Annotated in this window: 99 protein-coding genes and 1 tRNA gene (1 of these 100 running past the window's edge); 45 read left to right on the top strand and 55 right to left on the bottom strand. The window is 67.8% G+C overall.

Annotated elements, in window-relative coordinates; all coding sequences use genetic code 11:
• The 7 genes from AC07N1_RS03650 to AC07N1_RS03620 all read right to left on the bottom strand — a co-directional run.
• Positions 1–282 (bottom strand): hypothetical protein (locus AC07N1_RS03650; RefSeq protein WP_494670557.1); only part of this gene is annotated, 282 nt, incomplete at its 3' end.
• A complete protein-coding gene (locus tag AC07N1_RS03645; protein WP_487290792.1) occupies positions 279–836 on the bottom strand; it encodes a hypothetical protein in 558 nt (185 codons plus the stop codon). The genes AC07N1_RS03650 and AC07N1_RS03645, both read right to left, overlap by 4 nt.
• Positions 837–857: 21 nt before the next feature.
• A complete protein-coding gene (locus AC07N1_RS03640; protein ID WP_487290793.1) occupies positions 858–1592 on the bottom strand; it encodes a hypothetical protein in 735 nt (244 codons plus the stop codon).
• A gap of 36 nt (positions 1593–1628) precedes the next feature.
• Complete coding sequence (locus AC07N1_RS03635) at positions 1629–2096, bottom strand: hypothetical protein (RefSeq protein WP_487290794.1); 468 nt, start codon at positions 2094–2096, stop codon at positions 1629–1631.
• A complete protein-coding gene (locus tag AC07N1_RS03630) occupies positions 2093–3868 on the bottom strand; it encodes an OmpA family protein (protein ID WP_494670556.1) in 1776 nt (591 codons plus the stop codon). Before AC07N1_RS03630 ends, AC07N1_RS03635 begins: the two co-directional genes overlap by 4 nt.
• Positions 3861–4460, bottom strand: coding sequence for a hypothetical protein (locus AC07N1_RS03625; protein WP_494670555.1), 600 nt, complete (start codon positions 4458–4460; stop codon positions 3861–3863). Before AC07N1_RS03625 ends, AC07N1_RS03630 begins: the two co-directional genes overlap by 8 nt.
• Entirely contained in the window at positions 4457–5491 is a 1035-nt protein-coding gene (locus AC07N1_RS03620) for a hypothetical protein (RefSeq protein WP_494670554.1), read from the bottom strand. The genes AC07N1_RS03625 and AC07N1_RS03620 overlap by 4 nt, the downstream gene beginning before the upstream one ends.
• A gap of 324 nt (positions 5492–5815) precedes the next feature.
• Here AC07N1_RS03620 and AC07N1_RS03615 point away from each other — a divergent pair, with 324 nt between their 5' ends.
• From AC07N1_RS03615 to AC07N1_RS03600, 4 genes are all read left to right on the top strand, one after another.
• The gene (locus tag AC07N1_RS03615) at positions 5816–6319 is read left to right on the top strand and encodes an RNA polymerase sigma factor (protein WP_110119698.1); all 504 of its coding nucleotides are present in this window, start codon (positions 5816–5818) and stop codon (positions 6317–6319) included.
• The gene (locus AC07N1_RS03610) at positions 6316–7257 is read left to right on the top strand and encodes a FecR family protein (RefSeq protein WP_494670553.1); all 942 of its coding nucleotides are present in this window, start codon (positions 6316–6318) and stop codon (positions 7255–7257) included. The genes AC07N1_RS03615 and AC07N1_RS03610 overlap by 4 nt, the downstream gene beginning before the upstream one ends.
• A 115-nt stretch (positions 7258–7372) precedes the next feature.
• Complete coding sequence (locus AC07N1_RS03605; protein WP_494670552.1) at positions 7373–10270, top strand: TonB-dependent receptor; 2898 nt, start codon at positions 7373–7375, stop codon at positions 10268–10270.
• A gap of 173 nt (positions 10271–10443) precedes the next feature.
• Complete coding sequence (locus AC07N1_RS03600; RefSeq protein WP_494670551.1) at positions 10444–11703, top strand: histidine-type phosphatase; 1260 nt, start codon at positions 10444–10446, stop codon at positions 11701–11703.
• Between the two features lie 187 nt (positions 11704–11890).
• Here AC07N1_RS03600 and AC07N1_RS03595 read toward each other — a convergent pair whose 3' ends face one another.
• Genes AC07N1_RS03595 through AC07N1_RS03585 form a run of 3 tightly spaced genes read right to left on the bottom strand, consistent with a single transcriptional unit; the run spans position 11891 to position 16066 of the window.
• The gene (locus AC07N1_RS03595) at positions 11891–13444 is read right to left on the bottom strand and encodes a DHA2 family efflux MFS transporter permease subunit (protein WP_494670550.1); all 1554 of its coding nucleotides are present in this window, start codon (positions 13442–13444) and stop codon (positions 11891–11893) included.
• A gap of 40 nt (positions 13445–13484) precedes the next feature.
• The gene (locus tag AC07N1_RS03590; protein ID WP_494670549.1) at positions 13485–14633 is read right to left on the bottom strand and encodes an HlyD family secretion protein; all 1149 of its coding nucleotides are present in this window, start codon (positions 14631–14633) and stop codon (positions 13485–13487) included.
• Between the two features lie 23 nt (positions 14634–14656).
• Positions 14657–16066, bottom strand: coding sequence for an efflux transporter outer membrane subunit (locus AC07N1_RS03585; RefSeq protein WP_494670548.1), 1410 nt, complete (start codon positions 16064–16066; stop codon positions 14657–14659).
• A 168-nt stretch (positions 16067–16234) separates the two neighbouring features.
• Here AC07N1_RS03585 and AC07N1_RS03580 point away from each other — a divergent pair, with 168 nt between their 5' ends.
• From AC07N1_RS03580 to AC07N1_RS03570, 3 genes are all read left to right on the top strand, one after another.
• Positions 16235–16849, top strand: coding sequence for a TetR/AcrR family transcriptional regulator (locus tag AC07N1_RS03580; RefSeq protein WP_494670547.1), 615 nt, complete (start codon positions 16235–16237; stop codon positions 16847–16849).
• A gap of 72 nt (positions 16850–16921) precedes the next feature.
• Positions 16922–17410 carry an SEL1-like repeat protein gene (locus tag AC07N1_RS03575; protein WP_494670546.1) on the top strand — a complete coding sequence of 163 codons (489 nt, stop codon included), beginning with the start codon at positions 16922–16924 and terminating at the stop codon, positions 17408–17410.
• A 35-nt stretch (positions 17411–17445) separates the two neighbouring features.
• On the top strand, positions 17446–17925 hold the full coding sequence (locus AC07N1_RS03570; protein ID WP_494670545.1) for an SEL1-like repeat protein: 480 nt from the start codon (positions 17446–17448) through the stop codon (positions 17923–17925).
• Here AC07N1_RS03570 and AC07N1_RS03565 read toward each other — a convergent pair.
• The 5 genes from AC07N1_RS03565 to AC07N1_RS03545 all read right to left on the bottom strand — a co-directional run bounded on the left by AC07N1_RS03565 (position 17922) and on the right by AC07N1_RS03545 (position 26403).
• Positions 17922–18554 (bottom strand): isochorismatase family protein, encoded by a 633-nt coding sequence (locus AC07N1_RS03565; protein ID WP_494670544.1) that lies wholly within the window; start codon positions 18552–18554, stop codon positions 17922–17924. The genes AC07N1_RS03570 and AC07N1_RS03565 overlap by 4 nt on opposite strands.
• A gap of 76 nt (positions 18555–18630) precedes the next feature.
• Positions 18631–19824 (bottom strand): CaiB/BaiF CoA transferase family protein, encoded by a 1194-nt coding sequence (locus AC07N1_RS03560; RefSeq protein ID WP_494670543.1) that lies wholly within the window; start codon positions 19822–19824, stop codon positions 18631–18633.
• Between the two features lie 12 nt (positions 19825–19836).
• Positions 19837–21720, bottom strand: a complete 1884-nt coding sequence (locus AC07N1_RS03555) for a hydantoinase B/oxoprolinase family protein (RefSeq protein ID WP_494670542.1) — start codon at positions 21718–21720, stop codon at positions 19837–19839.
• Positions 21721–21723: 3 nt separating this feature from the next.
• Positions 21724–23781: a hydantoinase/oxoprolinase family protein gene (locus AC07N1_RS03550; protein ID WP_494670541.1), complete on the bottom strand. Its 2058-nt coding sequence runs from the start codon at positions 23779–23781 to the stop codon at positions 21724–21726.
• A 141-nt stretch (positions 23782–23922) separates the two neighbouring features.
• The gene (locus AC07N1_RS03545; protein ID WP_494670540.1) at positions 23923–26403 is read right to left on the bottom strand and encodes a TonB-dependent receptor; all 2481 of its coding nucleotides are present in this window, start codon (positions 26401–26403) and stop codon (positions 23923–23925) included.
• Positions 26404–26579: 176 nt separating this feature from the next.
• On the opposite strand from AC07N1_RS03545, the gene AC07N1_RS03540 reads away from it, so the two are divergent.
• Positions 26580–27494, top strand: a complete 915-nt coding sequence (locus AC07N1_RS03540) for a hydroxymethylglutaryl-CoA lyase (protein ID WP_494670539.1) — start codon at positions 26580–26582, stop codon at positions 27492–27494.
• 166 nt (positions 27495–27660) lie between these two features.
• Here AC07N1_RS03540 and AC07N1_RS03535 read toward each other — a convergent pair whose 3' ends face one another.
• The 5 genes from AC07N1_RS03535 to AC07N1_RS03515 form a co-directional block, all read right to left on the bottom strand.
• Positions 27661–28083: a DUF2141 domain-containing protein gene (locus tag AC07N1_RS03535; RefSeq protein ID WP_494670538.1), complete on the bottom strand. Its 423-nt coding sequence runs from the start codon at positions 28081–28083 to the stop codon at positions 27661–27663.
• A 4-nt stretch (positions 28084–28087) separates the two neighbouring features.
• On the bottom strand, positions 28088–29260 hold the full coding sequence (locus tag AC07N1_RS03530; protein ID WP_494670537.1) for an aromatic ring-hydroxylating dioxygenase subunit alpha: 1173 nt from the start codon (positions 29258–29260) through the stop codon (positions 28088–28090).
• Positions 29257–30465 carry a serine hydrolase domain-containing protein gene (locus AC07N1_RS03525; RefSeq protein WP_494670536.1) on the bottom strand — a complete coding sequence of 403 codons (1209 nt, stop codon included), beginning with the start codon at positions 30463–30465 and terminating at the stop codon, positions 29257–29259. Before AC07N1_RS03525 ends, AC07N1_RS03530 begins: the two co-directional genes overlap by 4 nt.
• Entirely contained in the window at positions 30465–31358 is an 894-nt protein-coding gene (locus tag AC07N1_RS03520) for an SMP-30/gluconolactonase/LRE family protein (protein ID WP_494670535.1), read from the bottom strand. Before AC07N1_RS03520 ends, AC07N1_RS03525 begins: the two co-directional genes overlap by 1 nt.
• Before the next feature lie 79 nt (positions 31359–31437).
• On the bottom strand, positions 31438–31992 hold the full coding sequence (locus tag AC07N1_RS03515) for a TetR/AcrR family transcriptional regulator (RefSeq protein WP_494670534.1): 555 nt from the start codon (positions 31990–31992) through the stop codon (positions 31438–31440).
• Between the two features lie 264 nt (positions 31993–32256).
• Here AC07N1_RS03515 and AC07N1_RS03510 point away from each other — a divergent pair, with 264 nt between their 5' ends.
• Positions 32257–34905, top strand: a complete 2649-nt coding sequence (locus tag AC07N1_RS03510) for a TonB-dependent receptor (protein WP_494670533.1) — start codon at positions 32257–32259, stop codon at positions 34903–34905.
• 88 nt (positions 34906–34993) lie between these two features.
• The gene (locus tag AC07N1_RS03505; RefSeq protein ID WP_494670532.1) at positions 34994–36307 is read left to right on the top strand and encodes an MFS transporter; all 1314 of its coding nucleotides are present in this window, start codon (positions 34994–34996) and stop codon (positions 36305–36307) included.
• 134 nt (positions 36308–36441) lie between these two features.
• Here the strand turns inward: AC07N1_RS03505 and ku are convergent, their stop codons facing one another.
• The 6 genes from ku to AC07N1_RS03475 form a co-directional block, all read right to left on the bottom strand.
• Complete coding sequence (gene ku, locus AC07N1_RS03500; RefSeq protein WP_494670531.1) at positions 36442–37272, bottom strand: non-homologous end joining protein Ku; 831 nt, start codon at positions 37270–37272, stop codon at positions 36442–36444.
• A gap of 1 nt (position 37273) precedes the next feature.
• Entirely contained in the window at positions 37274–38740 is a 1467-nt protein-coding gene (locus tag AC07N1_RS03495; RefSeq protein ID WP_494670530.1) for an alpha,alpha-trehalose-phosphate synthase (UDP-forming), read from the bottom strand.
• The gene (gene otsB / locus AC07N1_RS03490; protein ID WP_494670529.1) at positions 38737–39531 is read right to left on the bottom strand and encodes a trehalose-phosphatase; all 795 of its coding nucleotides are present in this window, start codon (positions 39529–39531) and stop codon (positions 38737–38739) included. The genes AC07N1_RS03495 and otsB overlap by 4 nt, the downstream gene beginning before the upstream one ends.
• Before the next feature lie 132 nt (positions 39532–39663).
• Positions 39664–41460: a glycoside hydrolase family 15 protein gene (locus AC07N1_RS03485; protein WP_494670528.1), complete on the bottom strand. Its 1797-nt coding sequence runs from the start codon at positions 41458–41460 to the stop codon at positions 39664–39666.
• A 49-nt stretch (positions 41461–41509) separates the two neighbouring features.
• A complete protein-coding gene (locus AC07N1_RS03480; protein ID WP_494670527.1) occupies positions 41510–43663 on the bottom strand; it encodes an amylo-alpha-1,6-glucosidase in 2154 nt (717 codons plus the stop codon).
• 136 nt (positions 43664–43799) lie between these two features.
• Complete coding sequence (locus tag AC07N1_RS03475; protein ID WP_494670526.1) at positions 43800–44864, bottom strand: glycosyltransferase family 4 protein; 1065 nt, start codon at positions 44862–44864, stop codon at positions 43800–43802.
• Between the two features lie 345 nt (positions 44865–45209).
• Between AC07N1_RS03475 and AC07N1_RS03470 the strand changes: the two genes are divergently transcribed.
• From AC07N1_RS03470 to AC07N1_RS03460, 3 genes are all read left to right on the top strand, one after another.
• The gene (locus AC07N1_RS03470) at positions 45210–46571 is read left to right on the top strand and encodes a L,D-transpeptidase family protein (protein ID WP_494670525.1); all 1362 of its coding nucleotides are present in this window, start codon (positions 45210–45212) and stop codon (positions 46569–46571) included.
• A gap of 232 nt (positions 46572–46803) precedes the next feature.
• Entirely contained in the window at positions 46804–47484 is a 681-nt protein-coding gene (gene mepK / locus AC07N1_RS03465; RefSeq protein ID WP_494670524.1) for a peptidoglycan L,D-endopeptidase MepK, read from the top strand.
• Positions 47485–47514: 30 nt separating this feature from the next.
• A complete protein-coding gene (locus AC07N1_RS03460; RefSeq protein ID WP_110119728.1) occupies positions 47515–47859 on the top strand; it encodes a hypothetical protein in 345 nt (114 codons plus the stop codon).
• 169 nt (positions 47860–48028) lie between these two features.
• Here AC07N1_RS03460 and hfsH read toward each other — a convergent pair whose 3' ends face one another.
• The 4 genes from hfsH to hfsE are packed head-to-tail and all read right to left on the bottom strand — an operon-like array spanning position 48029 to position 52627.
• On the bottom strand, positions 48029–48811 hold the full coding sequence (hfsH, locus tag AC07N1_RS03455) for an oligosaccharide deacetylase HfsH (protein ID WP_494670523.1): 783 nt from the start codon (positions 48809–48811) through the stop codon (positions 48029–48031).
• Complete coding sequence (hfsG, locus tag AC07N1_RS03450) at positions 48811–49740, bottom strand: polysaccharide biosynthesis protein HfsG (RefSeq protein WP_494670522.1); 930 nt, start codon at positions 49738–49740, stop codon at positions 48811–48813. Before hfsG ends, hfsH begins: the two co-directional genes overlap by 1 nt.
• Positions 49737–51176: a polysaccharide biosynthesis protein HfsF gene (gene hfsF / locus AC07N1_RS03445; RefSeq protein WP_494670521.1), complete on the bottom strand. Its 1440-nt coding sequence runs from the start codon at positions 51174–51176 to the stop codon at positions 49737–49739. Before hfsF ends, hfsG begins: the two co-directional genes overlap by 4 nt.
• A gap of 2 nt (positions 51177–51178) precedes the next feature.
• Entirely contained in the window at positions 51179–52627 is a 1449-nt protein-coding gene (gene hfsE / locus AC07N1_RS03440) for a polysaccharide biosynthesis protein HfsE (protein WP_494670520.1), read from the bottom strand.
• A 140-nt stretch (positions 52628–52767) separates the two neighbouring features.
• Here hfsE and AC07N1_RS03435 point away from each other — a divergent pair.
• Positions 52768–52858, top strand: a tRNA-Ser gene (locus AC07N1_RS03435).
• A 333-nt stretch (positions 52859–53191) separates the two neighbouring features.
• On the opposite strand, the gene AC07N1_RS03430 is transcribed toward AC07N1_RS03435, so the two are convergent.
• Positions 53192–53797, bottom strand: coding sequence for an ester cyclase (locus tag AC07N1_RS03430; RefSeq protein WP_494670519.1), 606 nt, complete (start codon positions 53795–53797; stop codon positions 53192–53194).
• A gap of 356 nt (positions 53798–54153) precedes the next feature.
• Between AC07N1_RS03430 and AC07N1_RS03425 the strand changes: the two genes are divergently transcribed.
• The 6 genes from AC07N1_RS03425 to AC07N1_RS03400 all read left to right on the top strand — a co-directional run bounded on the left by AC07N1_RS03425 (position 54154) and on the right by AC07N1_RS03400 (position 59921).
• Positions 54154–56376 (top strand): TonB-dependent receptor, encoded by a 2223-nt coding sequence (locus AC07N1_RS03425; protein ID WP_494670518.1) that lies wholly within the window; start codon positions 54154–54156, stop codon positions 56374–56376.
• 83 nt (positions 56377–56459) lie between these two features.
• A complete protein-coding gene (locus tag AC07N1_RS03420; protein WP_494670517.1) occupies positions 56460–56813 on the top strand; it encodes a DUF6152 family protein in 354 nt (117 codons plus the stop codon).
• Positions 56814–56833: 20 nt separating this feature from the next.
• On the top strand, positions 56834–57583 hold the full coding sequence (locus tag AC07N1_RS03415; RefSeq protein WP_494670516.1) for a hypothetical protein: 750 nt from the start codon (positions 56834–56836) through the stop codon (positions 57581–57583).
• A gap of 50 nt (positions 57584–57633) precedes the next feature.
• Complete coding sequence (locus AC07N1_RS03410) at positions 57634–58131, top strand: DUF6644 family protein (protein ID WP_494670515.1); 498 nt, start codon at positions 57634–57636, stop codon at positions 58129–58131.
• A 33-nt stretch (positions 58132–58164) separates the two neighbouring features.
• Entirely contained in the window at positions 58165–58662 is a 498-nt protein-coding gene (locus AC07N1_RS03405) for a DUF6644 family protein (protein ID WP_494670514.1), read from the top strand.
• Positions 58662–59921 (top strand): hypothetical protein, encoded by a 1260-nt coding sequence (locus tag AC07N1_RS03400; protein ID WP_494670513.1) that lies wholly within the window; start codon positions 58662–58664, stop codon positions 59919–59921. The genes AC07N1_RS03405 and AC07N1_RS03400 overlap by 1 nt, the downstream gene beginning before the upstream one ends.
• Before the next feature lie 25 nt (positions 59922–59946).
• Here AC07N1_RS03400 and AC07N1_RS03395 read toward each other — a convergent pair whose 3' ends face one another.
• Together AC07N1_RS03395 and AC07N1_RS03390 are read right to left on the bottom strand one after the other, a co-directional pair.
• Positions 59947–61317 carry an amidohydrolase family protein gene (locus AC07N1_RS03395; protein WP_494670512.1) on the bottom strand — a complete coding sequence of 457 codons (1371 nt, stop codon included), beginning with the start codon at positions 61315–61317 and terminating at the stop codon, positions 59947–59949.
• A 209-nt stretch (positions 61318–61526) separates the two neighbouring features.
• Positions 61527–63578, bottom strand: a complete 2052-nt coding sequence (locus AC07N1_RS03390) for a putative bifunctional diguanylate cyclase/phosphodiesterase (RefSeq protein WP_494670511.1) — start codon at positions 63576–63578, stop codon at positions 61527–61529.
• Positions 63579–63821: 243 nt separating this feature from the next.
• Here AC07N1_RS03390 and AC07N1_RS03385 point away from each other — a divergent pair, with 243 nt between their 5' ends.
• Genes AC07N1_RS03385 through AC07N1_RS03360 form a run of 6 tightly spaced genes read left to right on the top strand, consistent with a single transcriptional unit; the run spans position 63822 to position 70005 of the window.
• On the top strand, positions 63822–64823 hold the full coding sequence (locus tag AC07N1_RS03385) for a VOC family protein (protein WP_494670510.1): 1002 nt from the start codon (positions 63822–63824) through the stop codon (positions 64821–64823).
• 31 nt (positions 64824–64854) lie between these two features.
• Positions 64855–65994 (top strand): FAD-dependent monooxygenase, encoded by a 1140-nt coding sequence (locus AC07N1_RS03380; RefSeq protein ID WP_494670509.1) that lies wholly within the window; start codon positions 64855–64857, stop codon positions 65992–65994.
• A gap of 36 nt (positions 65995–66030) precedes the next feature.
• The gene (locus tag AC07N1_RS03375) at positions 66031–67188 is read left to right on the top strand and encodes an alpha/beta hydrolase family protein (RefSeq protein ID WP_494670508.1); all 1158 of its coding nucleotides are present in this window, start codon (positions 66031–66033) and stop codon (positions 67186–67188) included.
• A gap of 43 nt (positions 67189–67231) precedes the next feature.
• Complete coding sequence (gene kce, locus AC07N1_RS03370) at positions 67232–68155, top strand: 3,5-dioxohexanoate:acetyl-CoA acetone transferase (RefSeq protein WP_494670507.1); 924 nt, start codon at positions 67232–67234, stop codon at positions 68153–68155.
• Positions 68156–68182: 27 nt separating this feature from the next.
• Positions 68183–68959, top strand: coding sequence for a cyclase family protein (locus AC07N1_RS03365; protein WP_494670506.1), 777 nt, complete (start codon positions 68183–68185; stop codon positions 68957–68959).
• 8 nt (positions 68960–68967) lie between these two features.
• Entirely contained in the window at positions 68968–70005 is a 1038-nt protein-coding gene (locus tag AC07N1_RS03360) for an SMP-30/gluconolactonase/LRE family protein (protein ID WP_494670505.1), read from the top strand.
• A 6-nt stretch (positions 70006–70011) separates the two neighbouring features.
• Here AC07N1_RS03360 and AC07N1_RS03355 read toward each other — a convergent pair whose 3' ends face one another.
• From AC07N1_RS03355 to AC07N1_RS03345, 3 genes are all read right to left on the bottom strand, one after another.
• Positions 70012–71637, bottom strand: a complete 1626-nt coding sequence (locus AC07N1_RS03355; protein ID WP_494670504.1) for a Na+/H+ antiporter — start codon at positions 71635–71637, stop codon at positions 70012–70014.
• A 180-nt stretch (positions 71638–71817) separates the two neighbouring features.
• Positions 71818–72402 carry an NADPH-dependent FMN reductase gene (locus AC07N1_RS03350; RefSeq protein WP_494670503.1) on the bottom strand — a complete coding sequence of 195 codons (585 nt, stop codon included), beginning with the start codon at positions 72400–72402 and terminating at the stop codon, positions 71818–71820.
• A 29-nt stretch (positions 72403–72431) separates the two neighbouring features.
• Positions 72432–73661 carry an acyl-CoA dehydrogenase family protein gene (locus AC07N1_RS03345; RefSeq protein WP_494670502.1) on the bottom strand — a complete coding sequence of 410 codons (1230 nt, stop codon included), beginning with the start codon at positions 73659–73661 and terminating at the stop codon, positions 72432–72434.
• 183 nt (positions 73662–73844) lie between these two features.
• Here AC07N1_RS03345 and AC07N1_RS03340 point away from each other — a divergent pair, with 183 nt between their 5' ends.
• Positions 73845–74804 (top strand): LysR family transcriptional regulator, encoded by a 960-nt coding sequence (locus tag AC07N1_RS03340; RefSeq protein ID WP_494670501.1) that lies wholly within the window; start codon positions 73845–73847, stop codon positions 74802–74804.
• Here AC07N1_RS03340 and AC07N1_RS03335 read toward each other — a convergent pair.
• Complete coding sequence (locus AC07N1_RS03335) at positions 74801–75427, bottom strand: TetR/AcrR family transcriptional regulator (RefSeq protein WP_494670500.1); 627 nt, start codon at positions 75425–75427, stop codon at positions 74801–74803. The two genes, AC07N1_RS03340 and AC07N1_RS03335, sit on opposite strands and share 4 nt — an antisense overlap.
• Entirely contained in the window at positions 75424–75891 is a 468-nt protein-coding gene (locus AC07N1_RS03330; protein WP_494670499.1) for a MarR family winged helix-turn-helix transcriptional regulator, read from the bottom strand. Before AC07N1_RS03330 ends, AC07N1_RS03335 begins: the two co-directional genes overlap by 4 nt.
• 69 nt (positions 75892–75960) lie before the next feature.
• Between AC07N1_RS03330 and AC07N1_RS03325 the strand changes: the two genes are divergently transcribed.
• Positions 75961–76932 (top strand): LysR family transcriptional regulator, encoded by a 972-nt coding sequence (locus AC07N1_RS03325; protein WP_494670498.1) that lies wholly within the window; start codon positions 75961–75963, stop codon positions 76930–76932.
• Between the two features lie 21 nt (positions 76933–76953).
• On the opposite strand, the gene AC07N1_RS03320 is transcribed toward AC07N1_RS03325, so the two are convergent.
• From AC07N1_RS03320 to AC07N1_RS03290, 7 genes are read right to left on the bottom strand one after another with little or no spacing between them, the layout of a single operon-like run.
• Entirely contained in the window at positions 76954–78045 is a 1092-nt protein-coding gene (locus AC07N1_RS03320) for an FAD-dependent oxidoreductase (protein ID WP_494670497.1), read from the bottom strand.
• A gap of 11 nt (positions 78046–78056) precedes the next feature.
• The gene (locus AC07N1_RS03315) at positions 78057–78749 is read right to left on the bottom strand and encodes a TetR/AcrR family transcriptional regulator (RefSeq protein ID WP_494670496.1); all 693 of its coding nucleotides are present in this window, start codon (positions 78747–78749) and stop codon (positions 78057–78059) included.
• A 46-nt stretch (positions 78750–78795) separates the two neighbouring features.
• On the bottom strand, positions 78796–79500 hold the full coding sequence (locus tag AC07N1_RS03310) for an EthD domain-containing protein (RefSeq protein WP_494670495.1): 705 nt from the start codon (positions 79498–79500) through the stop codon (positions 78796–78798).
• A gap of 1 nt (position 79501) precedes the next feature.
• On the bottom strand, positions 79502–80734 hold the full coding sequence (locus tag AC07N1_RS03305) for an MFS transporter (protein WP_494670494.1): 1233 nt from the start codon (positions 80732–80734) through the stop codon (positions 79502–79504).
• The gene (locus tag AC07N1_RS03300) at positions 80731–81711 is read right to left on the bottom strand and encodes a fumarylacetoacetate hydrolase family protein (RefSeq protein ID WP_494670493.1); all 981 of its coding nucleotides are present in this window, start codon (positions 81709–81711) and stop codon (positions 80731–80733) included. Before AC07N1_RS03300 ends, AC07N1_RS03305 begins: the two co-directional genes overlap by 4 nt.
• Complete coding sequence (locus tag AC07N1_RS03295) at positions 81708–82727, bottom strand: amidohydrolase family protein (RefSeq protein ID WP_494670492.1); 1020 nt, start codon at positions 82725–82727, stop codon at positions 81708–81710. The genes AC07N1_RS03300 and AC07N1_RS03295 overlap by 4 nt, the downstream gene beginning before the upstream one ends.
• 26 nt (positions 82728–82753) lie before the next feature.
• Positions 82754–84850, bottom strand: coding sequence for a TonB-dependent receptor (locus AC07N1_RS03290; protein ID WP_494670491.1), 2097 nt, complete (start codon positions 84848–84850; stop codon positions 82754–82756).
• A 270-nt stretch (positions 84851–85120) separates the two neighbouring features.
• Between AC07N1_RS03290 and AC07N1_RS03285 the strand changes: the two genes are divergently transcribed.
• The 5 genes from AC07N1_RS03285 (at position 85121) to AC07N1_RS03265 (ending at position 89369) form a co-directional block, all read left to right on the top strand.
• Complete coding sequence (locus tag AC07N1_RS03285; RefSeq protein WP_494670490.1) at positions 85121–86068, top strand: VOC family protein; 948 nt, start codon at positions 85121–85123, stop codon at positions 86066–86068.
• 4 nt (positions 86069–86072) lie between these two features.
• Positions 86073–86696 (top strand): glutathione S-transferase family protein, encoded by a 624-nt coding sequence (locus AC07N1_RS03280; protein ID WP_494670489.1) that lies wholly within the window; start codon positions 86073–86075, stop codon positions 86694–86696.
• Between the two features lie 4 nt (positions 86697–86700).
• Positions 86701–87570 (top strand): NAD(P)-dependent oxidoreductase, encoded by an 870-nt coding sequence (locus AC07N1_RS03275; RefSeq protein WP_494670488.1) that lies wholly within the window; start codon positions 86701–86703, stop codon positions 87568–87570.
• Between the two features lie 2 nt (positions 87571–87572).
• On the top strand, positions 87573–88022 hold the full coding sequence (locus AC07N1_RS03270; protein WP_494670487.1) for a MerR family transcriptional regulator: 450 nt from the start codon (positions 87573–87575) through the stop codon (positions 88020–88022).
• Between the two features lie 192 nt (positions 88023–88214).
• Positions 88215–89369: an MFS transporter gene (locus AC07N1_RS03265; protein WP_494670486.1), complete on the top strand. Its 1155-nt coding sequence runs from the start codon at positions 88215–88217 to the stop codon at positions 89367–89369.
• Positions 89370–89376: 7 nt separating this feature from the next.
• Here the strand turns inward: AC07N1_RS03265 and AC07N1_RS03260 are convergent, their stop codons facing one another.
• Positions 89377–90294, bottom strand: coding sequence for a LysR family transcriptional regulator (locus tag AC07N1_RS03260; RefSeq protein ID WP_494670485.1), 918 nt, complete (start codon positions 90292–90294; stop codon positions 89377–89379).
• A gap of 98 nt (positions 90295–90392) precedes the next feature.
• Between AC07N1_RS03260 and AC07N1_RS03255 the strand changes: the two genes are divergently transcribed.
• Positions 90393–91142, top strand: coding sequence for a type 1 glutamine amidotransferase domain-containing protein (locus AC07N1_RS03255; RefSeq protein ID WP_494670484.1), 750 nt, complete (start codon positions 90393–90395; stop codon positions 91140–91142).
• A 44-nt stretch (positions 91143–91186) separates the two neighbouring features.
• On the opposite strand, the gene AC07N1_RS03250 is transcribed toward AC07N1_RS03255, so the two are convergent.
• On the bottom strand, positions 91187–92173 hold the full coding sequence (locus tag AC07N1_RS03250; RefSeq protein WP_494670483.1) for a TIGR03571 family LLM class oxidoreductase: 987 nt from the start codon (positions 92171–92173) through the stop codon (positions 91187–91189).
• A 225-nt stretch (positions 92174–92398) separates the two neighbouring features.
• Here AC07N1_RS03250 and AC07N1_RS03245 point away from each other — a divergent pair, with 225 nt between their 5' ends.
• Positions 92399–93604, top strand: a complete 1206-nt coding sequence (locus AC07N1_RS03245; protein ID WP_494670482.1) for an MFS transporter — start codon at positions 92399–92401, stop codon at positions 93602–93604.
• Here AC07N1_RS03245 and AC07N1_RS03240 read toward each other — a convergent pair.
• Together AC07N1_RS03240 and AC07N1_RS03235 are read right to left on the bottom strand one after the other, a co-directional pair.
• Complete coding sequence (locus tag AC07N1_RS03240; RefSeq protein WP_494670481.1) at positions 93601–94509, bottom strand: LysR family transcriptional regulator; 909 nt, start codon at positions 94507–94509, stop codon at positions 93601–93603. The two genes, AC07N1_RS03245 and AC07N1_RS03240, sit on opposite strands and share 4 nt — an antisense overlap.
• 172 nt (positions 94510–94681) lie before the next feature.
• Positions 94682–95500 (bottom strand): alpha/beta hydrolase, encoded by an 819-nt coding sequence (locus tag AC07N1_RS03235; RefSeq protein ID WP_494670480.1) that lies wholly within the window; start codon positions 95498–95500, stop codon positions 94682–94684.
• 311 nt (positions 95501–95811) lie between these two features.
• Here AC07N1_RS03235 and AC07N1_RS03230 point away from each other — a divergent pair, with 311 nt between their 5' ends.
• Positions 95812–97833, top strand: a complete 2022-nt coding sequence (locus tag AC07N1_RS03230) for a TonB-dependent receptor (protein WP_494670479.1) — start codon at positions 95812–95814, stop codon at positions 97831–97833.
• Between the two features lie 125 nt (positions 97834–97958).
• On the opposite strand, the gene AC07N1_RS03225 is transcribed toward AC07N1_RS03230, so the two are convergent.
• Positions 97959–98213 carry a helix-turn-helix domain-containing protein gene (locus AC07N1_RS03225; RefSeq protein WP_494670478.1) on the bottom strand — a complete coding sequence of 85 codons (255 nt, stop codon included), beginning with the start codon at positions 98211–98213 and terminating at the stop codon, positions 97959–97961.
• A 163-nt stretch (positions 98214–98376) separates the two neighbouring features.
• Positions 98377–99117: a hypothetical protein gene (locus AC07N1_RS03220; protein WP_494670477.1), complete on the bottom strand. Its 741-nt coding sequence runs from the start codon at positions 99115–99117 to the stop codon at positions 98377–98379.
• 97 nt (positions 99118–99214) lie between these two features.
• On the opposite strand from AC07N1_RS03220, the gene AC07N1_RS03215 reads away from it, so the two are divergent.
• From AC07N1_RS03215 to AC07N1_RS03205, 3 genes are all read left to right on the top strand, one after another.
• Positions 99215–99715: a GntR family transcriptional regulator gene (locus AC07N1_RS03215; RefSeq protein ID WP_494670560.1), complete on the top strand. Its 501-nt coding sequence runs from the start codon at positions 99215–99217 to the stop codon at positions 99713–99715.
• Between the two features lie 437 nt (positions 99716–100152).
• Positions 100153–100821, top strand: coding sequence for a lasso peptide biosynthesis B2 protein (locus AC07N1_RS03210; protein ID WP_494670476.1), 669 nt, complete (start codon positions 100153–100155; stop codon positions 100819–100821).
• A gap of 4 nt (positions 100822–100825) precedes the next feature.
• A complete protein-coding gene (locus AC07N1_RS03205) occupies positions 100826–102580 on the top strand; it encodes an asparagine synthase-related protein (RefSeq protein ID WP_494670475.1) in 1755 nt (584 codons plus the stop codon).
• On the opposite strand, the gene AC07N1_RS03200 is transcribed toward AC07N1_RS03205, so the two are convergent.
• The 4 genes from AC07N1_RS03200 to AC07N1_RS03185 form a co-directional block, all read right to left on the bottom strand.
• Positions 102577–104979, bottom strand: coding sequence for a prolyl oligopeptidase family serine peptidase (locus tag AC07N1_RS03200; protein ID WP_494670474.1), 2403 nt, complete (start codon positions 104977–104979; stop codon positions 102577–102579). The two genes, AC07N1_RS03205 and AC07N1_RS03200, sit on opposite strands and share 4 nt — an antisense overlap.
• 36 nt (positions 104980–105015) lie before the next feature.
• Positions 105016–108033 carry a TonB-dependent receptor gene (locus tag AC07N1_RS03195; RefSeq protein ID WP_494670473.1) on the bottom strand — a complete coding sequence of 1006 codons (3018 nt, stop codon included), beginning with the start codon at positions 108031–108033 and terminating at the stop codon, positions 105016–105018.
• Positions 108034–108156: 123 nt separating this feature from the next.
• Positions 108157–109164 (bottom strand): FecR family protein, encoded by a 1008-nt coding sequence (locus tag AC07N1_RS03190; protein ID WP_494670472.1) that lies wholly within the window; start codon positions 109162–109164, stop codon positions 108157–108159.
• 13 nt (positions 109165–109177) lie between these two features.
• Positions 109178–109675, bottom strand: coding sequence for an RNA polymerase sigma factor (locus tag AC07N1_RS03185; protein ID WP_494670471.1), 498 nt, complete (start codon positions 109673–109675; stop codon positions 109178–109180).
• Positions 109676–109825: 150 nt separating this feature from the next.
• On the opposite strand from AC07N1_RS03185, the gene AC07N1_RS03180 reads away from it, so the two are divergent.
• From AC07N1_RS03180 to AC07N1_RS03155, 6 genes are all read left to right on the top strand, one after another.
• On the top strand, positions 109826–110167 hold the full coding sequence (locus AC07N1_RS03180) for a helix-turn-helix domain-containing protein (RefSeq protein WP_494670470.1): 342 nt from the start codon (positions 109826–109828) through the stop codon (positions 110165–110167).
• 166 nt (positions 110168–110333) lie between these two features.
• Complete coding sequence (locus AC07N1_RS03175; RefSeq protein WP_494670469.1) at positions 110334–111077, top strand: DNA -binding domain-containing protein; 744 nt, start codon at positions 110334–110336, stop codon at positions 111075–111077.
• Positions 111078–111198: 121 nt separating this feature from the next.
• The gene (locus AC07N1_RS03170) at positions 111199–111486 is read left to right on the top strand and encodes a helix-turn-helix transcriptional regulator (RefSeq protein WP_494670468.1); all 288 of its coding nucleotides are present in this window, start codon (positions 111199–111201) and stop codon (positions 111484–111486) included.
• Positions 111476–111958 carry a DUF2840 domain-containing protein gene (locus tag AC07N1_RS03165; RefSeq protein ID WP_494670467.1) on the top strand — a complete coding sequence of 161 codons (483 nt, stop codon included), beginning with the start codon at positions 111476–111478 and terminating at the stop codon, positions 111956–111958. The genes AC07N1_RS03170 and AC07N1_RS03165 overlap by 11 nt, the downstream gene beginning before the upstream one ends.
• Positions 111955–112467, top strand: a complete 513-nt coding sequence (locus tag AC07N1_RS03160; protein ID WP_494670466.1) for a S26 family signal peptidase — start codon at positions 111955–111957, stop codon at positions 112465–112467. The genes AC07N1_RS03165 and AC07N1_RS03160 overlap by 4 nt, the downstream gene beginning before the upstream one ends.
• On the top strand, positions 112467–113008 hold the 5' portion of the coding sequence (locus tag AC07N1_RS03155; protein ID WP_494670465.1) for a lytic transglycosylase domain-containing protein. 247 nt of this gene lie beyond the right edge of the window; the window shows 542 of its 789 coding nt (coding positions 1–542); the start codon lies at positions 112467–112469; its stop codon lies off the right edge, out of view. Before AC07N1_RS03160 ends, AC07N1_RS03155 begins: the two co-directional genes overlap by 1 nt.

The raw sequence follows: 113008 nt of genomic DNA, 5'->3' as shown, positions 1-113008 counted from the left end.
GTCGCGCCCCGCGCCCCAGCGGTCCAGCTCGGCCCGGCGGCGATCCAGCGGCGTGACGGCGTAGCGCGGATCGCCCAGGGCGCCCTGGCCGGTCAGCTGGGACATCCGCGACTCCAGCGCCTGCCGCTCGGCCATCAGCCGCGCCAGGTTCGGCGACAGGGTCGAGGGATCGGCGCCGCGGGCGGCCCCTGATGCAGGCGAGGGCGCGGCCGCGCGGACCGGCGCGGCCGGAGACGGCGCCTTGGCGCGGCGCAGGGCGTCCTTCCAGGGCGGATCGCTCATCCGGAGCCTTCTTGCTCGGCCGCGCGCCGCTGCTCGATCAGGCCGCGCACGCGCTCCTCGAACAGGGCCGGCGGCGGGATCGGCACCAGCTTGGTGCGCATCAGGCTCGAGCCCTCGGCGCTGTACTGGTACTTGGCCGCATAGCTGGCGCTGACGCTGCTGGCGCTGACCGCCCCGCCGCCGCCGAACGGCGTCCACAGCCCCCCGGCCTTGACCGAGGTGTTGCTGCTGCTGCGCTTGATCTCGGTCTCGGACTTGAACGAGATCGACATCTTCAGCTCGATCACCGTATCGACGAACTGGTAGAAGGTCGGCGTGAAGCCGAGCTCCAGCAGGCTGTATTCCTGGCCGTCGCCGAACTTGACCAGATAGGTCTTCGACTTGGCGCCGTCGCCTTCCTTCTCCTCGTCCGCGTCCTCGTCGTAGCCGGCCATCAGCCGGGCGATGCGCAGCGAGACGAGGTCGAGTTGAAGCTGGGCCGTGGCTATGCCCACACCCAGGCGCTGGACCATCTCCGGGAAGGGGACGGCGAGCAGTTCTTGGCCCACGCTCATGGGACGTTCTCCGTCCGGGGTTTAGTTCTTGTTTTCGGCCAGCGACTTGTCGAGCAGGCGCTTGCGGCGCTCGATCTCCTCGTCCAGCTGGCGACGAATCCGCTCTTCCAGGATGGCCGGGGGCGGGATCGGCACCAGCTTGGTGCGCAGCAGGCTCGAGCCCTCGGCCGTGTAGCTGTACTTGGCCGAGTAGGAGGCGTCGACCTGGCTGGTCGAGACCTGGGTGGTGTTGCTGGAGCCGAACTTGCCGCGGAACAGCTTGAACGAGAAGCTGTTGCTCTTGGTGTTGGTCTGGTTGGTGTCGCGCGACGAGCGGGTGGTCTCGCGCGTGTAGGTGAACTTGATGGCGATCTTCACCTCGATGATCGTGTCGACGAACTGGTAGAAGGTGGGCGAGAAGCCCAGCTCCAGCATCGACAGCCGGGTCGGCACCCGGATCAGGGTGGTGTCGAGGCTCTCGCCGTTGTCCTGGGCGTTCTTCTTCTGGTTGGCGATGACCTTGGACAGGGCGTCGATATTGCCGCCGGAGATCGCGTCGTCGGTGGCGATGAAGGCCTCGGCCTGCTGGACGGTCATCAGGTCGTAGCCGAAGAAGATCCGGCTGTCGTCGAAAGTCTGGTTGCCTTCGTCGTCGGTGACGACCTGCAGGCCGCCCATCATCTCGGCCACCTCGATGCTGTTGGCGTCGAGCTTCATCTGGCCTTCGGCGATGGCGAAGGCCATCTGGCGGATCATGTCCCCCATGGGGACGTTCAACAGCTCTCTTCCGATCGACGGCATGACGTCTCCTTCCTAAACGGTGGTGGGTTCGCTGATCCTGCGCAGCAGGTTTTCGAGGATTTCGGGGGGCGGCAGGCTGACCAGCCGGGCCGCGATCGAGCTCATGCCCTCGGCGCTGACCGAGAACTTGCGCGCGTAGCTGACGTTGACCGAGGCGGCGACCATGACGAAGCCGGTGTTGACCCCGACGGTCGCGCCGGCCGAGACGCCGAATTCGGTGCTCTCGGTCATGCTGAACGAGAGCTTGGCCTCCACCGTCGCCTCGGTGAAGCTGTAGAAGGTGGGCGTGAAGCCCAGCGAGATCAGGTTGTGGGTCTCGCCGCCGATCTCGATGTCGGTCGTCGCCATGGCCTGGGCCGTGGCGATGCTGTTGCGGTCGAGCGCGGCCTGGGCTTCGGCGATGGCGACGCCCAGGCGCTCGATGATCTGCGGCAGCGGCGCGGACAGCAGCTGCCGGGTGACGGCGGCGGTTTCGCTCATGGCGTCGGGGTCGGGGCTGGCGTCAGATAGGTCTTGATCTCGTCGAGGAACTCGACGGGCGCGGGCACGGCGACGATGCGGGCCGAGATGCTGCTGTTGCCGTTCACCGACTGCTCGAACTGCCGGCTGGTGCGGTAGTCGACGGCCAAGCCCACGGCGACCGAGATCTTAGGCTTGTCGCCGCTTGCCGTCGGGCCGGCCGCGATGGGGGCCAGGGCCTTGGTGATGCTGGCGCCGTCGGCGGCCGACAGGGCGATGTCGTTGGCCGACAGGGTGACCAGGTTGATCAGCACCACGTCCTTGGCGTCGGCGAAGGTGACGACCCCGCCCTGGCGCGTGGCCCGCACGCCGTGTGTGGCGCTGCCGGCGTTGACGTCGCGCGTCAGGTTGAAGGCGTAGGCCTCGGGCGTGTCGCCGGCGAAGTTGGAGCCGCCGGAATTGACCGCCGCCCCGCTGATCGCCACCGAGGTGTCGGAGGCCCCGACCTTGACCGCCGTGGCGTCGACGGCCTGGGCCGTGAAGTGACGCACGATGATGAAGCCGTTGCCGCTGGCGCTGCCGCCGGTCTTGTCGGGGGTGGGCGTGGCCTGCAGTTGGGTTCCAGCGGAGTCGACGATGATCAGCAGGTCGTTGGAGTCGGCCAGCAGCACCTCGGCGCGGCGGAACTGCTGGTTGGAGACCTCGTCGGTGGCGCCGATCCAGCGGTCCTCGCCCTTGGTCTCGACCTTGCGGATCTGGGCGGCCGGGACGCCGTTGCTCTTCAGGTAGTTGGCGACCGCGTTGGCGCGGTCCTCGCCCAGCTTGATGTTGTAGTCCTGCGAGGCGACGCGGTCGGTGAAGCCGACGACGTCGACCACCGAGCCGCTGTCGCGCAGGGTGCGGGCCAGCAGGCCCAGTTCCTCGGTGGCGGCGGGCTTGAGCACCGAGCTGCCGCTGTCGAACAGGGCGATGCCCAGGGTGCCGCCGCCGACGGGCAGGGTCGAGCCGACCGGATCGCGCTGCAGCTTGGCCTTGAAGCCGCCCAGGGCGTTGATCGCCGACACCACGGCGCGGGCGTAAAGCAGCGCGTTGGCCTGGCTCTTGACGTTGGCGGTCTTGCCGGCGGCCAGGACGAAGTCCTCGCTGGCGCCGGCCGTGGGCGTCTCGACGATGCGGATCACCCCGACGCTGGACTCGCCGGCCCCGTAGAAGGCCACGCCGCTGTCGGTCTTGATCGGATTCTTGGCGGTGTCGGGGTCGAGCTTGAACTGCACCTTGGTGTGCTGGGCCTCGACATAGGCCCGCTCGAACTTGCCGGCCGGGGTGCGCAGCTTCTGGGCCACGGCCTCGGCGGCGGACTCCAGGTCGGCGCCGGCCGCGTCGGTCTTGGCGCCGTCCACCGTGACGCTGGCGGGCAGGCTTTTCAGCGTGATCTGGGCCTCGCGGGCGTTGGCCGGGGATTGCGGGCCGCCCTGGCCGAAGCCGAAGTCCAGCTTGCCGCCGATGCCGAAGGCGCTGGCCTCGCCGACCTTCATGGTCAGCTGCATCGAGACCGTCAGGTCGGCGTGCTGGTAGTGATAGAAGGGCGGCGACAGCCCCAGCTGCAGCAGGCTTTTGCCGCCCAGCCCTGGGCGGGGCTCCACGTACTCGCCGACCTGGGCCAGGCTGTTGAGGTCGAGCGCCTTCTGGGCGTCGGCGATCGACAGGCCCATGGCCTTGATGAACTCGGCGACGCTGGCGTCGGCCAGGATCTGGCCGGGCGTCATCTTCTCGATGGGGTTCTCGTCAGCCATGCATCGGTTCCTTGCTCATCGGCTCCCGGGGCGACACGGGGGATTCACAGACGCGGGTTCGATCGACGGTGTCGGCGCGCACGGTCCAGTAGCCGTGAGCGCGCTGAGCCTCGGCCAGCCGGGCGGCGGTGACGCCGAGGCCCCGGGCGGTCCAGGCGAGCAGGTCGCGGGCCAGCCCCAGGCCTTCGTCCAAAGCCAGGGCGGCGGCCAGGCCGTCGCGGGCGCCGGCCACGTCGCCGGCCTTCAGCCGGTTGACGCCCAGGCGCTCCAGCAGGAAGGCGCGGTCGCGGCGCTGGAAGTCGCTGGGCGTGCCGTCGCCCAGCTCGGCGGCGGCGCTGCTGGCGGCCTCGCCGGCCAGGGTCGCGGCTTGATCATGAGCGCCCGTGCGCTCCAGGCTTTCCAGAACGCAGTGCAGGTAGTGGCGGGCGAAGATCTGCGGGGCGCGCACGCCGTGGGCCAGGCGCAGGGCCTCGCGGTATTTGGCCAGGGCCTCGTCGTGGCGGCCCTTCAGGGCCAGCAGCTTGCCGGCCTCGGCGACGCCGGCGTGCAGGCGATGGACGTCGGGACGGGCGCTCACCGATTGGCCGGTCATGGGGCGACCTGGGCGAACAGCACCTCGGCGCCGGCCGCTTCCAGCCGATGGCGCAGCAGGCGGGCGTGGGGGCGGGGCATCGGCGGGGTGGCCAGAGGCGCGGGTCCAGCCAGCCTGAACTCGGCGAGCAGGGCGGCCGGGGCCGACAGGATGTCCAGCGCCTGGTGGGCGAAGGTCTCCAGCTCGGCGCGCACATGCAGGTTCGCGGCCTCGTAGGCGGCCATCCGGTCTTCGAGATCGGCGAAGGCGACGCCCGCCTCGATCGGAACCGGCAGGGCCTGGCGCAGCAGGTCGTAGTCCTCGACCGGCACGCCGGCCAGGGCCTCCAGCGCCTCGGCGGCGTCGTCCGGCGCGGCGACCAGTTCGATGGAAAAGCGCAGGAAGGCCTGGTCGATGATCCGCACCTGCTCGGGGGCCTTCAGCCGCCGCCACAGGCCGTCGGCCTCGCCGCGGGTCAGGTCGAACACGGTGGCAGAACCGCCGGCGGCGATCTCGGCCCCGGCCGGCAGGCGTGGGCGCAGTATGCCGACCTGCAAAGGCGACAGCCCGCTGGCGAAGAGCGCGAAGCCCGCGGTGTCGGGGCGGCTGGCGGTCAGGCGCACGGCGTCGGCGGGAAGGGCGGCTTCCAGCGCCCGGACCGTGGCCTCGGTGACATTGCCCAGGATCACGCCCGGCGGGGTCAGCAGCAGGTCGAGGGCGGCGTTCGGCTCCATGCCGAGGAAGCGTCCCAGGGCCTGGGCGACGGCGTCGGCGGCGTCGAGATCGATGAGTTCGCCGGCCAGGTCCATGGCCGGCGCGCGGGCCGGAGCGGGGCCGGCCGGGGTCACGGCCACCTCGACGCCCAGGGTGCGGATGACGCCGGCCAGATGCGCGGCGTCGGCCGCCGGCAGTCCGGCCAGCAGCCGGGCGGGGGCGCGATAGAGGGCGTCGACCACCGTCTCGACCGGCATGTCGAGGGCCTGGCTGAGCACCGACGCGGCCTTGGGCGTCGCGCCGCCGATGCCGGTGACCAGCAGGTCAGCGGGCTCCACGCTCGGAAGATCTGCGCTCTGGGACGCTACGCTGGGGTACACCGACGACTCGAGCACCAATCCCTCCCTGAGGCTGGTTTCGACCGGGCGATCCACGCTCTGGTTGGCGTGGCGCTGGACTCGTGTCAGAGTTGCAATTGTTTGTAAAGCTTTGAAACATCGCACGTGGTGAATTCGCACCAGGTGCTTTCGCCCGTGTGCGGACGATCACGGCCGGCCGAGTTCCCGAGGTCGCGGCGGAACAACTGTCATGAAGCCGTGCTAGCGCCGGCCCATGTTTCCGGAGCCCGCATTCCTTCGCGTCCGCGCCTGGCGCGTCGCGTCATGACCGACCTGGCCAGCCTGCGCGCCCAGCGCGACGAGCTCTACCACTTCATCGTCCGGCGCACCCGCGACCCGGCGGCGGCCGACGACCTGGTGCAGGAGACCTTCGCGCGGCTGCTGACCTACGAGAAGGCGCGCACCGTCGCCGACCGGGCGGCGCTTGGCTACCGCATCGCCCTGAACCTCGTCCGCGACCACTTCCGCAGCCGCAAGCGCCGGCCGGTCGAGGCGCTGGACGACGATATTCCCTGCCAAGCCCCCGCGCCGGAGCAGATCCTCATGCATCGCCAGAAGGTCGAGGTGTTCGGCAAGGTGCTGGACGCCATGCCGCCGCTGCGCCGCGACGTGTTCATCCGCCGGCGCCTGCACGGTCAGACGACGCGCGAGATCGCCGCGGCCCTGGCCATGAACGAGGCCGCCGTCGAGAAGCACGTGGTGCGGGCGCTGGAGCAGCTGCATCGCGAAGTGGCCAAGGCCGAGCGTCGCGCGGGAGGCCGCCGATGAGCCGCGCCCGCCGCACCGCCGCCCTGTGGGCCGCCCGCCGGATGGACCCGGCCTTCCGCGACGAGGCCGGCTTCGCCGCCTGGCGGACCGCCGACGCGGCCAACGCCCAGGCCTTCGACCAGCTGTGGACCACCAGCCAGGACGCGGCCCTGTCCGAGGCCATGGCGCTCAGCGAACAGCGCCGCGCGGTGCGCGCCCGGCGGGCCGGGCCGATCGCGGGCCTGGCCGGCGGCCTCGTCGCAGCCTGCGCCCTGGCCGCGGTGATCGCCTGGCCCCAGCTGCAGCTGATGACCGTGACGCCCACGATCTTCGAGACGGGCAGGGGAGAGCACCGCACCGTCGCCCTGGCCGACGGCACCAAGGTGACGCTGGACGGCGGCACCCGGCTGTCGGTCCGGATGGGGTCGCAACGTCGCGAGGTCGCCCTGGCCCAGGGCGAGGTCTTCTTCGATGTCGCCCACGACGAGGCGCGGCCGTTCACGGTGAAGACCGCCGAGGGCTCGGCCCGGGTGCTGGGCACGGCCTTCGACCTGGAGCTCAGCCACGAGCGCGGCCCGGGGCGGGTGGAGCTGTCGGTGCATCGCGGCCGCGTGCGGCTGGCGCCCAAGGGGTTGATCCATCGCACGGCCGAACTGACCGTCGGCCAGCGGGCCTTCGCCACCGAGGGGCGGCTGTCCAAGGTCAGGGCCTTCGACCCGGCGGGCGACGACTGGCGCTCGGGCTGGCTGGAGACCGACGGGGTGACCCTGGCGCGGCTGGTCGAGCGACTGAACCGGGCCTCGCCGACGCCGATCATTGTCCAGGGCGAGGACCTTGGCCGCCAGCGCGTGGCCGGCCGCTTCCGCATGGACGATCCGGACGCCCTGGTGCGCAATCTGGCCCTCGTCCACGGCTTCAAGGTGAGGGAAGGCGAGGGCGGTCTCGTCCTCACCCGTTGAGGGGGTCGCTGACCCCGTCGTGGAAACTTCACAAAATTCCCTGTCCTGACAGGCGGGGCGCCGGCGTCTTTCCCGCCGAAGCCGGCCTCACGCCGCGCGAACTCGGGGATAGACGATGACCTTCAAGATCTGGCTCGGCACGGCCTCCGCCGCCGCCCTGCTGACGGCGAGCCCGGCCCTGGCCGCGCCCGCGCAGAAGCCCGCCCTGGCCATCCCGGCCGGCGACCTGTCGACGGCCCTTCCGGCCTTCTCGCGCGCCACCGGCCTGCAAGTGCTGGCCGATCCGGCCCTGCTGGCGGGCAAGCGCACCGGCGGCGTGCGCGGCGAGGTCGACGCCGAGAGCGGCCTGGCCCAACTGCTGCGCGGCACCGGCCTGACCTATGTGCGCAACGGCGGCGCGGCGGTGCTGCGCCCGGCGGCCCAGAAGATCTCGACCGCCCCGGCCCCGGTCGCCCGCGCCGAGGCCGCGTCGGCTCCGGCCGCCGCCGAGCCGGTCGCTGAAGAGCCCGCCGCCGTCGAGGAGATCGTCGTCACCGGCGGCTTCGCCAGCTCGCTGGCGCGCGCGTTGGCCGACAAGCGTAAGGCCGCCAACGTCGTCGACGCCATCTCGGCCGAGGACATCGGCAAGTTCCCGTCCAACAACATCGCCGAGGCCCTGCAACGGGTGCCGGGCGTCGCCATCACCCGCGACCGCGGCGAGGGCCTGTTCGTCCGCGTGCGCGGCCTCGGCCCCAACTTCCAGATCGTCACCCTCAACGGCCGCAGCGCCGCGGTGAACGAGAACATGCGCGACAGCGGCCAGAGCGGCCGCCAGTTCCGCTTCGACACCCTGCCGTCCGAGCTGGTGGCCGGCGTCGAGGTCGGCAAGACCCCGCTGGCCTCGCTGGACGAGGGCGCGATCGGCGGCGTGGTCGACATCAAGACCTTTCGCCCCCTGGCCCTGGGCAAGAACACCATGGCCGCCTCGGTGACGGCCAGCCATCCGGAACTGGCCGGCAAGACCGACCCGCGCGCCTCGGGCCTGATCAGCTGGGTCAATGACGACAAGAGCTTCGGCGCGCTGCTGGCCCTGGTCTACGACCAGCGCACCCTGCGCCAGGACCGCGTCACCGGCGTGGGCTGGAGCTATGTCGACACCTCCACGACCCTGGGCAAGAGCCTGGCGGCGCAGGGGATCAGCCTCTATCCGACCGCCATCCGCCCGACCCTCGAGCGCGAGGATCGCGAGCGCAAGGGCCTGGTGTTCTCGGCCCAGTATCGTCCGACCGACGCCACCGAGATCACCTTCGACGCCAGCTACACCCACCTCGACGACCACTATGACGAACTGACCTATTCGGTCGACCAGACGGTCTCGACCCTGGTTCCCGGCTCGGCCGTGGTGCGCGACGGAACCCTGGTCGGCGGCACGGTCACCTCGACCAGCCAGATCGGCCGCGAGGTCAGCGACCTGGCGCACGACAACCTGATGCTGGCCGTCAACGGCAAGCAGCGGATCGGCGAATGGACCTTCTCGGGCGACGCGGCCTACGCCCGCGCCTATTCGGAGACCTCCAAGCCGATCACCCGTACGCGTCTGCTGGGCTCGATCGGCCAGACGACCTTCAACATGACCAAGGCCGACGACGAGGACCTGCCGAGCGTCACCCTGGCGACGACCAACCTTTCCAATCCCTCGCTGCTGCCGTTCCGCCGCATCGAGTACCGCGTCAACGACTCGCTGGATCTCGAAAAGGCCCTGCAGGCCGACGCCGAGCGTCCGGTCGAATGGGGGCCGTTCAACCGCATCGCCTTCGGCGTGAAGTTCCGCGAGCGCGAGCGCACCTATAATCGCGCCGACATCAACTACACGACCAATCTGGCCGGCAAATACTTCGACGCCAGCTACTTCGAGGCCTTCCCGGTCAGCGACTTCCTCGGCGACGTGGGCGGAAATCTGCCGCGCACCTGGGTGATGCCCAACCCCGAGAAGTTCTGGGCCCTGGCCGACAAGAGCCAGCTGGGCACGGCGCGCGCCGACAAGCGCAACTCCTACTTCGTGTCGGAAGAGATCCTGGCCGGCTACGCCCTGACCGACCTCGACACCAGGATCGCCGACCTGCCGCTGCGCGGCGAGGTGGGCGTGCGCGTGGCCAACACCAAGCAGGTCTCGGCCGGCCACGCCGACAACGGCAGCGCCGCCCTGCCGGTGCGCTACGAGAAGAGCTACACCGACGTGCTGCCGACGGCCAACTTCGCCCTTGACATCACCGACACCCTGCAGGCCCGCGTCGCCGTGGCCAAGGTGATCACCCGTCCGTCGCTGGCCGATCTGGCCCCGCGCCTGACGCTGAACTCCTCGGGCACGGTGCTGACGGCGGTGGGCGGCAATCCGGAGCTGAAGCCGTTCGAGGCCTGGCAGTACGACGCCACGCTGGAATGGTACTTCGCCCCCGGCAGCGCCCTGATCGCCGGCGCCTTCTACAAGGACATCACCACCTTCGTTTACAGCCAGAAGACCAACATCGTCGTCGACGGCCAGACCTACCAGCTGACCTCGCCGACCAACGGCGGCCAGGCGACGATCAAGGGCGTCGAGCTGGCCTACCAGCACCTGTTCAAGAGCCTGCCCGCGCCGTTCGACGGCCTCGGCTTCCTGGCCAACTACACCTACACAGACACCGAGGCGACCTACTCGGCGACGCTGAAGGACGAGATGGTCAACGTCGCCAAGAACAGCTTCAACCTGACCGGCTTCTACGAGAAGGACCGCATCGCGGCCCGGGCCAGCTACAGCTGGGTGGACGACGTGCTGCAGGATGTCGGCGGGGCGGGCCTGTCGGCCCTCAACGACGCGGCCTTCGGCTCGCTGGACGCCAGCGTCAGCTACAAGATCACGCCGCAGATCACCGCGGCGCTGGAAGGGCAGAACCTGACCGACGCGGCCCAGTGGCAGTTCGTCAAGGGCGGCTGGTTCGGCGGCTACACCAAGTACGGCCGCACCGTCAGCTTCGGCCTGCGGGCGAAGTTCTAGAGTTCAACTGCTCCGCTTACGGAGTATCGTTCTTCCTGGCTGCCCGACGGGGCGGCCAGGGAGGCGATCTCGCATGACGGAGGGGAGCTTTGCTTGACCTCCTCCGACCCGATCCCCTCACTGGCCCGCGCGATTCCGCCGTGCGGGCCGTTTTTTGTTTTCCGGGAGTTTCGATGCGTCTGATTGCCCGCCTAACGGCCCTCGCCGTCACCGCCCTGGTCGCCGCGCCCGCCGCCGCCCAGCAGCCCGGCGACACCCTGGAGAAGGTGGTGATCCTCAGCCGCCACGGCGTGCGCGCGGCGATGTCCAGCCCCGAGCGCCTGGAGACGGCCACCGCCAGACCCTGGCCGCGCTTCGGCGTTCCGGCCGGCCACCTGACGGCCAACGGCGGGGCGCTTTCCACCCTGTTCGGAACCTATTATCGCGATCTCTACGCCAAGCAGGGCCTGCTGGCCGGCGCCGACTGCGGCGCGGTCTATTACTGGGCCAATGTCACCCAGCGCACGATCGCCACGGCCAAGGCGCTGGGCGAGGGACTGTCGCCGGGCTGCGCGGTGGACGTCCACACGGTGGGCGAGGGCAAGATCGATCCGCTGTTCGAGCCGGTGAAGGCGAGCGTCGCCAAGCCCGACCTCGCCCTGGCCCGTGCTTCGGTCGCCGGCCGCGTGGGCGGCAGCCTCGCCGCCTGGAGCGCCAGCCACGCCGACGCCATCGCCAGCCTCGACGAGCTGCTGATGCAATGCGACGCCGCCCCGTGCCCGAAGGCCGACGGCAAGCGCCGCGTCTATGACGAGGCCCCGGCCTTCTCCGACGACGCCGACGAGACGGTGGGGATCGCCGGCCCCGAGGCCTTCGCGTCGGGCGTCACCGAAAGCCTGCTGATGGCCTGGGCCGACGGCCAGGACTTCGCGGGCCTCGGCTGGAAGGGCCTCGACGAGGCGTCGTTGCTGCGGGTCTTCCCGCTGCACCAGGCCGAGTTCGACCTGCGCCTGCGTTCGCACGAAGTGGCCCGCACCGGCGCCGGCCATCTGGCCTCGCGTATTCTCGCCACGCTGGAGACCAAGCCAGGCAAGGACGCCATCGGCGATCCCAATTCCAAGATGGTGGTGATCGTCGGCCACGACGGCACCCTGGCCATGCTGGGAGGGCTGCTTGGCCTGGAATGGGCCGCGCCGGGCTATCAGCCCAATCAGATCGCGCCGGGCGGCAACCTGGTGTTCGAGCGCTGGAAGCGCGCCGACGGCGTGCGGGTGATCCGCGTGCGCTACGCGGTGCAGAGCCTGTCGCAGTTGCGGGAGAAGAAGGCCCTGACCCTGGCCGCTCCGCCGGAAGCCTCGCCGATCTTCGTGCCGGGCTGCAGCCAGGCCGGAGCGGGTTATGACTGCCCGGTGGAGAAGTTCGCGGCGGTGGTGAAGGGGGCGATCACCCACTAACCCCCACCTCCCGTCATTCCCGCCCTCGTGGCGGGAACCCCTGGGTCCGCTGGCAGGCGCCTCGCAAGCGGACCGCCAGCGGTCCGCCCCTCCGGCCCGTGCGGCTGACAGAGGGTTTCCCGCCACAAGGGCGGGAATGACGGGAGTGCAGGAGAGGGGAGCGACCTTCGCCGCTCCCCCATTTGCTCTAGTGCGCCGCCGAGGTGTCGGCCACGCGGGTCGGCTTCGGGGCCAGCCAGACGATCACGGCGGCGACCACGAACAGGGCGGCCATGGCCATGAACACCTGGTTGGTGGCCAGCATGACGCCCTGGCTCTGGACCATGTTGTCCAGCGTGCCGCGCGCCTGTTCGGGCGTCAGGCCCACGCCCTGCAGCTGGTCCATTGTCGACTGCGCGCCGTTGAGCACGCCCGACAGTTCGTTGTGGTTGCGGCTGGCGCCGTCGGCCCAGACCGTGGTCACCACCGAGGTGGCGAAGGCCCCTGACAGTGTCCGGCAGAAGTTCATCAGGCCGGCGGCGCTGGCGGTCTCCTCGACCCGGACGCTGGCCAGGGCCAGGGCGGTCACGGGGACGAAGAAGAACGGCATGCCGAAGCCCTGGAACAGCAGCCAGTGGGCGATGTCGAAATAGCCCATCTGCTGGTTGGCCTGCGCCCGGAAGAAGGTCATGAAGGCCATCCACATCAGGCCCAGGAAGACCAGACGCCGGGCGTCGAACTTGGCCGACATGCCGGCCGCCAGCGGGGCGACCAATACGGCGGTGACGCCGAGCAGGGCCGAGACGTAGCCGGCCCAGGTGGCCGTGTAGCCCATGTTCTGCTGCAGCCAGAGCGGGTTCAGCACGTTGATGCCGAAGAAGGCCCCGAAGGCGACGCTGAGGGTTATGACCGCCGCGGTGTAGCCGCGGTGGCGGAAGACCCGCAGGTCGACGATCGGGTTCTCCTCGGTCAGCTCCCAGATCAGGAAGGCGACGAAGCCGACGGCGGCGACCAGCGCCAGGCCGATGATCAGCGGCGAGGAGAACCAGTCGTGCTCCTTGCCCAGGTCCAGCATGATCTGCAGCGAGCCGACCCAGACGACCAGCAGGCCCAGGCCCACCAGGTCGACCTTCGCGCGGGCCAGCGGCGTCTCGTGGGCCTTCAGCAGGTTCCAGGCGAACCAGGAACAGGCGATGGCGATCGGCACGTTGATCCAGAAGATGAAAGCCCAGCCGACGCTGTCGCACAGCGCGCCGCCCAGGATCGGCCCGAGGATCGGGGCGACCAGGGTGGTCATGGCCCACAGGCCCGTGGCCGCGGCGGCGTGCTTCTTGGGGAAGACGCGCAGCAGCAGGGTCTGCGACAGCGGCATCAGCGGGCCGCCGCAGGCGCCCTGCAGGATGCGGAACAGCACCAAGAAGCCCAGCGACGGCGCAAGACCGCACAGGAACGAGAAGATCCCGAACCCGATCATGCCGAAGACGAACACCCTGACCGCGCCGAAGCGGGCCGAAAGCCAGCCGGTCAGCGGCACGACCACGGCCTCGGCCACGGCGTAGGAGGTGATGACCCAGGTGCCCTGGCTCGGCGAGACGCCCAGGGCGCCGGCGATGTTCGACACCGAGACGTTGGCGATGGTGGTGTCGAGCACCACCAGGAAGTTGGCGGCGGCCAGGATCAGGCCGGCGAAGATCATCGCCGGCCCGCTGAGCGGCGCGGGTTCGGAGGCCGCTCTTGCGGAGGCGGCTTGAGCGCTGGCCATGACGGCTGTCCTTGCTCGGAATTGGGGCTCGGAGTGGGGCTTAGCCGCGGGTGTCGATCGTGGCCTTCATCGACAGGCCCACGCGCAGCGGGTGAGCCTTGAGGTCGGCCGGGTCGATGGCGACGCGGACGGGCAGGCGCTGCACGACCTTGATCCAGTTGCCGGTGGCGTTCTGGGCCGGGATCAGGGCGAAGGCCGCGCCGGTGCCGCCCGACAGGCCGGCGACCTTGCCGTGGTACTTCACCGAGCCGCCGTAAAGGTCGGCTTCCAGCTCGACCGGCTGGCCGATCTTGACCTTGCGCAGCTGGCCTTCCTTGAAGTTGGCGTCGACATAGGCCGCGCCGATCGGAACGACCTGCATCACCGGCGAGCCGGCGGCGACGCGCTGGCCGATCTGGACGTTGCGCTTGGCCACGACGCCGTTGATCGGCGCGCGGATGACGGTGCGCGACAGGTCCAGCTGGGCCTGCTCGACCTTGGCGCGGGCGGCGGCGACTTCCGGGTTGGCGTCGACGGTCGCGCCGGAGGTCAGCACGGCGTTGGCGGCCAGAGAGCCGGCGGCGGCGGCGCGGTTGGCCTGGGCCTGCGCTTGCGAGGCCTTGGCCGAGGCGAAGGCGGCTTGGGCGTTGGCATAGGCGTTCTGGGCGCGGGTCAGTTCGTCGCCCGAAACGGCGCCAGTGGCGGCCAGAGCCTTGCGGCGGTCCAGGTCGACGCGGGCGCGCTCGAGGTCGGCCTGGGCCGAGGTCAGGCTGGCGGCGGCGCGGGTCTGGTCGGCGTCGCGGGCGGCGATCTGGGCGGCCAGGCTCTGGTCGGTGGCGAGATAGCCGCGCACCCGGCGCTCGGCGCGGGAAAGATCGGCCTGGGCGGAGGCCAGGGCGATGCGGGCGTCGCTGTCGTCGAGGGTCACCAGCACGTCGCCTTGCTTGACGACCTGGGTCTCGTGGACGGCGACGCTGCGCACCGGACCGCCGACCAGCGGGGTCACCTGGGCGGTGTCGGCGCCGACATAGGCGTTGTCGGTCTCCACATGGTGCGACCCGACCAGGGCGTAGTAGGCGCCATAGCCGGCGCCGGCGACGACGATGACGGCGGCGAGGCCGGCGAACAGCTTCTTGCGCTTGGCGCCGGCGGCGGCCTTGGCAGCCGCGGCTTGAGCTTGGGCGTCGGCGGAGACTTCGGAATCGAACATTGGGGGATGCTCCGGGAAACGGGTCAGGCGGCGCGGTAGCCGCCGCCGAGGGCGCGCACGAGCGCCACGTCGAGGGTGAAGGCGCGGGTCTCGAGGTCGGCGAGGGTCCGCTGGTTGGCGATCAGGGCGTCCTCGGCGGTGAGGACGTCGAGGTAGGTGGCCAGGCCCCCGCGATAGCGCTGCAGGGCGATGTCGTGGGCGGCCGACGAGGCTTCGACGGCCTTGCGGCTTTCACCCAGGCGGGCGTCGAGGGCGCGGGCGCTGACGGCGGCGTCGGCGACGTCCTTCAGGGCCTGCGACAGGGCGCCGTTATAGCTGGCGACGGCGGCGTCGTAGTCTGCGGCCGCGCCGCGATAGCCGGCCCGCAGGGCGCCGCCCTGGAAGATCGGCAGGCGGATAGCCGGGCCGAACGAGCCGATGCGCGAGCCGCTGTTGGTCAACATGTCCAGGCCCAGCGACTGCTGGCCGAAATAGGCCGAGAGGTCGACATTGGGGTAGAACTCGGCCTTGGCCTTCTTGACGCTCTGGGCGGCGGCCTCGGCCCGCAGACGGGCGGCGACGACGTCGGGGCGGCGGCCGATCAGGTCGGCAGACAGGTTCTGCGGCAGGCCGAAGGCTTTCAGCGCGCCCACCTTCGGACGCTCCAGCGACAGGCCCCGGTCGGGACCGGCGCCCAGCAGGGCGGCCAGGCGGTTGCGGGTCAGGCCGACGGCTTCGTCCGAGGCGGCCAGCTGGGCGCGGGCCGAGGCCAGCGCGGCCTTGGACTGCTCGGCCGAGCCCTGGTTCTCCAGGCCGTTGGCGGCGCGGTCGGCGGTCAGCTGGGCCGTCTGCTCGCGGGTGTTCACCGCGTCGGCCGCCGCGTCGCGGTCGGCGAACAGCTGGGCGAGGTCGGCATAGGCGGCGGCGACATTGGTCGACAAAACCAGGCGCGTCTCGGCGGCTTCGGCCTTGGCGGCCTCGGCTTGCGAGGTGGCGGCCGCCAGAGCCGCGCGGTTCTTGCCGAAGAAGTCGAGCTCCCAGGCGAAGTCCAGCGTCGCGCGGCCGCTGTCGTTGTAGCCCTTGGGCACATAAGCGGCCGGGAAGCCGTTGTGGTAGCTCTGCTTGACGGAGGCGTAGTTGGCGTTGGCCGACAGGCTGGGCAGCGTGGCCGAACGGGCCTGGCCGGCGAGGGCTTCGGCCTTGGCGACGCGGGCCTGGGCGGCGGCCAGGTCGGGCGAACCGGCCAGGGCTTCTTCGATCAGGGCGTCGAGCTGGGCGTCGCCATAGGCGGCCCACCAGCGGTCGGTCGGCCAGTCGGCGGCAGGGGCCGCGAGGCTTTGCCGCGAGGCGTAGGCGTCGGGCGCCTTGATCGCCTGGGCCGGCGGCAGGGTCGGCACGGCCGCACAGCCCGCCAGGGCCGAGGTCGCGAGCAGGGCCGCGAGGGTAGTTTTCAATGTGGTTTTCTGGGGGAGGGACAAGTGCGCCATCGAATTGCTCGATATCAAACCGTACAGGACGGTCTAAATATAACTTGACGTGACGGCGTCAAGCGAAAAGTGTACAGTCTGGTCCAGAAAACGACTGGGCCATGAAACCCGGCTGCGGGGAAGCGAGGAGAGCGCGTGCGCGTCAAGACCGAGGAGAAGCGGAAGTGCATCCTGGAGGCCGCCAAGGCGGTGTTCCTGGAGCGCGGATTCCTGGGCGCCAGCATGGCCGAGGTGTCGGCCCGGGCCGGCGGCTCCAAGCAGACGCTCTACAGCTACTTCGCCTCGAAGGACGACCTCTTCGTCGCCACCATGCTGGAGAAGGGCGCCCAGATCATCGATCCGGTGTTCGCCACCTTCGAAACCGAGGACGACCTGCGCAAGGCCTTGAACAAGTTCGGCCGCGCCTTCCTGTCGTTCCTGTCCAGCGAAGAGGTGCTGGCCTTCCGGCGGATGATCATCGCCGAAGGCGCGCGCTCGAACCTGGGCAAGCTGTTCTTCGAGAACGGCCCCAAGCGCGGCTGGACCAGGATGACCGCCCGCTTCGAGTGGTTCATGGACCAGGGCAAGATGCGACGGGTCGATCCTTGGCAGGCGGCCATGCATTTCCAGGCCCTGTGTGAGGCGGGACCCTTCTATCGCCTGCTGGAAGGCGTTCTGAAGGAGCTTCCCCAGTCACTGGTCGACGAGACGGTCGACGCCGCCGTCGACGTGTTCATGCGGGCATACGGCGTGGAGCCGGCCAAGGCCTGACGGGCGGTTGCGCCTCGCGCGTTCTGGGATAGTCTTGCACTCAGGAGTTGTTCTGGCGTGCGGAGGCTGACCTTGTCGAACGGGATCGCGCGGACGGTCGTCCTCGGCCTCGCCATGGTCGCCCTGGGGGCCTGCGCGACCTCGCAGGAGGCGCGCGTGGCTAACCTTGGTCCCCTGCAGGCTGCGCTGACGATCCCGCCGGAGGTGCTGCGCGACCGCGCCGCGCACAACGACGCCTCGGCCCAACTGAGCCTTTCGCTCCTCTATGAATACGGCCAAGGCGGCGTGGAGCGCGATCCGGTCGAGGCCTATCGCCTGCGCAAGGCCGCCACGGCGGTGCGCGGATCGACGCCGATCACCACCTACATCGCCGGCCTGAACGGCAAGCCCGGCCGCGTCTCGACGATCTTCGTGCCGCGCTACGCCCTCGCGCCGTCTCTGGCGGCGACCAATGTCGCCTGCACGCGCGTCCTGGCCGCCGACAACCGCTCGCCCGAAGCGATCGAGACGTGCGGGGGCGCCGCAAACCACGCGGAACTGGCGGCCCGCTGGCGGCGCTGAGCCGCATCAATTCAGGAAGAAGGGGAGAGAAAGCCTTGTCGAAGACGATCACGCCGATCGCGGCCCTTGTGACTACGGCGCTGCTGATGACGGCCTGCGCGACCTCTCCTGAGGACCGGCGCGCCGAACTGGAGCCGCTGAAGCTGGCGCTCACCACCTCGCCCCAGGAGCTGCGCGACCGCGCCGCCGGCCCCAGCGCCAAGGTCCAGCTGGCGCTGGCCCTGCTGTACGAGAACGGCCAGGGCGTCGAGCGCGACCCGGTCGAGGCCGAGCGTCTGCGCAAGGCGGCGACGGCTTCGCGCGGGGCCTTGCCGCGGACGGACCGTGGGCCGCTCGACCTCGAGGGCGAGAAGGTGTTTCGTGAAAACGCGCCAAGCTACGACGTCGTCGAACCCCAGGTCGCCGCCAACCGCGCCTGCGCCAAGGCCCTGGCGGCTCGCGATCGCTCGGCCAAGGCTGTCGAGACCTGTGGCGGCGAGGCCGGATACGCGGAGCTGGCGGCGCTCTGGCGCTAAGCCTTGGCGATCAGCTCCAGCGCCTCGGCCTCGGACACCACCTCGGCGTACTTGGCCTGAAGGTCGAAGAGGTTGGCTTCCTGCACCCGCTCGTCGCGGTCGCCAGAGGCTTCGCGCACCACGAACGGGATGAAGCCGTGTTGCAGGGCATCGAGCGCGCTGGCTCGCACGCAGCCCGAGGTCGAGAAGCCGCCCATGATCACGGTGTCGACGCCCATGGCCCGCAGGGTCGAGGCCAGCGGCGTGCCGAAGAAGGCCGAGGCGTACTGCTTGGACAGCACGATCTCGCCCTCGATCGGGGTGATCTCCTTGGGAAAGGCGCCCAGCGGCGAGCCTTCCTGGAAGGCCTTCAGGGCCGGCACCTTGCGATAGAACACCCCGCCGTCGCGGCCGCCGACGCCGGCCTGGTAGACGACGTTGGTCAGGATCACCGGGATGCCCGCCTTGCGCGCCGCCTGCAGCAGGCGGGCGTTGCTGGCCAGGGCCGCCTCGACGCCGGCATAGAGCGGCGAGTCCGGCAGCAGATAGGCGTCGACAACGTCGATGATCAGCAGGGCCGGGCTCTTGCCGAAGGCCAGGCGCCCGCCGAAGCCAGCCTTGTGGTAGTCCGCGTCCAGGTCTTCAGCCATTTCTACTCCGTGCATCCCCGCCAGGGCGGGGATCCAAGCTGACTCTCGATATTCACTGTGGAGGATGGGGGAGGTCCTAGACCACCCCCTGCTCGGCGAACGCCTTCAGCTCGCTTTCCGAGATGCCCAGCTCGCCCCAGACCGCGCCGTTGTCCTGGCCCACCGCCTGCGAGGCGATGGCGCGGACGACGCCGGGAGTCTTGGACAGCTTGGGCATGACGTTCTGCATGGGCAGCTCGCCCCAGCGGGGGTGGTCGAGCGTGACGATCGACTCCCGGGCCGCGAAGTGCGGGTCGGCCAGCATCTCGGGCGCGCGATAGATCTTCCCGGCCGGCACGCCGGCCTCGATCATCGCCGCCTCGACCTCGTCGACCGTGAGGGTCTTGGTCCATTCTTCGATGAGGGCGTCCAGCGCCTTCATGTTGCGGCCACGGTTCACGTGGTTGACGTAGTCTGGGTGCTGGGCGAGTTCGGGCTGGCCCATGGCCTTGCACAGGCGGCCGAACACCGTGTCCTGGTTGGCGGCGATCAGGTAGTCGCCGTCCTTGCAGTGATAGACGTTCGACGGGGCGATGCCGGGCAGCACCGAGCCCGAGCGCTCGCGGATGTAGCCCATGACCTTGTAGTCGGGGACCAGGCTTTCCATCACCTGCAGCACCGCCTCGTAGAGCGAGCTGTCGACCACCTGGCCTTCACCCGTCTTGTCGCGGTGGCGCAGGGCGGCGAGGGCGCCCAGGCACCCGTAGGTCGCCGCCAGGGCGTCGCCGATCGAGATGCCCATGCGCGAGGGCGCGCGGTCTGGGTCGCCGACGATATGGCGCCAGCCGCCCATGGCCTCGCCGATGCCGCCGAAGCCGGCGCGGTCGGCATAGGGACCGGTCTGGCCGTAGCCTGACACCCGCACGATGATCAGGCCCGGGTTCTCGGCGTGCAGGGCTTCGGGACTCAGGCCCCAGCCCTCCAGCGTGCCCGGCCGGAAGTTCTCGATGAGAATGTCGGCGGTGGCGATCAGCTTGCGGGCCAGGGCCTGGCCCTCGGGCACGCGCAGATTGGCCGAGACCGTGCGCTTGTTGCGGGCCACGACCTCCCACCACAGCGGATAGTCGCCGCGGCCCCAGTCGCGCATCGGGTCGCCCTTGCCGGGCGGCTCGATCTTGATCACGTCCGCGCCCATGTCGCCCAGCAACTGGCCGCAGAATGGACCAGCGATCAGCTGGCCCATCTCGACGACGCGCAGGCCCTTGAGGGGACCAGTGTTTTCAACCGTCATGACGCTTAAAACCTACTCCGCCGCCAGGGCCAGCGGCGCGTTGCGCCACACGGGCGGACGCGGCGCGGGCAGGCCGGTGTCGGCAAGGCACGAGGCGCGCAGCTCGTCCAGCGACGGACCACGGTCGAACACCTCCAGCGGGCCGCGCTCGGACCGGATCTTGGCCCGCAGGGCCTCGGTGGCCGTCGCATCGACCTTGCCGGCGCCGTCCAGCACCACGCCGTAGCGCTTGGCGCCTTCGGCGCTGACCAGGCCGCGCGCGACCTCCAGCTCGACCAGCTCGACCTCGCGTTCCAGCGGGTCGCCCCAGCCGCCGCCGCCCCAGGTGACGAAGTGCAGCAGGTCGCCCTTGTCGACCTGGATGCCGTCGCATTTGGAGGGCAGGGCGATGCTCTCGCCATTGGCCTTGTCCAGGCGTTTCCAGGAACGCGCTCCAGGCGCGCCGCCGTTGACGCCCCAAGGCGGCACGAACCAGCGGTCGTCGTGGATGGCGATCGTGCCGGCTTCCGTGAACTTGTAGGTCATGTGGATGCCGTTGCCGCCCCGGAAGCGCCCGGCGCCGCCGCTGTCGGCCACGCTGGCGTAGCGCTCGATGACCATCGGGAAGTAGCGTTCCAGGAACTCGTTCGGAACGTTGGTGAAGCCCGGCCACAGCGAGTGGCCGTCGGCGCCGTCGCCGAACGGACGGCCCGGAATGCCGCCGAAGCCGATCTGGAACAGCTGGAACCACTCGCCCTTGCCGTCGAAGCCCGAGAACATCAGGTGCGGCGAGCTCGAGAAGCCGGCGGCGCACAGGAATTCCGGGGTCTTCTGGCCCAGCAGCGCGCCCAGCACGTCGAAGATGCGGCCCAGAGCGTGCGTGCGGCAGGACAGGGCGGCCGGGAACTTCGGCTTCAGCAGGCTGCCTTCCGGGATCCGCACGTCGACCAGGTCGTAGAAGCCGTCGTTGAACAGGATCTGCGGGTCGAAGACCATGATCATGTAGATGCCGAAGAACATCTTGAACATGTTCTCGTTCAGCAGGAAGTTGATCGAGCTTTCCGACTGCGGATCGGTGCCGTCGAAGTCGAGCACCACCTTGCCGCCCTCGCGCCACATGGTGCACTTGATCTTGAACGGACCAGCGCCCTTGCCGTCGTCGCAGATGTAGTCCTCGAACGACACCGGCTGTTCGCCGATCGCGGTCGAGATCAGGTGGGCCATGGCGCGATGGTTTCGGGCCAGAAGCTCGGTCAGGGCCGAGTTGAAGACGTCGTCGCCGAAGCGTTCGCAGATCTCGACCACCCGGCGGCCGGCCACGCGGCACGAGGCGACGATGGCGTGCAGGTCGGCCTTGAACCACTCGGGCATGCGCGACTGGTGGGCGGCGATGCGGACGATGTCGCTCTGCAGCTCGCCCTTGCGATACAGCTTCACCGGCGGCAGGCGGAAGCCTTCCTCGAAGATCGAGTTGGCGTCGGTGGGCAGCGAGCCGGGCACCTTGCCGCCGACATCGGTCATGTGGCCGAACATCGCCGACCAGGCGATCAGCCGGCCGTCGCGGAAGATCGGCGCGATGCACAGCTGGTCCGAGGTGTGGCTGATCGCGCCCTCGACCGAATAGGGGTCGTTGACGAGGATGATGTCGCCTTCCTCGATCTCGCCGTCATAGCCCTTGAGGAAGCCGTCGATGAACGAGCCGAACTGGCCCACCACCATGCGGCCGTCGCGGTCGGCGATCAGCGGGAAGGCGTCGCCCTGCTCGCGGATGCCGGGCGACAGCGCGGTGCGGAACAGGGTGGCGTCCATCTCGACGCGGGCGTTGCGCAGGGCGTTCTCGATGATGTCGAGCGTCACCGGATCGACGGCGACCTTGCCGAAGGGCGTGGAATTGGTTTCCAGGATGCGCGCGGGCATGGCTCAGGATTCCTTGGCAGGGTTGATCAGGATGACGCCGTAGACGTCGACGACGGCTTCGCAGTCGGGCAGCACCAGGGTGGTCGAATCCATCTCGGTGATGATCGCCGGACCCGTGATGCGGTCGCCGGCGCGGAGCTTGGAGCGGTCATAGATGGCGGCCGGCTTCATGCCGCCGTCGGCCCAGACCTCGTGGTCGCGGATCTTGGCGCGCGAGGGATCGCCGTCGCCCTTTTCGATCTCGAGCGTCGGGATTTCCTGGACCTTGCCCACGGCTACGGCGCGCAGGTTCACGAACTCATGCTCGGCGTCCATGTTGAACGTGAACAGTCGGCGGTGCTCTTCGTCGAAGGCCGCCGCCAGACGGGCCAGGCCGCCAGCGTTCAGCATGTCCAGGGTCACGACCATCGGCACTTCGAAGGCCTGGCCGTGATAGCGGATGTCGATCTCGAAGCTGGTTTCGATCTCGGCGTCGGCGACGCCGTCGGCCTTCAGGGTGGCGCGGATCTGCGCGTCCATCTCGTTAAAGAACGACAGCACCTCGGTCTCGGTCGCCGCCGAAATCCGCTTGGAATAGGAGCGGGCGGTCTCGGTGCGCATGCGGGTCGTGGCGTCGCCCAGGGCGCACAGCACGCCCGGCGAGACCGGCGATACGGCCGGCCACGAGCCCATCAGCTTGGCCACGGCGTTGACGTGCAGGGGGCCGGCGCCGCCGAAGCCCATCAGGGCGAAGTCGCGCGGGTCGTAGCCCTGCTGCACCGAGATCATGCGCAGCGCGCCGAACATGTTCTCGTTGACGATGTCGATGATGCCGCGGGCGGCTTCGTAGAGGTCGATGCCCAGGGCGTCGGCGATGGTCTGCACCGCCGTGCGGGCCGCTTCGCGATCCAGCTTGAAGGCGCCGCCCAGCAGGTCTTCGGGCAGATAGCCGAGCACGACGTTGGCGTCGGTGACGGTGGGGGCGGTGCCGCCCTTGCCGTAGGCGGCCGGACCCGGCGCGGCGCCGGCCGACTCGGGGCCGACGCGCAGGGCGCGGGTCAGTTCCGGCACCTTGGCGATCGAGCCGCCGCCGGCGCCGACCGTCTTCACGTCCAGCGACGAGGCGCGGACGGTGAGGTGGCCGACGTCGGTGGTGCGCACGCGGCGCGGCTCGCCGTTTTCGATCAGGGCCACGTCGGTCGAGGTGCCGCCGACGTCGAGGGTCAGGATGTTCTTCAGGCCCGAGTTGCGGGCCACCCACAGGGCGCCGGTGACGCCGCCAGCGGGACCCGACATCAGCAAGCTGACGGGGTGCTCTTCCGACTTCTCCGACGACATCAGGCCGCCGTCCGAGCGCAGCAGGGCGATGCGGCCCTGCATGTCGAGGCCCCGCAGCTTGTCGCGCAGATTCTTGACGTACTTGGAGACGACCGGGCGGACCGAGGCGTTGGCGACGGTGGTCAGGGTGCGCTCGTATTCCTGCATCTCCGGCAGGACCTCGTGCGACAGCGAGACCAGCACGCCCGGCAGGATCTCGGCGGCCAGTTCGGCCACGCGGCGCTCGTGCGAGCCGTTGAGGTAGGCGTTCATCAGGGCGATGGTCACCGCCTCGACGCCGTGGTCCTTCAGCTTGGTGAGCTGGGCGCGGGCGTCGGCCTCGTCGAGCGGGCGGATCTCCTTGCCGGCCGCGTCGATGCGGCCCTTGATCTCGACCGTGTCTTCCAGCTTCGCCAGCGGCTCAGGCTTGGGCCAGATGATCCAGGCGGCCAGACCGCCCGGCACCAGCGAGCGGGCGATCTGCATCACCTGGTGGTAGCCCTCGGTGGTCACCAGGCCGACGCGGGCGCCCTTGCCCTCGAGCACGGCGTTGGTGGCCACGGTGGTGCCGTGCAGGAAGACGTCGACGTCCGAAGGCTTGACCCCGGCCTTTTCGCAGACCGCGTTGACGCCGGTCATCACGCCGACCGAGCTGTCATGCGGGGTCGACGGCGTCTTGTGCCGCCAGAAGTCGCCCGTCGCCTCGTTCAGCAACAGCAGGTCGGTGAAGGTCCCGCCTACGTCCACGCCCAATCGGTAAGCCATCGTCAGCCTCTTTGCTGGCGCGCCATCATCCCCCCAGGGCGGCGGCGCGACGCCTATTCGGGCGACATTCCCCCGATCGGGCGGCGCGCGCCGGATCGGGGGAGGGGTTTCACCGCTGTGCGGGCGCCGCCCGTCGAACCGTCAGAACTTCACGGCGAGCTCCACGCCCCAGGTCGCGCCGGCGGCGGGCGAAACGAAGCTGCCGCCGAACTCCGGCGCCGGGATCACCTCGGCGGCGTAGTCCTCGTCGAGCACGTTCTTGCCGAAGGCTGTCAGGCTCCAGGCGTCGGCCTCGACCCCGGCCCGCAGGTCCAGGGTGGTGTAGGCGTCGCGGCGGGACTTGGCGTAGTTGGCCCGTCCCAGCGCGCCGTAGCTCAGCTCGAAGACGGTCGGGTTGTCCTGGCCCTGCACGACGTGGAACCAGGTCGCTCCCGTGCCGCGCACGTCGGCCCGCAGGTGCAGCGACAGGTTCTGCGGCAGCGGGTGGGTGTAGTCCGCCGCCAGGTTCCAGGTGTAGCGCGGCGTGTAGGGCGACTCGTTGCCGACGGTGTCGGGCCGCACGCTGTTCTTGCGGATCTTGCTGTCGGTATAGGCGCCCGAGGCTTCGAGGATCAGGTTCGAGCTGGCCTTGAACCGCAGGCCCAGCTCCGCGCCCTTGATCCGCACCTCGTCGATGTTCGACACCACGCGCAGCAGGCCGAACGGGCCGACGAAGAACTCGAAGAACTGCATGTCGTCGACGTCGGTGTGATAGGCGGCGGCGTCCACGGTCAGGCGGCCGTCCAGCATCCGGCCCTTGGCCCCGATCTCGAAGCTGCTGGAGACTTCCTTGTCGAAGTCGTCGCGGATGGTCACCGGCTTGTAGCCGGCCGCCGTGCGCACCGGGTTGATGAACAGGTTCACCGTCGCGGCGCTGCCCTGGCTGTTGAAGCCGCCCGACTTGAAGCCCACGCCCCAGTCGCCATAGAGCGTCCAGTCGGGGCTGGCCTTCCAGCGCAGGGCGATCTTGGGCTGAAGCTGGTCGTAGGTCTTCTTCTGGTCCTTGATGCCGCCGGGATTGATCGTCGCGTCCAGGCCGGGGTTCAGGGCCGCGCCGCCGGTGTAGGCCGGGCCGTCGAAGTCGATGTATTTGGTGCGCGCGGTGGTCGGGACGAGATTGTGGACCTTGCGCTCCTCGCGGTCGTAGCGCAGGGCCAGCGAGCCTTCGAGGCCGGGCGCGAAGTCGTAGGCCAACTGGCCGAACACCGCGGCCACGTCGCTCTTGAAGTCGTCCCAATAGAGCTGCTCGGTCGAATAGACCGAGGACGAGGGCACGTAGAGGGCGCGCGGAACCGCGCCGCCGCCGTCCAGGCCCGTGGCGACGCCCACCTCGCGGTCGATGTGCAGGGCGTAGGCGCCGACCATCCAGCGCAGGGCCTGGTCGGAGCGCGAGGTCAGGCGCAACTCGCCCGACAGGTCGCTCTGGTCGCGCTTCTGGTACTGGTAGCCGTCGCAGGTGGTGGGCGTGTAGGGGCCGAAGAACGAACCGGCGGCCGTCGTGCCCAGATACTGCGGCGAGGGCAGGGTGACGCCCTTGGCGTTCAGCGCCGCGATCGAGGCCGCGCAACTGGCGCTGGCGTTGAAGAAGCCGAACGAGGCCGACGTGCCGTCGGCGACCAGGTCGTTGTCGATGTCGGAATAGAGCGTCCAGGCCGTCAGGGTCGCGAAGCCCAGGTCGCGCTCCAGCTTGGCCGACACCTCGAAGGCCTCCTGCCGGTTGGTGTGCTGTACGTTGTTCTGGAAGACGAAGTCGTGGTCGTTGACGTCCTCGTAATAGGACGGTGTGGACAGCACCGAGGCGAACGAGGGCAGGGCGAAGACGGCGTTGTAGGCGATCGAGCCGGCGGTCAGCCGGCCGTAACGGGCCTTGAGGTCGAGCTTGGTCTTCTCGTCCAGGCGCGCCACCAGGCGGCCGTTCAGATTGTAGCCGCGGAAGCGGTCGACGGCGCCGTCGCTGAACTGGCTGTCGTAGAAGCCGTCGGTGCGTCGCCAGTCGGCCGACAGGTTGCCGGCCAGCTTGTCGGTGAGGGGGCCGGCCACCCGCAGGTCGCCGGCGTAGCTCTTGCGGTTGCCGGCGCTGAGCTTGGCCGAGCCTTCGAACTCGTCGCCCGGCTCGACCGTCGAGACGATGATCGCCCCGGCGGCGGCGTTGCGGCCGTAGACCGCGCCCTGCGGACCCTTCACCACCTCGATCTGGCGCAGGTCGGAGAATTCGCGATTGAAGGCGGCCGGATTGGCCATCTGCACGCCGTCGACGACGAAGGCGAACGAGGCCTGGGCGTCGCGGGCGCCGTTGACGCCGCGGATGTTGACCTGGGCGTCGCCTTGCTCCGCGGCCTGCACCAGGCTGACGCCCGGCGTCAGGGCGACGAAGTCGGCGGCGCGGGCGACGCCGGCGGCTTCCAGCGTCCCCTGGCTCAGGGCCGAGACGGCGGCGGGCACGTCGCGCAGGTTCTCGGCCCGCTGGCGGGCGGTGACCACCACCTCGTCGACGGCGGTGTCCTGGGCGGACGCGGCGCCGGCCCAGGCCAGGGCCAGCAGCGATACGCCGGCGCAGGCGGCGAGTGTTCCAGCAGTTTTCATTGATCGGCTCCCCTCGTTGATCGCAGGAGCTTGCGCCGCGTACCGGCGTTCGCTGCGCGGCCGCGCGGGCTCCCCGCCTGTCGGGCGCCGGGGGCGGGGCGCTGGTTTCGAAGGCGCCGCCGCGCATGCTCGCGCGCCATGCCTGCCCGTGTCGCGGGCGTCGAGGAACACGCGTCATGACCACCCGCATCGAGATCGTCGAAGTGTCGCCTCGCGACGGGCTGCAGAACGAGAAGACGATGGTCTCGGCGACCGACAAGGCCGCCCTGGTGCTCAAGGCCGTCGAGGCCGGCGCCCGCCGTGTCGAGGCGGTCAGCTTCGTCAATCCGCGCGCCGTGCCGCAGATGGCCGACGCCGACGAGGTGATGGCTCGGCTGCGCGGCCAGCAGGATCTGCGCTCGCGCGGCGTGTCGCTGATCGGCCTCGTGCTGAACCGCCGGGGCCTGGACCGCGCCATCGCGGCCGATGTCGACGAGGTCAATTTCGTGGTGGTGGCCAGCGAGACCTTCAACGCCCGCAACCAGGGCGTCCCGGTCTTCGAGACCCTGCGGCAGATCTCAGAGGCGCCCGAGGTCGCGCGCCAGGCGGGACTGAAGCTGGGCGTCACTATCGCGGCGGCCTTCGGCTGTCCGTTCGAGGGCGAGGTGGCGGTCGAGCAGGTGGCGCGGATCGCCGCCGAACTGGCGAGCTTCGGCGTCACCGAGATCACCCTGGCCGACACCATCGGCGTGGGCGACCCTCTGGCGGTCGAGACCCGCTTCGGCGCCGTCCGCGCCGTGGCGCCCGGCGCGGTGTTGCGCGCCCACTTCCACAACACCCGCAACACGGGCCTGGCCAACGCCTTCGCCGCCTGGCGCGCGGGCGTGGCCAGCCTCGACGCCTCGATCGGCGGCATCGGCGGCTGCCCCTTCGCCCCGGCGGCGACAGGCAACGTCCCGACCGAGGACCTGGCCTACATGTTCGCGCGGATGGGCGTTGCGACGGGGCTCGACCTGCCGTCGCTGATCGACACGGCGGGCTGGCTGAAGGATGTGCTGGGCGCGCCGGCGCTGCCGGGGATGGTGTCGAAGGCGGGCGGATTTCCCGCCTGATCCTTCTCCCCTTGCGGGAGAAGGTGGCGTCCGAAGGACGTCGGATGAGGGGTCTCTCAAAAGTAAAACGCCGCGACGGGCCTTTCGGCTGTCGCGGCGTTTCAGGTCTGTGCGACCCCTCATCCGTCGGCTGACGCCGACACCTTCTCCCACAAGGGGAGAAGGATCAGTACTTCAGGCTCACCGCCACGCTGGCTCCACCAGCGCCGACGTCCACCGCTGAGTCCTCGAACTTCGGCGGGCCGAACCTCGCCTTGGGATCGCGCGACAGGCCGACGCCGTCGGCGGGCAGGCCCAGGGCAGTCTTCTTCATCACCCCGTCGCCGTCCTCGTCGTGGAAGGCCAGGAACGACCACTGGCCGGGCGGCAGGTTGGCGATCTTGGCGGTCACCGCGCCGGAGGCGGCGGGGACCTTCACGTTGTAGGGGCAGGTCTTCAGGAAGGTGGCCTTGTCGCAGGCCGAGACCACGATCTGGCCCTTGGCGCTGCTGACCCCGGAGACGCGAACCTCCACGGAAGCCGCGTTTGCGGCTCCCGTGGCGGCCAGCGCGGCGACGAGGGCGAGGATGCTCGTTCTCACGCTCTTCACCGGACTACTCCGCGGCCGTGGCGGCGGCGCCGTGGCGCTGCTTCAGGGCTTCCTGCCGCACCCGGTCGCCGTCGACCAGCGGCACGGTCTTCAGCAGGAAGTCCTTGGCCAGCTTGGGGTTGGCGCGGTCGGGCGAGGGGATGACCATCGCCCGCTTGCCCTGGATGTCGCGCTCCATGGCGTCGACGTCCAGCGCCCAGCCCTTCTCGATCAGCTCGCGGCGCTTGTTGCGCCAGGCCACCATGATGCCGTCCGACTTCACGCTGACTTCCTCGTGCAGATAGACGGGCAGCAGCTCCGGGCAGACCTTCTCCATGATCACGCGGTCCTGCTCGAAGATCCGCAGGGTGCGGCGGCGGCTGTCGCCGTCCCAGATCTTCTGGGTCAGGAAGTTGCGGGCCATGATCCAGCGGGTGATCGTGGTGGTCTCGTCGATCGGCGTGTTGACGTCGAAGATCACCGTCGACCAGGTCGGGGTCGGGCGGATCTGGATCCGCACGTGGGCGCCCGAGACGTGGAAGCCGTTGCGCACGGTGACCATGCTGCGCTTGGCCTTGCGGAAGAACTTCCACATGCCCTTGTACTCGGGCGGCACGAACTTCAGCTCGGCATAGGCCGAGTACTCGTCCTGCTCGAGGGTGAACTCGTGGACCTGCGGGGCTTCCTTGTCGCCGAAGCTCGGGTGGACGAAGGCCGCGTGCGAGGGGTCGATGCCGTTCTCGGTGATGCGGGCGTAGTTGGCCTTCCACTCGTAGGTGCCGCGGATGCAGCGCCAGGACGGATCGTCGAACTCGGGGAAGGGCGGCAGGGGCGGGCGCTCGGCCTCGGGCAGGTCGCCCATGAACACCCAGATCATCCCGTACTTCTCCTGCACGGGATAGGAGTCGATCTTGGCGCGCGGGGGGATCTTGGCGTCCGGCTCCTGCGACGGGATCTTCACGCACTTGCCGCCGCCGTTGAAGCGCCAGCCGTGATAGGGGCACTCGATGGCGTCATCCACGACCATGCCGCTGCCCAGCGACGCGCCGCGGTGGATGCAGACGTCCGACAGGCAGCTGACCTTGCCCTTGGAGTCGCGGAACACCACGAACTCCAGGCCCAGCATCTTCACCCGCTTGTGGCCGCCGTTGGGAATTTCGTCGCTGTAGTCGGCCACGTACCATTGGTTCTTGATCATGGCGTCTTCTCCGGCTGCGGGGCGGGGGTGAGCCCGCGGAGGATGAGGTTGGGTATCTTGGTGTCGTCCCAGTCGTCGAGATCCACGCCGTCGCGCAGGATAACCAGTTTCTGGGACGGCACGATCCAGAGGCGTCGCTTGCCCCAGCCGTCGAGGAAGATGGCGTCTTCCGCGGCGATCGGTTCGGCCGACTTGCTGCTCTTGTCGGGGCGCTCGGGGGTATAGATGCGGTCGGCCGCGTAGGGGCGGCCGCGCCAGATCTGGAAGCCGTAGCCCGGATTGGCCTTGCCCGGCGCGCTCATTGCCGCGACGTACGAGGCTGGCAGCACCTCGCGACCCTCGAACGAGCCGCCATTGGCCAGCATGATCCCGACGCGCATCCAGTCCTGCACCTGCGAGACCAGGCAGCAGTCGCCGTGGGCGAGGCCCCCTTCCTTGGCCAGCCACAGCTGGCCGTCATGCATGGCCAGGGGACGGAACAGCTTTTCCGACATGTAGTCGGCGAAGGTCCTGCCGGTGGCCCGCTCGACGATGACGCTCAGCGCCACCGGGTCGGGGTTGTGATGGCCGAACACCGTGCCCGGCGGGTGGGTCGCCTTCAGGGCCAGGTTGTCCTTGGCCAGGTCCGGCGACAGGAAGGTGCGGATGGTGCTGGACCACGGCGCGTAGGAATAGTCCGGCGCCGCAAGGCCCGACGACATCTGCAAGAGGTCGCGGATGGTGATCTTCGAGCGCTCGTCGCCGCGCCACTCGGTGATGAAGTCGGCGGCCGGCTGGTCGACCGACTTGATCTTGCCGTCGGCGATGGCGGCCCCGACCAGCATGCCGGTCAGGGTCTTGGTGAAGGAGTGGGCCTTCATCCGGCTTTCGGGACCGACGCCGTTCCAGTAGCGCTCGTAGACGATCGCCCCGTCCTTGACGACGATCAGGGCGTCGGACTTGCGGACCCCGGCGTAGTCGGCGGCGGCGGCCAGTGCGGCGGGATCGATCCCGGCCGCCTGCGGCGTCGTCTTCGGCAGGGCCTTGTCCGGCGCGCCCTTGACGACGGCGACCGGCTTGTACCAGTCGATCGGCGGCTCCAGCGGATTGACGGTCAGGGCGCGGAAATAGCGGCTCCAGTAGAGCGGCGCCGACGCATAGGTCGCCGCGCCCGCCAGGACGACGACGCCGAGGCCCGCCAGCAGGATCTTGCGCTTCTTGCCCATCAGGCCGCCTTCGCTTCCACGATCGACGTCACGCCGAACGGAATGTCGAGCTGAACGCTGGCGACGGTCTCGCCGCTGTCCAGCGCGATCTTGGCCAGCTGGCCCGAGAAGAAGTCGCCGGCCCAGAAGTGGGCGCCGTCTTCGGCGGCGCGCAGGAACGACCAGCCGCGGCCTTCCGGCACGGCGTAGGCGCGGACCACCGAGCCGTCCTGGGCCACGCGGCGCACTTCATTGCCGCAGCTGACCAGCACGTCGTCGTTCGGGGCGGTCGCCAGGCCGAACACCATGCCCGGGGGATCGGTGCGGACATAGAGCGGCGACAGCTGGGCGTCGGCCTCGATGTCGTAGCGGAAGACGGTGTTTCCGGTCTCGGAGACGTAGGCCACGGTCTTGCCGTCCGACAGAAGGGTAAGGTGCGTGACGCCCAGGAAGCCCATCACGCCGCCATGATACTCGGGGCGATAGAAGCGCACGATGCGGCCGTCGGCGTCGAAGCGCACCAGGCGGCCTTCGCCGGTGAACGGCGGGGCCAGGCCCGAGAGGTGCTCGCCGGCCAGGGCGCCGCCGTCGGGCAGGAACACCATGGAGCCCAGGCCTCGACCGGGGAGAAGCGAGGCCTGGCCGGGAACGCGGCGTCCGTCGGCGTCGATGCGGGTGACGTTGCGGGCGAAGGGGTCGAGGGCGTTTAGCTCGCCGGTGCGGGGATTCACCGCCAGGCCCGAAACCATGCCGAAGTCGCCCGTGTGCAGCGCGGCCTTCACCTGAAGGTCCGGGCCCAGCAGCAGGATGCGCGACAGGCCCAGCTTGAGCTGGTGGTCGGTGACCGTGGTCGCGGCCACCCAGAGGTCTCCCGCCTGGGGTTTGACGGGAAGAGAGAGGGGGTCGCCGAACATGAAGGTCTCCGGGTGCCATCAGTCCCGCGGTTGGCGGGATGCTCGGAGGTTTTCAAAAAGGGACCGACCGGTCAATTTTCTATTCGGCGATATCCGCCTGACGAGTAGTCGCGACCTCGACGCCCGTCTGATAGCGGCCCATCACGTGGTCGAGCATGCCTGCGACCTTATCCCAAGCTGCGTCGTCGTGAAGATCAAAGCCGAAGAAGTTGGGCTCGAACTTGGCGCGCATGCCGATGTAGGAGACGGCCGACAGCATGGTCATGGCCACGGCCAGCAGCTCCTTGTCCTCGCTGCGCTGGCCGATGAACAGCCGCTCGTACTCTTCCCATATGCGGATGCGCACGGCGGTGACGGCGTCGCGCAGTTCGGGCGGCCCGGCGAATTCGCCGGCCATGATGGTGGCGACGGCGGGGTGGGCGCGCAGGGTCGAGGCGTAGGCCCGCACCAGCATGCGCAGGCGCTCCATGGCCGGGCGCTGGTGAAAGACCTCCAGCGACTCGTCGATCATGTCGGTCAGGCGGGGCCAGACGCCCGTGCGACGCACCCAGGCGTCGGCCACGCCCCCCAGTCCGCCGAAATAGTCATAGATTTGTTTCTTGCCGACGCCCGCTTCCTTGATTAGGGCGTTCACACCCGCGTCGTGGACGCTTCCGCGCTCCATCAGACGCCCAAAAGCCTCCACGATCGCTGCTTCAGTGGCGATCCGACGTGATTGTCGAGGCTTGGGCGCGGCGGCGATCTCTGACAGCATGGCTTACTTTCCTGAACTCCTATCCGATGGACGGACAAACGCTTTATCGCAAGACCTGTATTGGTCCGGCTCCATCATCTTGACCGGCGGGGAACAGTCGCGGGGAACGCGGCGGGGTGTGGTCAAGATTTGAAGAGGGGAGTCATGACCAAGTCGGCGATGAATATCTACTGCGCGAGCGCGAGCGCTCTTACGCTTTTGATTTGCGCGGGGCAAGCCGTCGCGCAAACGACGACTTCAGAAGAGCCAACGGTGATTGGTGAAATCACCGTCACGGCGCGGAATAAGTCGGAATCTCTGCAAGACGTTCCGATCACCATCAACGCGGTGTCGGCCGAGACGATCGAACGTCGCAACATTTCTGATATCTCGCGGGTGGCCCAGTCCACCTCGGGCCTAACCTTTGACCAGGGTCTGACGCCTAGCGACACGCGTCCGGCCATTCGTGGGGTGCAAGCCGTTCGGGGCCGTCCGAACGTCGCCATCCTGGTGGACGGCATCGACACGTCGTCGGAAGCCTTCGCCACCGCCGGTGGCGGTGCGCTGGCGTCCTTGCGCTTCGTCGACGCCGAGCGGATCGAAGTGGTGAAGGGCCCGCAGAGCGTGCTCTACGGCCGTTCGGCCTTCTCCGGCGCGATCAACTACATCTCCAAGCGTCCGAACCTCAGCGAGTTCGAAGGCAAGGCCAGTCTCGAGGCCGGCAGCTTCGGCCTCAAGGAAGGCAAGGCCTCGCTGAGCGGTCCGCTGGTCCAGGACAAGCTGGCGCTCAGCCTGAACGTCGGCGCCTGGGAAACCGACGGCCAGTACAAGAACAGCGTCAGCGGCGCCCGCGTCGGCGGCGGCGAGTCCAAGGGCGCTGCTCTTGGCCTGCTGATCAAGCCGACCGAGAACCTGACGGTCTTCGCCCGCGTGCAGCACTCGCACGAGGAATACGACCAGATGGCCCGGGCCTACATCACCGCGGTCAACCCGGCGACCGGCACGGCCAACACCGCCAATCTCGGCGTGGCCGTCACCGATCCGAGCAACAATCGGCCGGGCTTCACCGTGAAGGGCGATCTCAGCGACGCCGCCGTCGTCAAGAGCCGGACGGTGTCCTACTCGCTGGATCCGCGCACGGGTAAGGACTTCTCGGGCACGGTCACCGACGCGACCCGCGCTTCGTTCGACATCAACTACGAAAGCGACTGGGGCACGTTCACCTCGCTGACGGGCATCACCCGCGGCGAGACCACCCAGATCCAGGACTTCGACAACTCCAACAACAGCCTGACGGGCAACGTCCTGCCGCTCTATGCCGGCATGGCGCCGTTCTACGGCTCGCTCTACCAGTATCTGGGCTTCCTGCGGGCCTACGGTCTCAACTACTCGACCGTGGCGCCGACCGGCGGCCTGCCGGCCATCGGCTTCTCGGTGATGCTGGACGACGACTTCGACACCAAGCAGCAGAGCCAGACGCTGCGGTGGAGCAAGAACTTCGGCAAGCTGCGCACCTCGCTGGAAGGCCTGTACTTCCACGAGCAAGCCAGCCAGATCAACAAGGACCAGTTCTGGATGCGCGAGGGTTCCGACCCGCGCCTGACCATCCTGACGGCGCTCTTCATGGGCGGCGGGGCCACCGCGACCGGCGCCTTCCAGGCGCCGACCACCACGGCCAAGGCCACGGCGGACTATCCTCTGAAGATCTCGCGTGAGACGGACTCGCTGTCCTGGGCCGGCAGCGTCGAATACGACGTCACCGACGCCCTGACCGTGCGTTTCGACGGTCGCTACATCGAGGAACGGGTCGCCTATCGCGGCAGCCCGTACCAGCCGATGTACTATCGCCTGTTCGGCGTCCAGCTGGTCTGCCTGGCTCAGCTGGGTTGCACCTCCGGTCCGGCCGGCACCGCCACCGTGCGGGCCGCCCAGCTCGCCAAGACCACCCAGATCGACAAGAAGACCGTCCGAGCCGACGCCTTCACGCCGAACTTCGTGGTCAACTACAAGCTCTCGTCGCGCAACTCGGTCTATGCGTCGTACGGCGAAGGCTTCAAGCCGGGCGGCGTCGACACCACCGGCACCAGCGGCAGCGTCGACTCCACCTTCAAGCCGGAAAAGCTGCAAAGCTTCGAAATCGGCTCGAAGAACGTGTTCCTCGGCGGCGACCTGGTTCTGAACGGCGCCATCTTCTTCAACCGCTACAAGAACCAGCAGATCGGCACGACCAAGGTTCTGGGCGGCACCTCGGTGCCGTCGGTCGAGAACGCCGGCGAAAGCGAAAGCAAGGGCTTCGACCTGACCAGTGACTGGCGGGCGACGAACTGGCTGACGCTCAGCGGCAACTACACCTACACCGACGCCGAGTTCACCGACTACAAGGTCCCGACCCCCGGCTACTTCGACCGGATCGAGTCCACCGGCGGCGACTACACCGGCAAGGCGGTGCCGCTGACGCCCAAGCACAGCTTGAACGTCTCGGCCCTGCTGACCGGCGACCTGCCGGTCGGCGCCGGCTGGACCTGGACGACCGAACTGAGCGGCCGCTACCAGTCCAAGCGCTACATGACCCAGAACAACCTGACCTGGCTGCCGAGCTACTTCGTCTCGGATCTGCGGGCTGGGATCACCGACGGGTCCTGGGGCGTCGATCTGGCGGTGACCAACCTGTTCGACGACGACACGCCGAAGAACGCCATCGCGGCGACCGACTTCGGCTTCTTCGACCTGAACAACAATACCCCGCCGCGCTCCTACGTCGTCAGCCTGCCTGACAAGCGCGCCGCCTCGATCCGCATCAGCAAGACCTTCTGATCCTGCTGATCGTGTGAACTGCCAAGGCCCGGCGCGCTTGCGCGCCGGGCCTTTTCCTTGCCCCCAAGCTTTCCTGGAGTTCCCCCAAATGGCGAAGGCCAAAGATCCCGAGCGCTTCGGCATAGTGGCGATCGAGCTGGGCGTAAGCGCCGGCAACATGTGGACCGCGCTCTACGCCTCCTTCGTCAATATCGGCCTGGCCACGACCGTGGCGATCATGACGCCCTACGTGCTCAGCGCCAATCTGGGCGTGCCGCTCGATCGCCAGGGCTCGGCCCTGGGGATCCTGAACCTCGTCAACGAGGTGGCGCTGCTGTTCGTGTTCGGCCTGGCCGGGGCCCTAGCCGACCGCGTTGGGCGCCGGGCGGTCTACGCCATCGGCTTCCTGGCCACGGCGGCCGGCTATCTGCTCTATCCGCTGGCCACCAGCCTGTGGGACCTGTCGCTGTACAAGGTGGTCTACGCCGTCGGCATCGGGGCGACGACGGGCATGCTGTCGACCATCCTGGCCGACTACGTGAAGGCGCGCGACCGCGGCAAGATCGTCGCCCTGTCGGGCGTGCTCAACGGCCTGGGCGTGGTGGTTCTGGCGCTCGCCATCGGCAAGCTTCCCTCGATCTTCGTCGCCGACGGCATGGGCGAGAAGGCCGCCGGCCAGGCCGCCCTGGCGATCGCCGCGGTGATGTGCGTGATCTCGGCCGCTGTCATGTGGTTTGGCCTCAAGCCCGGTGTGGCGACGCGCACCGTCGAGCGTCCCAAGCTCTCGGCCCAGCTGGGCGTGGGCGTGGCGGCCGCCAAGGCCAATCCGCGCATCGTCCTGGCCTACGCCTCGGCCTTCGTTGCCCGGGGCGACCTGGCCATCGTCGGCGCCTACGCCATCGCCTGGGGCAAGAAGGCGGCGCTGGAGAACGGCGCCTCGCTGGCCGACGCCCTCGACCAGGGCCGCATCCCGTTCATCGTCGCCCAGTCGGCGGCCCTGCTGTGGCCCGTGGTCGTGGCCCTGATGATCGACAAGGCCCACCGTCTGACGGCTCTTGCCGCCTGCATGCTGCTGGGCGGCGTCGGCTATCTGGCGACGATGTTCATCGACGATCCGCTGAGCAAGGCGGCCATGCCGCTGTTCGTGCTGCTGGGCGTTGGCCAGATCAGCGCCTTCATCGGCTCGCAGGCCCTGATCGGCAAGGAAGCGCCGGAGGAGGGCCGCGGCGCCGTCATCGGCTTCTTCAACCTGTGCGGCGCGTTCGGCATCCTGGTGCTGGGCACTGTCGGCGGCGTGCTGTTCGACGTCGTCGGCCCGGCCTCGCCGTTCGTGCTGGTGGGCATCCTCAACGCGATCGTCGGCTTCGGCTGCATCTACCTGCGTCTGAAGGAAGCCAAGGCGCCGGCAGCCGAGGCGGCTTAAGCGGCATTCGCTGAAAACACCGATCTCCCCCGCGAAGGCGGGGGTCCAAGCCGAGTCGGGTGAGATGCGTCGCGTCCTGACGATACGCTCAGCTTGGATCCCCGCCTTCGCGGGGATGCTCGGATTTTGGGGCGCTAGGAGGCTTTCTTGGTCTTGGCTGGGGTCTTCGTCGCTGGCTTCTTCGCCGGCGCCTTGCCCCCCAGGCTCTTGCGCAGCGCCTCCATCAGGTCGACCACGTTGGTGTCCTCGGGCGGAGCGGCCGAGACCTTGGCCTTGCCGCCCTTTTCCTTGCGCTTGATCAGCTCGCGCAGGGCGTCCTCGTAGCGGTCCTTGAAGGCCTCGGGTTCGAACAGGCCGTCCTGCTGCTCGATGATCTTGCGGGCGATGGCGATCATCGAGGCGTCGGCCTTCTTGGCCGGGATATCGTCGAACAGGTCGGCCGGATCGCGCACCTCGTCGAAGGACCGCAGCGACCAGGCGACCAGGCCCTTGCCGCGCGGCTCGATGGCCAGCAACCGCTCGCGGGTGTGCATGACCACGCGGCCCAGGGCGATGCGCCTGGCGCCCGCCATGGCGTCGCGGATCACCGAATAGGCCTCGACCGCCAGCTTGCCGTCCGGAACCAGGAAATACGGGTTGTCCCAGTACAGCCGGTCGATGTCGGCCATATCGACGAAGCGCTCGATGTCGATGGTGCGGGTGCTTTCCAGCCGCACGCTCTCGATCTCCTCGGGCGTGACGATGACGTAGCGGTCCTTCTCGACCTCGTATCCCTTCACCAGGTCCGACCGCTCGACGGGCCCGAGGTCCGGGTCCGTCGCCACCATCTTGATGCGGTTGTGGGTCTTGGGGTGCAGCAGGTTGAACCGCACCTCGCCGCCGGGATTGGTGGCGGTGTAGAGCGCCACCGGGCAGGTCACTAGCGAGAGCCGCAGGTGGCCCTGCCAGGTGGGGCGGGCGGCCATGCTACTTCTTGGCTCCGACCAGGGCGGCCTTCTTGACCGCCACGACCGGCGGATCCTCCTCGGGGACTTCAGTGTTGGCCGCCTCGGCCACAGGCGGACGCCCCTTCAGGGCGGCCACGAAGTCGTCACGCCAGGCGGTGACGTCCTGGCGGGTGACGTTGTCCATCAAGGCCTCCCAGCGCCGCTTGCGCTCGCCTTCGTCCATGGCGAGCGCCCGGCTCAGCGCGTCGGAGATTTCCTCCGGGCTGTTGGGATTGATGATCAGCGCCTCCTTCATCTGCCGCGCGGCGCCGGCGAAGCGCGACAGGATCAGCACGCCCGGATCGTCGGGGTTCTGCGAGGCGACATATTCCTTGGCCACCAGGTTCATGCCGTCGCGCAGGGGCGTGACCAGCGCCGCCCTGGCTGCGCGATAGACCCCCGCCAGCTCGTCGCGCCGGTAGGAGCGGTTGAGATAGCGGATCGGCGTGAAATCCATCTCGGCATAGGCGCCGTTGATCCGGCCGATCAGGCCGTCCAGGCGATGGCGGATGTCCTGGTAGGCCTCGACCTCGTCGCGCGAGATCGGCGCGATCTGCAGCAGCATGACCTCGTTTCGCGCGTCCTCGTTGTCGTGCAGGAAGCGCTCGAAGCCGATCAGGCGCTCTTCCAGGCCCTTGGAGTAGTCGAGGCGATCGACGCCCACGACCATCTTGCGGAACACGCTGTGGGCCGCCATCCGGTCATAGACCCGCATGGCCCGCGAGCTCTTGGTGATGCGGGCGAAGTCCTCGGCGTCGATGCCGATCGGGAAGGCCCCGGCCTCGGTCACCTGGCCGAAGGCGCGCAGCCGCCCGTCCTCGGTCTTCTCGCCGCCGACCTCGTTGAGCACATAGCCCTCGAAGGCCTGCAGGCTTTCCTCGGTCTGGAAGCCGATCAGGTCGTAGTGGAACATCGCCTCCACCAGCGGCCGGTGGCGGGGCAGGGTGACCACCAGCTGGTGGGCCGGCCAGGGGATGTGCAGGAAGAAGCCGATGCGGTTGGTCACGCCCAGTCGCCGCAGCTCCCGCGCCATCGGGATCAGGTGGTAGTCGTGCACCCAGATGATGTCGTCCGGCTCGATCAGCGGGCGCAGGGTCTCGGCGAAACGCTTGTTGACCCGGTCGTAGCCCTCGCCGAACGAGCGGTCGTAGGCGGTCAGGTCGACGCGGTAGTGGAACAGCGGCCACAGCGTCTTGTTGGCGTAGCCGTTATAGTACTCTTGGTAGTCGCCTTCCTCGAGGTCGACCGTGGCCACGGTCACGCCCTCGATGCGCTGCATCGACAGCTGGCCGGTGAACTCCGGCGTGGTCTTGCCGCTCCAGCCGAACCAGATACCGGAATATTCGCGCAGGGCCGCGGCCAGGGCCATGGCCAGGCCCCCGACGCTTTCCTCACCCTTGCCGGACGGCGGATTGACGCGGTTCGAAACGACGATCAGGCGGCTCATCGGGCTGCCTCGCTGGTCGTGACGGCCTGGGCTGCGGCGTCCAGCCAGGCGTGAACGGCCTGCGGGCCGTCCAGGCGATAGGTGGCGGCGGTGGGGCGCTCGGCCCCGACCAGCACGCCGAAGCCGCCCAGGCGGCGGGCGGCCTCGAAGCCGTCCTCGTCGGTCAGGTCGTCGCCGACGAAGATCGGCGCGGCGCCATGGAAGGCCGGTTCGCGCAGCAGGGCGGCGACCGACGAGCCCTTGTCCTGGCCGGGCGTGCGCAGCTCGGCGACCATGTCGCCCAGTTGCAGCACGAGGCCGGTCTGGCGCGCCAGGCGCTCGGCCGCTTCGACCACGGCGTCGGCGGCCGAGGGCGTGTTGCGGTAGTGCAGGGCGAGACTCAGGTGCTTGTCCTCGAGCAGCAGGCCGCGATCGCAGCGGGCCAGATCGCCCAGCACGTCGCGGGCCGCGGCCAGGCCCTCGTGGGGCTCGGACCGCCAGGCGCCGGCGGGCGTGCGGCGTTCCAGCCCGTGCACGGCGGCCAGATAGGCCACGCCGTCCTGGCCGAGGATGCGGGAAAGATCGTCCAGCGAGCGGCCGCTGACCACGGCCACGCGGTCGTTCAAGGCCGTGCGCAGGCGCGCCAGCAGGGCCGCGCGCGCGGCGTCGGGACCGACGTCGTCCGGACGCGGCATGATGGGGGCGAGTGTTCCGTCGAGGTCGAGGAACAAGGCGGCGTTACTGGGAAACTTGATGGGCGGCGGCGGAAGATCCGACGGCGCAAGCCGAGCGGCAGACCCGTACACGGTCATGCAGTTAGGCCCCTTTCACTATGGAACTAGGCGCCAACAACGCATCCGCGGCCGGTTTCGATCCCCTGCACGGTCCAGCTGTGCGTCACGTTTCGCTCACCAAAACGTGCGCCCTGCTGGGTTGACGCTCCGTCAGCGGACGGAAGTCCACGGCCGGCTGAGCAGGGCGGCGCAGTTGATCAGCCCCACCAGCGAATAGGTCTGCGGGTAGTTGCCCCACAGCTCGCCGTCCTCGAAACCGATGTCCTCCGACAGCAGGCCGGCGGCCGTTCGGCGGTCGAGCATCTCCTGGAACAGGCCCCGGGCCTCCTCGATGCGGCCCTCCAGATAGAGGGCCTCGATCAGCCAGAAGGTGCAGATGTTGAAGGCCGTCTGCGGCGTGCCGAAGTCGTCGGGCAGGGCGTAGCGCAGCAGGTAGCTGCCCTTGCGCAGCCCCGCCTCGATGGCCGCCACCGTGGCCTTGTTGCGCGGGTCGTCGGCGGCGATGTAGCGCAGGTCCACGAGCTGCAGCAGGCTGGCGTCCAGTTCCTCGCCGCCGAAAGTGGCCGCGAACCGGCCCAGGGTCTCGTTCCAGGCCTGGCTGTCGATGGCGCCCCGCACCTTCGCCGCGCGCTCGTTCCAGAAGGCGGCGCGATCGGCCAGGCCCAGCTTGTCGGCGACGTTGCCTAGGCGGTCGCAGGCGGCCCAGCACATCACCGAGGAATAGGTGTGAACATTGGCCCGGCCGCGGAACTCCCACAGGCTGGCGTCGGGCTGGTCGTGCAGCTGGAAGGCCCGCTCGCCCACCGGCTCCAGGGCCTTGAAGTCGTCGACGGTGGCCGGCCGCAGCAGGCGCTCGTCGAAGAAGGCCTGGGTCGAGGACAGCACGATCTGGCCGTAGACGTCGTGCTGCTGGTGCTCGAAGGCCTGGTTGCCGATCCGCACCGGCCCCATGCCGCGATAGCCGGCCAGATCCGGGGCGAAGCGCTCGATCAGCGCCGGCTCGTAGCCCACACCGAACAGCGGCTGGATGTGGCCGCCGGCCGCCCGGTCGACGATGTTGCGCAGGTAGGAGAGGTAGTTCTCCAGGATGTCGACCGCCCCCAGGCGGTTGAGGGCCTGGACCACGTAGTAGGCGTCGCGCAGCCAGCAGTAGCGGTAGTCCCAGTTGCGGCCGCTGTTGGCGTGCTCGGGCACCGAGGTGGTCATGGCCGCGACGATCGCGCCGGTCTCCTCGTGGGTGCAGAGCTTCAGGGTGATGGCCGCGCGGATCACCGCCGACTGCCAGTCGAGCGGCACGGCGAGACCCCGCACCCAGTTCAGCCAATAGTCCTCGGTCTGTTGCAGCATGCGGGCGCAGGTGGCCCCGACGTCGGCGTCGAAGCCCTCGTCGGCCCCGAGGAACATGGCGATCGGCCGCTCGATGCGGAACGTGCGTTCTTCCAGGATGTGCGAGACCGGGCAATCCGTCGTCAGCCGGATCGTCATGTCCGAGCAAAGATAGCGGATGTGGTTGGAGCCGTTGGTGTGCTCGGCCAGGCGGCCGCCCCAGCTGGCCGTTGGCCGCAGGCGGATGGTGGCGCGGCACACCCCGCTCAGCGGCCGCACCAGCCGGATGAAGGCGGTGGGACGATAGATGCGGCTGAACTGCTGGAAGCGCGGCGCGAAGTCGATGATCTCCAGGCTCGCCCCGTCGGCGTCGGTGATCACCGTGCGCAGGATCGGGGTGTTGCGCAGATAGGCCTGCTCAACGCTCGTCGCGCCGTCCACGACCACGTCCCATAGCCCCTTGCCGCCCTCGAACGGCGACTCCAGGCCGCTGAGCAGGGTCGAGAACACCGGATCGGAGTCGACCCGAGGCATGCAGCCCCAGACGAACCGGCCGTCGCGGTCGATCAGGGCGTTCACGGCGCAGTTGCCGATCGGGAAGAGGTCGAGATTCTGGGGCATGGGATGCTCTTCTTGCTCTTGGGTACGCGGTGACTGGGGGACGCGAAGACTAGCTGCGGGTCAGGATCGGCACGGTCGAATGTCGGCCGCTTTGCACCGTGACATGGCGGCCGACGTGCTCGAAGGAAAGGTCGGTCAGCTTGTCGCCGACGCCCAGGTTCTCGATCGACAGGCTGTCGATGCCGATCGGCAGGCGCGGCTCCTGGATGCGGATCTCGCCGGCCCAGCCGTCGACGGTGATGCCCAAACAGGCTTGGAGCATCATGAAGGCCGAGCCCGCCGCCCAGGCCTGGGGCAGGCAGGCCACAGGATAGGCCACCGGCGGCTCGCCCGGCTGGCGGGGAAAGCCGCAGAACAGCTCCGGCAGGCGCATCTCGTAGTGGGCCGCGGTCTCGAACAGGCCCGAGGTCATCCGCACCACCCCGTCGCGATGGCCGTAGCGGGCCAGGCCCATGGCGCAGATGGCGGTGTCGTGCGGCCAGACCGAGCCGTTGTGATAGCTCATCGGATTGAAGCGCGGCTCGCCCTCGGCCAGGGTCCGCACGCCGAAGCCGTTGTGGAACACGTTCGAAAGCAGGGTTTCGGCCACCTTGGCGGCGCGCTCGGGCGAAGGCAGGCCGCAGAACAGCAGGTGCCCGGGATTGGAGCCGCGCACCCGGCAGGGCTGGCCGTGGCCGTCGATGGCCATGGCGTAAAAGCCCTTGTCCTCCATCCAGAACCGCTCCTCGACCATGGTCCGCAGATACTCGGCCCTGGCGGCCCAGCGTCCGGCCAGATCGGCCTCGCCGCGCCGGCGGGCGAGATCCGCCATGCCCTTGAAGGCGGCGAAGGCGTAGCCCTGCACCTCGACCACGGCGATCGGGCCATCGGGGAACTTGCCGTCGGCGTGGAAGACGCTGTCCTCGCTGTCCTTCCAGTTCTGGTTGGAAAGGCCGGTGTCGGCGCCCCGGGCGTAGTCGATCAGGCCGTCGCCGTCGCTGTCGCCGAAGTGTTCTATCCAGCCGATGGCCGCTTGCAGCCGCGGCCAAAGACTGTCGATGAAGGCCAGGTCCCCGGTTCGCTCGGCATAGGCGCAGGCCAGGGCCACGAACAGCGGCGTGGTGTCGACCCCGCCGTAGTAGCGGCCGAAGGGCAGCTCGCCGAGGGCGGTCATCTCGCCCTTGCGGGTCTCGTGCATGATCTTGCCGGGCGCGCTGTCGCGGAAGGCGCTGACCTCCTCGGCCTGGTGGGCGGCCAGATAGGCCAGCACGCCCTTGGCCAGGCGCGGCTCGATCCACAGCACCTGCCAGGCGGTGATGATGGCGTCGCGGCCGAACGGGGTCGAGAACCACGGGATGCCGGCATAGGGATAGGGGCCGGTTTCGAACTCGGTGGTCAGCAGGGCGAGATCCGCCCGCGACTTCTCCAGCCAGTCGTTGAAGAGGCGGCCGGAACTGTTCAGTCGCGCGCCCCGCCGGCGGCGGCCGCGCATGTCCAGCCGCGCCCGGGCGGCGGCGGCGCGCCAGCGCTCGCGGGTCGGCGGGTGGTCCGGAACCGGCCCGACCTCGAGATAGAGGTCGAAATGGGTGTCCGGCGTCAGCATGAACATGAACTCGGCCCGCTGCGGCGTCAGGCGTCCCGGCGGCTCGGAGAAGGCGATGACGCTGTCGCGGCGCAGCTCGTCCAGGCCCTGGTAGGCGAAGCGCACCGAGCGGCCGTTGAGCTCGGCCGGCAGCACCCGGCCCCTGGCTTTCCGCTTGGAGCCGCGCACCTCGAACATGTCGTGGAAGTCGGCGTCGTACTCCAGGAGCACCGGCAGGATGACCATGTCGCGGCTGTAGTTGACGAAGCGCAGGCGTTCATAAAGCCGCTCGGACCACAGGAAGCGCTTGCGCTCGATGTGGATCGCGCCGTGCGGCGCCGAGGATCCGCCCAGCGACTGGACGGTCTGATTGGTCGAGTGCGAGGTGAAGAAGACGTTGTCCTGCGAGACGCTGGCGCTCAGCAGGGCCGGCGGCTTGCCGCCGATCAGCAGCCGCAGGCGCGACAGCAGCCGGGTGTCGTCGTGGAACAGGCCGTCGGCCGCCCCCAGCACGTCGCCGAAGGCGTCGGCCACCAGGAAGGTGTCGCGGTCCTTCAGGGCGAACAGCCGATAGGGAACGCGGGGTTCGCCGGTTTCGCCCTGCTCGCCGGCGGTCAACGGGGTCGGTGCGAGGTCGTCCATTCGATGCCCCTTATCCGGAACGCTGGGTCTTAAACGCGATCAGCGGCCGCGCCGGTGGGGGCGCGGTCGCTGAAACTTGAAAACACAATGCGGCCTCAGGCCGGCAGCTTGGCCGTTGGACTGGGCCGCCGACGGATCAGGCGCTCTGGGCCAGGGTCAGGCGCGGCGGCTGGGCCGCCTCGTCCAGGCGGCCGTAGAGGTCTTCGTATCGACGGGCCATGGCGTGGGCCGAGAACCGGGTCTCGAACCGCGCGCGCACCGTCTGGCGCGACAGGTCGGGCAGCCGGCGCAGGGCGGCCACGGCCTCGTCCTCGTCGTCGACGATGAAGCCGGTCACGCCTTCCTCGATCACCTCGGGCACCGAGCCCCACTGGTAGGCGATCACCGGCGTGCCGCAGGCCATGGCCTCGATCATCACCAGGCCGAACGGCTCGGGCCACGCGATGGGGAAGAGCAGGGCGTCCGCGCCGCCCAGGAAAGCCGACTTCTCGGCGTCGCCGATCTCGCCGACGAACTCGATCAGCGGGTGGTCGAGCAGCGGCTCGACGACGGCATGGAAGTATTCGCGGTCGGCGGCGTCGACCTTGGCGGCGATCTTCAGCCGGCGGCCCACGCGCTTGGCGATGGCGATCGCCCGTTCCGGACCCTTCTCCGGCGAGATCCGTCCGAGGAAGGCGAGGTAACCTTCTGATTTCGGATGATATTCGTAGATCTCGGCGCACATGCCGTGCAGCACCGTGCCGGCCCAGTTGGCGAAGGGCAGGGGCGCGCGCTGACTGTCGGAGATCGACACCAGCGGAAACTGCGGCCAGCGGCGATAGACGCCCGGCAGGTCTTTCAAATCCAGCCGCCCGTGCAGGGTGGTCAGGGTCTTTCCCGCCATGCCTTCGAACAGCGGGAAGTGGATCATGTCGGTATGGAAGTGGATGACGTCGAAGTCGTCGGCGCGGCGGCGGACTTCTGCCAGCATGGCGATGTGGGCGGCGAGGTCGGATTTCAGCGGGGCGGGGTCCAGGCGGATCGCCTGGTCGCGGACGACCACCAGGTCGGCCTTGGTGCGGGCTTCGGCCGAGGCGAACAGGGTGACCTCGTGGCCGAGATCGACCAGGGCGTCGGTCAGGTGCGCGACCACCCGTTCCGTCCCGCCGTAGAACCGCGGCGGAACGGCTTCATACAGGGGGGGAACCTGGGCGATTCTCATGTGTGGTGATCCTGCCAAGGACGATTGTGGCGCAAAGGCGCCGACGTCGGAGTGCAAACCGCGAGTGTGGCGTTAAGGTTCCGCAACGTGAGAAAGAACCAAAAGGCGACCTTGGCCGTTCGTCTTTCACGATCCTCGCGTTGACGAAGCCGACGCGGAATTGCCATTTGAGAAGTGCGCGGAGGGGCCGCGCGCAAGTGCGTGCGAGACCCGTCAACGGTGAGACAGAGCCTGAAAGTTTCGACCGCCCTGCTTGGGGCGGCCCTGTGGATGTCGGCGGCCCCGATCGTTCATGCTCAAGCTCAGGTCCGGCCGGTAAGGGCGCCGCAACAGGCGCCCGTGCCCGTGCCCGCGCCGCCGGCTCTGCGCGCCGACCAGGTCGACCTGCTGGCCAAGGCTTTGACGAATGCGCCCTCGCACGGCTTCGAGCCCGGCGCCTTCGCGCCCGACCGCGCCCTGGCCCAGTTGGACTCGCGTAACGGCGCCGACCGCCAGGCGGGCCTGAACCAGCTGATCGCCCTGACCCTGCGCTACGCCAAGGCCGTGCACAGCGGACGTCTGGCGCCCGCCGACTTCGACAACAACTGGGGCCTGCGCCCGGCCGCCTACGACCCCGCGCCCGGCTTCGCCGCCGCCGTGCAGAACGACCAGCTGGCCGGCTGGCTGGAAGAGCTGTCTCCGCCCTATACCGGCTACCAGACCCTGCAGAAGGGCCTCGTCACCTACCGCGACATCGCCGCTCGCGGCGGCTGGGCGGTCATCCCCGAAGGCGCGCCCCTGAAGCTGGGCGACAAGGCCGATCCGCGCATCGTCCAGCTGGAGGCCCGGCTGGCGGTCGAGGACCCGACCATCGCCGTCGACGGCGTGGCGGTGTTCGACGAGGCTTTGCAGCAGGCCCTGATGCGCGCCCAGAAGCGCTTTGGCCTCAATCCCGACGGGGTGCTCGGCAAGGGCACCCTGACGGCGCTGAACGTGCCGGTGCAGCTGCGCATCGACCAGATCGTCGCCAACATGGAGCGCTGGCGCTGGCTGCCGCAGGAACTGCCGGCCGACCGCATCCAGGTGAACATCGCCGCCGCCGTCATGAGCGTCTTCCACCACGACGCCCCGACCCTGACCATGCGCGCGGTCACCGGGCGTCCGGGCGACGAGACGCCGATGCTGCAATCGGCGATCCACTCGATCGTGCTCAACCCGCCCTGGAACGTGCCGTCCTCGATCGCCACCAAGGAGCTGTGGCCCAAGGAGCGGGCCAATCCGGGCTATCTGGCGCGCAACGACTTCATCGTCATCCCGACCGGCGACGGCGGCTCGCGTCTGCAGCAGAAGGCCGGCGACAAGGCCGCGCTGGGCCTGGTGAAGTTCGATTTCAACAATCCCTACGGCGTCTATCTGCACGACACCCCGTCGCGGGCCAAGTTCGCCAGCTACAGCCGCCTGGCCAGCCACGGCTGCGTGCGCCTGGAAAAGCCGATCCCGCTGGCCAAGCAACTGCTGAGCGGCAGCGCCGAATGGACGCCGGAAAACGTCGACACGACCATCGCCTCGGGCAAAACGGTGCGCGCCCAGCTGGCCCAGCCGATGGCCGTCTTCCTGCTCTACTGGACCGCCTATGTGACCCCGGACGGGCAGGTGAATTTCCGCGATGACCCGTACGGGTGGGATCGCGCGCTGGTGCAGCGTATCGCCGCAGCGAAAGCCGTCTGAGCGCCTCACCGGGGCGCCCAAGCGACTGTCTTTAAAGCATTTGAAGCGTGGCCGGCGTCAAAGCCGCTCACGCTTTCGGCTGTCATGCCCGTCCCAGCTCCGCTTGACCCGAGCGCCCTCGTCAGGCCTCTTTTGGTGCGTAAGCCTTTCCGATCCGGAAAGTTTATCGTGTTCCAAGTGAGCTTGGGCGGCCTTCGGGCTGCCTGACGCAGTCAGTCGGGAAAGCGTATCCATGATCGAACGACGCAAGCTTCTGGGGCTTGGCCTCGGGGTGCTGGGCGCCAGTGCGGTCGGGCCCATGGCGGCCTTCGCACAGTCCAAGTTCGGCCCAGGGGCCGATCCCATCGCCGACCTGCTGATGAAGCAGGACCTCGGGAATGCGGCCGAAGGCATGGCGGATAACGACCTGCCGCAGACTTCGGTTCCCCCGCCCCGGCCGGCGATCCAGCGCGTCTCGTCCGAACCCCGCTGGGTGAAGCTGCACAACGTGCACACCCAGGAAAAGGTCGAGGCGGTCTATTTCGAGAAGGGCGAGTACGTGCCCGACGCCGTCCAGGCCCTCGACAAGGTGCTGCGCGACTACCGCACCGGCGACGTCGCCCCGATGAATCCCGAGCTTTTCGACATCATGGCCGGCCTCGCGGCCCGGACCGAGACCAAGGCTCACTTCCAGATCATTTCCGGCTATCGCTCGCCCAAGACCAACGCGATGTTGCACGCGCGCAGCGGTGAGGTCGCCAAACGCAGCCTGCACATGGACGGCAAGGCGATCGATCTCTATCTGGAGGACGTCTCTCTGGATCGTCTCCGGACCGCGGCCCTCGACTTGAAGCAGGGCGGCGTCGGCTACTATCCGGTCAGCAATTTCGTCCACGTCGACGTCGGCCCGGTCCGGCGTTGGGTCGGCTCCTAGGGTTGGAGCCGTCCCTTTAGGGAGCTCCAGATGGCCAAGGCCGAACGTCGCGGCAATCCGTTGGGATGGATCGTCCTGGGTTTCGTCGTCGGCGCCGTGGCGGCCCTCGGCGTGATCCTGGTGGTCAGCGCCGGGGTCGGTTTCGACAATGGCGGCTATCAGGAAGGCCCGGAGGTCCGCACCGCGGCCGATGACGCCGCCAGCGCCGCCGTCACCCGCACGCCCGCCGCGCAAGCCGCGCCGGCGGCGACGCCCGAACCCGAAAAGCCGCCCGTGGTCGAAGCGCCCGCGGCGCCCAAGCCCGCTCCCGAAGTCGATCCGCAGATGGCCGACGACGCCGCGGCGGCCGGCATGACCTCGCGAACCCGCCAGTAATTTCCCTCTCCCCTTGCGGGAGAGGGTGGCCTCCGAAGGAGGTCGGGTGAGGGGTCTCTCAAAAGCAAGACGCCGCGGCAGCCGATCAGCTGTCGCGGCGTTTTTCGTGGGGGCGACCCCTCATCCGTCAGCTTCGCTGACACCTTCTCCCGCAAGGGGAGAAGGGGTTCTACAGCCCGATCCGCTTCGCGCCCTCGGCCACCGTCACCACGTCGAAGCCTGCGTTGACCGCGCCGTCCACCAGCCGTTCCAGCGCCTCCACCGTGCAGCCCCAGGCCGACGGCTTTTCCGCCACGTCGTGGGTGTAGAGGATCAGCCATGCCTTGCGGCGGTGGGCGGCGTCCAGCCAGCGCAGGGCCACGGCCTCGCCGTCCTCGCCCTCGATGCCGACGGCCGGGGCCTGGTTGAGGTCGGCGCCGTTGGCGATCAGGCCGTGGTGCAGCGCCCGCAGCGTCTTGAAGCGGTCGGCCAGGGCGGTCTTTGCCGGAGCGGCGACGTCGCCATAGGGGTAGGCGAAGCTGACCGCGCTGCCCACGCCCCAGGCGGCCAGGGCGTCAGTGTTCTGGGCCACGTCGGCCAGGGCGACCTGCGTCGAGGCCTGGCCGCAGTCGAGGTGGCTGAAGGTGTGGCAGCCGATCTCGTGACCGGCGGCATGCAGGCGGAAGGCGTCCTCGCCCGTGGCGTAGCGACCCATCGGCCCGTCGCGGCCGGTCAGACCGGCGGCGAAATAATAGGTGCCACGAAAGCCCCGGGCCTCCAGCACCCGCGCCCCGGCCTCGCAGGCGGTGGCGGGGGCGTCGTCGAAGCTGAACGACACCATCGGCCGCGTGAGCTTCACCCGCGCCGGGCGGCGGTGCTGCAGGCGGATCAGCCGGCGGCGGACCTTGCCCTTCAGCGAGCGGTCCGGCTCGTAGGCGTCCACCTTCTCGAAGGTTTGTTCGACTGCGGTCATCACACGGCGTCCGAATAGAGGGCGGCCCGGTAGAGCCGCATGGAGAATGCACGAAGAGGCGTCGGCAGCGATTCCGAAAGCGCGATCGCCTTCAGCCACGGCCGCCAGGTCGCGCGTAGGGGAACGCTCTTCAGGATCCTGGCGACCTTGTAGCTGGGATAGGCGCTGACCACGTCGCGGTGGGCGGCCACCACGCGGGCGAAGTTGGCGGCCGACTGCTCGTACTTGGCGGCCATCACCGGGGCGGGATCGAGGCCCAGGTGCGTGGCGGTGTTGTCGATGTGCAGGATCGGATGGGCGCGGGCCACCCGCATCGCCCATTCGACGTCCTCCCAGCCCCAGCCGGCGAAGCCCTCGTCGAAGGTGATGGTCTCGAAGACGTCGCGGCGCACCAGCAGGTTCGAGGTGAAAACGTGCTTTTCCGGTTCGCGCGCGCGTTCGGGCGCGGGCGTGCAATCGCTCTTCAGGGCCATGGCCCGGTGCAGGGCGTGCTCGGGGCGGATCGGCGTCTGGTTCAGGGTGAAGCCGCCGAAGGCCACCGGGGCGTCGTCGCTCGCCACCGCCAGCCAGCGCGACAGGAAATCGCGCGGGTCGGGCAGCATGTCGCTGTCAAGGAACAGCAGGTGGCGGCCCCGGGCGTGGGCGGCCAGGCGATTGCGGCCCTGGGCGCGACCGGCGTTGGCCGACAGCCGCACGAAGCGGGCGGGGCGCTTCAAGCCCGCGACGATCTTGCCGATGCGGGCTGCCAGGGCCTCGTCGCCGCCGCCGTCGTCCAGCACGACGATCTCGGCGCTGCCGTCGGTGCCGTCGAGCGCGCGGAGCAGGGCGGTCGGGTCGTCGCGGAAGGTCGGGATCAGCACCGACAGGCGCGGGACGGCGGAGGCCCACGCGGCGTTGTCGAAGATGGTTTCGGTGATCGGGGCGGTCATGCGGGGCGGAACCTGCGGGTGATGACGGCCAGGCGGCCGCGTGCGCCCCCGGCGTCGAGCAGCAGGGCCGCGCCGGCGAAGGTCGCCGCGCCGAGACCCGCCTTGAGGATCAGTTCAAACAGCCCGCCGAAGTCGGGCAGGGCCAGGACCAGGGCCGCCATCAGGGCGCTGGACAGGCCGACCTTCGCCAGCGCCTCCCACGGGATCGGCAGGGCGCAGGCCCGGCGGCCCAGCACCCCGGCCGCGATCGCGCCCAGGCCATAGCTGGCGGTGGTGGCCCAGAGGGCGCCGTTGAGGCCAAAGCGCGGGATCAGGATCAGGTTCAGCGCCAGATTGGCGCCGGCCGGGATGGCCATGCAGACGCTCAGCATCGTCGTGCGGCGGCCAAGCGTGAAGGCCTGCAGCAGATAGTAGGTGGTCACGCCTGACAGCCAGCCGCTGGCGGCGATCCACGGCGTCACCCCTGCCGCGCCGTCGCGCAGTGCCGGGCCGATCATCACCTCGGTCAGGGGGCGGGCGACCAGTGCAAGACCAACAGCGGCGGGCAGGGTCAGCAGCACCATGAAGTCTGCCTGTTCGCGGGCGCTGTCTTCCAGCGCCGGCTGGCCGCCGCGCTCCAGGGCCGCGACCATGGCCGGACCGCCGGCCATGCCCAGCCAGATGAAGACGACATCCAGGGTGCGCGAGCCCAGCGAATAGCCGGCGTGGTAGACGCCGACCGCGCTCTCGTCGAGGAAGGCGGCCAGCAGGAAGCGGTCGGTTGTCGACAGCACTAGGGCCAGGATCAGCGAGAAGGCCACCGGCAGGCCGTAGGCGGCGTAGGACTTGGCCAGGGCCTTGTCGAAATGGCCGCCCTTCAGCCGCCCAAGGTCGGCGGGCAGCACGAACACCAGGCACAGCAGCGAGATCGCGCCCATGCCCAGGATCGGCGCGGCGCCGCCCAGGCCGACCAGGGCCAGGATCAGGCCTAGGGCGAAGCCGCCCACCGTCTGGATCACGTCGAGCAGGGCCGCGCCCGACACCTCGCCGGCGGCGCGGCGGCGCTCCTGCGACAGCTTGGCGAGACTCTTGACCGCCGCGGCGGCGAAGGCGGCCGCGACGGCGACCTTCAGCGCCGGGGCCATCGGCCAGAAGCGTAGGATCACGGCGGCGGCGACCGGTATGGCCAGGGCCATCAGGATCCACAGGCGATAGAGGGTGGCGAAGTGGTCCGGCAGGCGGCCGTCCTCCTGCGCCCGGGCATGGAAGCGGGCCATGGCCGCCTCGGTCCAGGTCAACAGGGCCGTCTGGGTCAGGCTCAGCGCCGAGAAGGCCAGGGCGTAGGTCCCGTACTCGGCCGGGGTCAGCACCTGGGTGAACAGCACGATCGTCAGGAGGCCGACGACCCCCTGGGCGATGTTGACCGGCAGGTAGCCGAGGACGCCGCGCCAGAACATGGTCAGCGCACGGCGGTCTTGTCGCCCAGCAGGCAGGGTATGGTCATCAGGATCACGTAGAGATCGAGCCAGAACGACTGCCGCTCGATGTACTCGACGTCGTAGGCCACGCGCTGGCGCACCAGTTCGGGGGTGTCGACGGCGCCGCGCGAGCCCTTGATGGCCGCCCAGCCGGTGACGCCGGGCTTCATGCGGTGGCGATGGGCGTAGGTGGCGACCAGCTTGGCGGACTCCACGTCGCCGGTCATCATGCCGATGGCGTGTGGGCGCGGCCCGACGATCGACATCTCGCCGGTGATCACGTTGAACAGCTGCGGCAGCTCGTCGAGGCTGGTCTTGCGGATGAACCTGCCGACGCGGGTGACCCGGTCGTCGTTGGCGCTGATCTGGCGGGCGGCCTTGGCGTCGGCCATCTCGTGCCGCATCGAGCGGAACTTCCAGATCAGGATCGCTTCGTTGTTGAAGCCGTGGCGGCGCTGGCGGAAGAAGATCGGGCCGGGGCTGTCGAGCTTCACGGCGATCGCCACGATCAGCATCACCGGCGCGGCGACGATCAGGCCAAGACCCGTGACGACCAGATCCTGGGCGCGCTTGACCATGGCCCGGCGGGCGTCGGTGGGCGCGCCCGACAGGTCGGCCAGGCGTCCCATGGCCGCGTCGCGGTCGGCGTCGCCGCCGATGTCGACGATCATGCTGACGGGATTGGGCAGTTCCGACAAGCGCTCGACCAACTGGCCGACGCGGGCCTGGGCGGTGGATTCGACGGCGATCACCACGCGGTCGACGAAGGGCATGATGCGGTGGTCGACCAGGGCCTTGGTGTCGCCCAGCACCGGCACGCCCATGACGGCCTCCGGCGCGCGTTCCGCGCGGTCGTCGAACACGCCAAGTACGTTGACTTCGCCGGTGCGCAGGGCCGCGGCGATCAGGCGTTCGGCGTTGGTCGTGGCGCCGACCAGCACGATGTTGGGCGTCAGGGTGCCGACCCGGCGGCCGTGGCGCACCAGCGCCCACCAGCCGGCGTGCACCGCCAGGAAGACGGGCAGGGCCAGGGCCAGCCAGCCGCCGACCGGATGCGGGCTGGTGTTCAGCGGCGTCAGGGCCAGCACCTGTACGGCGAGCGTTGAGGCGCCGACGGCGGCGGCGGTGCGCAGCAGGTGGCGGGTCAGCGGTTCGCGATGGGCGAAGACATAGGCTTCCAGGCCATGCAGGGCGGCCAGCAGCACGCCGGCCCCGACCAGCGGCGCGGCGAGGGCGCCGTCGCGCGCCAGCCAGAGGGCGAGACCCAGGGCGAGAATCGAATCGGCGAAGCGGAACCAGCGAGTCAGGTTCCGAATCTGCACCCGGGCGCGCGCTGGGGTGAGACGTTCGGGCCGAAAAGGGCCGCGCCGGCTTTGAACATCGGCGGACGCATGGCTTGCGTCCGCGGGGCGGGCGATGGCGGAACTCATGATCGCTCTTGGGCTTCTGCACACGGGAGAACAGGGTTCAACCTAGCGTGGCCGTCTGAGCGTCGCGTTAACGCGATTTTCCTTCGACGCTCGATTGTCATTCGCGAGCGAACAGGCTATCGAACCGCTCCCTCTCAGGAGGAGACGTGGCCGAGAGGCTGAAGGCACCGCTTTGCTAAAGCGGCATACCTCAAAAGGGTATCGAGGGTTCGAATCCCTCCGTCTCCGCCATCCCCCTTTCCAGCGCTATCCACCGCCGTCCAGGCGCGACCGCTAAGTCCCTTATTCTACAAGGGAAAGTCGAAGACTTGCGTTTGGGCGTGTCCACCGAGATCCAGCCCAATCGGCGTGGCCACCGTGGGTAGGAACTGGGGTAGCGACCACGTAGCTTCTTGAACGCTTTTCCGCCCTGCTAACCCGCAAGCTCGACTCGCCCGGCCGCCACTCGGACGAGGGCGGCAACTGTTGCGAGGGGCGCTTGAGCGTTTGCGCCCCGCAATGATGGTCAGGCTGTCCGACCGAACGTGCGAGAGGCGTTCGGTCGGCAAGCCCAGAGCACGCGCCCTATTTCGGAGGCGTAGGCGCCACGCGCTCGGCCTTGATGTCCTCGGGCTTGACGCCGACCTCGTGCAGGAAGGCCGCGCCGTCGCTCTGGAACCAGGCCTCAATCATGCGTCCCTTGTCGTCGTAGCGAATGAAGCCGACTTCCTCGAAACGGACTGGCTGAGCGTGGCCGACGAAACCGCCGATCGGCCCGACCATGATGCCCTCCACGTGCCAACGGGCCACCACCATGTCGCCGACGGCGTAGATCTCGTCGATGGCGCGCTTGTGGTCGACCAGGCCTGCTAGGCCGTCCATCTTGCGAAAGCGCTCGAGCGTCACCCGCTTGGTGGTTGGGCTTTGGCCGCCGAAGAGCACCGCCAGGCCATCCGAAGGCGAGCCGTGAACGATGACCTCGGGCGCCATCAGTTCTTCCAGGTGGGTCATGTCGCGCTTGAGGGAGACCTCGTATTGGAAGCGCTCGAAGTTGCGCAGATTACGGGCCTGGTCGGGACCTGCTGCGATGGCGCGGCCGGAGGAGGGCGTATCCTCGGCGGGCTTTGCCTGGGCGCTTCCTGCCAGGATAGCGAAGGCGGCGACAGCCATCAGTACGGTGGCTCGTGACATGTGATCTCCCTTGGACGTCTAGCGCTCTTTGGCGCCGGCCCGCCGCTCCTTGGCGCATGGGCCGCTGGCGACGTGGGGCAAAGCTTCCAAGGCGAAGAGGGGAGTCAAATCGAGATCGGACATAGTAGAAATCAGCGGAAGCTATGAATTTCCGCCGATTTGACGATGTTTCGTATGTGTCCGCTAACATTGCGTTCGGTCGATTGGTGATCTTCATTCACTTAGCAGTGGTGATTTCGCGACCTTTGCGTCAACGGATTGGCCGATACTTGCTATAGGCGATTGCGATTGGTCGCCTTTCGACGCCCCTGCCTATCGTCCCCCCAACAACAATAAACGACCCTGGGGAGGGAACGATGAAGGATCGCCTGAAGGCGTGCCTGCTGGTTTCGATGAGCGCTTTGGCGCTCGGAGCGCCAGCCATGGCGGCGGGGCAAACGCGGGATCAAGGTTCCGCTCGAGACCACGAAAACGAACGCCAGCGCCTCGAGGCGCATCGGCGCGAGGCGCACGGCGACGATACTCGGCTCGACGAGATCGTGGTCACCGCTCAGAAGCGCTCGGAAAATCTGCAGGACGTGCCGCTGGCCGTGTCGGCGGTGACGGGCGCGCAACTGGCTGCGCAAGGCGTGGCTTCGACGGGCGACCTTGGGGTCATGGTCCCGGGCCTGACCATGACCAACGCCACGGGCAACGCCGCGCCCAGCATCCGCGGTGTCGGCACGACCGACGCTGGTGGGGGCCTGGAGAGCCCTGTGTCGGTCTATGTCGACGGCGTCTACCTGGCGTCGGCCTCCTCGGCGCTTCGGGCGCTGGCCGACGTCGAGCAGGTCGCCGTGTTGAAGGGACCGCAAGGCACGCTCTTTGGGCGCAACGCCACCGGCGGCCTCATCCAGATCACCACCCGCGACCCGCGCGACGATTTCCAGGGTGAGGCGCAGCTGCGCTACGGCGGCCACGACACGATCGGCGGCAATCTCTACGTGACCGGCGCGGTGGCGCCGCGCGCGGCCGCCAACCTCTCGGTCTACTACAATGATCAACGCAAGGGCTTCGGGACCAATCTGGCCTCGGGCCGCGAGGTCAACGCCAACCGTGACTTCGCCATGCGCAGCAAGTGGCGCTTTGAGCTTGGCGAGGCCACGACCGCAAGGCTGTCGCTGGACTACGCCGACAGCCGCAGCTCGGCCGCCTATCGCGCGCTGGGGGGCACCATCACCGCGACCGGCTACCGGTTTAAGGCCAGCCCGTGGGACACTGACTCCGACGTCGAGCCGCTGCAGAAGAAGTGGCAGGCCGGGGGCAGCATCAATCTGCAGCACGAACTGGAAGACTTCACCGTCACCAGCATCACGGCCTATCGCAAGGCCAACAACACCAACGCCTTCGACGGCGACGACTCTCCGTTCCCGCTGTTCGTCGTGGCCGCCGACTACGGCGATCGCCAGTTCAGTCAGGAACTGCAGCTGGCCACGCGGGGTGACAAGCGCCTGAAGTGGATGATCGGCGGCTTCTATTTCAACGCCACCGGCAAGTACCTGACCAACTACGCCATCTTCGGCCAGAGCCAGGTCACGACGGCCCAGCAGGTCACCGAGTCGTTGTCGGCGTTCGGCCAAGGCACCTACAAGCTCACCGACGCCACCTCGCTCACGGTGGGCCTGCGCTACACGACCGAGACGCACGACTATCAGGGCAAGCGCACGGGTTCGGAGTCGCCCACGGTCGGCACGCTGGTCGCCGACGAGCGCGCCAGCAAGGTCACCGCCCGCTTCGTGCTCGACCATCGGTTCGACGATCGCGTCCTGGGCTACGTCTCGTTCGACCGCGGCTTCAAGAGCGGCGGGTTCAATCCCAATGTGGTCCAGCCGCTCAAGCCGTTCACGCCGGAGGTGTTGGACGCCATTCAGGCTGGCCTGAAGTCCGAATGGTTGGACCGTCGCGTGCGGGTCAATGTCGCCGCCTTCTACTACGACTACACCCAGATCCAACTCCAGGCGGTGACGGCCGAGGGCTTCTCGACGATCACCAACGCCGCGGCCGCCACCATCTACGGCCTCGATTTCGAAGCCAACGCCCGCCTCTTTGGACGCCTCAACGTCAATGTCGGCGGCTCCTGGATTCACGGTCGGTTCGACGACTACCCCAACGCCGAGTTCACGGTCCCGGCGATCCCCAATCCGAACGCGACGCCGCGCCCGATCCTGGGCGGGAATGTCGCCAGCGTCGGCTCGGCGACCGGCAACCGAATGCCCCAGACCCCCGACTGGACCCTCAATGCAGGGGTCTCCTACGAGGTGCCACTGGCCGTCGGCGGACTGCGCTTCAACGTCAACGCCTTCCATAGCGACGGCTGGTACGCCCAGGCCGCCAACCGCCTGCGCCAGAAGCCATATGACCTGGTCAGCGCCTCTGGCCGCTGGTCGCTGCGCGACGACGACAGTCTGAGCCTCAGCGTCTCGGGCGAGAACCTCACCAACGAGACAGTCTTCGTCCAGATGTCGCCCAAGCGCCTGAGCGACAGCGTGATGGTCGCGCCAGGCCGAACCTGGCGCGTGGCGCTCGGCGTCAAATTCTAGTGGAGGACAAACGCGTGGAAGATCGTCTTCAAACGCCTCGCCGTCGAGGCCTGGTCGGCCTTGGCCTGAGGATGCTGCGAGCCTTGGCGGCGGGGTTGGTGCTGGCTGGGACCGCCCTGGGCGGCGCCTACGCCCACCATTCGGTCAAGGCCTACGACCAGTCGAAGATCGTCTCGGCGACCGGCGTCGTTCAGGAGTGGAAGTTCAAGAACCCTCACTCCGAACTCGACATCGTCCGCAGCGACAACGGCCAGAAGATGCACCTCGAGGCCGGGGCCATCTCGATCGTCTACCGGATGGGCATGCGCGCCACGTCCTTCAAGGCGGGCGACAAGGTCACGATCAAGTACGCCCCGCGCTTCGACGGCGCGCCCGGCGGCCTTCTCCTCGGCGCCACCCTGGCCAACGGCCAGTACGTGGGCATGCCCAACCGCTGATCCAGACGCGAGGTTTTCCGATGAAGACGGTTCTTCTGACCTTGGCGGCTGCTTCGGCGCTGGCCTTTGCGCCCGCGACCATTGCCCAGGCGCAAGCTGCCGCCTCCGCGGCGACGGCGCCATCGGCCCCGCCGGCCTCATGGCAAAGCTGGGCGGGGCTTTGGGTTGGTCCGCCCTCCACTCTGTGGAGTGGTCAGTCCTATCGCGACTCCGGCCCTCAGCCGCAGCCGCCGCTGAAGGGCAAGTACCTGGAAGAATTCCAGGCCACCGCCGAAATGCTTCTGGCGGTAAAGGCCGGCAAGAAGGTCGCCGACCGGGTCGAGCACTGCAACGCCTCGATGCCGGGCTACATGCTGGCCAACTTCCTGCCGATCGAACTCGTACCGGCAGACAAGGGCCTCTACATCATCAGCGAGCGCTGGCACGACGTGGCGCGGGCCATCTACACCGATGGTCGCGGCCACCCCTCAGTTGACGACGCGATCCCTCGCTACATGGGTCATTCGACCGGGCGCTGGGAAGGCGAGGTGCTCGTCGTCGACACCGTGCAACTGGCCGACGGAACGGTCGACGGCCAGTGGAGCCACAGCGATCAGGCCCACATCACCGAGCGCTATCGCCTGACAGATCCCGACACGCTCGAGATCGTCATGACACTCGATGACCCCGAGGCCCTCACCAAGCCGGTTTCCACCACGCGGATCTTCAAGCGCTCGCAGGAAATCAACCGCCTCGAGGCGCGCTGCGGTCTGCCCAACTACCTCGACTGATGTCCCCTCGGGTCCGGGCTTCGCGCCCGGATCCCCTTTCGGGAGGCCCCATGGAAACCGACCTGACCCAGAACAGTCTGGCCGCCTGGATCTACCAATGGCCTTTCGGCCAAGCGTTGCGCGAGTCGAGCTGGCTGGTCCCGGCCATCCAGAGCCTGCACATCCTCTCCATCGCCGTCCTGTTCGGCTCAGGTCTGATGCTGGGCCTGCGCCTGGTTGGCGTGGTCGCACGCACGGAGCCGGCGCTCGTCGTCCATGGGCGGTTCAAGCCCTGGCTCCTGGCCGGCCTTGGCCTCCTGGCGAGCACGGGCCTTTTGATGGTGATCGCCGAGCCTGGCCGGGTCGTCGAGAACCGCATCTTCTGGACCAAGATGATCCTGGTCCTGAGCGCCTGCCTGCTCCTGGTCCCGCTGCGCCGGATCATGGCCGCCGAGCCGGTCCCGGCGAGCCCGACGATCGCGCTTGGGCGCAAAGCCTATGGCGTCCTGATCCTCTGCGTCTGGGTCGCCGTCATCTTCTGCGGTCGCTGGATCGCCTATGCGATCTGATCGAGCCTTCAACCTCGTCGCCTGGAGCGTCTTATGATCCCCGACGCCGCCCTGCAGAAGCTCAACGACACGGCCTGGGCCACGGCCATCCGTGACAGCAGCTTCTTGTTCCCATTCATCGAGAGCCTCCATGTGCTGGCCATCGTCACTGTCGTGGGGACGATCGCCATCGTCGACCTGCGCCTGGTTGGCGTGGCCTCGCACAAGAAGAGCGCTCGCGCCCTCATTAGCGAACTCCTGCCTTTCACCTGGTTCGCCTTCTGCCTGGCGGCGGTCACCGGCGGGCTGATGTTCGCCTCGAACGCCGTCGAATACGCCCACAACATCGCCTTCCAGATAAAGCTCGTGCTCCTGGCCATGGCCGGCTTGAACATGGTCGTCTTCCACTTCCTAACGGAGAAGACGATCGGCGACTGGGACGAAGGCGCGCGAACCACACCTGCGTCCCGAGCGGCCGGCATCATCTCCCTGGTGCTGTGGACCGCCACCATCGCCTTCGGTCGCTGGATCGCCTTCCCGATCTGGGGCTGATGATCCGGGACCGCGGCTTCGATCCAGCCAACCACGAGGCGTTCACCGCCGCGGTCGCTTCGGTGCGCGCTTCCGGGCGGCTCGGACGATCCGCGCCACTGAAGGCGCTCTTCGAACATCTGGTCGACGCCGCCCTGGCCGGCCGAACGCCCAAGGAGCAGGAGATCGCGGTCGCGGTCTTCGATCGCCGCCCGGGCTTCGATCCCGGCGAGGACTCCGTGGTCCGCGTCTATGCCCACAAGCTGCGTAAGGCCTTGGCCGCCTACGCCGCCGAACACCCGAATGAAGATCGCCGTCTTGTCCTGCCGGCCGGGCGCTATCGCCTCGACCTCGAACCGCGCCATCAGGCCAAGGTTGCGGGGAGGCTGGTCGAGCGCTGGCGAAGCGTGGCGATCGTCGCGGGGTTATGTCTGGTCTCGGGCCTGATCGGTGCGGTGTCGCGTGGACCCGGCGATCCGCCCGAACTCGTTCACACCCGAGCCCAGGCGCCATGGGCTAGTTTGTTGCGCGACGACCTGCCGACCCTCGTGGTGCTGGGCGACTACTACATGGTCGGCCAAAGCGCCGATGGTGTCTCGGTCGAGCGGTTGGTGCGAGAGTTCGGCGTCGACACCGTCGCCGACCTTGAGGCCCTAAGAGTCCAAAGGCCCGAGCTGGGCGACCACTACATGGACATCGGCCTACGCTATCTGCCCACCTCGAGCGGACGGGCCTTGGGCCGGATCATGCCGGTGCTGGCCCCGCTGGCCGGATCGGGGAAGCTCTCGGTGGTGCTGGCCTCGGAGCTGACGCCGGCGATGCTCAAGTCGAACAACATCGTCTACATCGGCTGCTTCAGCGGCCTTGGGCCCTTGCGGCGCACTGCCTTCGCCGGCTCGCGTTTCGAGATCGGCGACTCCTATGACGAACTCGTCGATCGCTCCAACGGCCAGCGCTATCTCAGTCAGGGCGGACGGCCACCTTCGGGAAGCGGCGGCGAGCCCTATGTCGACTACGGCTTGTTCTCGACCTTCACAGGCCCGGAGGGCAACGTGTTCGTCGTCGTCACGGGCGCGCGCGACGTGGGCGTTCAGCAGGCCGCTGAAGTGGCGACCAAGGCGGGCCTAGCAGCCAGCGCTAAGCGCGCAGCTGGCGGCGGTGAGGCCTTCGCCGCCCTCTATGCGGTGTCGGGGATCGACCAGACCAACGTCACCAGCCGGCTGCTCGCCGCCGCGCCCGTCAAGGAGCGCGAGATCTGGACGACGACCAAGGCGCGGTGAACGCCTCGGCCTCGTCCATTCCGCACTAGTAGCGATGGGTGGGACTGGGCAGGTCTTGATCGGCGGCAGCATAGACGGTGTCACGCGCCGCGTAGAGACGAGCGGCCAGGCTCGCCATATCGACGCCGATCATCGCGCCGCCGCGTTTGACGACCTGGCCTTCGACCAACACCGTGTCGACGTTGCGCGGATCCATGTTGAGGACCACCGCGGTCTTCAGATCATTAACGGGCATGACGTTGAGCATGTCGGCGCGCAACAGCACGATGTCGGCCTGCTTGCCGACCGTCAGGCTGCCGACCTTGTGGTCGAGAAGCGCGGTCTTCGCGCCCGACAGGGTCGCGTAGTCCAGAACCTCATGGACATCCAGCATGGCCGGCGCCGGACGGCCGGCATGGATCTCCTTGAAGGCCTCACCGCGCTGGTACGCGTAGAGCACTCGCATCTGGGTCCACATGTCGCCGGGAACGGAAGTCTCCACGTCGACCCCCAGACTTGGCCGCACGCCGACGCGCATGGCCTGGCGTATTGGCGGGGCGCCCTGACCCATCTGCATCTCGGTCGAGGGCGTGATGCACACCGAGGTTCCAGTATCGGCGATCAGCGCCCACTCCGTGTCGCTCAGGGTGTTGCAGTGGACGAGATTGACGTGCGGGCCCAGCAGCCCTTCGCGACCGAAGCGCTCGATCTGATTGGCCTCGCCCATGCCGGCCAGGCCCGAATGGACAGACACGATCAGGCCGGCCTCACGCGCCATCTCGAAGTGCGCCCGCGCCATGGCGTCGGGCATGTGCTCGGGGCTGAGGCTGGCCAGGGCCAAGGTCAGCCTCTGGTCGGCGGAGGCGAACTCCTCCTTCTGAAGGCGCAGCAGATCGCTCGGCCATTGATGGCCACGATCCTCCACGGCGGGCATGCCAAAGCCGAAAACGGCCCGCAGACCTGACTCCCGCAAGGCCGAGATGGTCGCGGCGGTGTGGTCGGGGGTGGTCTGGATGTGGGACCAGTCGAAGACGGTGGTGATGCCCGCCTCCAGAGCGCCGAGCGCGCTGACCAAGGTGCCGAGATAGGCCGCCTCGGCCGAATAGGTCGGCGCGAAGCCTTGGTTGACCCGCGCGAAGTAGCCGGCGAGGTCCTCGGTGGGCAGGCTGTTGCGAATGACGCCTTCCCAGAGGTGGCGGTGGCCGTCCACGAAGCCTGGCATGGCGATCATGGTTCCGGCCTCGAGGATCTCGGCGTCTTCGACCTCAAGCCTTGGCCCGATGTCGGCGATGACGCCGTCTCGGACGAGGATGTCGCCGCGGACGAGGTCACCCAACGCTGGATCCATGGTGATGATCCCAGCGCCGCGGATCAGTAGTGGGCGATCAGGTCGCCGGCCTTGGTTGACGATAGGCATCGGCCCTCCCTTCGTATGTTTGTCGCGGAAGCGGCCCAGGACCCGGCGGGTCCTCTCGCGCTCAAGCGATTGTCTGCGAAGGGCAGGGGGCTTTGCCTAATCGACATTGCCGATGGCGTCATCTGGCGTGACGATGAACTAGCTGTTGCAGCGCCCCGGTCGACGGGTTTGCGGCGGCCGACCGGCGTGTTGTTCCGACTTGATGATCCTCACGACGCTGCGTGCAGGTATCGACGCGTATCACGCGCGGGCGCAGGCTTGGCGAAGTGGAAGCCTTGCGCGTGGGCGCAGCCCAGGTCGCGAAGAGCCGACAAGGCGGCTTCGGTCTCCACGCCGTCGGCCACGACCTCCAGGCCCAAGGCCTGGCCAAGTTTGAGGATCGAGCCCACGACTTCGGTGTCGAACTCGGCGATGAAGCGCTTGGCGATCTTCAGCCGGTCGACCGGGAAGTCGCGCGGGTTGCCAAGCGAGCCTCGCGCGGCGCCGAAATTGTCCCAGGTGATCTTCACGCCGGCCGCCGAAAGTGTCCGGATCGCCTCGGCGGCGCTGTTGTCGACGCGATCCTTGCCCATGGTTTCGTTGATCTCGATCGCCAGGGCGGCGGCCGGCACCGCCCATCGGGCCAGCTTGCCAGGAAGCTCCCGCACCAGTCGTCCGTCGCGCAGCTGACCGCCCGAGACGTTGATCGACACCGGCGGCGGCGCGAGATCGGCGTCGAGCCAGGCGCGGATCTGCTCGAGCACGGCCTCGAAGGCGAAGTCGGCCAACTGGGGCGCTGAATCTGGATCGTCGAAAGCCGCGCCGAAGTCGGCGGGGGTAAGCAAGCCTCGCTGCGGATGCTCCCAGCGGAGCACGGCCTCGAGACCGGCCACCTGGTTTTGGGCCAGGTCGAAGATCGGCTGATAGGCCATCTGGAATTCGCGGTCGCAGAGGCCGCGGCGAACCTCGCGCAACAGCTCCAGCCGCTCTTCGACCTCCGCACGCATCGTGTCTTTGAAGAGGACGGCCCGACCTCGACCGGCGGCCTTGGCCTCGTACATGGCCAGGTCGGCGTTTTTGAGTACGCGAGCCGGCTCGCCTTCGCCGGGACTGTGGAGCGCCGCGCCGATGCTGGTGCTGATGACGAAGCTTTGGCCGACGTGTTCGAACGGTATGCGCAGCAACGACTCCAGCACCGAGATCGGACGCATCAAGGACTGTGGACCGCGAACGTCACGCAGCAGCACGGCGAACTCGTCGCCGCCAAGGCGCGCGACCGTGTCGCTCTGGCGAAAGGCGCGTCGAAGCTGGCCGGCCAGAGCGTTGAGCAGGGCGTCGCCGACATCGTGGCCGAAGGTGTCGTTGACCGGTTTGAAGTAGTCGAGGTCCAGCATCACCACGCCAAACCCCTCACCATTGGCTTCAGCGGCGGCGACAGCTTCTGCGTAGGCGGCCTGGAAGGCGGCGCGGTTGGACAGGCCCGTCAGCGGATCGCGGAAGGCCAGGGTCTCGATGCGTTGCTGGTGGCGGTGACGCTCAGTGACGTCCTTGAAGACGGTGATCACTCGATCGGGCGCGCCGCTGAGACCGGCGAAGCGTTCGCCGATCGCGTCGATCCACGTCTCCTCTCCGTCGTCTCGCGCCAGGCGGTACTGCAAGTGGAACGGTGCGCCGTCCTCGGCGCAGGCGCGATAGGCGGCCCTCAGGCGCGGCTGGTCTTCCGCGCTCGCCCCAGCCAGGGGATCGTGGCTCGGAAAGAACGGCTCCAGTTCCGGGCACATGGCCGCCAGCAGCGTCTCGCCGGTGGACAGTTCGGCTTCGTGGACCACCGAGCGATCGAGCTTCAAGGCCATGGCCAGGCGCTGCTGGGCGCGGGTCGCGGCGAAAGCCGCGCGCACGACCTCGGTGACTTCCCGGCCGTTGAGGATAACCCGCTCGACCGGCCCCGGCTTGGACGACCAAGGCGTCATGGCCAGATCCCACCAGCGAGAGTCATCTGGCGTTGCACCGCGCGTCTCCAGGCGCAGGTTGACGATCTCGCCCGAAAGACACCGCGAGCGCGCGTCCTCTAGGTCGGTTCCGACGAAGTGCTCGCCCAGTGCGCCGTCGCACGGCAGTCCCGCCCGTACCCACCCGATGCTGACGGCGACCGGTACAAGGTCGAGGCCGAACATCGCCACTGGCACGGGCACCTTGCCGATATGCGCGCGGTAGGCGGTTTCGTCCTGATGGAAGACGTCACGATCATCCGACGCGGACGGGCTGCGGGCGGCGACGGTCATGAGGGCTCCTCCTGGCCGGCAAGTTTGCAATGGTCAGGCTCCAGATCGGTTACGCCAGGCCGCGACCCGTCGCCGCAGGTCCAAGCCACCCATCAGGGGGAGCGATGGGGGCGATTGGAATTCCCGATTTCCGCGCGGAGCGCCCGCCTGTCACGCCTTGTGGCTCAAAACGCCTTCCTGAGCCCGGGTTGTCCGGACAGGCCGCAGGGAGCGCCATAAGGGACGGAAGCGAGGACGATCGGCATGGCGATCAATGGAATCTGCGAGCTGCGCTACGGCGTTGAAGACCTGGGAAATTCGACCAAGTTCTTCGAGGACTTCGGCCTGTCGCTTGTCGAGCGCACCGAGGGTCTTGCTCGCTTTTTGCTGACTGACGGATCCCAAGTCAGCCTTCGACCCTTGGACGTGGCCAAGCCGGCCAATTCCCGTCTGATCGGCGACGGCGTGCAAGAGGCCGTGCTTGGCGTGGACACCGACGAGGAGGTCGCCCGGTTTGTCGAGCGCCTGCGAGCCCATGGCCGCGACGTGACGATCGAGCAAGACGGTCTCGTGCGCTTCACGACCCCCGACGGCCTGCCCCTGGCCCTTCGCCAGTTTAACCGCAAGCGCGTGGTGGCTTCGCCCGATCCGCTGAACGCCCCTGGCGTGGTGGGCCGGCTGAACCGGCCCCGTCGTTGGCGCAAGCGGGCCATCCCCAAGGCCATTCAGCACGTGGTGTTCGGCGTGGTCGATCCGAAGGCGACGTTCGAGTTCCTGCGCGACGTCCTCGATTTCCGGATCACTGACTTCCAACCGGGGCTGGGCATCTACACGCGCTGCGCCGGCGCCAATAACCACCACAACATATTCCTGCTCGACGCCAACGCCCACCTGCCAGGCATGGACGGCAAGCTGCGCTTCCACCACGCCAACTTCGGCCTTGAAGACGTCGACGAGATTATGGTCGGCGCCAACCGAATGACCCGCCGCGGCTGGGGGCCGTCGCACTTTGGCCTCGGCCGTCACCGCATCGACTCCGCGCTCTTCTACTACCTGCCGTGCCCGGCGGGGGGCGAGGCCGAGTACGGCGCCGACGGCGACTATGTCGACGACAGCTGGCTGCCCCGTCACTGGACCTCGCCGATGTTCGGCTTCGTCTCCTTCATGCATCAGCTGCCCGAGTTCTTGGCCGAGGAGCCGGCCTGGGAGGTCCGCTACCTGACAGAGGCCGATGGGTTTGGCGGCCTCGAGCCGTCCGCAGCCTGATCCACGCGCCAACGACAACAAGGGGAGAGACATGCAAGAGCAAGGACGAATCCTGATCGTGGGCGCGGGCATTGGCGGGTTGGCCGCGGCCGTCTCCCTGCGTCAGGCCGGTTGGGCCGTGGACGTGGTCGAGATCGCGCCCGACATCGCCGTTTCGGGCGTGGGCATCATTCAGCCGTCCAACGCGCTGCGGGCCCTGGATCATCTCGGCTTGGCCGAAGCTTGCGTCGAGGCGGGCGGGGGCTTTCCGGGCTGGCGCTTGTTCACGGGCGAGGGTCATCCGATCGCCGAGGTGCCCAATCGCAATGTCGCCGGCGAGGTGTTTCCAGCCGTCAACGGCATCACCCGCCGCAAGCTGCACGAGATCCTGGTCGAGGCGGCTCAGCGCGAAGGCGCGGATCTGCGCTACGCCGTCACCGTCGACGCCCTGCACGAGGACGAGGAGGGGATCGAGGCGGTCACCAGCGACGGGATCAGCGCCCGCTATGACTTGGTGCTGGGCGTCGACGGCGCCTTCTCAGCCATGCGCAAGTCGGTCTTCCCGGATGCTCCAGTCCCAAACTTCACGGGTGAGGGCGTGTGGCGTTGCAACTTTCCCCGTCCGGCCGAGGTCGATTGGGGGCGGATGTACTACGGCAAGCAGAGCAAGGTCGGACTGGTGCCGATGTCGCCGGATCTGATGTACCTGTTCGCCGTCACCGCCGAGCCGACAAATCCGTGGTTCGAGCCTCACCAACTCGTGGACGCCATGCGCGAACGCCTGGCCGAGTACGATGGCTTGATCGGCGCGCTGCGCGACCAGATCAGCGAGGCCAGCACCGTCGTCTACAAGCCTCTGCAGACCCTGATCCAGCCGTTGCCGTGGCGGTCGGGGAGGGTGCTTCTGATCGGCGACGCTGTTCACGCCACCACCCCGCATCTGGCCCAGGGCGCGGCTCTGGCGCTCGAGGACGCGGTGCTTCTCGCCAAGCTCATAAACCCGGGCGAGGGCTTCTTCGCGAGCCTGGACGCCTTCGCCGAACGTCGCTTCCCGCGCGCCAAGCTGGTCGTCGACGCGTCGGTCCAGCTGGGGCGTTGGGAGCTGGCTGAATGGTCCGGCTCGCCCGATCCGCAAGCCGATCCCGGCGGGCTTTTCCACCACGCCCTCGAGGCCATGGCCCAACCGATCTGAGCCTTCGCGCTCGCCTGTCTTCTGGAGCTTTCGCTCATGTACGAGCCTTTTCCCGGCAACTACGTCTGGAACCTGTCGGTCAACCTCGCCATCGAGATGGGCGGGTCGATCGGCGAGATCGCCGACGCCAACGTCCTGGTGGCCAAGGCTGCCCAGGGCGGAGCCGACGCCGGCACCGCCGCCTTCTTCGACGCCTGGATCGCCTTGGCCGATCGCGTGGCGCTGATGGCCGCCGCCGACGAGGCGGCGGGTCATAAGATCAGCGCCGCCCACAAGTATCGCCGAGCCTGCGCCTACTACGTCACGGCCGAACGCATGCAACGGCACGGCTATGCGCCACGCGAGCAAGCCTACGCCAAGGCTTTAGAGATCCACGCCAGCCACAACCGCGTCGCCGCCCGCCCGTGGGAACGGATCGACATCCCCTACGAGGGCAAGACCTTCCCCGGCCTGCTGACCATCGCGCCGGCGCGAGACGGTCGGGCCGCGCCGCTGATGGTGTTTTGCAACGGCCTCGACAGCGTCAAGGAGATGGTCCACCTCTCCGGCGTCGCCGAGGCCTTCGCCCAGCGCGGCGTTTCCACCCTCATTGTCGATCAGCCAGGCGTTGGCGAGGCTTTGCGTCTGCAGGGCCTGACGGCGGTGGTCGAGTCCGAGCGCTGGGCGGGCGCGGCGCTCGACGCCATCGCGGGGCGCGGTGACGTCGATCATCAGCGTCTGGGTATGATCGGCTGGTCGCTGGGCGGCTACTACTCGCCCCGCGCGGCCGCCTTCGAAAAGCGCTTCAAGCTTTGCGTCGCCTGGGGCGCCAACCACTGCTGGGGCGAGATGCAGCGCCGGCGTATGGCCAATGAGGGCGAAAACCCCGTGCCCCACTACTGGGAGCATGTGCGCTGGGTCTGGGGCCAGCCCGACCAGGACGCCTATATGGCCTTCGTGCCGGCCATCACCCTGGACGGTGTGGTCGAGAAGATCACCGGCCCGTTCCTGATCACCCACGGCGGCAACGACCGACAGATCCCCGTCGAGTACGCCCATCGAAGCTTCGAGCAGGCCACGGGCAGCGTTCGCCGCGAGCTCAAGATCTTCACTGCCGCCGAAGGCGGGATCGAACACGTCAGCGCCGACAACATGGAGCCGGTGCTGAGCTTCATCTCCGACTGGGTCGCCGAGCGCTTCGCCGAGATGGCGTGACCGCCCCGCCGTCCTCCCCAACACAGTTCAAAGGTACAAGACCATGAAGAAGGTCATCGTGACCTGCGCCATCACCGGGTCGGTCCACACCCCCTCGATGTCGCCCTACCTTCCCGTCACGCCCGACGAGATCGCCGCCCAGGCGATTGAAGCCGCGCAGGCTGGCGCCAGCGTCGTCCACCTGCACGCTCGCGACCCGCAGACCGGCAAGCCGACCCAGGATCCGGAGATCTACGCCAAGTTCCTGCCCAGGATCGCGCAGGCCAGCGACGTGGTGATCAACATCACCACCGGCGGCTCGCCGATCCTGTCGCTGGAGGAGCGCCTGGCCCCGGCCATGCGCTTCCAGCCCGAGGTGGCCTCGCTGAACATGGGGTCGATGAACTTCGGCATGTACGAACTGCTCCAGCGCTTCAAGGACTTCGAGCGCGACTGGGAGCGGCCGTATCTAGAGAACAGCGACGACCTGGTGTTTCGCAACACCTTCCGCGACATCGCCCGCATCCTCACCGCTTGCGGCGAAGGCGGCACCCGGTTCGAGATCGAGTGCTACGACATTGGCCACCTCTACACGGCCGCCCACTTCCTCGATCGTGGCCTGCTGAAGGGGCCGCTCTTCATCCAGTCGGTCTTCGGGATCCGCGGGGGCATCGGCGCCCACTACGAGGACGTGGCGATGATGAAGCGCACCGCCGACCGCCTGTTCGGCAAGGATTATGTCTGGTCGGTGCTCGGCGCGGGCCGCTCCCAGATGCCGATCGCGGCCATGTCCGCGGCGATGGGCGGTAACATCCGGGTGGGCCTGGAGGACTCGCTGTTCGACGCGCCGGGCGTTCTGGCGCGCAGCAACGCCGAACAGGTCCGCCGGGCCCGCACCCTGATCGAGGCCCTGAACCTGGAGGTGGCCACGCCCGACGAGGCGCGCGCCATGCTGGGCCTGAAGGGCCGCACGCCGATGACCGCCTGAGACGTCAGCGCCAGCTAGGAGGCCGCCATGCCGCGCACTATCGTCGACCTGTCGATCTATCTCGAGAACGACGTCGTTTCCGATCCGGAGGTCTTTCGACCGAAGATCGAATATATCGACCACAAGATGTCGGTGCCGGACCTGGCCGGCTTCTTTCCGGGCCTGAAGGGAGACGACCTGCCGGACGGCGAGGCCTGGGCGATCGAGAAGATCGAGCTGATCACCCACAACGGCACCCACCTGGATGCGCCGTATCACTTCGCCTCCACCATGGACGGCGGGGCGCGGGCCATCACCATCGACGAGGTGCCGCTCGACTGGTGCCTGCAGCCGGGAGTGAAGCTCGACTTCCGCCATTTCCCGGACGGCTATGTCGCCACCGCCAAGGACGTGGAGGACGAGCTGGCCCGCATCGGCCATGAGCTGAAGCCCCTGGACATCGTCGTGGTCAACACCGCCGCAGGTAAGCGTTACGGCGACGACGACTACGTCACCGCCGGCTGCGGCATGGGCTACGAGGCGACCATGTACCTGCTCGAGCGGGGCGTGCGCCTGACCGGCACCGACGGTTGGAGCTGGGACGCGCCCTTCGTCCACACGCGCGAGCGCTATCTGGAGACCGGCAACGAGAAGCTGATCTGGGAGGGGCACAAGGCCGGTCGCGACATCGGCTACTGCCACCTGGAGAAACTGCACAATCTCGAGGTCCTGCCGCCGAGCGGCTTCACCATCTCCTGCTTCCCGGTGAAGATCCGGGCCGCCTCGGCCGGCTGGACCCGGGCCGTGGCCATCTTCGAAGACTGAGGCCGGCCGTGTCGCTCATTCGGCAAGGCCGGGGCCCCAACCCGCTGGTCGGCTTCCAGGTCGATCCCTCGGCGATCCGACGCGTCGGCCATGACCTGCAGCGACCCGAATGCATCCTGGCCGAACGCGACGGCACGCTCTGGGCGGCCGACGCCCGAGGCGGGGTGATGCGCATCGATCCGGACGGCGGCCAAGCGCTCGTCGTCCAGGCCGAGGATCCGCATTTCGACCTGGAAGGCGGAGCGGCCAAGAGCCTGCTGGAAGGCACGCTGCCCAACGGCCTGGCCTTCGCCGAGAACGGTGACGTCCTGATCTCAAACTTTGGGACCGACCGGCTCGAGCGCATGAGCCGAACCGGCCAGACCCGGGTGATGCTCGATAGCCTGGACGGCAAGCCGCTGGGCAAGGTCAATTTCGTGCTGCGCGACCGAAGGGGGCGAACCTGGTTCACGGTCTCCACCCAGGTCAATCCGTGGAGCGACGCCATCCGAGCCGATCTCGCCGACGGCTATGTGGTCCTGGTTGACGAACGCGGTGCGCGGATCGTCGCCGACGGTTTTCACTTCACCAACGAGATCCGGCTCGATGCGGCAGAGGAATGGCTCTATGTCGCCGAGACGACGGCCAAGCGCGTCACACGCCTTCGGGTGCTTCCTGACGGTTCACTGACCGATCGCGAAGTCTACGGTCCGTCGAGCCTTGGCGACGGCGTGATCGATGGGATTGCCTTCGACGCCTACGGCAATCTCTGGGCGACGATGATCTTCGCCGATCGTCTGGTCGCTGTGACGCCGCAGGGCGATCTCCTGGAACTGATGAATGACGGCGATCGCGCCGCCACGGCTCGGTTCGAGGCCGCCTTCGCCACTGGGGCAGCCGTGCCATTCGAGATCTTGATGGCGTGCGGTGGGCCGACCTGCACCTGGCTCGCCAGCGTGACGTTCGGCGGGCCGGATCTCTCCACGGTCTATCTCGGGGGGCTGCGGGCCACTTCCATTCCGAGTTTCCGCAGTCCGGTGGCAGGCCTGCCCATGGCTCACTGGTAGAACGCCTCAGCGGCCTCGGCCGGCCACAGCCGTCTCGAACCGGTCGAGTTCCCCGATCAACTTCTCGCGCAGCTCGGTTTGGCTTGGCCGGGTAAAGGTGTGGATGGCGGTGCGCTGGGCCTTCAAAGCCACGGTCATCATTTCGCGCTCGAAAGCTTGCTCAGCCGGAGGACGCGGCTCTTGGGACCGGATCAGTTCGAGCTGTTCGCGAAGGCGGCCAAGAACGCTTTCGGCAGCCTCGCCTTGGGCTGATGACAGTGGCGCCTGACGAGCCGCGATCAGGCCCTCGATGGCGGCGATGGCCGCGGTAGCGGCTTGGGCCCGCACTGTCGACTCCTCGCCTTCTTCCTCGCGCTCGGCAGCCAACTGTCCGCCTTTCAAGGTCAGGGGGAGGCCGATCGTGGCGACAAGCAGTGTGGCCAGGATCGCGCCTGAGGCTAGAAACACCGCCAGATCGCGCGCCGGAAACGGCGCTCCGTTCTCGAGCGTGAGCGGTAAGGCCAGGACGGCGGCTAGGGTCACCGCGCCCTTGACCCCCGCCAAGGACATGGCGGCCAGGACGCCTATAGGCGGCGCCAGCCAGCCTTGGCCGCGGCGACGCCGGCGCAAGGCCTGCAAGGTCACAGAGACGTACACCCACCCAAACCTCAGCACCGCCAGGGTCGCGGTAATGACCAGGACGTAGATCAGCAGCCACGAGGGCTGGGCCTGGCCCGCGGCGCGCAGGGCCGAGGAGGCCGCCGACGCGATCCCGGGGAGCTGCGCGCCGAGGATCAAGAAGATCGCGCCGTTGGCTGTGGCCTGGATCGCCGACCACACGGCGCTGCGCTGCATACGGCTCTCGGCCGAGATCTGCTCGTCGCGCTCCACCAGGCTCAAGGTCACGCCGGCCGAGACCGCCGCCAGGATGCCCGAACACCGTAGATGCTCGGCCAGGAGATAGGCCCCGAACGGGATGAGCAGGCTGACCAGGATCTGCGAGGCGGGGTGGTCGCCCACAGCCCGGACGAGCAGGCCGTGCACACGAACGATGACGTAAGCGACAGCCACACCGATCGTCAGCCCTCCGACGGCCAGCCACAGGAATGTGGTCGTTGCCGCCCATAGCGAGAAGACGCCGGTCAAGGTGGCGGCCACGGCGAACTTCATGGCCACCAGGCCCGAGGCGTCGTTGAAGAGGGCTTCGCCCTCCAGGAGGTGCATGAACCTTTTGGGCGCGGGTGTGCGCTTGGCAATGGCGGAGACGGCGATGGGATCGGTGGGAGAGAGCGCGGCGGCCAGGGCGAAGCTGACCGGCAGCGGCATGGCCGGGATCAGCCAGTGTGTCAGGAGCCCCAGCACCAGCACCGTGAAGAACACCAGGCCCAGCGACAGTTCGAGATAGGCGCGCCTACCCTTGAGCAGGGCGTCCTTGGGGATGCGCCAGCCGTCCAGAAAGAGCAGCGGCGGTAGGAAAAGCAGAAAGAAGGCGTCGGGGCGCAGCTCGATCCGAACGCCTCCAACCATCGTCAGAAGAGCGCCGAGCAGGATCTGGACGAGCGGCGGTGGGGTTGAGATCGGCGACAGGCGCGCCAGGTACTCGCCGGCGATCACCCCGACCAGCAGCACCAGAACCAGCAGGATGAGCTCCAAACCGCATGCTCCGCTCTTGGTCGATCTCCAGACGGGAGATTGCCCGCCCAAGGCCCACCTTGCCAGACGGGCGGGGAGGGGCTGAAAAAATGGCCCGGACGAGAGCTTGGTGCTGCTCGTCCGGGCCCAGGGCGTCGGCTCATGGCTGGGAAGGATGCCACAGGAGTCGACACGTCCGCTTCAGGCCGCGTCGGGGCGAGCGACCCTGGCGGCGAAATCGAAGACCTGCTCTCCGACGAGCGCGATCTGGCGCTCGATCGCCTCATCGGTGCAGCGTCCCTCGCGGAAGATCCCTCCGGCGCTGTTGACCGTGGCCCCGAACGGGGTTGGCCAGCCCCGCAGGGCATGGACGATGGTTCGCAGGGTCGAGAGAGTTGAGGCCGCCGCTTGCCAGCCGCCGGCCACCGAGATCAGGCCCACGGGTAGGTCGGTGAGGTAGGGCCGTGGATCGCGCGCGGTCTCTTCGAAGTAGTCGATGGCGTTCTTGACCAGGCCCGAGACCGAACCGTGATAACCGGGGCTGGCCAGGATCAAGCCGTCGGCCTGGCGAACGCCCTCGATCAGGGCGTCAGCCGCCGGATGGGTCCTAGCCCCGTAGGCGTACATCGGCAGGTCCGACAGGACCTCGGCCCCGAGGAGCAGGGTCCGCGCCCCGCGCGCCTGCGCGGCCGCCAGGGCAAGGCGAAGGGCGATCTCGGTCGAGGAGCCCGGCGCGGCGCCGGCGCCGACACCAACCACCAGAGGAGCTTGCAGAGCGTGGGACACGGTATCAGGTCCTTGTTCTGGAGGGATCGTCAGAAGCCGCCCATCGGCGGAAGGCCGAAGGCTTGCTGGCCCGAGAGGCCGTAGACGGCTTGCACGTCCAGGCTGACGTGGCGGGCGCCGGCATTGACGTCTCGCCAGTAGCGCTGGATGGGCGCGTTGAGGTCGGCCGAGGATGCGCCGGCGCCTTCGAAAAGCAGATTGACCGCGGTCACCGCTTGGGCGGCGGCGAAGGCGAAGGCGCGACGCACCCGGATCCGCTCGGCCACGTCCAAGGTCTCGCCCTGAGCGATACGGCGCTCGGCGTGACCAAGATCGGCGCGGAGGAGGGCTCTTGCCGCGTCAATCGCCGCCGACGCCGCGCCGACCCTGGCCTGGGTGGCCGGGCTCTGGGCCGCGGTCATGGGCGCGCCGGGACGCATGGCGACCCGGACCTTGGCCTGCATGGCTTCGACGAACCAGTCGAGCGCGCCCTGCGCCATGCCCAGGAGCGGGGCGACCAGCCCGGCCGCGCCGAAAGTCGAGAAGGAATAGGCCGCCAGGCGATTGTCTGACACCGAACGGCCGGGGGTGACGCCGGCCACGATATCGCTGAAGCGCACCACGTGAGCGTCCGGCACGAAGATCGGCGCCTCGGCCGCCAGGGTCTTGCTACCGGTGCCCTGCAGGCCGCTGACCCGCCAGCTGCCGTGGTCGATCGAAAGCTCACTCATCGGAACCAGGAACCAGGCGACGCCGGCTGGAGCCCCGTCGACCTCGGGCGTCATGGCCGAGATGATGGCCCAGTTGGAATTGTCGCAGTTGCTGGCGAAGGGCCAGCGTCCGCTGACGCGCCAGCCGCCATCCAGGCGTTGGCATTGGCCGGTCGGGGCGGCTGTGGCGACCACTAGAGCGTCCGGATCGCTCGCCCAGATCTTCTCTTGGGCCTCGAGCGGGAAGTAGCTGGCGAACCAGCTGTTGCAGTTGCCAATCATGGCGCACCAGGCGGTGCTGCCGCATCCGCGGCCGATCTCGATCCCGACTTCGATCAGCTGGCTGGGCGTCAGCTCATAGCCGCCGAAACGCGCCGGACGGGTTAGGCGCAGGAGGTCGGCTGCGCGCAGTTGGTCGATGACCTCGGTCGAGACGCGCCCTTCGGTCTCGGTCTGCTTGGCGCGCTCGGCCAGGCCTGGCGCCAAGGCGCGGGCGCGTAGAACGAGCGTCTCGAGGCTGGGCGTGGACGTGGCCTCGCGGGGCTTGAGGGCAGCTTGTTGCGCGGTCATCGCGTCCTCCCGGCGTATTGTCGTTTTCATCGGCAGGCGCCGACGAGATCAGGATGCCGTCGGGGGGCTCTCGGGGGGAAATGGCGGTTTGCTATGCAGCCATCGGAAAAGCCAATGATTTGAGCCGCCCGCGCCGGTGTAGATGGATAGGACCGATCACGGAGCGATCCTGGAGGCGTGGCCTTGGCGCGGTTCGATCTCAATCTCCTTTATGCGTTGGATAGTTTGCTGCGCGAGGGTCATGTCAGCGCCGCGGCCAAGAGCCTGGGCGTTAGTCAATCGACGATGAGCGGCATGCTGCGGCGGTTGCGGACGCAGTTGCGCGACCCTTTGTTGGTTCGAGCCGACCAGACCTTGGAGCTGACAAGCCGGGCCAAGGCCATGGCGCCGACATTGCGCCAAGCGCTTCTGACGGTGGACGCCTTGGGCGCCATGCGCGGAGCCTTCGACCCGAAGCGGATTGATCGATGCTTCCGGATCATGGCCTCGGAGTTCTCCCTCTCCCTGATCCTACCGGCTGTCTTCCGGACCGCCGCCAAGGCCGCGCCGCGCGCCACCTTCATGGTCATGCCGATCGATCGGCCCATCGAGAGCGCCTATGAGGGCGACGTTGACCTCTGCTTGACCGGCGACACCATCGGCAACGTGACCGAAGATGTCGCTGCAGCCCTGCGCACGCGCATTCTGCTTCGGATCCCCTCGGTCGGCCTGGTTGATGCCGAGCACCCGCTCGACGGCGAAATCACCTTGGCGCAGTTCCTGGCCTATCCGCATATTGGAACTCAGTTCCCCGGCATTGCTCGGACCGTCGAGGACAACGGCATCCGCGACCTTTCCAAGCACCATCCCCCTCGCATCCGGGCCACGAGTTTCTCGGCGCTGGGGCCGTTGGTGGTCGGCACAGACGCTATCGGCGTGGCGCCTTCGCCGATGGTCGACCTTCTCAAGGGCTCCCTGCCTCTGAAGACGCTAGGGCTTCCGGCGGAGTTTTCCCGTACGGACCTGCGCATGCTGTGGCATCGCCGGGACGACCGAGATCCAGCGTTCCAGTGGTTACGAGGCCTGGTGCTCGATGCGGTAGCCGATCTGCAGACCCTTCACCCAGAGATCAACAAGGGCGCGGACCAAAGGCGCCCCCACTAACCGCGATAGGCTGCGAGAAAGGCGGCCAGCGCCGCATTGGCCACGCCCGCCAACGGCTCCGCCGGTAGGCGCGTTTCCGAGCCTTCCAGCACCCGCTGATAGTGTCCCGCCTCGAGCAGCCCCTGAAGGTGGGCCGCCATCAGCAACGGATCGCCGACCCTCAATCGCTCCTGCACGATGCCGCCGCGCAGGTGCTCGGCGACACGCGTCCAGCATCGCTGCGGCCCGTTCTCGAAATAGAGACGAGCCAGATCGCCTCGCCGTCCTTCGTTGATCACCATGCGCCGGAACGACAGCGCCTCCTCGGTCGTGACGACCGACAAGAAGCGACGGCAGAAAGCCCCGAGCGCGCTCTCGAATTCTCCGTCGTCGAGGAGCGCCAGCATCGGCTCGAAGTGACGCGCGCCGCGCTCGAGCATGACCGCCTCGAACAGCGCCGCCTTGGACGGGAAGTGGTGATAGAGCGTCTGTTTGGAGCCGCCGAGCGCGGTCGAGATGGCCTCCATGCTGGTCGGGCTATAGCCTCGTTCAACGAAGAGGCGGGTCGCGATCGCGACGATCTCGGCCCGCTTGGAGCGCGCCTTCCCCTGCGTCATCTCGCCGCGCGCCGAAATCGCCGTCATCGTGCGCGGCTTCTTTTCGGCGGCGGAAGCGCGGCCTCGTTCGCCATCAGGTTGTTGACGGCTCGGAGCAAAAGAGCGCTGAGCGTAGCGCGTTCGTCGTCGGTGAAACCGGTGGTGGCCAGGGCGTTGCCCCCACCGAGCGCCTCGAACACCACGGGCATCAAAGCACGCGTCTTGTCGGTGAGGCTAAAGCGCCAGGCGCGCCCGTCCTCCGGGTCCCGGCGGCGGTGGATCAGTCCGTCGCGCTCCATCCGCGTGAGGGTCGCAGCGATGGTCGGTTGTTCGGTCGAGGAGCGGTCCACGAGCTGGCGTTGGGAGAGCGGCTCCTCCTCGTATAGGGCGAGCAGCACCGGGACTTGACCGCTCGAGAGGCCGATCGACTTCAACCTGCGGTCAGCTTCGCGGGCGAAGAGCCGAGCGGCCCAGTTCACCAGGTGGCCGATGGATGCTTGGCGTCTGAACACGACGACTCCTCGACAGAGATCTAAAACCATCGTATGCGATGTTTATCGAGGCGCCAGTGATAATTTCCGATGGCGCCGGTCGAGCCGCTCCGAAAAGGCGGCCGACGGGGAGGCATGAGGATGGCCCGTTTCGATCTGAACCTGCTTGGGGCGCTCGACGCCCTGGTGAATGAGCGCAACGTCACGCGGGCGGCCGAGAAGTTGAACGTGACCCAGCCGACCATGAGCGGCATGCTGCAGCGGCTGCGCTATCAGTTCGATGACGAACTCCTGGTGCGCGTGGGGCGTGGCATGGAGTTGACGCCCCTGGGCCAATCGCTGGTCGAGCCCGTCCGCACGGCTTTGCGCGGGGTCGAGGCCCTGGTCCATGTCGAGCCGATCTTCGATCCGACGACGAGCACGCGGTCGTTCTCGATCATGGCCTCGGACTATTGTGCGCTGACCTTCCTACCGGTGCTGCTGCGCCGCCTGGCGCTCACCGCGCCGGCCGTCCGCGTCGATATCAAGCCGCTCAACCATCCGATCGACAAGCTGCTGTCAGGCGACGTCGACCTACTGATCTCGACCGACGATCGCAGTCTGCTGAGCCAGCGCGGCGGCGGCGAGGTCCTCGATTGTCGAACGCTTTTCTCCGATCATTTCGTCTGCGTCGCCGCCGAGGACCATCCGATTGGCGCCACCGCCACCCTCGAGGAATATCTGCGCTACCCACATGTCGGGGTGCAGATGGAGGGGCGTCTAGAAACGCTCGAGACCATCGCCCTCAAGCGTCACGCCCCGAGCTATCGGCCCGCCTATACCGTCTCGGAATTCTCGGCCATTCCGCACATGGTCGCCGGTTCGACCCTGATTGGCGTCATCCAGCAGCGTCTGGCGCGGATCGCCGCGCGTTCGTTGCCGATCCGCACCTTCGCGCCGCCTTTCGAGATCCCCCGGATCACGGAGGCGATGTTCTGGCACCCGAGGCAATCGGCCGAGCCCTCGCACGCCTGGCTTCGCCAGGCCGTGACCGACGAGGCCGCGCGATGGCTCGGACAGTGAGGGGATTGAGGTTGGCGCGGCTTAGCCGCGCATAGCCTCGAAGAAGGCCAGGACCGGGCCCGGCGAGTCCGGATGGAAGAAGTTTTCCAGGGACTCGGCCGAACCAGCGGCCGCGGCCTCGGCTCGGGCGAACATGGTCACCTCGTAGGCCGCTAGGGCCGCTTCGACGTCGTCAGGATGGTCCAGGAGCGCCCGAGCCAGGTCGGCTCCATCGATCAAAGCCAGGTTGGCGCCCTCGCCGGCGAACGGCGACATCAGATGCGCCGCATCGCCTAGCAAGGTCACGCCTGGGACCCGCGGCCAGCTGTGACCGATCGGCAGAGCGTAGATCGGTCGTGGGACGAGCGGACCGTCGGCCAAGGCGATGAGGCCCCGCAGCGGTTCGCACCAGTCGGCGAAGTGGGCGAGCACGGCCTCTTTGGAGATGTCGCCCTGCGTCCAATCGGCCGGAACCCGGAACGCCGCATAGGCGCAGATCTCGTCGTTGGGTTCGCGGTGGGCCAAGATCGCCTTCTCGCTCGCCAGCGCGAACAGCATGCCATCGCCCGTGATCGCAGGGAGATCGGGATAGCGCGAGACGTCGTGAATACGAGACTCGGCGAAGGACACGCCCGAATAGATCGGCGCAGCGTTCGAGAGTAGCGGACGCACCTTCGACCAGGCCCCGTCGGCCCCGATCAGAACCTCAGCCTTCAGAGTCTCGCCGTCGGAGAACGTCAAGACGCCGCCCTGGGAAGTTGCTTGCACCGAAGCGACACGGCGGCCCCACGCAACGATGCCGTCCGGCAGGGATTGCGCCAAAAGTCGTCGCAACGCGCCACGATCGACTTCGGGCCGGCCCTCGCCACCTTTCTCCTCGAAAAGGACCGTTCCGTCCTTGTCGACGATCCGGGTGGCTTCAGCGCCTTCCAGGACGAGCGCCTGAAACTCTTCGAACAAGCCGGCCGCTTTCAGCGCGACCTGGCCGGTGTCGTGGTGGATGTCGAGCATGCCGCCTTGGTGGCGAGCCTCCAGGGAGGCGTCTGCATCGAAGACTTGAACAGCCACGCCGTGCAGATGCAGGACGCGCGTGAGCATCAGGCCGCCTAGGCCCGCGCCGACGATAGTGATCATGGTTTCATCTCCTAGGAGGCAGGGCGCACGGGCGCGGCGGCGACGCCGTTGATCAGCACGTCCAAGTGCCAGACGAGGCGTTCGCCGCCTCCCGACATCAGATCGGTCGCGGTGCGGGCGATGTTGGGGAAGATCTTCGGGTCGGCGTCGGACACAGCCTGGGCCAGGGCCGACATCTGGGCCTCGGCGCGCTCGGACTCCTCCCAAGTGGCGTGCTCGGCGGCGTTGGCCGTGGCGAACAGCAGGAGCATATCGACCGCCCAAGCCGCATTGCGGTCCGGCAGGCCGCCGCGGCGCAGGAGCTCCAGGATCCGCTCGATCAGCGCCAGATAGTTCGGACCGCTGGCAGGGGTGGTCATGGCCATGCGCGCCAGCACCGGATGGGTCATCAGCAGAGCGACGTAGTCCATCAAGAGGCCGCGCAGGTCGGCTCGCCAGTCCGATCCGGCGACGGCGTCGGCCTTCGCCAGTGGCGCTAGCAGCGCGTCGAGGACCTGGGCGTGCAGGTCCTCGGTGTCGCGGACATAGACGTAGAGGGAGGCTGGCCCGGTATCGAGAGCGGCGGCGATCCTGCGCATGGTGACCTTGGCTAGGCCCTCATTGCGCAGGATCTCGAGCGCGGCCTCGACAATGCCCTCACGGCTTAAAGGCGCCTTGGAGGGGCGGTTTCGACGACTGCGAGGGGCGGATTTGGCGGTGACCATAGTCGCCGATATAGGTTAACGAACATGTTCGTCAAGAACATGTTCGTTAACGCTGTGCGCCATCCGTCTCTTTTCGGCGCTGCATGACAAACTCGGTGGCGAACACGCTGAAAGAGGAAGCATTGGCGTTCGGCGGCGTGGAGAGAGCCGCGACTGCGCCAAGCGCCGCGAAGCTCTGAGCCCAGACCTCCCGCACGCAGACGTGCGCGCCATCGCCAAAGCCGTGGACGCGCCCGGCGGGCTCGACCCAGTGGTCAACGTGTTGGTCGATGTGGGCGGTGTACCAGGGATCGAGCGACAGGCGCCGGGACTGCTCGGAAAGCGCCTGTCGCGTTCCCTCGATCTCGTCGCCCTTGGCGGCGATGAAATCGAAGCGCTTGCAGCGGCCGGGCGATCCGAACGCATAGGTGCGGCGTTGGATCGAGCGGACGGCGATGTTGTGTTGCAGGTCGTTGAACCTGCCCTCGTCGGGGCGGACATAGGCCTGATAGTCGGTGAGGGCCGTGAGCGGACCAAAGTCGTCGGCCCGCAAGCCGAGCGCGATGACGGAGTTGCGTACATGCGCCACCGGCAAGGGCGAGGGCGGGGCGGCGCGCTCTCCCAGGGCATGGTTTTGGACATAGTCGGGGATTTCCGCCAGCACGTCCGGAAAGCGTTGCAACAGCGGCCAGTGGACATGGCGCAGGTGGTCGAAGAAGCCGGTCTCGTCGAGTTCGGGGTTGCGACGGCAGGTGATGATGAGGTCCAGCATCTCAGGCCTCCTTGTTGAGGCCAGGCGCGGGCAGGCGCGTGGTGGCGAAGGCGGCAATGGCGCAGAACACGCCCATGACAACCAGCGGTCGGCTCGTGTCGTGGAAGGCGTCGAATGCCCAGCCGATGAAGAGTGGGCCGCTCACCGCGCCCAGATAGTAGGCCACGAGGAGGCGGTTATAGATCGCCGCGAAGTGGGCGAGGCCGAAGAACCGACGCGTGACGTAGGCCAGGATGTCGGACTCCGCGCCCAGCGCCGCGCCGAGCAGCGCTGGCGGCAAGAGCAGACTGATCGGGTCCGACATCGGGAAGGCCAGCCAGAGGAGGGCCGCCGCACCAAGGCCGAAGGTTCCCACCCCGACGATCCGGGCGTCGATATGGTCGAGCAGAACGCCCGACAGCAGCCTTCCGCCAAGAGTTCCCAAGCCCAGGGCCAGGGCGATCTGCGGCATCATCGTGCGCGGCACGTTCCGGTCGGCATAGAGGGGGAAGAGGTGGATCGCCGCGGCGAAGACGCCCGCGGTGACCAGGAACATGATGAAGGCCAGCGTCCAGAACCGAGGGTCCGACAAAGATGGGCGATCCCCCAGATCGGCCTGTTCGACCCGCGCGGGGCCCGAGCGCGATGTCCATCGACGGCCCAGCCATGCGAGCAGCACCACAGCCAACAGGGTCAGTGCGACCTCAGCCAAGCCGATGGCGCGATAGGCGTGGCGCCAGTCGGCCTGCTGCATGGCCGTGGTGCTGATCCACGGCATGATCGTCACGCCCAGGCTCTGACCGACGATCGAAAAGCCCAGGGCCTTGCCAAGATCGCGCTCGAACCATTTGGGCAGCAGCGAAAGATAGAGACCCACCCCCGTGCCGGCCCCAAAGACCCCGGCGCAGAAGCTCAGGGCCAGAGCGATCCATGGCGCGCCCGGCATGGCGCTGAGGCCCAGGAACACCAAGCCAAGCCCGAGACTCCCGACCAGCGCCAAGCGGGCTTCGCCGAACCGCTCGATGGCGCGTCCCAGGACCAACGAGGCCAGGGCCATGCCGAGCATGGCGGCGGTGTACATCAGCGATGGAACGATGCGCCCCCAGCCGAAAGCTTCGGTTAGGGGCAGGATGAAGGTGGTGGTGGTGGCGCCATAGGCGCTGGGATATCCGGCGGCCAGGCCCACGAAGGCGGCGGCCACCGCGGCGAACTTCTCGCCGCCGCGGGCGGGACGGGACACAGCGAGGTCGCTCATGCGGCCACGCAGCGCACGACCTGCCGGCCGAGACCCTCGATCTCGGCTTCCATGACGTCGCCGGGCTTGAGGAAGATCCCCCGCGAGATTCCGTTGCCGGCCGGGCTTCCGGTGCAAAGGATGTCGCCGGGCAACAGACGTACGGCGCGGGTGATGAAGGCCACCTGCCGACCGATGTCGAAGGTCATGTCGCTGGTCCTATCGTCCTGCATCAGCTGGCCGTTGACCGAGAGCTTCATGCCAAGGTCGTGGGGCGTGGGGACGAATGCTGCCGGGACGAAGAAGGGTCCGCAAGGCAGGAGCCCGGGACCGCCCTTGGCTGTCAGCCAGTCCGGTCCGATGGCGCCAGGATCGCTGCGCATCACCTTGTCACGCGCGGTCAGGTCGTTAACCACCATGTAGCCGGCGACGCAGCCCAACGCATCCTTAGGATCGATGAGATAGGCGTCGCGGCCGATCACCGCGCCCAGTTCCAGCTCCCAGTCCATGCGATCGGAGAAGGCCGGCAGGACGAGATCATCGAACGGGCCGGCGATGGCCGTCACCGGCTTGGAGAAGATGTAAGGGTCGGACTCGGCCTCCTGGCGCGCGACATAGGCCCGCCCGTATTCCTCGCGCTGGGCCGGGTTCATATCGGCGGTCGCCGGACCCGCGCCGATGGCCACCACCATCTCCACCACGTGACGACGGTAGTTGGCGCCGGTGCAGAAGATCTGGCGCGCGTCTGGCAGGGGGGCGTGGATGCGCAGGGTCGAGGCCGGAACACCCAGACCGGGCGCGCGTCGGGCGACGGCCTTGGCCAGGAAGTCGAAGCTGGCGTTCCAGTCCTGCAGCAGGTCGATCAGGCTTGAGCCGGCCAGGAGCGGGGCGACCTCGGCCACCGCGGTCACGCGATCGTCGACGACCACGCCGAGGAAGCGCTCCTCGTCTTGATCGGAAAAGACGCCCAGGGCGAAGCGGGTAGGGTGGGAACTCATGCGGTGACGGCGTCCTTGGCGACGATGGGGGCGAGATCGAGAAGGGACAGGGCGTTGACGCCGGCGATCGCCGCGCGGTCCTCCACGCTCAGGGCGGTGGTTTCCAAGAAGTCGAGGGGATCCAGCGCGGCGACCGGATAGTCGCCGCCCAGGACGACCCGGTCGGCGCCGACCCGCTCGACGAGGAGTTCCAGGGTGCGCGCGTCGTAGACGCAGCTGTCGTAGTAGAAGTCCGAGAGATAGGCGCTGGGCGCCTTGGTCAGGTTGACCGCGGTGAAGGGCTTGTCGGCGACATTGCGGTCGAGCCGACCCATGTAGTGGGGCATGTAGCCGCCGCCGTGAGCCATGACGATCTTGAGACCGCGATGGCGATCCATGACGCCCTGGTAGATCAGGGACGACATCACCTTCACTTCCTCGATCGATTGGCCGATCGAGTTCCACAAGGCATAGGACTGGAACCAGGGGTCCGTGACGCCTTCGGGGTGGATGAAGGCGACGAACCCATGCTCATGGATCGCCGCCCAGAGATCGTCGAACCGAGCCTCGCCGAGATATTCGCCGCGATAGTTGCTGGGCAGGTTGACCACCTTCAGTCCCATGCTGCGCGCGCGCTCCAACTCGTTGAGAGCCATGCCCATATCCCCGAGGGCAAGGACGGCGCTGCCGACGAACCGGGTGGGGAAACGATCGAGCCAGACGGCGCACTCATCGTTGACCAGGCTCGCCAGCCGCGCCTCCTGCGCCGGCGCCGCCCAGGTGCGGGACTGGATGACATCGGCGGAGGACAGGAGATGCATGTCGACGCCGCGCTGCTCCATGTCTTGGATTTGCAGTTCCGGCTCGAACATCTTGCGGAACATCGGCGTGTCTGGCGACAGCAGGTTCTTGCCAAAGCAAGAGGAGACGCTGTGGGGATGGCCGATGTCGAACACCTCCCGCTGCAGGAAGTGGGCGTGGCAGTCGACGCAACGCCCACAGAAGGGCCGCAGGCGAGAGGCGCTCGAGACGGACATGGATGCCGCTCCTTGAAGAGTGGGAACTAGAGCTTGAAGCCGAGGGTGACGCCGAAGGTGCGCGGCGGCTCCAGGAACGTGGCCCCGGCATAGGGGGCGGCCGCTCCCGACGAGGACAGGGCCGTGTTGACCGCCTTATCCTCGATGTTCTTGACCCACACGCTGGCGGTCCAACCCCCTTCGGCTGCGGTGTAGAGCAGCGAGGCGTCGCTCTTGGCGTAGCCGCCCTGACGCACGCCGCGGGTGTGGTCGAACGTTCCCCAGTAACTGCTGGAGATGTAGGTCGAAGCGCGCAGGTTGACGCTCGCGCCCGAGGCCAGGTCGAAGCGGTGGTCGTAGGACACCGTCGCCGTCCAGGTCGGGGTGTAGACCATCTGCAGACCGTTCAGGTCGATCGCGCCCGGTCCCGAGACGAAGTGGCCATACTCGCCCTTGGTGTAGGCCAGGTTCGCCGACAGGGTGTCGCGGGTCGTCGGACGCAGGGTGTTGGTCGCCTGGACGCCGTACACCGTCGCCTTGGGCGCATTGTACAGGGTCTGCTGGCCGAGCGAGGCGTTGAAGGCCTGAATGATCAGGTCCTGGTACTTGTAGTAGAAGCCTTCGAGATTGACCGTCAGGAGCTTGTCGGCCGTCTGGGTCTTCAGGCCGGCGGTATAGGCCACCAGGGTCTGGGGCTTGATCTCTTTGGCGAAGGTCACCGTGTTCGTATAGGTGTTCAGCGTCCCGGGCGCGTAGCCGGACTGGACGTTGGCATAGGCCAGGACACCCGGCGCGACGTCCCATTCTGCCCCGACCTTCCAGTCGAAATGACGCCAGCTGTCGTCAAAATCGATCGGCGGATAGGCGCAGGCGGCGAAACAGGCGATGCCCGAGCCGTGTAGGACGAGGCTGTCGCGGGTGTAGCGGCCACCGGCCACCAGGCGCACGTCGTCGGCGACCTTCCAGGTGCCTTGGAAGAAGCCCGACAGGCTCTTCTGCTTAATCACCGGGAAGATGTTGCCAAACTGGCGCGGCCCAAAACGCGTGTCGTAGTTGGAGCGGGCGTAGAACCAGTTGACCCCGCCGACCCAGCTCACGGGGCCCGCGTCGCCCGATAGGCGAAGATCCTGGGTGTACTGGTCCTGGTCGTTATTGAGCACCTGGTCGGCCCCGACCAGCTTGCGCAGGGAGTGCTCGGTCTGGTTCAGGGCCGAGGCCGTATAGGTCAGCTGCGCCGGGCCCAGGTCGTACTGCACTTCGCCGCCGCCAATCGTGTAGCGGTAATCGGCGAAGGAGCCGGTGGCGTTGCTGGCTCCAGTGACGGGATCGACGGCCGGCACGTACCAGGGGTCGTGGCCGGCGATGTAGGGGATGTATTGGGCGGCCGAGGGCTTGCCGGTCTGTTTGAAATGCGTAGCCCACAGGAAGACCGACAGCTTGTCGGTCGGCTTGTACAGCGCCGACAGACGCAGCGAGAGCGAGTCGTCGCTCTGCAGATCGTAGGTCTGGTAGCCGTCGCGCTTGCTGATGTTGACCGCCGCGCGCACCGCCAGATCATCGCTGACCTTCAGATTGCCCATGCCCTCGACGCGCAGGGCGTCGTAGTTACCCAGCTCCAGGGCGCCCGAGGCTTGATTGTCGAAGGCCGGACGCTTGGAGTTGATGACGACCGCGCCGCCGCCGGCGCTGCGGCCGTAGAGCACGCCTTGCGGACCTGGCAGGATCTGGACGCTTTCGACGTCGAACAGCGCCCCAGTCGTGGCGTAGCGCGGGACGTAGACGCCGTTGAGGTTCACGGCCGTGGTCTCGGGGATCCAATAGAAGTCGAGGGCCGAGCCGACACCGCGGATGTAGATGCGCGTGGACGTGTTGGCGGCGCTGAACTTGGCCGACGGCACCAGGTTCTGCAGGCCGCGCACGTCGGTGACCTTCTGACGCTCGAGCATCTCACCGCTGACGGCGGTCACCGCCGCGGGCGCGGCTTGGACGTTCGTGCGATCGCGCAGGGCCGTGACCACGACCTCTTCGACCTGAAGGCTGTCTTGAGCTGGCGTCGGGGCCGCCGTTTGCGCCTGGGCGGCGCTGGCCAGTAGGGCGAGGGCGGCGCTCCCCAGCAGCGCCGTTCGCGTCGAGATCCTGAACATCCGATCCTCCCTTTGGTTATTTTCCAGCAGGAAGGCAGGGCCGTGAGGGCGGCGGAAATCGTATTCCCCTATCACTGCCATCACCCCGGACCATGAAAAGCATAGGTTGACCGAGCTTTTGGCGGGGTCTCGCCATGGCCTGGGCCTATGCGAGGGATCGGCAGATGCGATTTTTCGGGGGGAGGAGCGAGCTCTAGCGTCACGGCTTCGAAGCCGCGCCCGAACAAGGGGCGCGGTCAACAAACCCGTTTCAGCGGGGAGGAGCGACCTGTGTCCATCGTCAAGGCTTCCGAGCTCGCCTATTGCCGTCTGCAGGTCCCCGACCTCGACGTCGCCGAAGGATTCCTGACCGACTTCGGCCTGATCCCCGCCGAACGCGGCGAAGGGCGTCGCTACTATCGGGGCACCTTCGCATCGCCCTATTGCTACGTGACCGAACAGGGGCCGACCCACTTCCTGGGTTTCGCCTTCCACGCCAAGAGCCGCGCCGACCTGGAGACCCTGGCCGCCGCCACGGGCTCGAGCATCGAGCCGATCGACGGTCCCGGCGGCGGCGAGCGCGTGCGGATCAAGGAGCCCAACGGCTACGACGTCGATCTCGTCTGGGGCGTCGCGCCAGTCGAGCCCATCGCCTTCCCGCGTCAAGCCATGAACACCGCCAACGCCCCGCTCGCGCGGGCCGGCGAGCTCTTGCGCCTACCGCGCGGCAAGCCCACCCCCGTTCGCCGCTTGGCCCACGTCGTCCTGGGCACGCCCAAGGTCCGCGAGACCATCGACTGGTTCCACGCCACCCTGGGGACCATCTCCTCGGACGAGGTCACCGCCGGGCCCGCCAAAGCCCTGATCGGCGCCTTCATCCGCGTCGATGATGGCGACAACTACGTCGACCACCATTCGGTGTTCATCATCGCCAGCCCCACGCCGGGGCTGCATCACATCTCGTTCGAATCCCAGGACGTCGACGCGGTTCTGCATGACCATCACATGCTGGCCGAGCTTGGTCGCTACGAGCACTATTGGGGCGTGGGCCGCCATCTCCTGGGCAGCCAGGTCTTCGACTACTGGTCCGATCCGCACGGCTACGCCCACGAGCATTGGGCCGACACCGATCGCCTGAACGCGACGGCGCCGACCAACCATTGGGACGCGCGCGAGGGGATGATCACCCAGTGGGGCGACGAGCCGCCGGAGAAGTTCCGCGCCTGCGTGCGGCCGTAAGCCGATGACCCGTCTCTTCTTCGCGCCGCACACCTGCTCCTTGGCCGCCCTGGCGGCCATGGAATTCAGTGGCCTGCCCTACGAGGCCGTGCCCGTGGATCTCGCCGGTCCTCGCACGGCGCTTCGCGGGATCAGCCCGCAGGGAAAGGTTCCGGTCCTCGAGCACCGGGGCGAGGTGATCACCGAGACGGTCGCCATCCTCTATCGCCTAGACGCCTTGGCGCCCCAGGTCGGCTTCCTGCCTCGCGACCCGATCGATCGTGTCCAGGCGGTCTCGGCCTTGGCTTGGTTCGCCTCGTGCCTGCACATCGTGCGCCGCCAGGTCGCCAGGCCGGCCGCCTTCGCCAGCGGCGAGGCGGTCCAAGCCGCCTTGGTGGCGGCGGGGACCGAACGCTACTGGCGCGAGCTCTCCTGGCTCGACGAGCAGATCCTCGAGCGCGGGCTGGACGGGCGCACGCCGTGCCTGGCCGTCCAGCTCTATGCGCTGCTCTTCCACCAATGGGCCAAGGCCGATGGGCTGCCGGTCGAGGAACTCCGCGGGCTCTCGGCTCTGGCCCAGACTCTACTCTGCGAACCCCAGGTCCGCGCCGCGCTGGAACACTACCGCGCGCCTCTGCCGCAAGGATGATCCCATGACCCAGAACGTGCGTGAGGCCGGACCGATCGGCCTCGTCGGGCTTGGCCATATCGGCCTGGCCTTCGCCCATCTCCTGGTCGCCGGTGGGCGGGAGGTGCTGGGTTTCCGACGCCACGCCGACGGTGTGCTCGAGAGCTTGGGAGGACGATCGAGCGTAAGCCTCGCCGAGTTGGCCGACGTCTGCGAGACGATCATCCTGGCCTTGCCGAACGAGGCGGCGGCTCAAGAGGTCGTCGAGGCGATCGCTGCGCGCCGTGGGCTGAACAAGGTGCTGATCAACGTCACGTCGGTGACGCCAGCGGCCGCCCAGCGGCTCGAGGCCTTGGCCAGGGAAGGCGACTGCGCCTATCTCGACGCGCCAATCAGCGGCGCCGCGCCACAGGTGCGCGCCCATGGTGGAACGTTCCTAGTCGGTGGCGAGGAGGCCCTCTTCGAGGCTCAGCGTGAGCTGCTGTCGATCCTGGCCTCGCGGACTATTCACGTGGGACCGGTCGGGGCGGCCAGCGGTCTCAAGCAGGCGGCCCTGATGATCATCGCGATCAACACGCTGGGTCTGGCCGAAGCCCTGGCCTTCGCCGAGAGTTTCGGTGTGGCGCCCGACCGCGCCGTCGAGGCGCTTTCGGTCGGGCCGACCGCCTCGGCCGCCTTGGCGATGCGCGGTCCCTGGATGGCCGGCGGCGACTACGCGCCCAAGGTCGGGCGATTGGAGGACTTCTACGGGCTGTTGACCGCCCTGTCGGCTCAGGCCCGGACCCCGACACGACTGCTGGACGAGGCCAGCGACTATCTTGACCAGGCGCGTCAGGCCGATCTCGGGGGTCTGGACGTGGCGGCGGTCTTCGAGATCCTGCGGCGCCAGACGTGAGGATGGCCGCTGCCGAACATCGCGCCGCCCTGACCGCCCACCTGCGCAGCACCCCGTGGCGGGCGCTTGAGGGCGCGTCGATCCGAGCGCTCAGCCTACGCTTCAACGTCTCGCTGCGGACCTTGCGATTCTACGAGGAGGCGGGGTTGCTGACCTCGGCTCGGCGCGGGGCGATGCGGATCTATGACACCGCGAACGTGCAGAAGCTCACCCTGATCGTGGCCCTGCGCCGCTTGGGCGCCTCGCTGCGCGACGTGGAAGCCTTTCTTCAGCAGGATCCAGGCGACTTCGAAGCGCTTCTGGCCGACCAGCTGGACGGCTTTCGTCGTCGCAAGGCCCTTGAGTTGCTCCAACTCGACCAAGCGATCGCCGGGCTGCGCGCCTCGGGGATCGACAGTCCACCCTTCCTGAATTTCTTCGACGCCCCCAGCGAGCCCTACAGCGGGAGCTGACCGGGGCAGGGCGACTATCGGCCTCTACGATGGCGCTATCGACGATCGCGTCTTTCTCGCCGCCGGAGGATCCGGAACGGATCTTTCTTGGCCGCTCGACCCCTTCGAAAGACACAAGCTATGACATCGACGCCGGTGAAACCCGCCCAGCGCGGGGCGCTCGAGGCCGGCGACAAGCTCGACTGGCGCTTGATGACCCCGCTGTTCCTGGTGGTGGCCATCGATGCGGCCAGCGCCGGCGTCGTCCTGCCGCTCCTGCCATTCTATGCCAGCCGCTATGGCGCCACCCCCCTCATGGTCGGCGCCTTGGTCAGCGCGTTCTTTTTGTGCCAGGTCTTCGCTTCGCCGTGGCTTGGCCGGCTTTCGGATCGTTTCGGACGCAAGCCGGTGCTGCTCGCCAGCCAGGCTGGCACCCTGGCGGGCCTGGTGACGCTCGCCCTGGCCGGCAGCTATCCGCTGGTGCTCCTGGCGCGCATGATCGATGGGCTGACGGCCGGCAACATGTCGGTCGCGGCCGCCTATGCTGTCGATCGCAGCGCGGCCTCGACGCGCAAGCAGGCCATGGGGGTGATCTCGGCGGCCATTGGACTGGGCATGATGCTTGGGCCGGCCCTGGCCTCAGGGCTTTCGCATCTTTCGCTTGCTGCGCCGATTTGGGGCGCGGCGGCGCTTTCGGCGACCAGCATCTTGGCGATCCTGGTCCTTCTGCCCAAGGGCGAGCCGGCGCGGACCGGCGCTAGCGCCCCTGCCACGCCTTTGGCGCGCCTGGTGGCCAAGCCCGAGACCCTGACCATGCTCGTGCTCCTGGCGCTCTTCTACGTGGCCTTCTCGATGTTCCTGTCCCAGCTGGCGCTTTTCCTTCACGCGCGCTTTTCCTGGCAGGGTCAGCCTTTCGGACCGCGAGAGGTCGGCCTGGTCTTCGCCCTAGCCGGGGGCGTCAACATCTTCGTGCAGCTCTTGGCCATGAAGCCGGTGAGCGCGCGGCTTAGCGAAGGGCGCCTGGCGATCGCCAGTTTCGTCTGCCTGGCGGTCGGCTATCTGGGCCTTGGTCTGGCGCCGGATATCGCCTGGTTGATCGCTTGTCTGATCTTGGCCTCGATGGGCTCGGCCTTCGTTCGTCCGACCCTCTCATCGGCGTTGTCTCTAACTGTGGAGCGCACCAGCCAGGGGGCGATCATGGGCGTCAATCAGGCGCTAATGGCCAGCTGCAACATGGTCGCGCCTCTGCTGGCGGGGCTTCTGATCGGTCGCCACTGGTATGCTGGCTGGACCTGGGCGATGGCGACGGCGGCTGGACTAGGCGGCCTGGCGAGCCTGATCATGGTCCTCAAGCGTCGGCTCGTGTGATCAGCGTCTACGGTCGGCGCTGGCTTTGAGCGACGAGACGCAGGTGGTCGATCAGCGCCCGCGCCGAGGCCGAAAGTCCACGATGATGCACGTGCAGCAGGGAAAATGGGCGCGAGCGCCCGCGCAGGCCGACAGCTATTTCGACGAGCCTGCCTTCGGCTAGGGCGCGCGCGGCGACGAAGTCGTAGGTCTGGCAAAGACCAAGCCCGCGCTCGGCCAAGGACACCACTCCAAGGACGTCGTCGGCGACGGTGAGGGCGCCTTGCGGCGTCCAATCCACATCCTCGCCTTCCTCGCGCAGCAGCCAGGTTCCCACCCGACCTGTGCTGGGCATGACAAAGCCCAGACCGACGTGTTGCGCTAAATCCGCGAACCGTTCTGGCGCGCCATGGCGGGCGACATAGTCGGGCGAGGCGACGATGCACACCGCCGCATCCTCCAGTTTCTGAATGCGCAGCGTACTGTCCGGCGGAGAGCCTAGACGGATCGCCAGGTCGAAACCCTCGGCGACCAGGTCGACATTGCGGTTGGCGATCGCGACCTCGAGCCTGACCTTCGGGTGGCGCGCGACGAACGGCGCCAGCAGATCGGGAAGACGATAGTGGCCATAGGTCGTGCTGACGCTGATCCGCACCTGGCCCGTCAAAGAGCCCTCCTGGCCGGCTAGATCGCGCTCGCTCTCCTCGATGATGCCGAACGCCGCACGAGCATGATCGACATAGGCGCGACCGGCCTCGGTCAGGCCAAGGCTGCGTGTCGTACGTCGCATGAGCTGAACGCCTAGGCGCACTTCGAGCCGCGCCACGGCTCGGCTCACCACCGACGGCGTCGTTCCAAGGGCGACGGCGGCAGCCGAGAAGGATCCGCGATCCACTGCCGCCAGTAGCAATTCGAGATCGGCGAGATGGTCGAAGCGACGCGCCATTGTTGCCTTGAAAGCAAAGAAGATGTGCCGAACGGCGGGTTTTTGTCCTGTGATGCAGGAAATAGTTTGAAGGCTCCCAACACAACAGGAGTTCTTCCATGAGCGCATTGATCCTGGCGGCCGCCCTCGGCGCCGCCGTCGCTTCCGAGCCGAAGTCCGTCCAGCCGACGGTCAAGCCGGTCCTGATCGTCGTCACCAGCCACGGCGAGAAGGGGCCCGGTGGTCCGCCCACCGGCTACTATCTCGGTGAGGTCACCCATCCGCTCGCCGTCCTGGAAGCGGCCGGCATTCCGGTCGAGTTCGCGTCGATCGAGGGCGGCGAGCCTCCCGTCGACGGCCTGGAGCTCGAAGACCCCATCAACGCCAAGTACTGGGGCAACGCGACCTTCCGCGCCGCCATGCGCGCCACCGCCAAGCTCTCCGAGGTCGAGCCTGGACGCTTTTCGGCGGTGTTCTTCGCCGGCGGGCATGGCGCCATGTGGGACTTCGCCGACAGCCGCGCCGTGCAGGATGTGACCAAAGCCGTCTACGAACAGGGCGGCGTCGTCGCCGCCGTCTGCCATGGGCCAGCGGCCCTGGTGAACGTCAAGCTGAGCGACGGCGCCTATCTGGTCGCGGGCAAGCGGGTGAGCGCCTTCACCGACTCCGAGGAGCGTGCGGTGGGTCTCGACAAGACCGTGCCCTTCCTGCTGGCCAGCACGCTCTCGTCCAGGGGCGCGATCCACCAACCGGCCGCCGACTGGACGGCCAAGGTCGTCGTCGACGGACGCCTCGTCACCGGCCAAAATCCGCAGTCGGCCGGCGGCGTGGGCGAAGCGGTTCGCGATCTGGTGCTGAAGGCCCGTTAGAACATGCGCCCGCCTTCCATGGAGGGCGGGCTCGTCTCATGGGGTTAGGCCGCGCTGGCCACGGACGACGTGGCCAGTCTTGGCGCCACGTCCTTGGCCAGTTCTTCGAGCACCTCGGTGACCGGCCGGACCGACCGACGCAGCAGAAGCGCCATGTGATTGACGCCAACGTCGCGCGCGGCCTCCAGGTGGGCGATCAGATGGTTGCGCCCCAACCGCGAGCCGAAGCGGTGCGGGGTCGGCGCTTCGTCGGGATCGTCGGCGAGATCCAGATGGAAGGCGCTAACGAAGGCGCCGCCCGGGCCCTTGGCCGCCCGCCAGCGCGAGGCCTGCTGGCCCAGTCGCTCAATTCCACCTGGATAGACGAAGCGACCATCCATGTTCGCCTCGAGCCAGTCTTCGGTCTGCTGGGCGCGACCTGCGACCACCAAGGGAATGGACGATTGAACCGGACGCGGCAGGAGATCCAGCGTTGGGTCCCGCATGCCTTCGCCGACCGGAAGACCACCCGCCGTCCAAGCGGTGCGCAGATAGTCCACGGCGTCGCGAAACGCCTGGCCACGGGCCTCGAAATCCAGGCCTAGCAATGGATACTCGATCGGGCGGTCACCCGACGCCACGCCAAGGATCAGCCGGCCCCCTGAAAGAACGTCGGCGGCGGCTGCGGCCTTGGCGATCATCATCGGATGGCGGATCGGCAGCACTACGGCGGCGGTGCCGAGCGCGACGTTGCGGGTCGTGGCCGCCAGGAAGCCGAGATAGGTGAAGACGTCGAACACCGAGCCCGCGTCGACCATGTGCTGGCTCTCGTGAACTGGGACGTCACGAAGCCAGACGGCGGCGAAGCCGCCCTGATCGACCTGTCGGACCAGATCGGCGTGGCGTGAAAGGTTGGGCACGCCTGCGGGCCGGCCCTCAGCGAGGCGGCGAGCTTCGCCTGGGGCGGACCAGTCGTTGTCGAGAGGAAGCTCGATGCCGAGCGTGAGTTCGCCGGGTTTGCGGATCAGGTCGAGAGCGGATGGGGCGCGCACGGGTGTCTCCTTGGTCTGGAACGATGCCGCAAGACCTAGAGATCGACGCCCAAGCCGGTACCGCCTGGCGGGGCCCAACACCTTGGAACCGAGCGACAAGATCGCCGCGTTCGCACTCGACGCCCTCTGTTGGCGCCAAGGACCTTGTCCTGGCGAGCGGCTAATCAGGGGGCGGCCTTGCGGCCATGTTCCAGCGCGACCGCTCCTGATCGAAGGACTTCCGCCGTGCAAAAGGCCGCTACAAGACCCCATCCCGGGGTGCTCATTCTCGCCGTCACCGCCTTCGCCATCGGCGTGGCGGAGTTCGTGGTCGTTGGCATCCTGCCGGCGATCGCCGCAGAGTTCTCAATATCTATCGCCGCGGCTGGAGGGCTGGTGGGCTACTACGCCCTGGCCCTGGCGATCGGCACCCCTTTGATTGTGCTTGGACTGGGCGGATTTTCGCGCAAGCCCGTCCTCATCGCCCTCATCGCGCTCTTCCTGGCCGGAAATCTCGCCTCGGCGACCTCCACCAACTACGCCACCTTGATGATCGGACGGGTGGTGACCGCGCTCGCCCACGGCAGCTTCTTCGCGATCGGCGCCACGGTCGCCGCCGATCTCGCGCCCAAGGGGCAGTCGAGCAAGGCCATCGCCCTGATGTTCGCCGGGCTCACCCTGGCCATGGTGATCGGTGTGCCGCTGGGCAGCTTCCTGGGCAACGCCATGGGCTGGCGCCTGCCGTTCCTGGTCGTGACCGCGCTGGCCTTCGTGGCCCTGGTCTCGACTGCGCTGTGGCTGCCTAAGGTCGAAACGAGCCAGGCGGCAAGCTTGCGCGATCAGCTTTCGGCGATCGGCCAAGCGCCGATCTGGGCGATGATGTCGGTGACGATCCTGGGCTTTGGCGCCAGCTTCGCGGCCTTCACCTTCGTCACGCCGATATTGGTCGACGTCACCGGCTTTACGACTGGCGCGGCCAGTCTGCTGCTGGTGGTCTTTGGTGTCGCCACCATGGTGGGCAATCTTGCTGGCGGGCGTCTCGCCGACGCGTTGGGTTGGCAAAAGACCCTGCGTCTGATGTTCGTCGCCCTGGCGCTCACACTCGCGGCCCTAGCTTTCGCCATGCCTTCCAAGCCTGCGATGGTGGTGGTGCTGTTCGTCTGGGGCGTCGTCGCTTTCGGCATGACGCCCGGTTTCCAGGCCGGCATGCTCGCTACCGCCGAACGCTACGCCCCCCAGGGCGTGGCCTTCGCCTCAGCCCTGAACATCGCCGCCTTCAACCTTGGCATCACGCTCGGCGAGAAGTCCGGCGGCTTCTTGGTCGACCAACAGCGCCTGACGCAAACCCCGTGGGCGGGCGTCGCCGCGGCGCTTCTGGTGCAGCTGCCCCTGGCCTGGCTCGTCTGGCGCGCCAGGGCGCCCAAGGCCGCGCAGGTCTCGGTTGGAGGCTAGAGCGTCTGCGACAGCATCGCCCGCATACGGGGCGTTACGAAGTCTATGAAGGCGCGCACTCGCTGGGGTGCGCGCCGACTTCCCATGTAAAGGATGTGGAAGGCCTCGGTGTCGACCACGGCCTCGTCGAGAACCGTCCTGAGGCGTCCCGCCCGAATATCCTCGCGCACATGATACTCGGCCAGCCGGCCGAGCCCAAGGCCGAGGAGGGCAAGGTGGCGGAGGGTCTCGCCGTTGTTGGCGGCGTAGGGACCATGGACCTGGCGGTCGGTGAGCTTGCCGCCGGCGCGCAGCGGCCAGACCGTCGCCGCCCGTCGGAAGTTGAACGCCAGGCAGTGATGATCCTCGAGATCGGCGGCGCTCTTGGGCTCGCCGTGGGCCGCGAAGTAGGCCGGTGAGCCAACGATCCGGCGCCGAACGTCGCCCAACTTGATGGCCGAGAGGTTGGAGTCGTTGAGCGCACCGGCCCGGAAGGCGATGTCGGCCTGGGCGGCATAGAGATCGACCACTTCGTCGGTCAGGGTCAGGTCGAACCGCACGTCCGGAAAGGCCCGCGAGAACTCCGGCAGGATCGGCAGCAGGCAGTGCTTGCCGAACGGCGCCGAGACGTTGATGCGGATCTGGCCCGAAGGCGAGCGGGCGCCGCCCGCGACCTCGGCGTCGAGCGCGTCGAGGTCACCCATCAGGGAATCGGCGCGGTCACGATAGAGCTCGCCGTCCGGCGTGAGGCGCAAGGCCCGGGTCGAGCGCTCGATCAGGCGCACGCCCAGACGCTGCTCGATCCGCGTGATCAGCTTGGCGGTCGAGGAAGCAGTCATGTTCAGTTCACGACCCGCGCCGCTAAAACTGCCTGTCGCGGCTACCCGCAGAAAGACCTTCATTTCCCAGGCGCGGTTGTCGCTCATCGGCTGACCTTGTCATTGGGCGCCTAGATAGGCGTTGGATCCTCTAATTAGACGCACCAGCGGCGCGAGCCACCCCGGGCGTGCACGATCCGGCGCCGGGTTGGCGGAAAAGTTTGGACAGTATTTGGGGGCAGGCGAGATCAAAACCTGGCCTAACGCCATCTTATCGGAGCTAGGCCGCCAAGTGTCGCTTCAAGAACTGCACGATGCGCGGCGCCAGCCCATGAGTGCGTCCAGTGGGGTCGTCGATCGCCTCGTCTGGAAACCAGAAGTGCCCGGCGCCTTGGACTTCCTCGGTCCGTACGAACGCGCCAGCCTGTTCCAGCGCCAGGGCGAAATTGTCCGATTGAGAGGGGCGAACCACCAGGTCGCGTCCGCTGCCCCAGATGAGCATGACCTTCAGTCCTCGCGCTCGATCGTAGGTTAGCTGGCGTCTAGGGGAGGCGTCGAAATAGGTTTGGGGGATGTCGAACGGCGTACCGCCCAAGGTGCGCTCGACCAGGTCCTGTCCCGGCTTCAAGCCTCGCCACAGGTTCTCTTGCCATTGATCGGCCATGTCGTAGACGCCGTAAACCAGCACGAGAGTCTTGGGGCGGTGCCCAGGAGAGGCCAAAGTCGCCAGCGCGGAAAGATGTGCGCCCGAAGAGGTCCCCAGCAGGCCTATGCGTTCGGGGTCGACGCCGATCGCCGCGCCTTGATCGTGCAGGAAGTCGATCCCGGCTTGAACGTCCTGAAGGTTGCCCGGATAGCTCACGCCTTCGGTCGACAGCCGATAGTCCACACAGAAGCAAGCCAAGCCCTGACCGGCGAGATACCGCGCCCACGGGGCAGGCTGGGCGCGCGATTGCGAGGACCAGCCGCCCCCGTGGACGGCGACGAGGGCGGGGAGGAGCCCTGCCGCAGTCGGCCGATAAAGGTCGCCCCGCAGCAGGCGCCCGTCGGCCGATCGGAATTCGTACTCGAGTTTCTGGACGTCGCCCGTCGCGCTCATGGTTTCGCGTCGCCTCCGAGGGCGGCGCGTTCAACCACGCCGCATCTTTTCGCAAGCGAACCTGCTCAGGCGGGGGCGGCGGCGGAAATCGTCATTGCCGATCGAACCCATCGGACCTTCGAATGGTCGCTCCGCATGGCTCCTCGACCGAGCGTTTCGTCGCGCTGGGTTCCTGGCTGGCGAGGGATGGTTCCTGGTCTTTCAGGTTCCGTAACCTGCACGGGAACCGTAACGCACGAGCGTTTCAGCGCGAGATCGACGCAGGAAAACATGCGCCGCCGCCCAAGGCGACCATGGGAATTTCAAAGTCGATGAAGCGTACATGTCTCGCCGCCGTTCTGGCCCTGGCTCCCACCTGCGCCTTGGCCGAAAAGGGGCCGCGCCCCGTGCTCGAGAACCCGGCCGCCGAGAACAAGGTCGACCAAGTCGTCGTCTTCGGACGCTCCGAACAGCGGATCGGCAAGGCGACCTCGGCCAGCGAAGGGGCGGTGGCGGGGGCGGACCTGGAGGTTCGGCCGATCCTGCGGACCGCCGAGCTGATCGAGGCGGTGCCGGGCATGATAGCCACCCAGCACTCGGGCAGCGGCAAGGCCAACCAGTACTTCCTGCGCGGCTTCAACCTCGATCACGGGACCGATTTTGGCTTCTATATCGACGACGTGCCGCTGAACTTCCGCACGCACGGCCACGGCCAGGGCTATCTAGACGTCAACGGGCTGATCCCGGACTTGGTCAAACGCATCGACTACCGCAAAGGCCCGTACCGCGCGGACACCGGCGATTTCACCCTGGTCGGCACGGGGCAGGTGACCACAGTCGATCGCTTCGCGGCGCCGTTCGCTGCGGCCGAGGCCGGCTCGTTCGGCTGGAAGCGCCTGGCCGCCGGCGGCAGCGCCAAGGTCGGCGGCGGCGATCTGCTGCTGGCCGGCGAGGTCAAGACCTATGACGGCCCTTGGGCGTTGCCCGAGCACTTCCGGCCGGTGTCGCTGTTTGGCAAGTACACCAAGGCAACGTCGATCGGTGTCCTGCGCATCAGTCTCTCCAGCTATCGCGCGACCTGGAGTCCGACCGAGCAGATCCCCGAGCGGGCCATCGGGACCTTCGTCAAGGACGCCTACGGGGCGCTGGACACCAACCTGCGCGGCCGCACCAACCGCCAGATCCTGACCGCGCGGCTAGACGGCGACGACTGGCGCGCCACGGCCTATGTCCAGCACTACGACTGGGCCATGATTTCCAACTTCACCTTCTATCTGGACGACCCCGTTCACGGCGACGAGCTGGAGCAGACCGAGACCCTGACCACCTATGGCGGCCGGTTGGAGCGCACGTTCCGCCCGTCCAGGACCCTGACTGTGACGACCGGCGTGGAAGGTCGCTACGACGACATCGCGCAGGTCGGGCTCTATCACACCGAGGCTGGCCAGCGGATCGGCGAGCGCGGCGTGTTCGCCGTCGATGAGGCCTCGGGCGCGGCCTATGTCGAGGCGACCTGGCGGCCCGTCGAGCGCTTGGCCCTGTTCGCGGGCGGCCGGGCCGACGCCTACAGCTTCAAGACCCGCGCCCTCAGCGCCAGCGCCTGGAGCGGCAAGGTCGACCAGGAGCTGTTCTCGCCCAAGCTGGGCGCCAATCTGGAGGTGGTTCACGGCGTGGCGCTCTACGCCAACTGGGGCCGGGGCTTTCACTCCAACGATGCGCGCGGGGTGACCGCGCCGAGCGACCGCGCGCCGGGCCTGGTGGTCGGCACGGGCAGCGAGATCGGCGCGCGCTTCGAACGCTACGGCGTCGTCGCCACCGCCAATGTCTGGAAGATGAGCGTCGACAGCGAGCTGATCTATGTCGGCGACGCCGGCTCGGTGGAGCCCTCGAACGCCTCCAAGCGCTACGGCTACGAGCTGACGGCCTTCTGGCGGCCGCGGGCGTGGCTGGCCGTGGACGCGGTCTGGACCGCCAGCTATGCCCGATTCAAGGACAGCCCCGGCGCCGAATACATCCCCGGCGCGCTGGAGAACGCCGGCGAGCTGGGCGTCTCGGTGATCCGGCCCAAGTGGAACACCGCCATTCGCGTGCGCCACATGGGTCCGCACGCCCTGACCGAGGACAACAGCCAGCGCGCCAAATCCGCCACCGTGACCAACCTGCGCGCGGCTTGGACACCCGGTGGCTACGAGGTCTCCGCCGACCTGCTCAACATCTTCGACGTGAAGAAGAAGGACGTCGAATACTACTACGCCTCGCGCCTCCCCGGCGATCCAGCGGAAGGGGTGGAGGATGTCCACAGTCGCGCCATGGAGCCGAGGATGCTGCGGGTGGGCGTCAAGACGACGTTCTAGGCTGTCCCCAACGGGGCGGGTCGACGTTTCCAGGGGCGAGGTGGAGGTCAGCTGGTCTGGCGATCAGTTTCGTCTTCTTCAATGACGCGCCCGGAACAGCTTTGCGCGTGGGGGAGTGGAGGGGGCTAGCGTCGCGTGGTGCGCTTGGCCTTGGCGCTGGCTGCTTCCAGCGCCCGGCGTTCGAGCCGCGCAAGATAGGCCACAAGCTCGCTGCGCTGGATCAGGGTTCGCGAGCCTTCCTTCAGCACGAGGATCTCGCCGGCCGCGACAAGCTCGTAGAAGCGGCTGCGGCTGATCGCCAAAGCCTCGGCCGCTTCATTCACACGGTAGGCAAGGCGGTCGCAGGGCGTTGTCTGGCGCGAAGGCTGGGGGCTGTCCATTGATCCACCTTTGCTCTGCGGGCTGGCGACGCAAGGCTTGATGATCATTCCGGAAAGTGTGGCGATGAAAGAGAATCCAACGGCTTGATGACCTGAGACGCCATGGCTTCATCGTGCAGGACCCCGATATCCCAGTCGAGCGCGCCGGCGTCTTCGATGCGCCCTAGCGGATCACATACCCGTCGAGGTGGAAGCCGTTTTTCCTGTCTGCCTGCACGGGGTAGTGGGGCCAGAAATCATGCAAGACTTCGGCGTGCGGATGCTTGAAGCGCCTGTGACCTGGGTCCGAGGAAAATACCGACGCGGCGGGTGAGAGCTTTCCCGCGATTCCGATGTGCCAGTTGTTGCGCGACCCGTGGTGCATCACCTGGAATATCTTGGCGCGGGCGAGGCGCTGGGTCTTGCCGTAAAATCTCTCGAAAGCCTTGTAGCGGGCGGCGTCCAGCGTTCCGTCGCCAGTGTGCATCTGAGAGAACGCTTGAGCGACTGGTAACAGCCCTGTGTTGTGTGACGTGTGCTCCACGATATAGCGCGCCCTCGTTGGCAGCGGACCAGAATAGAGGAATAGCGAGATGAGATTGCGTTCCGCGGACGTCTTGAACTTGGCTTGGTATTCGTTCTTAAGGTCCGTCAGCGCTTGCTTCCGTTGCGTTGGATCGTTCTTCAATTTGGTGATCAACGGTTGGACGATGTCCAGGAACAGCTGGTCAATCATCGGGCTGAACTGGGCGTCGTTGTAGGGAACAAACTCCCAGTATAAGGGGGCGATGATCGCCGCGCCTGGGCGCAGGTAACGCGCCGGCGCGGATGTCGCCTTCTGGAAAACCGGATCGTCCTGGTCTTCTTCCGGCGGGTCTTCGGTTGGAACCTTGAGCCGAGGCTCACCCCCGTCTCTAGAAAACACGTCGGGGTCTTCAACCTCAGCGGATCCCAGATCGCCAAGTGAGCTTTGTGAGAAGGGTGTCGTGGGTCGAGACCGTGATCCGTATGAGCGCAGTCTGATGGCGCTTCGGGCGCGTCTCGTGCGCTCAGGTCCTTTGCAGGGCGCAGCCTTGCCCGTAGCCTCGCTGGCGGCCGAGTTTGGCGTCAGCCCAACCCCTGTGCGTGAGGCGCTGGCTCGCCTTTCCGGAGAGGGTCTGGTGATGCGAACGCCCCAAGGCTATGCCGGGGTGATCCTCGATCGTGAGCGTCTCGCGTCGCTCTACAGTCTGGCCTTGCTTCTGACGGAGGCGGCGTACGCAGCCGAGCAGGCTAGTGGGCAGGGCGCCTACGCCATCCGCATCGTCGGCGCGAGCATCGAAACGAGCGACCTGGTGCTTGCCGCCGCCCTGTCCCAGGTCGCCGCGCAGTTGGCGCCCCTGGAAGCCACTGAGGCAATAATGTTCGGGCAGGATGAGATGGGCGACTCTGTAGCTGCCGGAAGTCTTTCGGCGCTGCGGCGTCGGTTTCGTCGCCGGCAGCGCCGCGTCGGTGAAATCCTCGCGAGGGCTATTGGCCTGTAAGCGTCAAATATAGATTTGAATATACGATCTGAGCGGAGCCTCCTGAATTGGCCACAACTTGTGGCGTTCAGCATTGAGGAGGTCACAATGACCCGTTCGATCGTTCGGCTGATCCGCTTCGGCTCGGCCAAGGCTCTCACCCATGCCCACCTGCCGTTCGGCGAGCAGGAAAGCTCCGACCCCACCGACAAGTACGGGGTCTAGGGCGCCTGAGCCCATGCGTCGCCGGCGCTCTCGGCGCCGGCGACGCGCCTTCCTTCTTCCCGATCAAGGAATAATCCGATGAAAGCCAAGACCCGCGTGCGCCTGATCCGCTTCGGAAGCGCCAAGACCCTTACCCACGCCCACCTGCCGATCGGCGAGCAGGAGGGCATGGATCCCTCCGATCGCTGGGGCATCTGACCCCGCATGGGCCGCCAGTCGGAAGGAGCGTGACTATGGAAGTCTGGCTGGCGCCCCATGTTCGCGCCGCGCGCCGCGGCGCCGAACTTGTCTTTCTCGATATCGAGACCGGTGACTATCTCTGCCTGTTGGAGGCCAGCCAGATCTTGGCGTTTCAGCCTGAGGGCGCGGTGCGCGCAACCCCGCCGGAAGCGGCGGCCGAACTCTTGGAAGCGGGCATACTGTCTTCCGTACCGACCAACGTCATGCCGATGACGGCGCCGCCCGCCGCGGCGCGAGGTCTATGCGCGGCGATCTCCACGAGCGCAGAGGCGCGCTCGGCGAGAGTTTCCCCCGCGCTGAACTGGCGAGCCCTTTCCGCCAACCATCGCGCCGCCAAGGCGTTGGCGTCGTCGTCGTTGGCGCAAATCCTGGCTATGGCCGCCCCATTGGACAGCCGCGCGTTTGATCCGCCGTCCGAAGCCGTGCTCGCCCAATCGCGCCGCTTCGATCGGCTGGCGCCATGGCTGCCGCGAGCGGGACGCTGCCTGATGACCTGCCTGCAGCAGCGCATCTTCTTGGACCAGTGCGGCCTTCCCGCGGCCTGGGTGTTTGGCGTGCGCACCTGGCCATTCGAGGCTCACTGCTGGCTGCAGGTTGGCGACGTCGTTCTCGACGACTCGCCCGATCGCGTCGGCGGCTTCTCACCGATCCTGGTGGTCTGAGTCCATGCACGACTTCCTGGTTATCGAGTGCGCCTCTAGCGCCGACGCGAACGCGTGGCGCGAAGCCGAGGCCGTGGTTCTCCAATCTGGAGCCTGGATCAAGGCCGCTGAGCGCCAGCGCTTTTCGATCTTCCTCGAACGCCAACGGCCTCCAAGCTATCGACACCTGCCCGGCGTTGGCGGAGCCCTAATCGGTGACGTCTTCGACAGCCAGGCGGCCAGCGAAGGGATCGGACGCGAGTTTTCACTGGCGGGCGCCTCTGGAGGCGCTGAGCAGGTTGCTGACCGTCTGATCCAGCGCGGCTTTGGCCGCTATGTCGCCATCTTAAGCGACGAGCTGGGTCCGGTCCGCGTCCTGAGAGATCCGCTCGGCGCTATGGACGCGATCGGCTGGCAGCGCGGGCCGCTGCGCTTCGTGGCCTCTCGCCTTCCGCTCTTGCGAGACCTATGGCCGGCCAATGTGGCCGTCGACTGGAGCGCGATGGCCGAGATCCTGCGGCAGAAGAACCTCGCCAGTCTGGTCTCGCCGCTGGTCGGCGTGATGACCTATCCGCCTGGCGTTCTGGCGGACGCCAAAGGGGAAGGCGCGCGGCTGTGGTCGCCGGCGACCCTTGCGCGCCGCGCCTGGCGTGACGCCGAACCACGCGCACTGCGGGACCGTATCGACGGCGTGGTGGCGGCCTGGTCGCACGGGCGCTCCGGGGTCTTTTGCGAGATCTCAGGCGGCCTGGACTCGGCGATCGTCGCGAGCAGCCTGGCCAAGGCGCGCGCCCCGCTCCTTTACGGCCTCAACCACACCTTTCCGTTCGCCGAGGCCGACGAGCGCGACTATGCCGCCATGGTCGCCGAGCACATCGGTACGCCCCTGGTGGTGGTCGAACGTGATATGCTGCGGATCGAGCCGCACAAGTTCTCGGCCGCCGCCGGCGGGCCGCGTCCCAACTATCTGGGAGGCGACCCGGACCATGATGCCGATCTGGCCGCGCGCCTGGCCGCCGATGGTGTCGAAGCCATGTTCACCGGGCGCGGCGGTGACGCCTTGCTCTATCAGTCGGCCCACCCCAGCCTCGTTCGAGACATCCTTCGCGGAAGCTCGTCCGGTAGCCGTCTCTCAGGTCTTCTGATCTTGGCGCGTCGCAACGCCACGACCATTTGGTCCATCCTGAAGCGAGGCCTTGCCAAGCAGGACCTGACCCCAGGCCTTGGCGTCCAAATGTTCCTCGCACCGGACGTCGCCGCGCGACCGCCGACCTTGCATCCTTGGCTGATCGAGGCCCAGGCGCTAGCGCCCGCCAAGCAGTTACAGATCATGGCCATGGTCAACGGCCTCAGCGCCTTTGGCGAGAGCCAGCGAAGCCAGGCCGGACTGGTTGTCGATCCCCTTATGAGCCAGCCGGTCGTGGAATTTTGCCTGTCGCTAGCGGCGGGCCGGCTGGCTGTCGGCGAGCAAGATCGCCCGTTCGCGCGCGCGGCCTTCGCCGATCGGCTGCCGCCGGGTATCCTGGACCGCCGCGGCAAGGGGGCGCTATCGAGCTATTTCGCGCAGAGCCTCAATCGCAGCCTCGAGGACGTTCGACCCTTTCTCCTGGATGGCCAATTGGTCGAGCAAGGCTTGCTCGATCGCAAGCGCTTGGATGCCGCACTGACCTCTGAACGCCTCGTCTGGACGAACATCACCTCGGAGGTCTTCGTCCTTCTGACACTGGAGGCTTGGGCCAGGCGCTGGACAGAGCGCCTGGCTGGATCATCGCCCGACTAGGGCGGCGGACCTTGATGGGGCGGCCCGATCGTCCTGCTCAGGAAGTCGAGGACGCGGCTGTAGTAGTCGCGGACATTTCCGGGTGCGTAGAAGACGTGGCCCTCGCCGCGATAGGTGACGAAGGTGGCGTCGCGGCCAAGCCGATAGAGCGCGCCGTAGAGCGCCTGGGACTGGTCGAGGCCCTTGTCGTTATCACCGTGGAAGATCGCCACTGGCGCGGTGATCCTGTCGACGAAGGTGATCGGACTGTTTCGCATATAGAGTGGCGGGTTCTTCCAGGGCGGCACGCCCATTCGCGCCTGGCCGCTTTCCTGCCAGCCCGACGAGGCGAACACGGTCACACCAGACTCAGGGATCGCATACTGAACCGGTCCCATCCGACCGTAGGCGCTGGCGAGATCAACGGTCGGGGCGGTTGCGATCACCGCCTTGAAGCGCGGGCTTTGCGTCGCCGCGCCGATCACCGCCGTTCCGCCGTAGCTGTGGCCCCAGATCGCCACACGGTCGGGATCGATCAGGCGTTGCGCCGCCGCGGCGTCGACGGGCGCGAGCATCTGGTCGGCGAGGCCGTCGATGGGCTCGCGACCGGCGAGGTATGGCATTGCCGGCACGATGGCCGCGTAGCCGTTAGCGGCCAGAACCTGGGCGTTGACCGACATATAGAGCACACCCGGTTCTTGCACGCGCGGCGCGGCGTTGGAGACGTCGCCGGGGTAGGGCAGAACGACGACGGGCAGGCGCTCTTCGGCCTTCGCACCAGGCGGCCGATAGAGCCAACTCGTCAGGTCCCTGCCGTCGAGCCCCTTATGGTGGAGAGGGATGGCGATCGCCGCTTCGACGCCTGTGAGTGGACCGTTGACCGTCACCAAGGTTTTTGCCGCGTCGCCTGGGACGACCAGGCCGACACGTTCGACCCCGTACTCGTCCTTGCTCACTGTAATGACGGCTTCGGCGCTTGCGCTGGCGATCCGAGCGCGTTCGGGTGGCCGCGCCAGGCTCAGGCCCGGCCAGGGAGCGTCCGGCTTCACGGACGGATCGGTGAGCGCCAAGTCTTCGAGCGCAGGCACAAAGTTCTGCCCGCCCCGGAACCCCGCTGGCGGCGTCGCCAGGGACTGGACCGCCGCGCGGGGGACGTTCCAGGGCTGGGCGCTGCTCGTGGCCACTCGCCAGACCGCACCGCCTGCGGCGATCGCCCAGACATTCGGGCTCGCGCCAATGGCCCGAGCGCCGGTGGGGAGTTTTTCGGTGAGGTTGGTGGGACCCTTGCCGCCGATGCGCCAGTAGTCAGCACGGCCGCCGTCCTTGGGTCGGGCGTAAATCACCGGCGCGCCATTGAGCCAGCCGCCGAGGGCCATGCCCGCCGTGTCATAGGTCTCGGCGAAGGCCGGCGCGAGACCGCCAAGATCGACCGGCGCGGCTGTGCCGCTAATCGCGTAGCGCCAGAACTTCCCTTGCTTGAAACTCGTCCTTCCTTGCCGGGCGAAGACCAACAGTTCGCGGCTGTTGGGAGACCAGCTAAGGAACCGGACCATCGGATCGCAGGTCGGGCAGGGCGACACCGTGCGGCCGGTCGTGAGATCGGCGAGCATCATGGTGGTGCGCACCGGGTCGGATGCCGAAGTCGTCGGCTCGGGCAGGTCAAGCTGGACGTCCTCGCCTTCCATAAGGGCGGCGATCGTCCGACCGTCAGGCGACAGCGCCATGTCGCGCACGCTACCGGGAATGACCACGGCCTGCTGCCCCGTTTTCAGGTTCACCGAGACGAGGCCGACCGTGGGCGCCTTGGCGCGGACGCTGGCATAGGCTCCGCTTCCCAGCACCGTTGCACCGGCCTCGCCGCGCGCTGTGGCGGCCCATTGCGCGTCTATGCGGTCGCGACCCTGAAAGCCAAATCCCAGTTGGATGTCTGGGAAGTCCTCTGGTCGCGCGGCGACCAGCAGTTCGTCGTCCGAACGCCAGACGACGCTGGGCCCCCAGACTTGCTGGCGTGGGCTCAGGCCAAGCCAACGGACTTCATTGGTGTCCAGGGAGACCACGCCAAGTTCGAACGCGTGGCCGGTTAGGCGGCCGATCGCCAGCCAGCGCCCGCCTGGGGACGCGCCCAGGGCGGTATAGCCTGGCCCAGGCGGTAAGCCGAGCTGTCGCTCAGCGCCGCCGGCGGCCAGGTCGAAGACCTGCACGCGGCCTAGGCCAAGCCGGATATAGGCGTCCAGATCGTAGGCCGGTGCGGTGTTCCAGGCCGCGTAGCGCTGCACGATTAGCCAGCGCCGGGTGGGGTCCAGGCGGGCCGGCCCGAGCTCCTCCAGCGCCAGCAGGCGCTCGACAGTGTAGGGCGCTGCAAGCGCTGGGTGAGGAATGATCAGCGCGCAGCCGACCGCAAGCGCCGCCAAGCGTCGCATGGTTTCATCTCCGATTTTCGGGGTTAGGGGAGGGCGCTACCAGACCTTGGTCAGCTGCAGCGTGACCATGCGCCCAAGGGGATCGGCATTGGCGGGGTCGTACCCGATGCCCAGGATGTTGTCGTAGAACGGGGGATCCTGGTCGAAGAGGTTCTGAACGTTCAAGGACGCCGTCAGCCCTCTGACGTGAGCGAACTCGCCGCGCCAGCGCGCTTGAAGATCAAGCGTGGTCCACGGGCGAACCTGCACCATCGTCGCCGAATAGCTATCGCCGACATGGTTTAGGGTCGTGGTGATCGACGCGGGGCCATGAGTCCACGTCGCCGAAATCCGCGCTCGAAGGTCGGCAGGATAACCCGCGCGACCGGCCAACTCGTTGGGCGTGGAGGTCGGAGTGAGTTTGCGGCGATAGTGGGTCAGCCAGGAGAGGCTCGCGTTCAGCGCCAAGGGATCGCCCAAGACCGTCGTCTCATAGGCGACGGTGGCGTCGAGGCCTCGTACATCGAGGCTGCCGGTATTGACGTTGCGAGCGTCGACGATGGCCCCATAACTGTTGACGTCGAAGGCGCCGGTTCCGCTGGCGTGCGGGTCGGCGAGCAGCGCCAGGACCTTGGCGCGATCGGCCGGATTGCTGGCCGGGCTGACGAAGGTTCGGAACGGCGCGAACTCTGGAGACGTCAGCGCCTGGGCAAATACGATCGGCGCGCCCACCCGGTTCTTGAATATCGTACGATAGGTGGTCAGCCCCAGAGTCAGGTCGGGTACGGCGTTGGGCGTGAAGCTCAGACCCGCCGTCCAAGACGTTGCCGTTTCCGGTTGCAGATCGGGATTGCCGCCCTGGAACACGAGCGTCGGAAGCTGGCCTCCGCCCGTCGCCGTGATCGGGATCTGGGAGATCGTGTAGGGCAAGTTCAGTTCCGATAGCGCGGGGGCCCGGAACGAGGTCCCGTACGTCCCCTTAAAGGTCAGGTTGGTGCTCGGAGCCCAGATAACGCCGACCTTGGGGTTCTTGGTGGAGCCGACGTCGTCATAGTCTTCGACCCGGCCGGCCAAAGACAATTCCAGGCGCTCGACGAGCGGAACGCCGTTGTCGGGCCCGACCAACGGCGCGTTCAGTTCGAGATAGGCGCTGCGGACGTCCCGGCTGAACATGCGCCGAACCTTGTCGGTCGGCGCGAGACCGGACAGGAAGCGCGCGCCGCTGGTGCGCAGTTCTTCTCGGCGCAACTGTCCCCCCACAGCCAAGCGTAGCGTTCCACCGGGAAGCTGAACGAGCGGTCCGTCGAAGGCGAGATTGACTGAATGGTGCTCGCTGCGGGCCTTGGAGATGTCCCAGCCGCTGAGGATGAAGTCGAGCACGGCGTCGGGATTGGAGCCCTTGCCGATGAACGGATTAAAGTAGCCGTCGCGTGCGGCGCTGAAGCGCGTCAGCGGATTGTCGGCGATTAGGCCGGCGGCCTCGCTCAGGTTGGTGCTGTTGACCTGGCCGCTGCTGCGGCTGATCCCCAGTTCCTGCGCATAGGTCCCGGTCAGTTCGCCTCGCCATGCCGCGCCCAGCGAGGTCTTGGCGCCTAGGCTTAAGCCCAGGCTCTCGGAGACGCCCCAATTGAAGACGCCACCGCGCTCGTTCTGGAAGGAATAGGCGATGCGTTCGGAGGTTTGGCCGGTGGGGGAAACGTAGAAGGGATTGGCCGCCGTCAGCACCAGCGTGGTGGTCGGGGCAGTGTTGCGGCTCTCGATCTTGCGCCGCGCGGCGCGCACATCGGCCGCCAGTTCAAGGCCGGCGAGGGTCTGGTGGAACGACATGACCGCACTGTGTCGTGTCGACTTGGGAACGACGTCGTAGGGCAGCTTTTGGTTCTGATAGTTGACGCTGCCCAGCACGAAATCGCTCGGCTTCAAGCCGACGCCGCTTTGCCCGGTTGGGACCGCGTAGGTCGGAACGAAGGCGCCGGCGGCGTTGGAGCGTAGGATATTGGCTGGCTGGCTGATCGTGCTGCGCCAGTCGCTGCCGCCAAACGGGCGCAGATCCGCATAGCCAGCATAGGCGCGGTCGGCCGCGCGCAGGCGCTCATTGCGGGTATATTCGTAGGCTGCGAGAACCCCGCCACCCGACCAGATCTTGCCGACGGCTTGGCTGGCCAGGTAGCGGCTGTAGCCGCCCTTGGTCGCGCTCGCGCCTGAGACTCGGGTCTCCGCGCCATCCAGATCGGTGCGCAGGCGGATGTCGACAACTCCGCCCACAGCGTCCGAGCCGTAGAGAGCCGAGGCGCCATCGAGCAACACATCGACACGCCCGATCGCGGCGAACGGAATGGAAGAGACGTCGGCGAAGTCACCGTAGGCGCCGGCGCCGGCCATGCGCTTGCCGTTGAAGAGAACGAGCGTTGCGTCCGCGCCGAGGCCACGCAGATCAACGCCGGTGCCGCGCATCATGTTGGTGCCATTTGGATCCGCGCCGGTCGAGACACTGTCCTCGCTGGCGGTCCCGCCGAAAGCTTGCGGGAGTGACGTGAGCGCATCGGCAACGCTGGTGTAGCCGAGCCGGTCAAGATCATCGCGCTTCATCACGATGACTGGAGAGGCGCTGTCGGTCACGCCACGGATGTGCGAGCCGACGATGATCTCGGCCACCACGGTCGCGGGTTCGGGCACAGATTGCGGATCGGACGCGGCCGCCGCGAACGCGGCGTCGGCGCCGGCCGGGCGCACGTCGCTCACGGGCGTCTTGGCCACGCGGAGCACCAGAACCCCGGGTTTGACCTGGTCAACACTGATGCGGCTGCCAGCCAGCAGCCGTTCGGCAGCTTGCCGAGCGGTGTAGCGGCCTTCGAGCGGGGGCGCGGTCATGCCCGCCACCAGGTCGCTCTCGAACAGGATCGTGATGTTGGCCTGGTCGGCCAGGCGCACGAGGGATTTTTGCATCGGCGCGGAGGGCAGGGCGATGCTGACCGCCGGTTCTTGCGCCTTCGCGGCGCTTGGAGCGACCGCGGCGGCCAGCATCAATGCGGCCGCCGAGGTGGTCCTGAAGTGTTCAAGGAAGTCTCGCGTCATCTTACGTTTCCCCCGCCACCAGCGGGCTCGATCGCCATGATCAAGCTCGTTGTCGCCGGTGAGCGCGGTTGAGACGTCTGCGAAAGCGTCGGAGGACAGCGCCCTGCTAAAAAATTTGTGACGCTAAGATGGGGTGGCGACTTTGGGTTGCAATTCGATATCGCCGTTCGGACGTTTGGCCGACGTCAGGCCGTAGAGAGACGAGGCGGCCGCTACGAAGTCGCTGTTTTGGCCGGCGGGAAACACGCCGGTGATACGGCGGTCGGCGGGGACGCCGGCGCCGAGAACGATCTTCTCCTTGCAGTAGCGGTTCATCTCCGCAACGGCCTCGGAGAGGACCGCGTCCTGGAACTTCAGCTTACCCGTCGTCCAACTCGTTTCGTTGGATACGTCGACCGAGACGAGGTGGGCCTTGCTTGGCGCCTTGTCTTCGATGGCCAACGCCTGACCAGGCGTGAGCCGCCAGGACGCTTTGGGCGCGTCCTGATCGGTGACCTGGACGCTGCCTTGCGCCAGCGTCACCAGTACACGCTTGCTAGTCCGTCGGACTTCGAACCGCGTGCCAAGCGCGCGAACTTCGGTTTCCGCGGCAGCCACGACAAACGGACGCGCGGTATTGTGCGCAACATCGAAGAAGGCCTGGCCGCGCAGCAGTTCGATGCGCCGCTCGCTGCGGCTGTAGCGCACGCGGACCTTGCTGTCGGTGCTGAGCTGGACGAGCGAGCCGTCCTCCAGTCGCGCACTGAACGTCTCGCCCACGCGTGTCGAGTACGTGGGTTGGCCCAAGATCAGCGCCGAGGCCAGGCCTGCAATGACGCAGGCGGCTACGCCAGCACCGATCAACACGCGCATCTGAACCGCAGAGCGCCGGACGGGAAGGGCGACGACTTCGGGTCCCCGCGCCATCGCTTCGGCGGCGGCCGCGCGCAAATCCGGATCGTCTTGCATCTGCGACATTGTCGACGAGATGTCCTCAAGGCGCTCGTATGTGGCCTTGTTCTCCGGGTCGGCCCGTCGCCAGGCGGAGAAGGCTTCGATGTCTTCTTGGCCAATCGGCACGCTGTTCAAACGGACGAAGAAGTCCGCGGCCTGCTTTGTGCGGCGAGGCGCTCGTTTCCGGTCTTTGATCATCTCGATCGCCGTCCTAGTCCCGCATGGCCGCTGACGTTCTGGCCAAGGCCCTGCGCATCCTATCCTTGACGGTCCGTTCGGGAATCCCCCGAAGCGCAGCGATCTCGCGATAGGTCAGCCCTTGGATGTGGGTCAGTACGAAAACATCGCGCAACTCTGGCGGTAGAGCCAGCACGATCTGCTTTAACAATAGCGCTTGCTCCTGCGGCGCCTCGGTCGATCGCGGCAGGAACATCTCTCGGTCAGTCGCGTGGTCGTTTTCGCGCTGGAGTTTGCGCATGCGATCGCGAGCCAGATTGTCGGCGACCGTGAGCAGGAAAGCCTTGTGGTGCCGGACTTCTCCTTCGCGCCCGGCGACGCGAAGCATTGCCTCGTGCGTGAGGTCGTCAGCGATGTCGCCGTATCGCCGCTGCAGCGCCTTGCGCAGCCAGGCTCCGTACCGGCGAAACAGCGACTCCATGGTTGGGGACGGATCGGCTGGGCCGACCGCCTGAGTGGGAAAGCCATCCATTGCGGGAAATCCACCTGAGGTTCCCCACAGAATCCTACAGCAAAGCAGTTTTTGAAAGATCAATTTTATATAAATCGACGTTTTGAAAAGCTGTGTGTTGCGGATCGGCTACCCGAACATCTGCCCAGTCGAGTGAGGTTGGGCAGCTGAATGGCATCGCTGGAGGAGCAGGTCGGAGCTTTGGTTCGCCACTTGCGGAAGCGCGCCAATCTCACCCAGGCAGAACTGGCCGAGCGCATCGACCGCCAGCCTGGAGCCGTTCAGAACATCGAGAACGGCAGAGCCGGTCCAACCTTTGAAACCATTGTGCGGTTGAGCCGAGCGCTTGATGTCGATGCCCGGGATTTGTTCGGCATCGGCGAGTTCGCTGCTCGCGACGGACGGGATGATCCTCTCGTTGACATCGTTGATTTGCTCGCGGGCCTGTCAGACGCTGACCTTGCAGCGGTCAAAGGACTGATCGAAGCCGCGCTGGCGTTCCGCAAAGGCTAGTTTCGCTCAAGCGCGCAGCCGTTCGCGTCTGACGCCGAAAAACGCCGCCTGCGCGCAGCAGGATCGTTGCCGGTCATATTCGACAATCGCTGTTAAGTCGCGCCTCTGGCGTAGCTTCTAGACACTTTTCGGTGCGCTTGCGGCGCCGCTCTGACGCCATGGCGCAATGGCCGCGCCGCTCGCCACTTCGGGACCGGGTCGGTCGCCGGGCGGCGGCGCCGGCGGCGGATGGCGCGCGTTTTCCGTCCTCGCCGTGCCTGCGCTGTGCTGGGAATTTTTGCGGCGCAATCCCGAGTATCGTGAGGATTTCGAGCGCGTTCGGCGCGACGGCGGCGTGATCGATCAGCGCTGGGGACTGGCGGCGACCGCTGATCCTGAGCTCGCGGCGGAGGATGCCCAGGTCGTCTGGCGCGAGGATGTAGCGCCAGGCTTGGTCGTTCCCGTCGAGCAAGCGTCGTTCGGCAAGCCTCGCGCCTCGACCATCGATCGCCATGCTCAGGTGTTGGGAGTTGATGGCCGACACATCAGGCTGCCGAGCGGGCTTCAGGTGCTGCTCCGGGGCAAGACGGCGCCTGAAGGGCCCTTGGTCGTCGTCCTGTCGTTCGACGCCGATTTCAGTCTGCGGGTCAGAGCGGTCGAGGCTTTGCGGCGCGCGGAACAGACCGATGTCGCGCCAAGATCGCGCCTGTCGGTGACGCAGCGAGACCGCTTGGCGCGAGCACTCTTCGCGCTCGATGGCGCGCTGGAAGGGCGCAGTTATCGCGATATCGCCACGCGGATCTTCGGCGAACTCGAAGACGAAGCGCCATTCAAGACCTCGTCGCTGCGCGACACCACGATCCGCCTGGTCCGACGCGGTCGGGCTCTGATGACCGGCGGCTACCTTCGTCTTCTAAAGGGCGGCTTCTAAAGGGTGGCGAAATTGGGGGAGGGCGGTCTTCGCCATCCGGCGGCGTTGCCTCTCAGCGCCAGGCTTTCCCCGAACCGCCGCCCGATGTCCGGGTCTTCCCGGCGGTGTCGAGGACCCCGCCATGCCCCCTCTCGATGGGGACGCCCTCGAGCGTCTCCTCCTTGCGCCAGAGGCCGCCAAGATCCTGCGCCTCTCCGTCGGCACGCTTGCCAAGCATCGCTGCTACGGCACGGGCCCTGTTTATCGAAAGAATGGCGGGCGCGTCGTCTACACTCTAAGCGACATCCAGGCATGGTCCCGCCACGGCGCGCGACGCTCGACGAGCGATCTCGACGCGGCGGTCGTGCGACCCGCCAAGCCCCACGCGGCGCAAGCCCCAGCCTATGCGGGGCGTCGCGATGACGCCTGAAGCGACGTCGCCCAACTTCACGCGCGTCGAGTTGGTCTTCCTCAAGGATCGCATCGAGCGTTGGCTGCGGTTTGGACGGCCGGTCGCCGAGCAGGTCCTAGATCGCCGCCGTCGCACGGTGATGTTCGCGCCGGGCGCGGTGTTCGCCTTCGTGAGGTGGCGGGCGGAAGCCTACGGTACGGTCGACTCCCGGATCGCCGTGCTCCGCGCGGTCGCGCCAGGCTCGGCCTTCACCACCTATCCGGAGGTCGCGCCGGGCGCGGAAATCCTGCTCGACATCTCGGGATGGTCCAAAGTCCAGGCTGTGCTCGAAGCTATCGATGGTGTCGAGCAGATTGGCCTGTCGCCGGTGTCGACAGCGCCAGACTACTGGCGACACGTTGGCGCCCGGGTCACGGTCGGGCTGCCACCGCGCGCTTACGACCGTGCCCGACACCGCGCGTGGCTCCTGCGCCGGGCGCTTCTGCCATGAACCGCCCCTCTGCTCATCCCGTGCTCGCAGGGGCGATGCTTGGCTGCGCGCTGATCGCTTTTGCCGGCAACGGGGATCGCGCGCCGCGGCTGCTGTTCAACGCCACGGCGAGCGCGCCGCTTGGCTTTTACACCGTCACGCCAGGGCGATTTGAGGTCGGGGACCTTGTCGCAATTTATCCACCGCCGGCGCTCGCCCGTTGGCTGGCCGGCCGCCACTACCTTCCCGCCAATGTGCCGCTTCTCAAGATCGTCGCGGCAGGCGAGGGCCAGGAGGTTTGCGGGCGGGATCGTCAGCTTTTCGTAGACGGTGTGCGCATCGCGAGCGTGAAGTCCGCCGATCGCTGGGGACGGATGTTGCCGGCTTTCGTCGGATGCCGGCGGCTCGGCGCTGAGGTCCTGCTCGTCAACCGCGCTTCCAACAGTCTCGATAGCCGCTACTTCGGTCCACTGCCGACGTCTGGCGTGGTCGGTCGTGCGCGCGCCCTCTGGACCTGGGAAGCGCGCTGATGAGCGACGCAACCTCCCTTTCCCTGTTCGGTGGGTTTGCCGGTCCTTTCCCCGTCCCGGTCGAGACCCCGTCGGCGGGGCGGCGCCGGCGCGGTCAAGGACGGCCGGTAGGCCGGCGCGTTTCGCGCCTTGTCCTTGACGGCGACCAGCCGGCTCGCACGCTCGTGGTGTCACCGTTGGACGGAAAAGCTTCGCGCGCGGCGCGCGCGGCCGCATTTCTTGCTGCGATCCTATGCCTGTTTGCGCATTGCGGCTTGGCCCGCGCGGCGGTGTCCGAGGACGGTAAGAGCGCCCCCAGCAACCAAGCGCTGATTGTCAGTCTTGCTGTCAATGAAGCCGCGGCCAAGTTTGCGCTTCCTCGCGCCTGGCTGCTTGCGGTGATCCGCGTCGAGAGCGGCGGGAACGCTCGGGCCATCTCGCCCAAAGGCGCGATGGGGTTGATGCAGTTGATGCCTTCGACCTGGCGCGAGCTCAGTGCGCAGCACGCCTTGGGCGAGGATCCGTTTGAGCCGCGCGCCAACGTCATGGCGGGCGCGGCATA

This window comes from Caulobacter sp. GW821-FHT09B11 (assembly GCF_059418205.1).
This window is presented reverse-complemented; position numbering and strand designations above follow the sequence as displayed.

Coding starts and splice junctions, on each gene's coding strand:
- AC07N1_RS03400 (WP_494670513.1), top strand. CDS start 58,662: ATGATCCGGGACCGCGGCTTCGATCCAGCCAACCACGAGGCGTTCACC.
- AC07N1_RS03300 (WP_494670493.1), bottom strand. CDS start 81,711: ATGAGTTCCCACCCTACCCGCTTCGCCCTGGGCGTCTTTTCCGATCAA.
- AC07N1_RS03170 (WP_494670468.1), top strand. CDS start 111,199: ATGCCCCCTCTCGATGGGGACGCCCTCGAGCGTCTCCTCCTTGCGCCA.
- AC07N1_RS03175 (WP_494670469.1), top strand. CDS start 110,334: ATGGCCGCGCCGCTCGCCACTTCGGGACCGGGTCGGTCGCCGGGCGGC.
- AC07N1_RS03530 (WP_494670537.1), bottom strand. CDS start 29,260: ATGATCAAGAACCAATGGTACGTGGCCGACTACAGCGACGAAATTCCC.
- ku (WP_494670531.1), bottom strand. CDS start 37,272: ATGGCCGCCCGCCCCACCTGGCAGGGCCACCTGCGGCTCTCGCTAGTG.
- AC07N1_RS03315 (WP_494670496.1), bottom strand. CDS start 78,749: ATGGTCACCGCCAAATCCGCCCCTCGCAGTCGTCGAAACCGCCCCTCC.
- AC07N1_RS03475 (WP_494670526.1), bottom strand. CDS start 44,864: ATGAGAATCGCCCAGGTTCCCCCCCTGTATGAAGCCGTTCCGCCGCGG.
- AC07N1_RS03595 (WP_494670550.1), bottom strand. CDS start 13,444: ATGGCCAGCGCTCAAGCCGCCTCCGCAAGAGCGGCCTCCGAACCCGCG.
- AC07N1_RS03295 (WP_494670492.1), bottom strand. CDS start 82,727: ATGTCCGTCTCGAGCGCCTCTCGCCTGCGGCCCTTCTGTGGGCGTTGC.
- AC07N1_RS03505 (WP_494670532.1), top strand. CDS start 34,994: ATGGCGAAGGCCAAAGATCCCGAGCGCTTCGGCATAGTGGCGATCGAG.
- AC07N1_RS03380 (WP_494670509.1), top strand. CDS start 64,855: ATGCAAGAGCAAGGACGAATCCTGATCGTGGGCGCGGGCATTGGCGGG.
- AC07N1_RS03230 (WP_494670479.1), top strand. CDS start 95,812: ATGAAGCGTACATGTCTCGCCGCCGTTCTGGCCCTGGCTCCCACCTGC.
- AC07N1_RS03625 (WP_494670555.1), bottom strand. CDS start 4,460: ATGACCGGCCAATCGGTGAGCGCCCGTCCCGACGTCCATCGCCTGCAC.
- AC07N1_RS03565 (WP_494670544.1), bottom strand. CDS start 18,554: ATGGCTGAAGACCTGGACGCGGACTACCACAAGGCTGGCTTCGGCGGG.
- AC07N1_RS03320 (WP_494670497.1), bottom strand. CDS start 78,045: ATGATCACTATCGTCGGCGCGGGCCTAGGCGGCCTGATGCTCACGCGC.
- AC07N1_RS03510 (WP_494670533.1), top strand. CDS start 32,257: ATGACCAAGTCGGCGATGAATATCTACTGCGCGAGCGCGAGCGCTCTT.
- AC07N1_RS03305 (WP_494670494.1), bottom strand. CDS start 80,734: ATGAGCGACCTCGCTGTGTCCCGTCCCGCCCGCGGCGGCGAGAAGTTC.
- hfsH (WP_494670523.1), bottom strand. CDS start 48,811: ATGACCGCAGTCGAACAAACCTTCGAGAAGGTGGACGCCTACGAGCCG.
- AC07N1_RS03210 (WP_494670476.1), top strand. CDS start 100,153: ATGGAAGTCTGGCTGGCGCCCCATGTTCGCGCCGCGCGCCGCGGCGCC.
- AC07N1_RS03430 (WP_494670519.1), bottom strand. CDS start 53,797: ATGTCACGAGCCACCGTACTGATGGCTGTCGCCGCCTTCGCTATCCTG.
- AC07N1_RS03205 (WP_494670475.1), top strand. CDS start 100,826: ATGCACGACTTCCTGGTTATCGAGTGCGCCTCTAGCGCCGACGCGAAC.
- AC07N1_RS03270 (WP_494670487.1), top strand. CDS start 87,573: ATGGCCGCTGCCGAACATCGCGCCGCCCTGACCGCCCACCTGCGCAGC.
- AC07N1_RS03590 (WP_494670549.1), bottom strand. CDS start 14,633: ATGTTCGATTCCGAAGTCTCCGCCGACGCCCAAGCTCAAGCCGCGGCT.
- AC07N1_RS03190 (WP_494670472.1), bottom strand. CDS start 109,164: ATGATCAAAGACCGGAAACGAGCGCCTCGCCGCACAAAGCAGGCCGCG.
- AC07N1_RS03200 (WP_494670474.1), bottom strand. CDS start 104,979: ATGCGACGCTTGGCGGCGCTTGCGGTCGGCTGCGCGCTGATCATTCCT.
- AC07N1_RS03555 (WP_494670542.1), bottom strand. CDS start 21,720: ATGCCCGCGCGCATCCTGGAAACCAATTCCACGCCCTTCGGCAAGGTC.
- AC07N1_RS03375 (WP_494670508.1), top strand. CDS start 66,031: ATGTACGAGCCTTTTCCCGGCAACTACGTCTGGAACCTGTCGGTCAAC.
- AC07N1_RS03410 (WP_494670515.1), top strand. CDS start 57,634: ATGGAAACCGACCTGACCCAGAACAGTCTGGCCGCCTGGATCTACCAA.
- AC07N1_RS03335 (WP_494670500.1), bottom strand. CDS start 75,427: ATGACGGCGATTTCGGCGCGCGGCGAGATGACGCAGGGGAAGGCGCGC.
- hfsE (WP_494670520.1), bottom strand. CDS start 52,627: ATGAGTTCCGCCATCGCCCGCCCCGCGGACGCAAGCCATGCGTCCGCC.
- AC07N1_RS03540 (WP_494670539.1), top strand. CDS start 26,580: ATGACCACCCGCATCGAGATCGTCGAAGTGTCGCCTCGCGACGGGCTG.
- AC07N1_RS03225 (WP_494670478.1), bottom strand. CDS start 98,213: ATGGACAGCCCCCAGCCTTCGCGCCAGACAACGCCCTGCGACCGCCTT.
- AC07N1_RS03265 (WP_494670486.1), top strand. CDS start 88,215: ATGACCCCGCTGTTCCTGGTGGTGGCCATCGATGCGGCCAGCGCCGGC.
- AC07N1_RS03365 (WP_494670506.1), top strand. CDS start 68,183: ATGCCGCGCACTATCGTCGACCTGTCGATCTATCTCGAGAACGACGTC.
- AC07N1_RS03185 (WP_494670471.1), bottom strand. CDS start 109,675: ATGGATGGCTTTCCCACTCAGGCGGTCGGCCCAGCCGATCCGTCCCCA.
- AC07N1_RS03235 (WP_494670480.1), bottom strand. CDS start 95,500: ATGAGCGCGACGGGCGACGTCCAGAAACTCGAGTACGAATTCCGATCG.
- AC07N1_RS03280 (WP_494670489.1), top strand. CDS start 86,073: ATGACCCGTCTCTTCTTCGCGCCGCACACCTGCTCCTTGGCCGCCCTG.
- AC07N1_RS03415 (WP_494670516.1), top strand. CDS start 56,834: ATGAAGACGGTTCTTCTGACCTTGGCGGCTGCTTCGGCGCTGGCCTTT.
- AC07N1_RS03545 (WP_494670540.1), bottom strand. CDS start 26,403: ATGAAAACTGCTGGAACACTCGCCGCCTGCGCCGGCGTATCGCTGCTG.
- AC07N1_RS03425 (WP_494670518.1), top strand. CDS start 54,154: ATGAAGGATCGCCTGAAGGCGTGCCTGCTGGTTTCGATGAGCGCTTTG.
- AC07N1_RS03405 (WP_494670514.1), top strand. CDS start 58,165: ATGATCCCCGACGCCGCCCTGCAGAAGCTCAACGACACGGCCTGGGCC.
- AC07N1_RS03290 (WP_494670491.1), bottom strand. CDS start 84,850: ATGTTCAGGATCTCGACGCGAACGGCGCTGCTGGGGAGCGCCGCCCTC.
- AC07N1_RS03645 (WP_487290792.1), bottom strand. CDS start 836: ATGAGCGTGGGCCAAGAACTGCTCGCCGTCCCCTTCCCGGAGATGGTC.
- kce (WP_494670507.1), top strand. CDS start 67,232: ATGAAGAAGGTCATCGTGACCTGCGCCATCACCGGGTCGGTCCACACC.
- AC07N1_RS03160 (WP_494670466.1), top strand. CDS start 111,955: ATGAACCGCCCCTCTGCTCATCCCGTGCTCGCAGGGGCGATGCTTGGC.
- AC07N1_RS03310 (WP_494670495.1), bottom strand. CDS start 79,500: ATGCTGGACCTCATCATCACCTGCCGTCGCAACCCCGAACTCGACGAG.
- AC07N1_RS03260 (WP_494670485.1), bottom strand. CDS start 90,294: ATGGCGCGTCGCTTCGACCATCTCGCCGATCTCGAATTGCTACTGGCG.
- mepK (WP_494670524.1), top strand. CDS start 46,804: ATGATCGAACGACGCAAGCTTCTGGGGCTTGGCCTCGGGGTGCTGGGC.
- hfsF (WP_494670521.1), bottom strand. CDS start 51,176: ATGTTCTGGCGCGGCGTCCTCGGCTACCTGCCGGTCAACATCGCCCAG.
- AC07N1_RS03560 (WP_494670543.1), bottom strand. CDS start 19,824: ATGACGGTTGAAAACACTGGTCCCCTCAAGGGCCTGCGCGTCGTCGAG.
- AC07N1_RS03395 (WP_494670512.1), bottom strand. CDS start 61,317: ATGCCTATCGTCAACCAAGGCCGGCGACCTGATCGCCCACTACTGATC.
- AC07N1_RS03520 (WP_494670535.1), bottom strand. CDS start 31,358: ATGTTCGGCGACCCCCTCTCTCTTCCCGTCAAACCCCAGGCGGGAGAC.
- AC07N1_RS03495 (WP_494670530.1), bottom strand. CDS start 38,740: ATGAGCCGCCTGATCGTCGTTTCGAACCGCGTCAATCCGCCGTCCGGC.
- AC07N1_RS03180 (WP_494670470.1), top strand. CDS start 109,826: ATGGCATCGCTGGAGGAGCAGGTCGGAGCTTTGGTTCGCCACTTGCGG.
- AC07N1_RS03525 (WP_494670536.1), bottom strand. CDS start 30,465: ATGGGCAAGAAGCGCAAGATCCTGCTGGCGGGCCTCGGCGTCGTCGTC.
- AC07N1_RS03615 (WP_110119698.1), top strand. CDS start 5,816: ATGACCGACCTGGCCAGCCTGCGCGCCCAGCGCGACGAGCTCTACCAC.
- AC07N1_RS03165 (WP_494670467.1), top strand. CDS start 111,476: ATGACGCCTGAAGCGACGTCGCCCAACTTCACGCGCGTCGAGTTGGTC.
- AC07N1_RS03215 (WP_494670560.1), top strand. CDS start 99,215: ATGGCGCTTCGGGCGCGTCTCGTGCGCTCAGGTCCTTTGCAGGGCGCA.
- AC07N1_RS03630 (WP_494670556.1), bottom strand. CDS start 3,868: ATGGCTGACGAGAACCCCATCGAGAAGATGACGCCCGGCCAGATCCTG.
- AC07N1_RS03255 (WP_494670484.1), top strand. CDS start 90,393: ATGAGCGCATTGATCCTGGCGGCCGCCCTCGGCGCCGCCGTCGCTTCC.
- AC07N1_RS03600 (WP_494670551.1), top strand. CDS start 10,444: ATGCGTCTGATTGCCCGCCTAACGGCCCTCGCCGTCACCGCCCTGGTC.
- AC07N1_RS03240 (WP_494670481.1), bottom strand. CDS start 94,509: ATGAGCGACAACCGCGCCTGGGAAATGAAGGTCTTTCTGCGGGTAGCC.
- AC07N1_RS03385 (WP_494670510.1), top strand. CDS start 63,822: ATGGCGATCAATGGAATCTGCGAGCTGCGCTACGGCGTTGAAGACCTG.
- hfsG (WP_494670522.1), bottom strand. CDS start 49,740: ATGACCGCCCCGATCACCGAAACCATCTTCGACAACGCCGCGTGGGCC.
- AC07N1_RS03390 (WP_494670511.1), bottom strand. CDS start 63,578: ATGACCGTCGCCGCCCGCAGCCCGTCCGCGTCGGATGATCGTGACGTC.
- otsB (WP_494670529.1), bottom strand. CDS start 39,531: ATGACCGTGTACGGGTCTGCCGCTCGGCTTGCGCCGTCGGATCTTCCG.
- AC07N1_RS03550 (WP_494670541.1), bottom strand. CDS start 23,781: ATGGCTTACCGATTGGGCGTGGACGTAGGCGGGACCTTCACCGACCTG.
- AC07N1_RS03480 (WP_494670527.1), bottom strand. CDS start 43,663: ATGGACGACCTCGCACCGACCCCGTTGACCGCCGGCGAGCAGGGCGAA.
- AC07N1_RS03460 (WP_110119728.1), top strand. CDS start 47,515: ATGGCCAAGGCCGAACGTCGCGGCAATCCGTTGGGATGGATCGTCCTG.
- AC07N1_RS03610 (WP_494670553.1), top strand. CDS start 6,316: ATGAGCCGCGCCCGCCGCACCGCCGCCCTGTGGGCCGCCCGCCGGATG.
- AC07N1_RS03635 (WP_487290794.1), bottom strand. CDS start 2,096: ATGAGCGAAACCGCCGCCGTCACCCGGCAGCTGCTGTCCGCGCCGCTG.
- AC07N1_RS03345 (WP_494670502.1), bottom strand. CDS start 73,661: ATGACCGCGCAACAAGCTGCCCTCAAGCCCCGCGAGGCCACGTCCACG.
- AC07N1_RS03605 (WP_494670552.1), top strand. CDS start 7,373: ATGACCTTCAAGATCTGGCTCGGCACGGCCTCCGCCGCCGCCCTGCTG.
- AC07N1_RS03325 (WP_494670498.1), top strand. CDS start 75,961: ATGGCGCCGGTCGAGCCGCTCCGAAAAGGCGGCCGACGGGGAGGCATG.
- AC07N1_RS03485 (WP_494670528.1), bottom strand. CDS start 41,460: ATGCCCCAGAATCTCGACCTCTTCCCGATCGGCAACTGCGCCGTGAAC.
- AC07N1_RS03195 (WP_494670473.1), bottom strand. CDS start 108,033: ATGACGCGAGACTTCCTTGAACACTTCAGGACCACCTCGGCGGCCGCA.
- AC07N1_RS03275 (WP_494670488.1), top strand. CDS start 86,701: ATGACCCAGAACGTGCGTGAGGCCGGACCGATCGGCCTCGTCGGGCTT.